We start from the raw sequence: 108,882 nt of genomic DNA on the forward strand, positions 1-108,882 counted from the left end.
CAAGAGACTCAGCCTGGCGGGCATCGGCCAAAGCATGGTCGAACATATTCTTCCGCATGGCCGGACTGCGGTCGCCATGCTGGTGGTCCTGCTGCTCGCCGTGGGCAGCGGCTTCCTCGGCGAACTGCAGCATGTGGCTGACCTTGAAGAAGTGGACAGCGCTCTGCTCGCCGACGACCTTCCCATCGACGCTTACCTTGATCGCGGATTCGACGCATGGGTTCAAAACGAATCTCCCGACTGATCGCCGCGATTGCTCTCGTGGCCTCGACCCAGGTCGTGGCCACACCGCCTCTCACGGTTCCTGCCTGGAAAGACCTCTCGCCTGAGCAGCAGCGCACGCTCGCCCCGCTGGCCAAGGAATGGAAGGACCTCCCCGACGATCGCAAGCGCAAGTGGGCAGGCATTGCTGACCGCTTCCCCGGTTACACCCCGGAAGAGCAGTCGCGCCTGCAACGACGAATGGAGACCTGGTTCGCCCTGACCCCTGAAGAACGCGCCACGGCACGTGACCAGTACCGCAACCTCCAGCGCATCCCCGCCGAGAAGCGCGAAGTTCTGCGCGAGAAGTGGATCACCTACCAGGAACTGCCCAGCGAGGAAAAGTCGCGCTTCAAGGAGGCCGCCAGCAAGCCGGCCGCCAAGGCCTCCGTCCCCAAGACCGGCGCCGCCCCCCTCAAGCCGCTGAGCGCCCCCCTGCCCCCCCGGGTTGTCGTCCCGAAGAAGCCCGCACCGCCTCCACCGGTCGAGCCCGCCACGGTCCAGGAGACCCCGCCCCCGCCTGCTCCGGGCACCACTGCCATGCCGCCCGCGCTGGAGCCTCCCGCGGGCGCCAGCACCGCCATCGTTTCCGGCAAACCCTGACCCCAGCCACAGCCTCCCCGCCCCCGGGGAGCAGCTGGCTGCGGACGCTCTCAACCGCTGCCTCCCCATTTCATGCCCCAGACCTCTCCCTCTTCGCCGTCGGCGACGCACCCGCGCCAGCTCGCCGAACTCGCCGGGCTGCGCCGCCGCCTGGCGAGCATGCTTTATGAAACGCTTCTTCTTTTGGGGGTGCTGGCCCTGACCTTCATGGTCCCGCTTCTCATCCTCGGCATAGGCACGGGCTACAGCCCCCCGGGCGAGCTACTGTGGATCCATGTGTTCATAGTGCTGGGGATGTACTTCCTGTGGTACTGGCGCAGAGGCGGCCAGACCCTGGCCATGCAGACCTGGAAACTGCGCATCGTGGATACGGCCGGCAACCCGGTCAGCCTCGGGCGCGGGTGGGCACGCTACGCCCTGGCCTGGCCGTCGGTGCTGTTTCTTGGAATGGGCCTGTGGTGGGCCCTGATCGACCGGGATCGGCAGTTCCTGCACGATCGCCTCGCCGGCACCCGGATCGTCCTGCTCTCGGGACAACCGACCGCCTGAAATACAGGAGCGGGCCTCAGCGTCGCTCCACCCACCACATCATGAACATGGCCGCCAGCAGGAAGGCGATGCTGGGCGTCAGCGCCGCAACGGCGGGCACCCAGCCGTTGATCACGCCCAGATTGGAGAACAGGCCATTGAGCAGGTGGAAACCCACCCCGATCATGATGCCCGAGAAGACTTTCAGGCTGACCCCGCCCATCCGCGTCTGCATGTAGCCGAAAGGCAGGGCCAGCCCCATCATCACCAGGGACGCAAAGGGGTAGGCCAGCTTCTTCCACAGGGCAATCTCGTAGCGCGTCGTGCGCTGACGGTTTTCATCCAGGTGGCGGATGTACGAATACAGGGTCGACACCGACATCCGTTCCGGCACAACCATCAGCACCGACAACACATCCGGCGTCAGCTCCGAGTGCCAGATCAACTCGTCGATCTTCAGCACCTCGGTCCGCTCGCCATGAAACACCGTCTTGCCGACTCCTTTCAGACGCCAGCCGGCACTCTTGTCATACGCACCGGACTCGGCCTCGCTGATGGACAGCAGCATCGCCCGATCATCGAACTCGTAGATGCGGACACCCTGCAGCGAGGTATCCGGCAGCACGCTGCGCACATTGACGAACAGATTGCCATCACGCACCCACAGACCGGTCTTCAGCTCCTGGGACACCATCGAACGGGTCGCGGCCAGGCGCCATTGCTGCGCGGCGCGCTCCGCCGGCGGCGCCAGGTATTCACCAAACACGAAGGTCAAGGCCACAAATACCAGCCCCACCGACAACAACCCCAGCAGGAAACGCCGGGTCGACAGGCCGGACGCCCGCAGCACGGTGATCTCGGAATGCCGCGCCAGGGTGGTCAACGCATAGAGCGTACCGATCAGCACCGCGATGGGCAGGAGCTCGTAAACACGCCCCGGCATGATCATTAGCACATAGATCGCGGCGTGATGCAGGGCATAGCCGTTCTTGCCGACATCGTCCAGCTCGTTCACCAGGTCAAAGAAGGCGAACAGGCCAAGAAAGGCCAGGAGCACAAGAGCGACAGCCGCGTAGATCTCGCGGCTGATATAGCGAATATAGACAGGGATCATCAGCTTCTGCGCCAGCGGGCGAACACGCTCAGACGCCGGTAGAACAGCAGGGCCAGCACGCCGAGCATCACCACGTGGGGAACGATCAGGCCCACGTCGAAACGCAGCCGTCCCTGCCCGACCCAGGCCTGGCAGACGCTGATCGTGTTGCTGTAAATGAGATAGACCAGGATGGCCAGGATCAGGTTGTTGGTGCGCCCTGCCCGCGGATTGACGAAGGACAACGGAATCGCCAGCAAGGCCAGCATCACCGCCAGCAGCGGCGTGCTGATCCGGGCCAGCAGCTCGGCCTGGTTGCGCTGGTCCGGATTCTTGATCAGGGCCGGCAGGGCCAGGGTCTTGGGCTGGCGGGGGCCATCGACCGCCTCCTTCGACTCCATGAGGATCTGGTAGCGCTCGAACTCCATCACCCGGTAGCTCGGCGTACCCGGCGTGCCCTCGTAACGACGCCCGTTCTCGAGGACCACGAAGCGATTGCCGTTGGGATCCACCTCCATGTGCCCCTCGGCCGCCACCATCACACCCAGGCGGCCATGCTGCATGCTGCTCGCGAACACGTTGCGGACCCGCCCCGCATCGCCTGACAAGGCCTCGACGAAGAACACCCGCTCGCCGCCCGACGACTCACGGAACAGGCCGGGCGCCACCCGGGTGACGTCATCGCGATTGTTCAGTTGCTCCTTGTACTCGACGCTCTTCTTCTGGGCCCAGGGCGCGCCGAAGAGGGACAAGGCCGCGATCACCACCACCACCGGAAGCACGAAGCGCAGCACCGGCCGCACCCACGCGGTGAGCGGCAGGCCACTGGAAAACCAGACCACCATCTCCGAATCCCGATAGGAGCGGGACAAGGACATCAGCACGGCGATGAACACGGTCAGGGACAGCACCACCGGCATCTGGGCGACGGCACCGAAACCGATCAGGGCCAGCACGGCGTCGGCCGGCACACGCCCTCCCGCAGCCTGACCCAGCAGGCGGATCAGCACGGTGGAAATAAGAATGGCGAACAGCGCCACAAAGACCGCCACGGCGTTCTGCGTGAATTCGCGCTGGGCAGCTCGGAGAAAAATCATGCGGGGGCAGTAATTGGCGCCTGGGAAGGCCGTTTTGACGTCTGCCGGGGTGGCGGCCATAATGTGCCGCGATATCCCCAATTGACGCGTGTTTCCAAGGAGAAGCGGGTGGAATTTACCATAAAGGCCGGAGCCCCGGAAAAACTCAAGAACGGCTGTGTGGTAGCGGGCGTTTTCAGCGGCGGCGAGCTGTCTGCAAGCGCCAGGGCCCTCGACAAGGCTGCTGACGGTGCCATTTCGACCATCCTGGCGCGCGGCGACCTGGACGACAAGGCCGGCGCCACGCTAATGCTCCACGCCCTGCCCGGCCTGGCCACGCCCCGCGTGCTGCTGGTCAGCCTGGGCAAGAGCGACGCCCTGTCCGACAAGGCCTACCGCGATGCCGTGTCTGCCGCTGCGCGCCAGCTCGGCGCCTCGCCGGCCGAAGACGCCGCCTTCTGCCTGGCTGAAGCCGAAGTACCGGGCCGCGACCTCGCCTGGCGCCTGGCCCAGGCCACCCAGATCCTGCTCGACAGCACCTATCGCTGTGACGAACTCAAATCCAAGCGGGACGAATCCCGCAAGGATGTCCGCCAGATCGTCTTTGTCACCCGCGCCAAGATCGACGACAACCTGAAGGAGGCCGTGCGCGAAGGCCAAGCCATCGCCGAAGGCATGGCCCTGGCCAAGACCCTCGGCAACCTGCCCGGCAACGTGTGCACCCCGGGCTACCTGGCCACCACCGCCAAGAAGCTCGCCAAGGACCACAAGATCAAGGTCGAGGTGCTCGAGCGCGCCGACATGGAAAAGCTCGGCATGGGCTCCCTCCTCTCTGTGGCCCGCGGCTCCCACGAGCCCCCCAAGTTCATCATCCTCAACTACAAGGGCGGCAAGGCCAAGGACAAGCCGGTCGTGCTGGTCGGCAAGGGCATCACCTTCGACACCGGCGGCATCTCCTTGAAGCCCGGCGAGGGCATGGACGAGATGAAGTACGACATGTGCGGCGCCGCCAGCGTGCTCGGCACCTTCAAGGCCATCGCCCGCATGGAACTCCCGATCAACGTGGTCGGCCTGATCCCCACCACCGAGAACATGCCCGGCGGCTCGGCCATCAAGCCGGGTGACATCGTCACCTCGATGTCCGGCCAGACCATCGAGATCCTCAACACCGACGCCGAGGGCCGCCTGATCCTGTGCGACGCCCTCACCTACGCCGAGCGCTTCGAGCCGGCCGCGGTAGTCGACATTGCCACCCTCACCGGCGCCTGCATCATCGCCCTGGGCAACCTGACCTCCGGCCTGCTGGCCAACGACGACCAGCTCGCTGCCGAACTGCTCGCCTCCGGCCAGGCCGCCGGTGACAAGGCCTGGCAGCTGCCCCTGTGGGACGAGTACCAGGACATGCTCAAGAGCAACTTCGCCGACATCCCCAACATCGGCAGCAAGGGCGCCGGCACCATTACCGCCGCCTGCTTCCTGGCCCGCTTCACCAAGGCCTACAAGTGGGCCCACCTTGACATCGCCGGCACCGCCTGGAAGTCGGGGGCCGACAAGGGCGCCACCGGCCGGCCCGTGCCGCTCCTCACCCGCTTCCTGATCGAGCGGGCGTCCCGCTGAGCACCACCCCGGGCCTTCCCATGACCACCGAGATCCGCTTCTACCACAACGCCCCGGACCGTCTGCGCGTCGCCTGCGTGCTGACCGCCAAGGCGTGCGCAGGTGGCAAGCGCATCTCGGTGTTCGCACCAGATGGTGGCACGGCCCGCCATTTCGACCAGATGCTGTGGGCCTTCCAGCCCCTGGCATTCGTGCCCCACGTCCCGGCTGGCTCGCCACTCGCGGCCGAAACCCCGGTGGTGATCGGCACCACCCTCGACGTGCTTCCCCACGACGACGTCCTGATCAACCTGGGTGACGAACTCCCCGCCGGCTTCGACCGCTTCGAACTGGTGCTCGAGATCGTCGGCCCGTCCGACCCCGAGAGGGCTGCCGCCCGTGGCCGCTACCGGGACTACAAGGCCCGCGGCTACACCCTGGCCGCCCACGACCTGGCCCAGCGGAGCGGCGAATGAACATCCACCACAGTTCCGACTTCGAGATCTCCCTCGAGGACGAGGACACCGAACCTCACTTCTCCGCCGAAATCGACGCGGACAGCGCTGATGGCGACGACCTGCCGGTCCTCACCGAGGTGGTCAGCGAACGGGTCGAACCCTATATCGGCGAGAGCACGCCCATCATCCTCGAGCCGCTCACGCCAGACCCGGCGCCCTTCGCGGCGCCCGCCGGGATCGGCCCGGAGGCCGCCACCAACCTGATGGCGGAACGCCTGATCGCCCTTGAAACCGCGATCAGCCGCCACATCGAGGACTGGATGGCCAATGAGCTGCCGCAGCTCATGTCGCGGGAGCTCGACGAATTCGCCGACCGCATCCGGGTCAAGGCGGTGGCCCACCTGCGCAGCACCCTCCTCCCCCTGATCTCCACCGAGATCGCCGACAACCTGGACGACGACAGGAGCACCTGAGGCCTGTCGGTTCGGGGCAAGACGGGCGCATCCGCTATAATCCGCCCTTTGCCTTAACAGACAGAGTCCCCATGGAACTGGCCAAGAGTTTCGAACCGGCGGAGATCGAACGCCGCTGGTATGAGCACTGGGAGTCGAGCGGCTACTTCGCCGCCGGCCTCGACCGCAGCAAGCCCGCCGATCAATCCTTCTGCATCCTGCTGCCGCCGCCCAACGTCACCGGCACCCTGCACATGGGTCACGGTTTCAACCAGACCATCATGGATGCGCTGACGCGCTTCCACCGCATGCGCGGCTGGAACACCCTGTGGCAGCCGGGCACCGACCACGCCGGCATCGCCACCCAGATCGTCGTCGAACGCCAGCTGGACGCCCAGGGCATCTCCCGCCACGACCTCGGCCGCGAGAAGTTCCTCGAGAAGGTCTGGGAATGGAAGGAATACTCCGGCGGCACCATCACCCGCCAGATGCGCCGCATGGGCACCAGCCCGGACTGGTCGCGCGAGCGCTTCACCATGGACGCCGGCCTCAACAAGGTGGTCACCGAGACCTTCGTGCGCCTCTACAACGAAGGCCTGATCTACCGCGGCAAGCGCCTGGTCAACTGGGACCCGAAGCTGCACACCGCCGTCTCCGACCTGGAAGTCGTCCAGGAAGAGGAAGACGGTTTCATGTGGCACCTGAGCTACCCGCTGGCCGACGGCAGCGGCAGCCTCACCGTGGCCACCACCCGTCCTGAAACCATGCTCGGCGACACCGCCGTGATGGTCCACCCGGAAGACGAGCGCTACGCCCACCTGATCGGCAAGACCGTGCGCCTGCCGCTGGTGGACCGCGAGATTCCGATCATCGCCGACGAATACGTCGACCGCGAGTTCGGCACCGGCGTGGTCAAGGTCACCCCCGCCCACGACTTCAACGACTACGCCGTCGGCCTGCGCCACGGCCTGCCGATGATCATCGTGCTGACCCTCGAAGGCACCGTGCCCGCCAACGGCACGGTGGTCACCCACGGCGTGGTCAGCGGCGCCGTCCCGCTGCCGGCCGACCTGGCCGGCCTCGAACGCTTCGAGGCCCGCAAGCAGGTGGTGGCCCGCTTCGAGGCCCTCGGCCTGCTCGGCAAGATCAAGCCCCACAAGCTGCAGGTGCCCCGTGGCGACCGCACCGGCGTGGTCATCGAGCCGATGCTCACCGACCAGTGGTTCGTGGCCATGTCCAAGCCCGGCGAGGACGGCAAGTCCATCACCGAAAAGGCGCTGGAAGTGGTTTCGTCGGGCGAGATCAAGTTCGTCCCCGAAAACTGGGTCAACACCTACAACCAGTGGCTCAACAACATCCAGGACTGGTGCATCTCCCGCCAGCTCTGGTGGGGCCACCAGATCCCCGCCTGGTACGGCGACAACGGCGAGACCTTCGTCGCCCACAGCGAGGAAGAAGCCCGCGCCCTGGCCGACAAGGCCGGCTACGGCGGCGCCCTCAACCGCGACCCGGACGTGCTGGACACCTGGTACTCGTCTGCCCTGTGGCCCTTCTCGACCCTCGACTGGACCTCCGAATACCCGGCCAAGTCGAACGACGCGCTGGATCTCTACCTGCCGTCCACCGTGCTGGTCACCGGCTTCGACATCATCTTCTTCTGGGTGGCGCGCATGGTCATGATGACCAAGCACATCACCGGCAAGATCCCCTTCAAGCACGTCTACGTGCATGGCCTGATCCGCGACGGCGAAGGCCAGAAGATGTCCAAGTCGAAGGGCAACGTGCTCGACCCGATCGACCTGATCGACGGCATCGGCATCGACGCCCTGGTGGCCAAGCGCACCACCGGCCTGATGAACCCCAAGCAGGCCGCCAGCATCGAGAAGAAGACCCGCAAGGAATTCCCCGACGGCATCCCCGCCTTCGGCACCGACGCCCTGCGCTTCACCTTCGCCAGCCTGGCCAGCCCCGGCCGCGACATCAAGTTCGACATGAGCCGCTGCGAGGGCTACCGCAACTTCTGCAACAAGCTGTGGAACGCCACCCGCTTCGTGCTGATGAACGTCCAGGGCCACGACCTGGGCCTCGAGCACAAGCAGGACGGCCCCAGTTGCGGCGGCAACGGCCCGCTGGAGTTCTCCTTTGCCGACCGCTGGATCGTCAGCCGCCTGCAGCGCGTCGAAGCCGAGATCGCCCAGCACTTCGAGGAATACCGCTTCGACCTCGTCTCCAAGACGGTGTATGAGTTCATCTGGGATGAGTACTGCGACTGGTACCTCGAACTCGCCAAGGTGCAGATCAACACCGGCAACGAGGCCCAGCAGAAGGGCACCCGCCGCACCCTGATCCGCGTGCTCGAGACCATCCTGCGCCTGGCCCACCCGCTGATCCCCTTCGTCACCGAAGAGCTGTGGCAGACCGTCGCGCCGCTGGCCGGCCGCAAGGACGTGGACAGCCTGTGCCTGGCCCGCTACCCCGAGGCCGACCCGGGCCGCATCGACGAGAAGAGCGAGGCCGACGTGGCCGAGCTCAAGGGTCTGATCTACGCCTGCCGCAACCTGCGTGGCGAGATGAACATCTCCCCCGCCCAGCGCATGCCCCTGGTCGCCGCCGGCAACGCCGAGCGCCTGAAGAAGTTCGCCCCCTACATCGCCGGCCTCGCCAAACTGTCCGAGGTGCAGGTGGTGGACGAGATCAGCAGCGAGGAGCTGGCTCCGGTCGCCGTCGTCGGCGAGCAGCGCCTGATGCTCAAGGTGGAGATCGACATCGCCGCCGAGCGCGAGCGCCTGTCCAAGGAGATCGCCCGTCTCGAAGGCGAGATCATCAAGGCCAACGCCAAGCTCTCCAACGAGAGCTTCGTGGCCCGTGCCCCCGCCGCCGTGGTGGCCCAGGAGAAGGAGCGCCTGGCCAACTTCAGCGCCACCGTGGACAAGCTCAAGCCTCAGCTGGCCAAGCTGGGCTGATCGCTGAGTCAGTCGCAGCCCACGAAAAAAGGCCACGCAATGCGTGGCCTTTTTTCATCGCGACCCGTGCAACCGCGGCTTACTTGCGGCGCAGGAAGAACTCGAAGACGCTGTCCGGCAACTCCCCCTGGCTGACCAGCTCGTTGCCGGTCTGCCGGGCGAAGGCGGCAAAATCCTTGACCGAGCCCGGGTCTGTCGCCAGCACCCGCAGCACCTGCCCCGCCTGCAACTCCGCCAGGCCCTTCTTGGCCCGCAGGATGGGCAGCGGGCAGTTCAGGCCCCGGGCATCCACTTCCTTGTCAAAATCCATTTACGGTTCACTCCATGTCGAAGGCGCATCAGCCGCGATTCTAACCGTGCCCGGCGCTTTCAGCGCTCGCGCCGCTCCTTCATCTGCTCCGCCAGCAGGGCGCGGACTTCGCGCAGGCGCGAATCCACCGCTGACATCTCGAAGAAATCCCCGTCCTTGGCGCCTTGGGCCAGGGTGAGCTGCTCCGCCGACGCCGCATATTTGCCCTGGATCGCGTACATCTCACCCAGCGAGCGATGCTGTGCCATCCGATGCCCGAAGGCGGCCTCGGTGCGCGCCCGCAACTCCCACAGCAGCGCATCACCCGGGGTGGTCTGCAACTCGGTCTTGACCAGGTTGAGGGTCTCCGTCGTGCGCCCGGCATCGAGCAAGGCTCCGGCCTCGCCGTAGAGCAGCCGACGGGACTGCGGAAAGCGGCTCCGGCCGTCATGAAACACCTTTGCCGCCCCCGCCGCATCGCCCTTCGCCAGCAGCAGCTCGCCATCCAGGCCCTCGATCATCGCGGAGGGCTGCTTGAGGCCACGCAGGGCCACCAGCTCCCGCTCCGCCTCGGCAAAACGTCGGCTCGCCAGGTAAGCGCGCGCCAGCGCATAGTGCGCCACCACGCTCTGCCCGTCGCGGCGCCCGGCATCCTGCAGTTCGTCCATCAGCTCCCGCGAGGCCGCCTTGCCGACCCGCAGCTTGGCGCGCACCAGCTGGAAGTCGAGGGAGTCAGGCACCTGCCGGTAGGGCAGATGGAGGATACGGTCCTCCATCTCGGAGATCCGGTCGGAGGTCAGCGGGTGGGTCCGCATGTAGGCGGGCGCGTTGTTCTCATAGAGCCGGCTGTTGCGCTGCAGACGCTCGAAGAAGCTGGCCATGCCGCGCACGTCGAAGCCCGCCGCGGCCAGGTTCTGGACACCCAGGCGGTCGGCCTCGTGCTCGAAATCGCGCGAATAGGACAGCTGCGAACTGATGCCCGCCGCCTGCCCGGCCATGATCGCGGCCTGGCTGGCATTCGGGCTGGACTTGGCGGCCAGCACCGCCACCAGCAGGGTCGCCAGCATCAGCATGCTGGAACGCCCCTGCTGCCCCACCATGCGCGCGATGTGGCGCTGGGTGACGTGGGAGATTTCGTGGGACAACACGCCGGCCAGTTCGGATTCACTCTGGGCAGCGAGGATCAACCCCGTGTGCACGCCGATCTTGCCGCCCGGCATCGCAAAGGCATTCAGCGACGGATCGTTGACCCCGAAGAACTCGAAAGGCATCCCCGCGCCGGGCCCGGCCGCCACCAGGCGGTCGCCCAGGCGGTTGAGGTAGTCCTCCACCTCGGCGTCGCGCAGGTAGGCCGGATCAGCCCAGCGGATGTCGCGCATGATCTGCATGCCGAGCTTCTGTTCGGCCAGCGGCGACAGGTCGGCGGAGGCGCTATCCCCGAGGTCGGGGAGGCCCTGGGAGTAGCTGCCCGGCACCAGGGCGAGGCACAGCAGGACGGCGATCAGGCGATTTTTCACGGTGCTATGATAGCGCCCCGCGCCACAGGTTCCCCACCTTCACCACGCCGATCATGAGCAACACCCTCCCCCCCCTCACCCACTTCGACGCCCAGGGCCAGGCCCACATGGTGGATGTCTCCGCCAAGTCAGAAACCCGCCGCGTGGCCCGCGCCGAAGGCCTGATCGTGATGCTGCCCGCCACCCTAGAGCGCATCCTCGCCGGCGACAACAAGAAGGGCGACGTGATCGGCATCGCCCGCATCGCCGCGATCCAGGGCGCCAAGCGTACGGCCGACCTGATCCCGCTGTGCCACCCCATCCCCCTGACCCGCGTCGCCGCCGACTTCGCCATCGAGGGCACGGATACCATCCGCTGCACCGTCACCGCCGAAACCGTCGGCCGCACCGGCGTCGAGATGGAAGCCCTCACCGCCGTGCAGGTCGGTCTGCTGACCATCTACGACATGTGCAAGGCCGTGGACAAGGGCATGACCATGACCGGCATCCGCCTGCTCGAAAAACAGGGCGGCAAGTCCGGGCACTGGACGACCGGGGGCTGAGGCTCAGGCAGCCCGGGCCGCCAGCGGAAAGGAACGCAGGCCCAGGCGGATGGCCGGTGCTTCCACCAGCCGGTAACTCAGCAGCGCCAGCGCCAGGCTTGCCAGGGTGGCGCCTCCCAGCACCCACAGCGCCATCGCCGGAGCTCCGGCATCGGTGGGCAGGGCCGCCTTCAACCACAGCAGCACAGGCAGATGCCACAGGTAGAGGCCGTAGCTCAGGTCTCCCAGCCGGCGCAGCGCGCCGGAGCCCAGCACCGGCAAGGGCTTCTCCGCGAGCGACAGGGCATGGACGATAGCGGCGATGGCAGCCCCTGCGCAGGTGGTCCACACCGTGAGCAACAGCCCACCCTGGTAGTAGGTGGCGAGGTTGTCGAGCAGGATCACACACAGGATGACCAGCCCCGCCATTCCCCCGAGCAGCCACGCCAGCACAGCACGCGGGGATGCCTTGCGCGGAGCATGAGCCGCCGCAACCCCCAGCACGAACAGCGACAGGGAGCCAGGCAGCGCGTTCAGGATGGTCAGGTTATCCGCCTGATTCGGCGCGGGCCAGATGAAGGGCACCGCATAGCGCCACAGGAAGGTCACCACCACCGCCGCCAGCAGCACCTGGACGGCGCCTCTCGCCCGGATCAGCAGCACGACGGCCGGCAGGATGAGGTAGAACATCATCTCCACCGGCAAGGTCCACGCCACGCCATTGATGGGTCGCTCCATCCACGGCGGCAGATCCATCCACAACAGCAGGTTCGCGGCAAACTGGCGCGCCGGCGGCATCCCGGGCCAGCTCGCCCCCATCGCCGCGATGGCGATGAAGGCCATCAACTGCACCCAGTAGGCAGGCAGGATGCGCAGCCCCCGGTGGGCCAGGTAGGCACCGACAAAGCGCGCGTCGAGCCGTGCATCCTTCAGCTTCCCCGCCAGCAGGAAGCCCGACAGGACGAAGAACACCGTCACCCCCAGCCAGCCGAAGCCCAGCGGCGTCGCCAGGCTGAACGCCAGCGGCCCCGCGGAGAACTGCAGCAGGGGCGCCGCACCGGGAATCAGCGCAACCCAGTGGAACAGGAAGACCGCCAGCGCGGCCAGGCCACGCAGGCCATGCAGATTCAGGTTGAACTTCAAGTGAGGGCCTGTCTTATCTTCAACGCAAAGGATGAGATGATACGGCCCCCAACCCGCTCCCCCACACCCACGCACACCATGAATCGGCGGATCTTCCTTGAGCTCTTCAGCAAGGCCGGCGCTGTCGCCCCCTTCATCGGCAGCGGCCTGCTGCGCCCCGGCCAGGCACTTGCCGTCGACTTCAACCGCGCGCCCTTCGAGGCCAAGACGGCCGCCGACGTGCTGCGCCTCACCGGCACCGGCGGCGCGGAGGCGACCCGCGACATCTTCCTGAAAGTGCCCGAAGTCGCCGAGAACGGCGCTTCCGTGCCCATCGAGATCGCCAGCAACATCCCGGGCACGACCCGGCTCATGGTGATCATCGACAAGAACCCCCTGCCCCTCGCCCTGCAGTTCAACTTCGGCCCCGAGGCCGTGCCCCGCCTGCAGACCCGGCTGCGCATGGCCGAAAGCTCCCGCTTGCGCATCGTGGCGACGGCCGCCGGCAAGCACTACACCGTGTTCCGTGACGTCAAGGTCACGGTCGGCGGCTGCGGCGATTAGCGGAAGAAAGGCCCCACCATGAGCGACCCCATCAAGATCCGCGCCAGCATCAAGGGCAGTGAAGGCGAAGTCCGCGTGCTGATGCCTCACCCCATGGAGACCGGGCTGCGCAAGGACCCGTCCGGGCGCATTCCGCCGGCCCACTTCATCATCCAGGTCAGCCTCAGCCTCAACGGGCGCAGCGTCATCGAGGGCGCGCTGGGCACCTCGGTGTCGGCCAACCCCCTCTTCGCCTTTCAGCTCAAGGACGTCAAGGCCGGCGACCGGGTGGCGGTGAGCTGGCTCGACAACACCGGCCAGAAGGGCGCGGCCGAAGCGGTTTTCGGGGCCAGCTAAGGCCCGCAGACTGTAACCCGGGCGCGCAAGACAGGCGCGCATCATCGGGTCTAGAATGGGCCGCTTCGCCGATCCCGCCCGGGTTCGGCCGCCCACTTCATCCAGCCCGACGGCCTGCCCATGAGCCACGAAATCGAACTGAAGCTCACCCTTCCCCAGAAATCCCTCGCCGCGCTCCGTCGCCACCCGCTGATCGCCGATGCGCCCCGCGACGGACGCACCTGCACCCTCGAGAACACCTATTTCGACACCCCGGAGCTGGAGCTGCGCGAACGCCGCATGGCCGTGCGCACCCGCAAGGCCGGCACGCGCTGGCTGCAGACGGTGAAATGCGCCGCCGAGTCCACCGGCGGCCTGTCCTCCCGCCCGGAGTGGGAGCAGCCCTACACCAACGGCTGCTTCGACTTCTCCGCCATCGACCGGGACGACGTGCGCAGCCGCCTGGAATCCCTGCATCCCCGCCTGGTGCCGGTGTTCACCACCCGCTTCAAGCGCGAGACCTGCATCCTCACGCCGCGCGAGGGGGTCAAGGTGCTGGCCATGATCGACTCGGGCACCATCGAGGCGGACGGCCGCGAACGCCCCCTGTGCGAGCTCGAGCTTGAACTGGTCGAGGGCGAGCCCGAGGAGCTCTATGCCCTGGCCCTGCAGCTGGCCGAGACCCTGCCCCTGACCCCCGAGAATGTCAGCAAGGCCGAACGCGGCTACCGCCTCTTCTCCAACCACGCCCTGCGCCCGGCCAAGGCCCGCCCGTCCCGCCTCAGCGCCGAGCAGTCGCCGGTGGACGCCTTCCGCATCATCGGCTTTGATTGCCTGGCCCTGTGGCAGGCCAATGAATCCGGCGCCCGCGAGAGCGACGACCCCGAATTCATCCACCAGTTGCGCGTCGCCCTGCGCCGCCTGCGTTCGGCCCTGCGCCTGTTTGGCCCGGCCCTGCCCACCGACTTCGTGGCGCGCTGGTCCGACGCCCTGAAGGACGCCGCCGACGGCCTGGGGGCCGCCCGCGACCTGGACGTGATGCTGGCCGAAGTGCTCAGCCCGGTGGCCGAATCCGGCCTGGCCGACGAGGCCACCCAGCGCCTCATCGCCATGGCGGTGGACCGCCGCGACCGTGAAAAAGCCGCCGCCCGCGAGCAGTTGCTCGCCGCCAGCCACGGCCGCCAGATGCTGGCCCTGGCCGCCGACCTGTACACCCTGCAGAGCGACGCCCTGGTCAAGTCCGCCAACCTCACCACCTTTGCCCGCCTGCAGCTGAGCCAGCTGCGCAAGCGGGCGCGCAGGCGCTTCAGCGCCGCCGCGGACGACCTGCACGCGGACAAGCTGCACGAGCTGCGCGTGTCCCTCAAGCGCCTGCGCTATGGCATCGAGTTCCTGCTGCCCCTGCTGCCCGAAAAGGCCACCGTGCGCTTCGCCAACGATGTCGCCGAAGTGCAGGAGACCCTCGGCTACCTCAACGACGAAGCCGTTGCCCGCAGCCGCCTCAAGACCTGGGCCGGCAAGGACCCGGAGTTGCGCAGCGGCGCGGCCTTTGTCGCCGGCTGGCATGCGCCCCGTGTCGCGCGCCTGCGCAAGAGCGTGCTGCCGGCACTCGAGCCCCTGCTGTGGGGCAAGGCCCCGTGGAGGCGCTGATGGATTCATCCGCCCGTAACATCCCTGCTCCAGACTGCCGGCCTCTCGATAACAACAAAGAGGAGACGCACAGGATGGATCTGCTTTTGTGGCGCCACGCCGAAGCCGTGGATGGCGTACCCGACCACACCCGGGAACTCACGGAGCGCGGCATTCGCCAGGCCCACAAGGTGGCCGAGTGGCTCGAGAGCCGGCGCCCGAAGAAGCTGCGCGTCCTCGTCAGCCCCACCACGCGCACGCGCCAGACGGCGGGCGCCTTCACCTCCAGCTTCGAAGTGGTGCCCGCGCTCGCCCCGGGCAACGACATCTCCAGCATCCTCGCCGCCTGCGGCTGGCCGGATGGTGGCGGCTCGGTGCTGGTGGTCGGCCACCAGCCCGAACTCGGCCGCCTGGCCGCCCTGCTCCTGTCCGGCCAGGAGGCCGACTGGACGATCAAGAAGGGCGCCCTGTGGTGGTTCACCAACCGGGTGCGCGAAGACGAGACGCAGACCGTGCTGCGCACCGTGATGCCTGCCGATCTGGTGTAAGCCCCTCTGCGGGGGATGGTCGCCCCTTTCATCCGGATCCATGCGCCGCTCTCCCGGACAGGCCGGCCCATGCCCCGGGCTGCTCCGGTCCGTCTTCCCGAATGGCCGCCCCTATCCCCGGATAGCGCACGAGCATCTCAAGGCCCCTCGCGAGCGAGCTTTGGGGTGGGCGGGGCCTTATGCGGGACAGGGGCGATCTGTCCCATCAAGCGTCGCGAGGCACCCGCGGACAGGGCTTGCCCTGTGCGCAGCCCCTCGCGAGACACTCCCGCACCAAAAAAAAGGCCCGCAGGGCGAACCTGCGGGCCTTTTGGCATGCGTGCTGTCGATCAGACCGACAGCGCCTTCACATGCTGGATCACCTCGCCGATGGCCTGCTGGGCAGAGCCGTAGAGCAGACGGGTGTTGTCCTTGTAGAACAGGGCGTTCTCGATGCCCGAGTAGCCGGTGCCCTTGCCCCGCTTCACGACGATGACGTTCTGCGCCAGGTCGGCGTTGAGGATGGGCATGCCGTAGATCGGGCTGGACTTGTCGGTGCGCGCCGAGGGGTTCACCACGTCGTTGGCACCGATCACCAGGGCCACGTCGGCCTGGGCAAAGTCGCCGTTGATCTCTTCGAGGTCGAAGATCTTCTCGTAGGGCACCCCGGCCTCGGCCAGCAGCACGTTCATGTGGCCGGGCATGCGCCCCGCCACCGGGTGGATCGCAAACACCACCTCGACGCCCGCTTCCTCCAGCAGTTCGGACATCTCCCACACCTTGTGCTGGGCGCCCGCCACCGCCATGCCGTAGCCCGGCACGATGATGACCTTGGAGGCATAGCGCATCACCGCCGCCGCATCCATCGCACCGATCTCCTTCTGCTCGCCCTCCACCGCCTCGCCGCCGCCGGCGGCGGCCATCGGCACGAAGAGGATGTTGCTGATCGGCCGGTTCATGGCCTTGGCCATCAGCTGGGTGAGCAGCGTGCCGGCGGCGCCGACCACGATGCCGGCGATGATGAGCGCCGGAATGCCCATCACGAAGCCCTCGAAACCCACCGCCAGGCCGGTGAAGGCGTTGAACAGGGAGATCACCACCGGCATGTCGGCCCCGCCGATGGGCAGGGTGATGATGGTGCCGAGGACCAGCGACAGGACGAAGAAGGCCACCACCAGCATCGGATCGATGGCCGGCGCCAGCACGATGGCCGCACCGAGGCCCACCGCGGCCAGAGCCAGCACGATGTTGACGACGTTCTGCGCCGGCAGGCGGAAGGCCGACTTCATGACCCCCTGCAGCTTGGCCCAGGCCACCACCGAACCGGCGAAGGACACGGCGCCGATCAGCGCACCGAGGGTCGCCAGCAGGGTCACCACGGTGCCGTGCATCTCGCCGCGGGCAAACTCCACCGCCGCAATGGCCGCCGCCGCGCCGCCGCCCATGCCGTTGTAGATCGCCACCATCTGCGGCATGTCGGTCATCGCGACCTTCTTGCCGGAGATCCAGGCCAGCGCACCGCCGAGGGCGATCGCCAGCACCATCAGGGCGAAGTTGTTCATGCCCGGGGTGAGGAAGGTGACGACGGTGGCCAGCACCATGCCCACCCCCGCCCAGACAATCCCCTTGCGCGCCGAAACCGGCGAGCTCATGCCCTTCAGGCCGAGGATGAAGAGCACCGCGGCCACAAAGTAGCTCGCGTCAATCAGCCACTTGATCGCCATTACTTCTTCTCCTTCGACTTGAACATGGCGAGCATGCGTTCGGTCACCACGTAACCGCCCGCCGCGTTGGCCGCGCCGAGCAGCACGGCAACGAAGCCGATGGCCTGCTCAAGCGGGGTTTCCGCCTGGCCGAGGGCGATCATGCCGCCCACCAGCACCACGCCGTGCACGAAGTTCGAGCCGGACATGAGGGGCGTGTGCAGGATCACCGGCACACGGGAGATCACCTCGTAACCCGTGAAGGCCGCGAGCATGAAGATATACAGTGCAACGAATCCGTCCATGGTCGTCCTCCGCTTACATTCCAAGGGCCTGCTTCACGCCGGCATGCCGCAGCACCCCGTCGTGGGTGAGGCAGGCGCCAGCCATCACTTCGTCCTCCCAGTCCAGGGCCAGGGCCCCGTCCTTGATGAAGGGCGAGATGAAGTTGAAGAGGTTCTTGGCGTACATCTCGGAGGCATGCACGGGCATGCGGCTGGGGATGTGGGTGGGGCCGATGATCAGCACTTCGCCAACCCAGGTCTTCTCGCCCGCCACCGTGCCGGCCACGTTGCCGCCGGTTTCGGCGGCCATGTCCACCACCACCGAGCCCGGCTTCATGCGGGCCACCATGTCGGCGCTGACGATCTGCGGCGCCTTGCGCCCCGGGATCGCCGCCGTGGTGATGAGGGCATCGCACTCGGCGATGGCCTTGCCCAGCTTGTCGGCCTGCTGGCGCTTCTCGTCATCGGTGAGTTCCCGCGCATAGCCGCCGCTGCCGGCCGCCGACACGCCGGTGTCCACGAACTTGGCGCCGAGGGATTCGATCTGTTCCTTGGTCTCCGGACGCACGTCATAGCCGGACACCATTGCGCCAAGACGCTTGGCGGTGGCGATGGCCTGCAGGCCGGCCACGCCCGCGCCGATCACCAGCACCTTGGCCGGGCGGATGGTGCCGGCGGCATAGGTGAGCATCGGGAAGAACTTGGGGCTGTGGTCCGCCGCGATCAGGGCGCATTCATAGCCCGCCACCGCAGCCTGGCTGGACAGCACATCCATGCTCTGGGCCCGGCTGATGCGGGGCAACAGTTCCAAAGCGAAACAGGTGATCTTCTTTTGGAGCAACAGCTCGACGCGTTCGCGGCTGGCCCAGGGCTGCTGCAGCCCGACCAGCACGCTGCCCGGCTTGAGCGTGTTGAGCGCATCCAGCCCGAGGGGCTGAACCTGCAGGAACAGATCAGCCTTTTGCAGCACGGCAGCCTGATCGGCAGCCAGCTCGGAGGCCCCGTAATCAGCATCACGGTAATACGCTGACTCGCCAGCACCCGCCTGGAGCAGCAATGCTGCGCCAAGCCCTTGATATTTCTTGGCTACGTCCGGTACGAGCGCTACGCGGCGCTCCCCCGGCGTGAGCTCTTTGGTCACACCGATGACCAGAGGCATGGAACCTCCTTATAAGTAAGTGGAATTCTGCTATCGTCGCGAGAGGGGTTCGCCGACGTAACACTATCTGACAGGAACTACCGGGAATTGCCGGGTAAAAACCCCGATCCTGAGCTCAAATCCGGCCAATTGATCCGAATATTGCAAACAAGATGCGCAAGTCTAGCAAGAAACGAACCCATCTTCCCCGAAAGTTGGGGTTACCCCCAGGTACCCTGGTGCATGTGGGTGAGATCAAGACCGACAAGCCCAGCATCACGCTGATCGAGTTCGACGCGGGCGGAATCACCGAGACGCACTTCGACTCCCTCGAGGCCTCCCGGCAGCATCAACCGGTGCGCGAGAAGCTGTGGCTCAACGTACACGGCCTGCATGACCCTGCCGTGATGGCGGAGATCGGCCGGCGCTTCAAGCTGCATCCGCTGGTCCAGGAAGACATCCTCAACACCCAGCAACGCCCCAAGAGCGACGAGTTTGCCGACTACCTGTACATCGTCGTCCGTTGCTTCGACTTCGACCCGGAGCGCCATTGCCTGAACTCCGACCAGGTCAGCATCGTGCTTGGACGCAATTTCGTGCTGACCTTCCAGGAACGCCCCACCGGCGCCTTCGAAGCCATCCGCGAACGCTTGCGCGCCGAGAACGGCGCCATGCGCAACCACGGCGCCGACTACCTGGCCTATGCCCTGCTTGACACCCTGGTGGACCGCTACTTCGTGATGCTCGACCATCTGACCGACGAGGCCGAAGAGCTGGAAGAACAGGCCCTGAATCATCCCAACCCGGCGCTGCTGGTGGACATCAACCGGGTCAAGCATGAGGCCTTGACGCTGCGCCGGGCCATCTGGCCACTGCGCGAAGTGCTCAACAACATGTCACGGGCCGACAACGGCTTCTTCAGCCCGGATACGCGGCTTTACCTGCGGGACATCTACGACCACACGGTGCACGTGCTGGAATCCCTCGAATCCGTGCGCGACCTACTCGCCGACCTGCTCGACATCTACCTGTCCAGCGTCAGCAACCGGCTGAACAGCGAGGTGCGCATCCTCACCGTGCTGACCACCCTGTTCATGCCGGCCACCCTGATCGCCGGCATCTTCGGCATGAACTTCCGCAGCATGCCCCTGCTCGAGGAGGCGGACGGCTTCCGCCTGGCCATGACCTTGATGGCGGGCGCAGCGGGGCTCATGGCGGCGGTGTTCTGGCGCCGCAACTGGCTGAAGACAAAATGAAAACCGCCCGGTGACGGGCGGTTGAAAAGCACGCTGCAGTACTGCGGACCAGGCCTGAAGATCAGGCCCCCAGCGCCGGGAAATCGGACTTGGGCCGGCTCGGCACCTCGACCAGCTTGACCACGGCCAGTGAAATGTTGTCACCACCACCACGGGCCCGCTGACGCGCCAGTTCAATCAGGATGGAAGCCGCCTCGCGGGGTGAATTGTCGGCCAGGATGCGGCCAGCTTCTTCCTCGCCGATGTAGGCCCACAAGCCGTCGGAGCAGAGCAGGAACGCATCGCCGCCCACCAGGGGCGAGGCATGCCCGACATCCACCCGGGGCTCCCGCTCGGACCCCAGGCAGGACAGCAGCACGTTGCGGTTGGGATGACGCAATGCCCCCTCCGCGTCGAGACGCCCCTTGCGCACGAGCTCCTCGACCAGGGAATGATCAACGCTGCGTGTCACCAAGCTGCCGGACCTGAAATGGTAGAAGCGCGAATCACCGCAGTGAGCCCAGTCGGCCCGGTCCGGCTGCATCATGAAGACCACAGCAGTGCTGTGCGGATCCTGCTCGCTGGTGAAGCGGGTGAGCTTGATGACGATATGGGCTTCGTCGATGATGCTGCGCAACAGGTCGGGCGCACTCTCGGAAGCCGGCGCAAAAGCCTCGAAGTTCTGGCGCGCCTTGAGGATGACCTGCTCCGCCGCCATGGCGCCGCCCGAGTGCCCCCCCATGCCATCTGCCAGCACGGCCATGAGGGTACCCTTTCGATTGGGGTGGGCAAACACTGCGGCCCTGTCCTGCTGCTCGGTACGATCGCCCGTATGCTTGGCCACGCAGGCTTCAGCCTGATAGCGCTTCTTGGGTGCCGTACTATCCGGCGCAGTCAGGGAGGTCACAGTGGGGTTGAGCATAGAGCATGCTGGCAAGCACCTGCTCCGCATAAAACGGAGGACGCCGGCCCGAAAATCCTTATATCAAGGGCTGCATTGCATGCAACCCTGCTAAGTGCAACGGCCGACAGCTTTCGGCATTTCACAAGTGTAACTTGTTAAATAAACTGAAGCCGTACATTCATCCTGACTTTCTAACGTCATCCGTGATTTTTTCATCAATCAGCTCGATCCAATGCTGAATGGGTAGCTCCGTGGCACCACTCAAATGCTCGATGCAACCAATATTTGCAGAAGCAATCCTCTCGGCCCCCTTCGCCGTGAGCGCCGCCAGCTTGTTGGCCCTGAGCCGGCCGGAAAGTTCCGGCTGCAATATCGAATAGGTCCCTGCCGATCCGCAGCACAGATGCGCATCGGCCACGGCTGCCAGTTCATATCCGGCAGCCTCCAGCAAGCCCTCCACCACACCCCGGATGCGCTGCCCATGCTGCAGGCTGCAGGGTGACTGGAAAGCGATGCGCTGGCGCGGACGCGTGACAGCCCTCTGCGCCAGCACAGCCTTCAGGCGTTCCGCCCCGGCGGCCACGATCTCCGCCGGATCCCTGGCCAGTCCGGCAACCCGCGCCGCCTTGGCGGCATAGGCAGGATCATCCTTGAGCAGGTGGGCGTAATCCTTGACCTGCACGCCGCAGCCCGAGGCCGTGACCACGATGGCCTCGACCCGTCCGGCCGCAATCTCCGGCCACCAGGCATCGACGTTGCGGCGGGCATCCGCCCGACCTCCGTCGTGGTCCTGCAGATGAAAACGGACCGCACCGCAGCAGCCCGCCCCGGCCGCCTCGATCAGGGAGATGCCCAGCACATCCAGCACCCGCGCCGTGGCCGCATTGATGGAGGGACGCATCGCCGGTTGCACGCAACCCGCCAGCACCAGCATGCGCCGGGCATGGCGCGGCGCCGGCCAGACGCCCGCAGCCGCTGCGGCCGGCACCTTGGCCGACAAGGCACGGGGCAGCAGCGGCTTGAAGACACGCCCCAGGCTCATGGCGCTGCCGAACAGGCCGGTCCTCGGCACGAATTCCCGCAAGGCCCCACGCAGCACCCGGTCACTGCCGGTACGCGGCACCTGCTGCTCGACCACGTACCGCCCGATGTCCGCCAGGCGGCCGTACTCGACCCCTGACGGGCAGGTCGTCTCGCAGGCACGGCAGGTCAGGCAGCGGTCCAGGTGCAGGCGGGTCCTGGCGGTGGCCTTCTGCCCTTCCAGCACCTGCTTGATCAGGTAGATGCGGCCGCGCGGGCCATCCAGCTCATCGCCGAGCAGTTGATAGGTCGGGCAGGTTGCCGTGCAGAAGCCGCAATGCACGCACTTGCGCAGGATCGCCTCGGCCTCGCGGCCTTCGGGCGTGTCCTTGATGAAGCCGGCCAGATTGGTCTGCATGATTCAAAGGCCCTCGTAGAGGCGACCCGGGTTGAACACCCCGGCCGGATCGAACGCATTCTTCAGGTTCCGCTGCAGCGCCAGCATGGCCGCAGGCAAGGGATGGAAGCACTGGCCATGGCGGTCGCCATGGCGGAACAGGGTGGCATGCCCGCCGAGCGCTTCGACACGCTGCCGGATGTCCGCAGCCGGCCGCTCGCTGCGCAGCCAGCGCTGGGCGCCGCCCCACTCCACCAGCTGCTCACCATCCAGCTCCAGCGCCAGTGCATCGCTCGGCAATGACAGGCGCCACAGGGGAAGCTCGCCGGCAAAGAAGGGATCGGTGTGATCGCGCAGGCCGCACCACAGCGCAGCCGCCGCCCCCTCGTCCAGGGCCTCACCCCCCAGGCGTGCCACGGCCGCCCCGACGGCAGCCGTGGCGCCGGACAGACGCAGGTACAGGCCGCCGCTCCGCCATGCAGACGCCGAGACGGGCAGCGGCTGGCCACCCCACACATTGAGGCGGTGCAGCGCATCGGCCTCATCGGTATCAAACCGCAGCGTGGCTTCGGCCAGCGGTCGCGGCAGAACCTTGAGCGACAGCTCGATGATCAGGCCGAGCGTTCCGAGGCTCCCCGCCAGGGCCCGCGACACATCGTAGCCGGCCACGTTCTTCATCACCTCGCCGCCAAAGCGCAACACGTCGCCACGACCGTCGATGAGGCGCGCACCCAGCACGAAATCGCGCACGCCCCCCACCGCCGCCCGCCGCGGCCCGGCCAGCCCGGCGGCCACGCAGCCGCCGATGGTGGCGCCGGCCGCGAAATGGGGTGGATCGAAAGCCAGCATCTGGCCCCGCTCCGCCAGCACGGCCTCCAACTCGGCCAGCGGCGTACCGGCTCGCACGCTGACGACCAGCTCGCTCGGTTCGTAATTGACGATGCCCCGGCAGGCGCCGGTCTCAAGCAGCTCGCCCACCGGCTCCCGGCCGTAGAAATCCTTGCTGCCGCCGCCACGGATGCGCAGCCGCCCGCCGCCGGCCGCCGCCTGGCGCACGCGCTCACTCCAGGCCTGGATCAGATCGTCCATTGCTGTCTCCATTGTTCTTTTCATTGTGTTCATCGGCAGCGGGCGTCCGCCGCCGCCCGGCCAGCCGGCCCGCGGTTCGCAGGCCCATCCAGGTTCCGACCAGGGACAGCACCGGCACCGCCACGAACAGGAACTGCAGCCAGCCCTCCGACAGCCCGTCCATCAGAAACGGGGCAGGTCCGGGTGGGCCTGGGGCGAGGTCCGCCCCATGCGCTCCCGCCCATACTCGGCGCAACGGTTGAGGGTGGGGATGGCCTTGCCCGGGTTGAGCAGGCCGGCTGGATCGAAGGCCGCCTTGACCCGGTGGAAGGCCTTGATCTCAGGCGTCGCAAACTGGCTGCACATCTGGTTGATCTTCTCGATGCCGACGCCATGCTCGCCGGTGATGGTGCCCCCCAGGGCCACCGACAGCTCCAGGATCTCGGCCCCGAAGGCCTCGGCGGTGTGCTGGTCGCCCGGTTTGTTGGCATCGAAGAGGATCAGCGGATGGAGGTTGCCATCACCCGCATGAAAGACGTTGATACAGCGCATGGCGTACTTCCGCTCCATCGCCTGGATGGCCTTGAGCATCTCGCCGAGGCGCTTGCGGGGGATCGTGCCGTCCATGCAGTAGTAGTCCGGCGAGATCCGCCCCGCCGCCGGGAAGGCCGCCTTGCGCCCGGCCCAGAAACGCAGGCGCTCGGCCTCGTCACGGGAAACCCGGACTGCAGTGGCGCCGCTGTTCTCGAGGATCGCCCGGACCCGCCCGATCTCCTCGGCCACCTCCTCCGGCGTGCCGTCGGATTCGCACAACAGGATGGCCTCGGCATCCAGCGGGTAGCCCGCCTTGACGAACTCCTCCACCGCCGCGGTGGCGGGCTGATCCATCATTTCCAGCCCGGCCGGAATGATGCCAGCGGCAATGATGGCGGCGACCGCATCACCCGCCTTGACCACATCGTCGAAGGCCGCCAGCACGCACTGGGCCAGCTGGGGCTTGGGGGTGAGCTTGACGGTGACCTCGGTGACCACCGCCAGCATGCCCTCCGAGCCGGTCACCAGCGGCAGCAGGTCATAGCCCGGGGCGTCCAGGGCGAGGCTGCCAAACTCAACGATCTCGCCCTGGATGGTGACGCCGCGCACCTTCAGCAGGTTGTGGATGGTCAGCCCGTACTTGAGGCAATGCACCCCGCCGGAGTTCTCGGCCACGTTGCCGCCGATGGTGCAGGCGATCTGCGACGAAGGATCCGGTGCGTAGTAAAGGCCGAAGGGTGCGGCCGCTTCCGAGATGGCCAGGTTGCGCACCCCCGGCTGGACCACGGCACGGCGGGCATGCGCATCGACGCCCAGGATCTTCCCGAAACGCGCCAGGGACAGCACCACGCCAAAGCGATGCGGCTGGGCGCCACCGGAGAGGCCGGTGCCGGCCCCCCGCGCCACCACCGGCACCTGCTGGGCCGCACAGATCTTCAGGATCTCGACCACCTGGGCCTCGGTCTCGGGCAGGACGACCACCAGCGGCACCTGGCGCAAGGCCGCCATGCCATCGCATTCGTAAGGCCGCAGGTCCTCGACCTCGTGGAGCAGGCCGGCCGGCGCCAGGACCCGCGACAGGGCCTGCACCAGGCGGGCCTTGTCCACCTGCGAGAAATCCCGCTCCACCGCCCCGAAGGCCGGCTCCTCGAACCTGTCCGCCATGCTCGTGTCTCCTGGTTGCCCTGCAGGCCCTGCCACCTTCTGCGCCGGGCGGCACCCCGGTCGCTTCCCGGCCGGCAGGCATGGGCCATTGATCTGCATGTCCGGGAAGCCGCCACCAGTCTAGAAGAGGCCGCAGGAAGATGCCAAGTGGCCTGCGCCGGAAAGCGCTCAGGCGAACAGCGGCGGCGGCCGGAAGCCGCCCAGCAAGGGCTCAAGATCAGCAGCCACTTCCAGCAATGTCGCCTCCGCCCAGCGCCTCCCCACCACCTGTACCCCCACCGGCAGGCCGTCGAAGACCCCGACCGGCAGGACCGCCACCGGATTGCCGGTCACCGAGAACGGCACGGTCAGGCCGATGGTTGCCTCCAGGTAAGGCAGGCGCCGGCCGGCCACGGTCAGCGCGGGCGGACGCGACAGCGCCCCCATCGGCCGCCCCGGGTAAGCCACGCAGCTGGCCACCGGGCACAACAGGGCATCCACTCCACCAAGGAAGGCCTCCAGCGCGATGATCGACTCTTCGCGCAGATTCAGTGCCTGGTTGTATTCCCGCAGATCGAGGCGCGCGCCACGGGCAAGCGCCCGCAGCAAGCGCTCCGAGGATGGCAGCACATGGGGCACCGAGCGCAACAAGGCACGCTGCCAGACCGGCAAGCCCAGACCGACCTCGACGCCCCCGATGAGGCCGAAGTTCTCCCGCAAGGCCTCCGGATCCAGCCCGGGAGGCACCACGCGGCTGACCTCGTGGCCCACGGCCCGCAGCCTGTCCGCCAAGGTCTCCATGGCAATCCGCGTCCGGTCGCAGAGCGGCAGGCCGAAGTCGGTCCACAAGGCCAGTCGCAGCGGTCTGCCCTGCCGCGGCAAGGGGACAGTCACGGACGCCACCGGCGGCACCTCCATATCCTCCCCGTCCGGCCCCGCCAGCAGCCCGTAGCCGAGTCTCAGGTCGGCCACGCTGCGGGCGAGCAGGCCAAAAGACAGCATGTGGCGCACACTGCGCGCGCCCCCGAACCGGGCCGGCAGGTGCGGGATATGCCCACTGCGGGGGATCCGGTTTTCGGTCGCCTTGAAGCCGGCCACGCCGCAATAGGCCGCCGGGATACGGATCGAGCCGGCCAGGTCGCTGCCTGGGTCGAGCAGGGACAGACCCGCCGCGACGGCCACCGCCGCCCCGCCGCTGCTTCCTCCCGGCGTCAGATCCGGGTTCCAGGGGTTACGGGTCAGGCCGAACAAGGGGCTCCAACAATGCGGTGCGCCAGCCAGTTCGGGCAGATTGCTCTTGCCCAGGATGACCCCACCCGCTGCTCTCAGCCGGGCCACCACGGTCGCATCCCGCTCCGGCACGTAATCTGCAAGGGGGCGATGACTGGCGGTCGTGCGCAAGCCCCGGGTCGCAAAGGCGTCCTTGATCGAAAGGGGCACGCCGGCCAGCGGAGGCAGAGTCCGACCCTCCCGGCGAGCCTGATCGACACCACGGGCTGTCGCCCGAGCTCCGGCCGGATCCACACTTACCAGGGCATTGAGCTGGGGATTCAAGCGTCCGATACGCTCAAGAAAGGCTTCCAGCACCCTCTCTGCGGATACGCTCCCGTCACGGATCGCAGCAGCCAGCGAACTGGCATCCGAATCGAATGGGCCCGGACGCTGTAGTGTCATGCCGATATCCTCAGAATGGAGAAAAGTGTCGGCCCGACAGTGCCTCCCGGTCTTGAACCGAAACGCCGCCGCGGTCCTCCAGAAGCCGGCGGGACCAAAGTGCGAGGCGCGCAGCGCTGACGGCACCCGACAGGCCCGGAAGGCGGAATCATCAGCCCGTTGCGTAAGCAATGCGGCAGCCCGGGCGGCGGCAGGTGGAGGGGACCCGGCCCCATCAGGTCCGCATCAGCGCATCCAGCCAACCGAAGCTGTCTTCACTGCGGCCGCTGGGCGCATACTCACAGCCGATCCAGCCCTGGTAACCAATGGCGTCCAGATGACGGAACAGGAAGGGGAAATTGATCTCCCCGGTACCCGGCTCATGGCGCCCGGGGTTGTCGGCCAGCTGGATGTGCCCCACCCAGGGCAGGTTGCGCATCAGGGTGAGGGCCAGGTCGCCCTCCATCACCTGGGCGTGGTAGATGTCGTACTGCAGGAACAGGTTGGAACGGCCGGCGGCGTCCAGCAGCGCCAGCGCGGGCACCGTGCGATCCACGAAGAAACGCGGCGTGTCGCGGGAGTTGAGGGGCTCCAGCAGCACCTGGCGTCCGGCCCCCGCCAGGGCATCGGCGGCGAAGCGCAGATTGTCCACCAGGGTGTCTCTCAGCACCGCCTCGGTGATGCCCTCGGGGCGCAGCCCGGCCAGGCAGTTCACCCGAGGGCAGTTCAGGCTCTCGGCCCAGGTGGCCGCCCTGGCGACACCCTCCCGAAACTCGGCGATGCGTTCCGGCAGGCAGGCGATGCCCCGCTCTCCGACAGCCCAGTTGCCGGCGGGAAAATTGAACAACACCACCGCCACACCCGCCTCGCGGGCCGCGGCAGCCACCTCGTCGGGCGGGAATTCATAGGGAAAGTGGAACTCCACCGCCTTGAACCCGCAAGCTGCGGCGGCGGCAAAGCGCTCCAGGAACGGTCGATCGAGGAACAGGAAAGACAGGTTGGCGGCGAAACGGGGCATGGGCGGGCGCAACGAGGACAAAGGGATATTGTCGCCGATCCTGCCCCTCCGCGAAAACCATCCGGGCACGGCATGAAATCAAACGGCGGCCTGCGATGGGTTATCATCGCGCCCTTGACCCAAAAACCAAACCCAAGCCAACCAATGATCCGCAAACTGCTGCGCCGGGTATTCCGCCGCGCCGCACCCGCCAACCGAGTTCTCGAACCTGCAGTCATTCCGGTCGGCCGTCACGGCGTGCGCCGGGAGCAGATATCTCCCGCCGCCAACAAGGTCTGCACGACCCTGCAGGAGGCCGGCCACAAGGCCTACGTGGTGGGAGGCGCGGTCCGCGACATCATCGTCGGTCAGACGCCCAAGGATTTCGACGTGGCCACCAGTGCCACGCCCGAAGAGGTTCGCGCCCTGTTCCGGCGCTCCCGCATCATCGGCCGCCGCTTCAAGATCGTGCACGTGATGAGCGGCCAGGAGACCATCGAGGTCTCCACCTTCCGCGCCATGCAGGATGCGGAATCCACCGAAACCGACGAGCACGGCCGGGTTCTGCGCGACAACGTCTTCGGCTCCATGGCCGAGGACGCCACCCGCCGCGACTTCACGGTCAATGCCCTGTACTACGACCCTAGCGACGAGACCGTGGTTGACTACCACCACGGCGTCGCCGACCTGCAGCAACGCACCCTGCGCATGATCGGCGACCCTCGCGTGCGCTACCGCGAAGACCCGGTGCGCATGCTGCGCGCCGCCCGCCTGGGCGCCAAGCTGGGCCTCACCATAGACCCCGCCGCGCGGGCGCCGATCCGCGAGATGGCCGAACTCCTCGAAAACGTGCCGCCAGCGCGCCTCTTCGACGAGATGCTCAAGCTGCTGATGTCCGGCCATGCGGTCAAGTGCCTGCGCCAGCTTCGCGAGGAAGGCCTGCACCACGGCCTGCTGCCCCTGCTCGACGTGATCCTCGAACAGCCGATGGGCGAGCGCTTCGTCTGGCTGTCCCTCGAGAACACCGACGAACGCGTACGCCAGGGCAAGCCCATCTCCCCCGGCTTCCTCTTCGCCACCCTGCTGTGGCACGAGGTTCTCGCCGACTGGGAAGCCCGCAAGGCCAAGGGCGAACACTCCCAGCCCGCACTCTTCGACGCGATGGATGCGGTGCTCGACCAACAATCGGGCAAGCTCGCCATCACCCGCCGAATCGCCGGCGACATCAAGGAGATCTGGGCGCTGCAGCCGCGCTTCGAGAAGCGCGCCGGCAAGACCCCGTACCGCCTGCTGGAACAGGTCCGTTACCGCGCCGCCTGGGACTTCCTCCGACTGCGCGCCCAGTCCGGCGAGCTGCCGATGGAGCTGCCCGACTGGTGGGAAGCCTTTGCCGACGCCCATCCCGAAGCCCGCGAGAACATGCTGCTGCCCGATCGCGGCAACGCCCCCAAGAAACGTCGCCGGCGCCGCAAGCCTGCCGCTGAAGCCGCTGGCGAATGAGCGCGCAACGCCCCTGTGCCAGGGCCTTCGTGGCCCTCGGCGCCAATATCGGGGAGCCGGTACAGCACCTGCGCGCGGCCGTCCGCGACCTCGATGCCCTGCCCGGCACCCGGGTCGTGGCGCGCTCCTCCCTCTACCGCAGCGCGCCGGTCGGGCTCCTCAACCAGCCGGACTTCATCAACGCGGTGGTGGCCGTGGACACCACCCTGGCGCCCCTCGAGCTGCTCCGCCAGCTGCTGGCCATCGAAGCCGTGCACGGCCGGGTGCGAAGCATCCCCAACGCACCGCGCACCCTCGATCTGGATCTGCTGCTGCACGGCGACAGCGTGCTGGGCGATGCGGAACTGACCCTGCCCCACCCGCGCATGCACCAGCGCGCCTTCGTACTGCTGCCGCTGCTCGAGATTGCTCCCGACACCCGCCTCCCCGGCCTGGGCCTGGCCCGCGACTTTCTCGACCAGGTGGCCGGTCAGGACATTCACCGCTTCGAGGCCCTGTGAGATGAAGCCGCGCCAGACCCACCGTGTGCGCCGCCTCCCCGGGGCAGCGCAGGACATGGTGGCCGGCCGGACCTGACCGATATGCCGATCTGGATGCAAACCGCGCTGCTGCTGGCAGCATCGAACGTGTTCATGACCTTTGCCTGGTACGGGCATCTCAAGAACCTGAGTACCTCCCCGTGGTACATCGCAGCCCTGGTGAGCTGGGGGATCGCCCTCTTCGAATACCTGCTGCAGGTGCCGGCCAACCGCATCGGCGCGCAGGAACTCAACCTGGCCCAGCTCAAGATCATGCAGGAGGCGATCACCCTCGCGATCTTCGTGCCCTTCGCCATTTTCTACATGCAGCAGCCCCTCAAGCTTGACTATCTGTGGGCCGCCCTGTGTATCCTAGGGGCCGTTTACTTCATCTTCCGTGCCTGAAGGGCTGAAGGACCCCCATGCTCGAAAAAGCCCGTTACATCGTCGTGGAAGGCCCCATCGGAGCCGGCAAGACCACCCTGGCCCGGCGTCTCGCCGACCGGCTCGGTGCCGACACCCTTCTCGAAAACCCGGCAGACAACGCCTTCCTCGGGCGCTTCTACCAGAACATGGAACGCTGGGGCCTGCCGACCCAGATCGCCTTCCTGTTCCAGCGCAGCGAGCAGCTCGCCAGCTTTGAGCAGGAGACCCACAAGCGGGTCATCTCCGACTTCCTGATCGACAAGGATCCACTCTTCGCCGAACTCAACCTCGCCGACGACGAACTCAAGCTCTACCGCCAGCTCTACGAGCGCCTCAAGCCGAATGCCCGCAAGCCCGACCTGGTGATCTACCTGCAGGCCCAGCCCGACATCCTGATCGACCGGGTGCGCAAGCGCGGGGTCGAATCCGAGCGCAAGATCAGCGAGCCCTACCTGCAGCGTGTCGCCGAGCGCTACGCCACCTTTTTCCATCACTACGACGCCGCACCGCTGTTCATCGTCAATGCGGAGTCCCTCAATCCGGTGGACAAGGACGAAGACTTCGAACTGCTCTTCTCCCGCCTGCTGGCCATGCGCAGCTACCGGGAATTCTTCGGCTACGCCGCCTGACCCCACCCCCGCCCTTCGCCCGGCCCCTCGGCCATCACGCCCCTTGTGCCCTGCACAAGATTGGGGTTAACTCCTGCCGCGAGGAGAACCAGCAATGAGCTACCTACAAGAAAACAACAAACCCATCACCCTCTTCGAGCTCGGCAAGATGCGCGCCGAAGGTCGCAAGATCGTCATGCTGACCGGCTATGACGCGAGCTTCGCCGCGCTGCTTGAGCGCAACGGCGTGGACGTGATCCTGGTCGGCGATTCCCTCGGCAACGTGCTGCAGGGCCAGAAGACGACCCTGCCAGTGACCATGGACCACATGGTCTATCACACCGAGTGCGTCGCCCGGGGCTGCAGCCGCCCGCTCATCGTCACGGACATGCCCTTCGGCAGCTATGCCGAGAGCCCGGCCCAGGCCATGCGCAACGCCGCCCGCCTGATGGCCGCCGGCGCCCAGATGGTCAAGCTCGAAGGCGGCGCAGTGATGGCCGAAACAGTCCGCTTCCTGGTCGAACGGGGCGTCCCCGTGTGCGCCCACATCGGCCTCACCCCCCAGTCCGTGCACCAGCTCGGCGGCTACCGGGTGCAGGGTCGCAGCGATGCCGGCGCCGCCACCCTGAAGGCCGACGCCCTGGCCCTGGAGCAGGCCGGCGCCTCCCTGATCGTCATGGAAATGGTGCCGGCCGGCCTCGCCGCCGAAGTCACCGCCAGCCTGAGCAGCATGGCCACCATCGGCATCGGCGCAGGCGCCGACTGCCACGGCCAGGTCCTGGTCCTGCACGACCTGATCGGCGTATTTCCCGGCAAGCGCCCGCGCTTTGCCAAGAACTTCATGGAAGCCGCCACCAGCCTCGACGAAGCCGTCGCCCGCTACGTGGCCGACGTCCAGGAAGGCCGCTTCCCCGGCCCCGAGCACAGCTACTGAGATCCGCCATGCAGATTCATCCCACCATCGCCGGCCTGCGGGCCGCCCTGGCCGATGCCGGCCGCGTCGCCTTCGTGCCGACCATGGGCAACCTCCATGACGGCCATATCGCCCTGATGCGCCAGGCGCGCAGCCAGGCCGACGTGGTCGTGGCGAGCATCTTTGTGAACCGCCTGCAGTTCGGCCCGAAGGAAGACTTCGACAAATACCCGCGCACTTTCGAAAACGACTGTGCCCGGCTGACGGATGCCGGCGTGGACATCCTGTTTGCCCCGGACGAGGGCGAGATGTACCCCACCCCCCAGCGCTACCACGTGGAACCGGACGCCGCACACATCACCATCCTGGAAGGCGCGGTGCGGCCGGGGCATTTCGGCGGGGTTGCCACGGTGGTGCTGAAGCTGTTCAACATCGTCCAGCCCGATGTCGCCCTGTTCGGCAAGAAGGATTACCAGCAGCTCATGGTGTTGCGCAACATGGTGCGCGAGCTGGCACTGCCCATCGAAGTGATCCCCGGCGAGACCATCCGCGCCGAGGACGGCCTGGCCCTGTCCTCACGCAATGGGTATCTCAGCGCGACGGAGCGGGCCGAGGCCCCCCGCCTGTATCGCCAGCTGGATCGGATCCGCAGCCGGATCGCAGCCGGTGAGCGGGATTTCCTGCGCCTCGAGACGGAAGCCGTGGCAGAACTGGCTGCCCATGGCTGGCAACCGGACTACATTGCGATCCGCCGCCGTGCCGACCTGCAGGCGGCGGCCAATGGCGATGCCCTGGTGGTACTGGGCGCCGCGCGCCTGGGCAATACCCGCCTGATCGACAATCTGGAAATCTGAGGCCCTGCAGGCGGCTCAGACGGAGCGGATGAAATTTGCCTCGACGCGGCAATCTCCGCCCTCGCACAGGCGCCGGACCTGGCCGAAGCACTCGGCCAGCGCCATGCAGGTGCGGATGTCTTCCACCAGGAACTGCCGCAATGCAATGCACAAGGCCATTTCGCTGACGCCCTCCTCGGAGGCCGAGGCGGCACGGATCGACCTCAGCACGACGGGGTAGACCGGATCCTCGCCAAGCATCACCGCCAACCTCACCCGGATATGCGGTGCGTTGCCCGAAAGCTCGGGATGCAGCTCCAGCCTCCTGCACGCCTGCAGGATGCACTCCCTCACCACCCGGTGGTGTCCCTTGCGCTGGTCCATGGCAATACGCTGCAGGCTCTCCTCCCAGACGGCAGGAATCCGGCTGCGGGCGCCTGCACGCTCCCGCCAGGCCTGCCAGGCGAGGACAGCCAAGGCCAGAAGGCCAATCAGGGCGAATAAGTGCATGTTCATGGTCCGGCGCTCCCAAAGCGGTACTTGCACTGCAAGCTTAGGGTGGGCGGACCCGCAGACCGTGCAATTAATTCACGGTGACCGAGAGAATTTGCGAGGCAGCAGATCAGGGTGGGCCAGCGCGGTACCGGACGAATCCTCCACCTGCTCCAGGCGATAGCCGCTTCCATACGAAGCACTCAGGCGGAAACCTCGCCCGGGATGGATGTCCAGCTTGCGCCGGATCCGGCTCACATGCGTGTCCACCGTTCTTGAAACCGCCACCAGGCGGCTTCCCCACACCACTTCGAGCAGCTTTTCGCGGGACAACAGGCGGCCCGGATTGCGGAAGAAAAAGACACTGAGCTCGAACTCCTTGTCGGTGAGCACAACCCGACGGTCTTCAATGAAGGCCTGCTTGCTCACCATATCGAAACGATAGGGCGGCAGTTCGAGCAGTCCCCTGCGGGCAGCCATTCGTCCTTCGCTTCGACGCAACAAGGCACAACTGCGGGCAACGAGCTCCCTACCGCGCGCAACGGTGATGTAATCGTCAGCGCCCTGCTCCAGCATCTCGGCAAGGCGCGCCTCGTTGTCCTCACAGTTGTAGAGGATGACGGACGCTCCACCGCTGGGCCTGGACTGCAGCCACCGGAAGGCCGCCTCCACCTCCCGGGCTTGCTGGTCCAGGAGGAAGAGCTGGAATTCCGCCTCCAGGGCTTCGCTGGTCAGCTCGAAAGCGTCCATGAACACCTGGACGCGCAGCCCCGCGAGTTCAAGCCTGCGTATCAGCGGCGCTGGTGCCGCCCCCGACCCCGCGCTCAGCAGGGCCACATTTCTGCACGTCCGGGTCATCGACTACCCTAAAGGATATTGCCACCCCGGACATCCTACGCAAATTATTGAAGCGTAAAGCGTTTTGACTAAATTTGACTCTACTGACGACACCCCGGCCGTGCCACAAGGCTCAGGCCGAGCAGGCCTGCACACCCGTGGAGTGATGTCCGGAGGTGGAATCGCCCGGCTCATCCAGAGAGATGGTGACCAGCTCCGACACCCAGGGCTGACGCGAACGCTCCAGGCGATAGCCGGTACCGTAGACTGCGGACAGATGGAATTCATTGCCCCTCAGCAGCGCCAGCTTGCGCCGCAGGCGGCTGACGTGGGTATCGATGGTCCGGGACTCCATCGGCCGGGACACCTGCCAGATCATCTCGTGGATGTGCCCCCGGGAAATCATGCGGCCGATATTGCGGAACAGGAAGAGCCCCAGGTCGAATTCCCTCTCGGTCAGATCGATCACTTCGCCCCGCAACCATACCGTCCTGGTCTGCAGGTCGAAACGGTAGGATCCGAAGACGAGTTCGGACTCCAAGCGGAACAGATCCGGATGGCGCCGCCGCAACACGGCGCCGATGCGCCCCACCAGCTCACGGCCCGCCAGGGGACGGGAGATGTAGTCCTCGGCCCCCGCTGCCAGCACTTCCGACAGCAGCTCCTCATCGTCGATGCAGTTGATCAGCATCACCGGCAAATCGCTGCCTGGAAGGGCACGCACCCGCTGCACGAAAGAGGCGCAGTCGTCGCCGAGCAAGACACCATCGGCCAGCACCAGATCGAAGCTCTCCCGGCTCAGGGCCCGGCGCAGCTTCTGCTCCTGATCAAAACCATGGATCGCATGCCCCACCCCCTGCAACAGCCCGGACAAGGCCTCGGCCAATTGCACTTCGCCGATCAGCAGCGCCAGTCGCATCAATACTTCCCCTCGGAACAGGATCACCAGAACGGAGGGGGATGCTAGACAGGTATGCCCCGGACAAGAAATGCTGACCGATTCTCACCGCTTTCAGTCAGAGCAGGCGGGCGTGCTCGGTGAAGGTATAGCCACGCCCGTAGTCCGACACCACCGGCAGGCGCAGACCACAGCGAGACTGGGCCTTCGAGCGCAGCCGGCTGACCATGGCCTCGAGACGGTGGGCGCTGTAGTCAGGCTCGTCGCCGGCCAGCAGGACGACCAGGTCATCCTTGCGGGCGTGCCGTTCGGGATCAGCGAAAAGCGCGGCGAGAAAACGGGTCTCGCCCACATTGAGCAGAAAGGTGCCGCCATTCGGCGCGGTGAGGAGGCGACGCTCGCCATCCAGGTACCAGGGCTGAGGCAGCATGCCGGAAGCCAGCGGAGCCAGGTTGCCCTGCAGGCGGCGATGCACGCTGAGCAGGGTGGCCTCCAGCTCCTCCGGATCCACCGGCTTGACCAGGTAGGCATCGGCACCATCCCGCAGGCTGGCGATGCGCAGCTCCCGCTCGCCGCGCCCGGTGCACATCACGATGCCCGAGCGGATGTAGCGCCGTGCCTGGCGGCAGAAGCTCAAGCCGTCACCGTCCGGCAGGTTGATGTCGAGGACCAGCAGGTCATAGGGGCGGGCCAGCCGGGCGTCCGCCTCCCGGATGGTACCGGCAACACACACCGAAAACCCCGCCCCGGACAGGAAGGCGGAAATCTCGGCACACAGGTCGCGGTCATCCTCTACCAGAAGCACCGAGATCATGCCGGCACCTCCTTGCCAGTCACCTCCGGAAGCCCCTTCGGACCAGCTGGCAGGCGCAGGGTGAACCAGGTCTCCCCGTCACGATGCCCTCCCACCAGCGCCCCTCCATGGACACGCGCCACGTGGCTGGCCAGGGCCAAGCCGATACCGAAGCCGCCTTTGGCGCTGACCGTCTTGCGGCTGCGGCGGAACACCTGGAACGGACGCTCGGCCAGATCCGGCGGCAGCCCTTCCCCCGCGTTGATCACCCGATAGATCACCATGCCGGCGGTGGCCTCCACCTCCAGGCGGATCGGCGTTCCCTCCGGCGAGTACTTGGCAGCGTTGTCGAGCAGGTTGGACAAGGCCAGCACCACCAGCTCGGCGTCCATCGACACGTCCTGCTCGGGAGCCCCCCTTTTCTGGAAGCGCAGATCTCGCCCACCGTGCAGTGCCCGGATTTCGTCCAGCGCCCGCAGGGCCGGCAGGCTGACCGGTTCGAGGGCGAAATCCGGCTCGAAATCGGGCTGACCGATGCGCTGCAGGCGCAGATGGCGATCGATCAGGCCGCTCATGCGCTGGGCCGCATGATTGAGCCGGGCAAGACGTTCGGCATTCTCCGGCACCACCTCGGGCAGGCTGCGGCGCAGGTTGCCCAGGCCGGTGAGCAACACCCCGAGGGGGCTGCGCAGTTCATGGGCGACGAATGCGAAGAACAGGGACTGCTCGTTGCGCAGGCGCTCCTCCTGCTCAGCCAGGGAGCGCTGGGCGGTGGCCTCGCCATCTGCCGCCTCCCGCGCCTGGCGCTCATCCCGCAGCTCCGACAGGATGCCGAAGTGCAGGAAGATCGCGTAGGCGATGAGCGCCGGCGCCGCCGTCTCGAAGGTGGAGTTCCAGGTCAGCAGGCCGAGGGCCCTCGATACATGCACCAGCATCAGGCCGGTAAAACACAGATAGGCACCGAGCATCCAGCCCGCCCCCAGGTGCCCGTCCCGCAGATTGCGGTAGCACGCCATCACGCCCACCACGGCGATGAAGGGCTGCAGCCACTGCACCACCGGCATCACGTGCACATAGAGGCCCAGTGGAACACTCGCTGCACTCAGCACGATGGCAGCCGCGAGATAAGGCAGGACCCGGTCGAAAGCCGGAAAGTGCTCGGCCAGGCGCAAAGGCTTGCGCACCAGCAGCATCGAGAAACCATAGAAGACGCAATGCAGCACCCGGGTCAGGCCATGGGCTACCCAATCGCTCTCCGGAAAGAAATACTGGGCCAGCAATCCATTGGCGGCCGCCACCGCCACTGCCATCATGAACATGAAGGCGGCAAAGGCCAGATAAAGCCGCTGGCCGGTCCAGAACCAGTTGACCAGGTTCATCGCCGACACCGTGAGCACCAGCCCGATGGCCATCCCGATGCCGAGCAGGTCGCGCTGGACCTGCACACGGAAGGACCACGGCTGCCAGACCGTGAAGGCCGTGGACATGCTCGTGCTGGCCTTGATCCGGACATAGAACACCTGCGGCGCGCCGTCCGGCAGTTCCAGCGGAAACACCGCCGTGCGATAGACGATGGCCCGCGCATTGACCGGGAAGCGATCTCCTGCCCGCAGCTCCTCCCAGCTGGTCCCGGCCTGCCGCCGCGCGTAGAAGCGGACGTCGTCCAGGTAGGGGGCACGGGATTCCAGCCACCACTCGACCGGTGCCAGAGGCGCGCGTCGCAGGCACAGGCGGACCCACACCACGTCCCGGGTGTAGCCAAGCGCCAGGCCATCGGCTTTCAGCGGCGCGAATCGCTCCTGGAACGCCGCGGCGGACACCTCCTCGATGCCCAGCCGGCCACCGCCATCACGGTAGATCTCCAGGTCGGCCCCGTTCAGGAGGCGTTGCCCCTCGTCATCGGCCAGCACCGCGCTCGACGGGGTACAGGCCAGGCAGGCAGAGGCCAGCAGGATCAGCAGCGCTGCAACCAGGACGTGCAGCGGCAGGCTGCGAAAGGCGGGTCCGGCGAGGCGAGCCCTCACCCAGAACGAGAATCCCGACGAAGATTGGATATGACGGAGCAGCATGCGGGCGCAAGGTTAGCCCAATCCGGGGCACTCACGTAGACCCTTACCGAAACTCACCGCAGCCAGACCGCCCGCCAGCCGCAAACGCCCGCCCCGCAACGCGGGCCGGAATTTGCCCGGCGCCTCGGGAGCATTGCCAAAATAGGCGCTCCGCCCCTTGCGCTCCCGCCGACTTGGCTCCAAGCTATATGAATCGGGAAGCCCGTGGAGCGAGGCCGCGAGGCATGCCGAAGCCAACAATAAGGAGGGTAGATAATGGCAGCAACGGTTCAGCAGATCATTCAGAAAAAAGGCGACACCACCTATTCGGTTGCGCCGGACACCACAGTGCTGCAGGCCCTCAAGCTCATGGCCGAACGTAATGTGAGCGCGGTGCTGGTCACCGAAGGGGAGCGTCTCGTGGGAATCTTCACCGAGCGGGACTACGCTCGCAAGGTGGTGCTCAAGGGGCTGGCCTCCAAGGACACCAAGGTGGGTGACCTGATGACCCAGAACGTCCTGACGATTTCTCCTGCCCATACGGTCGATGACTGCATGGCCATCATGACCAACAACCACATCCGCCACCTGCCGGTGGTCGACAAGGGGCAGCTTACCGGCATCGTCAGCATCGGCGATGCGGTCAAGTCGGTGATGGAGCAGCAGCAGGCCACCATTGAGCAACTGTCCGGCTACATCGCCGGTGGTCTGAGCACCTGAAAACCCCCGGCAGGCCGGAGCGGTTCAAGTCTCCGGCCCTGCCCCCGGAGATGGGAAGCGGACGGTGACGGCCAGCCCGGCACCACCTTCCCGTTCAAGCCCTGGCCTGAAGTCCAGGCTCGCCCCGAGAATCCTGACGATACGCGCGACGATGGAGAGGCCCAGCCCGCAGCCTTCCGCATCCTGATCCTGCCCACGGGCAAAGCGCGTCAGCACCTGCTCCTGCATGTCCGGCACAATGCCCGGCCCGTCGTCCTCCACCCGCAGGCTGTGCGTCGCCTGATCCACGACGACCCTCACCCTGCCGCCGTCCGGGGTGTAGCGCAGGGCATTGTCCACCAGATTGCGCAGCAGAACCTCCAGCCACCAGCGATTACCCGCCACCTCGAGGGCATCCGGAGCCTCCAGGGACAGGCTCTGCCCGCGCTTGATGGCGTGGTTCGCCAGCACGGAACAGACCTGCCCCGCCACATCCACCAGGTCCGCCCGCATGCCTCCCGCCAGCGCCGCATCCGGATCGAGGCGGGCCAGGGTCAGCAACTGCTCGACCAGGTGAGTCATCCGCTCGACCCCCGACAGCACCTGCGACAAGGCATGGCGCCGCCCGCCCTCGTCGTCGCTACGGCTCGCCACCTGGGCCTGGATCCGCAAGGCCGCCAGCGGGGTGCGCAGTTCATGGGCCGCATCGGCAGTGAAGCGCTTCTCGTTGTCGAGCGCCTCTGCCAGCCGCGTCACCAGCGCATCCAGCGAGGTGACCAGGGGCGCGATCTCGGCCGGCAAGGGGCCCTTGACCTGCACCGGCTGCAGGCAGCCCGGCTCCAGCCCGCCCACCGCCCGCGCCACCGCATCGAGCGGGGCCAGCGCCCGCCCGACGACGATCCAGATCGCCAGCGCGATGAGTGGCAGGCCGATCAGGATGGGGGCCAGCAGGTGCAGGGCGATCTCGCCGGCCAGCCGGTAACGCGCGTCATGGTTCTGCCCGACGATCACCCGGTAGGGGCTGTGGCCATGGTCCATCGCGTAGAAGCGCCACAGGACGCCATCCACCTCCTGCTCGTCGAAACCCGGTGACCGGGTGGCTGGCACCTCCGGCATCTCGGAAGAGCGCACGAGCAGGCTCCACTCGCCGGACTCCTGCCGCCGCCAGGCCTGGAAGGCCACCGGCAACGGGTAGTCGTGCTGATGCTCGACCATCTCCTCTGCCACCTGGGGTGAGTCGCCGGTAGCCACGATGGCCAGCAGGGTTTCCGCCACCTGCTCCAGCTGGGCGTCGAAGAGCTCGTCCGCCTCGCCGTGCGCCGTGCGGAAGGCCACCACCGCGGACAGCCCCCACAGCACCGCCACCACCCCGATCAGCAGGGCCAGCAGACGCCGCCGCAACGAGTACACCGGCAAGCGCGGCATCAGAGGGGCGCCTCGCCGACCAGATAGCCCACCCCTCTCACGGTACGGATCAATTCGCTGCCCAGCTTGCGGCGCAGGTGATGAACATGCACTTCAAGGGCATTGCTCTCCACGATCTCACCCCAGGCATAGAGACGCTCCTCGAGGATCCGGCGGGTCAGGACGCGGCCAGCCCCGGCCAGCAGCATGTGGAGCAGATCGAACTCCCGCCCCGTGAGCGCCACCGGCTGGCCGCCGCGGGTCACCGTACGACCGGCCGGATCGAGGACGATGTCACCATGGCGCAGGCACGCCTCGGCCCGCCCGCTGGCGCGGCGGATCAGGGCCCGCAGGCGGGCCGCCAGCTCATCCAGATCGAAGGGCTTGACCACGTAGTCGTCGGCACCACAATCCAGCGCCCCGACCTTGTCCGCCACCCCGTCGCGGGCGGTGAGGACCAGCACCGGCAAGTCCTTGCCGCCCGCCCTCAGGGCGGAAAGCACACCCATCCCGTCACGTCGCGGCAGGCCGAGGTCGAGCACCAGCGCGGTGAAGCTCTCGGCGGTCAATGCCGCCAGCGCCGCCTCGCCATCCCGTACCCAGTCCACAGCAAAACCCATTCCCGCCAGCCCGGCCTGGATACCATCACCCAGCAGCCTGTCGTCTTCGACCAGCAATATCCTCATCCCATCCACCCGGTATCCAGTTGCCCGCCAGCGTCACGGAGCCATCTCTCAATCATGCCCGCCCCGGCTTAATGTTGTCTTAAGCTGGCAGACACAGACTGGATTATCCCTCTCGCCCGCCTCCCGAATGATGATGCAAGGCACTTCTCCCCTTCCCCTGCTGATAAGCCTGGCAGCGCTGCTGGGCAGCCCCGTCGTCCAGGCTGGCGAATTCGTTCCGGTCACGGCGGCCCAGAGCAAGGCCCTGGGCATTGTCGTGCAGTCCGCCAAGCCCCCCGGGCAGGCCCTGGCAGCCGGACTGCCGGCCAGCATCGAGATCCCCAACGGGCAGCAGCGGGTCATCGCCGCGCCCCTCGCCGGCATCGTCGAAAGCCTCGAGACCTCGCCCGGCATGGTGGTCAGGAAAGGCCAGGTGCTGGCCCGCCTGGCCAGTCCGCAAGCCCTCGAACTGCAGCGCGACCGCATCCAGGCCGACGCCCAGGCCGCCCTGGCCAGGCAGACCCTGCAGCGGGATGAACAGCTCTTCCGCGAAGGCCTGATCGCCGAGTCGCGCCTGCAAGCCAGCCGCGCCAACGCCACCCAGGCCGTCGCCCAGGCCACAGAGAGGCGCCAGGAGTCGAGCCTGGCCCAGCACAGCGGCGGCCATACCCTTAGCCTCACCGCCCCCATCGCCGGCACGGTGCTCGAACAGCAGGTCACGGTCGGCCAGCGGGTCGAGCAGGCCGCCCCGCTCTATCGCATCGCCCGCCTCGACCCCCTGGTCGTGGACATCCAGGTGCCGCTGGCCATCGCCGCACGGGTCCGGGTCGGTGCGCCGATCCGCATCCCGTCCACCGGCGCCGCCGGTGAAGTGATCGCCGTAGGGCGGGCCGTCGATCCGGCCAGCCAGAGCGTCCGCGTGCGCGGCACCATCAACCGCGGCGCCGACAGCCTGCGCCCCGGCCAGGCCACCGCAGCCGACCTGGTCCTGCCCGAAGGCCCCCGGAGCACCACCGACAGCCAGGTACCGGCATCCGCCGTGCTGCACCACCGGGACAAGTCATGGATCTTTGTGACGGCCCGGGAAGGGGATGCCACCGGTTATCGGGCGCTGCCCGTCACCGTCGGCGGCCGCGTCGGTGACGCCGCGCTGGTCTCCGGCCTGCCCGCCGAGGCGCAGGTCGTGACCAGCGGCGTCGCCGCCCTCAAGGCCAACTGGCTCGGCATCGGGAAAGAATGAGGCCATGCTGTCCCGTCTGATCGAGTTCTCCCTCACCCAGCGCCTGCTCGTCCTGGTGGCCACCCTGCTGCTCGTCGGAGCCGGCGTGGTGGCCTGGAACGGACTGCCCGTCGACGCCTTCCCCGACGTGTCCACCACCCAGGTCAAGCTGATCATCAAGGCCCCGGGCATGACCCCGGAAGAGGTCGAAGCGCGCATCACCGTGCCCATCGAGCAGGAAATGCTGGGCATCCCGCACCAGCGCGTCCTGCGCTCCACCTCCAAGTACGCGCTGGCCGACGTGACCCTCGACTTCGAGGATGGCACCGACATCTACTGGGCCCGCCAGCAGGTCGGCGAGCGCCTGTCCGGCGTGCTCGGCAACCTGCCGCCGGGCGCCAGCGGCGGCCTGGCGCCCATCACCACGCCGCTCGGCGAGATGTTCATGTTCACCATCGAGGGGCCGCTCTCCCTCGAAGAGAAGCGCACCCTGCTCGACTGGACCCTCCGCCCGGCACTGCGCACCGTGCCAGGGGTGGCCGACGTCAACAGCCTGGGCGGCGAGGTGCGCAGCTTTGAAGTGGCGCCCGACCCGGCCGCCCTGGCCGCCCGCGGCCTGAGCCTGGCCCAGCTGCAGAGCGCCCTGGAGGCCAACAACCGCAACGACGGCGCCGGCCGCCTCAACGAGGGCGAGGAGACCCTGCTGGTCCGCGCCGAAGGGGCCATCCGCAATCTCGACGACGTGCGCGCCATCGTGCTACGCAGCCACGCCGGCGCCATCGTGCGGGTCGGCGATGTTGCCGACGTACGCATCGGCGCCCTCACCCGCTACGGCGCAGTCACCCGCAGCGGCCAGGCCGAGGCCGTCGAAGGCCTGGTCCTCGGCCTGCGCGGCGCCAATGCCGGCAAGGTGGTGGAAGGGGTCAAGGCACGCCTGGCCGAGCTGGCCCCGGTCCTGCCGCCCGGCGTGCACATCGAAGCCTTCTACGACCGCAGCGAACTGGTGGGCCGGGCCATCCATACGGTATCCAAGGCTCTGGTCGAGGCCATCGTGCTGGTGCTGGTGCTCCTGCTCGCCTTCCTCGGCAACCTGCGCGCCGCATTGGTCGTCGCCCTGATGCTGCCGCTCGCCGCCCTGGCCACCTTTGTCGCCATGCGCCAGGTGGGGCTGTCGGCCAACCTGATGAGCCTGGGTGGCCTGGCGATCGCCATCGGCATGCTGGTGGATGCCGCCGTGGTGGTGGTCGAGAACGTCGAAACCGAGCTCACCGCTGGCGGCGCAGCCACCCGCCAGCCGCTGCTCCACCTGGTTTTCCGGGCCACCCGCGAGGTCGCCTCGCCGGTCGCCTCAGGCATTCTGATCATCATCATCGTGTTCCTGCCGCTGCTGACCCTGGAGGGCCTGGAAGGCAAGCTGTTCAGCCCGGTGGCGCTGACCATCGTCTTCGCGCTCGGCGCCTCGCTGCTGCTGTCCCTCACCGTGGTGCCAGTGCTCGCCTCGTGGCTGCTCAAGCGCGGCGACGCCCACGAGCCCTGGCTGGTGCGCAAGTTGCAGGCAGCCTACGCACCGATGCTGGACTTCGCCCTGGCCCGCGGCCGGCTCATGGTGGCCATTGCCGGCGCCTCGCTGGTCGCCGCGGCGATAGCCTACATGGGGCTCGGCAAGGCCTTCATGCCGACCATGGACGAGGGCGACATCATCATGCAGCTGGAGAAGCTGCCCTCCATCAGCCTCGATCAGACCATCCTCACCGACCTTCAGGTCCAGAAGGCCATCATGGCGGCGGTGCCCGAGGTCAAGGCCATCGTCGCCCGCTCCGGCTCGGACGAGCTGGGGCTGGACCCAATGGGCCTCAACCAGACAGACACCTTCCTGGTCCTCAAGCCCCGCGAAGAATGGCGCCAGCCCGACAAGGACTGGCTCACCGACCAGCTCCGCGCGGTGATGAGCCAGTTCCCCGGCATCGCCCTGACCTTCACCCAGCCCATTGACATGCGCGTCTCCGAGATGCTCACCGGCGTGCGCGGCGACCTGGCGATCAAGCTCTACGGACCCGACCTGCCCACCCTCAACCGCCTGGCCGGCGAGATCGAGGCCGTGGTCAAGGCAGTACCAGGCGCCGAAGACACCATTACCATCCGCAACGAGGGGGTCCAATATCTCAGCATCCAGGTGGACCGGCTCGCCGCCGGCCGCTTCGGCCTCAACGTCGAGGATGTCCAGAACGCCTTGCGCAGCCTGCTCGAAGGGCGCATCACCGGCACGGTGATCGAAAGCACCCGCCGCGTCCCGCTGCTGATCCGCGGTCCGGCCGAGCTGCAGCGCGACCCCGCCGCCTTCGCCGCCCTGCGCATCACCACTGCAGATGGTCAGAGCCTGCCCCTGGCCAGCGTGGCGAAGATCGAGCGGGTGGACGGCCCGGTCAAGGTCGACCGGGAAAACGCCCAGCGCTACTCGGTGATCCAGTCCAACGTGCGCGGCCGCGACCTCGTCGGCTTCGTCGAAGAGGCCCGTGCCGCCGTCACCGCCAAGGTGCCCCTGCCCGCCGGCTACCGCCTGGCCTGGGGTGGCCAGTTCGAGAACCAGCAGCGTGCGGCGGCCCGCCTCGGCGTGGTGGTGCCGATCGCCCTGGGGCTGATCTTCGTGCTGCTCTTCTCCACCTTCGGTTCGGTGCGGCAAGCCCTGCTGGTGCTCGCCATGGTGCCCTTCGCGATGGTCGGGGGGGTATTCGCGCTGGCCCTGTCGGGGGAATACCTGTCGGTGCCGGCCTCGGTGGGCTTCATCGCCCTGCTGGGCATCGCGGTGCTCAACGGCGTCGTGATGGTGAGCTACTTCAACCAGCTCCAGGCCCGCGGCATGCCGATCGGCCAGGTGGTGGTGGAAGGCGCCCGGCGCCGCCTGCGCCCGGTGCTGATGACCGCCAACATCGCCGCCCTCGGCCTGGTGCCCCTGCTCTTTGCCAGCGGCCCCGGCTCCGAGGTCCAGCGCCCGCTGGCCATCGTGGTCATCGGCGGCCTGTTCAGCGCCACCGCCCTGACCCTGCTGCTGCTGCCCCTCCTTTACCGACGCTACGGCGTCGCCCCCGTCACTGCCGAGGCCTCCACCTCATGAACAGCACCACCGATGCGAGGGTCGTACTGACCCTCGTGATGCCCGTCGAAGTCGAAGACGTCCTGCTCGAAACCTTGCTGGAGCACCCCGAACTCGCCCCGGGCTTCACCTCCCACCGGGTCGAGGGGCTCGGCCAGCGGGTCACCTTCATCGGCACCGCCGAGCACGTGCGCGGCAGCGCCGCCCACTGCCGGGTGCAGCTGGTGATCCCCCGCGACGATGCCGAGCGCCTGCTCGACATCCTGCGCAGCCGCTTCGCCACCAGCCGGGTCTTCTTCTGGATGGTGCCGGTCCTGGCCAGCGGGAGGCTCGCATGAAGCCCATCTGGATCGCGCTCCTGGTGCTGGCGGCGCCGTTCTCCGCCCGGCCCGGCGAGGCTATCGAAGCAAGCGACCTGCCCCCTGCCGCGCAAGCCATGGCGGTGCTGCTTGCCAGCCCGATGGTCAGCGCCGCTGGCGCCGGCATCGAGGCGGAGGAGGCCCGTGCCCGCCGCCTCGCCGCCGGCAGCCACGAATGGACCGTACGCCTCACCGAGCAGCAGCGGCGCGTGCGCAATACCCCCGACGGGCGCTTCAACGAATGGGATGTGGGCATCGACCGGGCCTTCCGCCTGCCGGGCAAGGGCGACCTCGACCGGCAACTGGGCGCCGCCGGCGTGGCGAGCGCACGCATCGCCCGCGGCGACGCCCTTCATGAAGCGGGACGCGGCCTGCTGGCCAGCTGGTTCGAGGGGCTGCGGGAGCTCAGCAGCGCCGAGCAGTGGCGTCGCCAGCGGGATGTGCTGGCCCGCCAGGCCCAGGTGGTGGCGCGGCGGGTCCAGCTCGGTGATGCGCCCCGCCTGGAAGGCCTGCAGGCCGAGGCCGCCCTGGCCCAGGCCGATGCCCAGTATGTCCAGGCCAGCGGACGCGCCCAGCTCGCGGCCGCGCGCCTGCGCCGCCAGTACCCCGGCCTGAACCTCCCCGACGCCGTGGTGGAGCGCCCTCCCGAGCCCGTCGAAGGCACGGAGAGCGAGTGGATCCAGGCCATCCTGGAGCACAACCATGAACTGGGCGTCGCCCGGGCCCAAAGCGCCCGCTCCCGGGTCGGCGCCAGCCGGGCCGACGCGGAGCGGATCCCCGATCCCAGCCTGGGCGTGCGGCTGGCCCGCGAGCGGGATGGCGAGGAGCGCCTCGTCGGCATGACCCTGAGCATCCCCCTCCCCGGTGCCGGCCGCGCCGCCGATGCAGATGCGGCCATCGCGGAAGCACGCGTCAGCGCCCATCGCGAGGCCGCGGTGCTGCGCCGGGTCGAGAGCGAAGCGGCCGCCCTGCATCGCCGGGCCCTTTCCAGCCGTGCCGGCTGGCTGCGCCAGCTCGACGCCGCCGAAGCCCTGGGGCGCAGCGCCGACCTGACCGAAAAGGCCTGGCAGCTCGGCGAGGGCAGCCTCAGCGACACGCTCAATGCCCGGCGCCTGGCCCACGAGGCGCACCTGTCCGCCCAGCTGGCCCGGCTCGAGGCCAGCGAGGCCCGCTACAGCCTGCTGCTGGACGCCCATCGCCTGTGGCCCCTGGACGTGCGCGACACGGATCAGGACGACCACGATCACCACTGAGGCAGGGGCTGGCGCCATTCGACGCTTGGCGGCGGTTAGAGACGGTTAGAATGGGGCCGCCCATTTCATCAGCATTCAACGTGCCGCCGACTCTGCCCCCCATCATCGACGTCGAGGCATCCGGCTTCGGCACCGCCAGCTACCCGATCGAGGTCGGCGTGGCCCTGCCCGATGGCCGGACCTACTGCTCGCTGGTACGCCCCCTCGCGCAGTGGACGCACTGGGACGACAGCGCCGAGCAGGTGCATCGGGTCAGCCGCAACACACTTGTGAAACACGGGCGGCCCCCGGAAGACGTGGCCGACGAGGTCAATGATCTGCTCGCCGGCCAGACCGTCTATTGCGACGCCTGGTACCACGACCTCACCTGGCTGAGCCGCCTCTTCGAAGCCACCGGACGGGTCCAGGCCTTTCGCCTGGACGACATCCGCTGTCTGCTGAACGAAGCCCAGGCCGACCACTGGAACAGCACCAGGACCCGCATCCAGGCCGACCTCGGCCTCCACCGGCACCGCGCCAGCAACGACGCGCGGATACTCCAGGCCACCCTGCAGCGGGTCCGCCTCGACCATCCGGCACCCGGCCGGATGCCGGGCAGCGCTCAGAAGGAAATGCGGTAGCTGGCGCTGGTCGGCCCAAGGATCCAGTTGCCCGCCCGCACACCGATATAGGCGCCGGCCGCGTTCCAGGCCATGTCCTTCCAGGAGAAGCGGTTGCAGTCCTGCTGCGAATCGTAGAGCTCCTTGGCAAGGCCCGGCACCAGGGCCAGGCCGACCGACGTCAAGGTATCGTCGGAGAGCCGCGAAGCCCCCACGCCCAGGGCCAGGGACACGCCGAAATGGGCGGCCTTGTCGCTGCCGGCCCAGTCGTCATGATGGGCACCGCAGGCTTTTGCGCCACCGGCAAAGCCGGCCAGCAGGATCAGGATGGTCAGGTTTTTCAAGCATCACCTCGTGACAAATGGATTGTGCACCGCATGATACGTGTGCAACCCTTCCCTTGCACCCAGACTGGCACAGCCGCCCCTGCTGCCATTCCCGCCGTGGAGGCCTGCGCCTCACTCGTCCTTGCGGAACTTGTCGTGACAGGCTTTGCAGGACTCCCCGGTCTTGCCGAACTGGGTCTTGATGGCGGCGGCATCGCCGGTCGCGGCCACCTTCTGCAGCTCGTTGGCTTCCTTGATGAAGGCCAGCGCCAGCTTCCTGACCTCGTCGGGCTGCTGGAAGAACTCCGGTTTGACGCGGGTCTTCTGGCCGCCGACATCCTTGTCGGTGCCCGGTCCGTAGAGAGCCCCCATGCCCGAGTTCGCAGTGGCGGCGATCACGTTGGCTGCGGCGAGAACCTGGTCCTTGTTGAAGCTGCCCGGGTTGTCGATGACCTGCTGCTTGATCTTGCCCATGTTCCAGGACATGAACGCGTAACCCGCCTTGCGGAACTTGATCTGGTCTTCCGGTTTGGCCTGGGCACTGGCACCGGCGGCCAGGCCCGCCGCGGCCAGGCCAAACAGCACGTGCTTGATCTTCATGAAATGACTCCCTCGTTGATGGCATGCTGCCGTTGCAGGAAATACGGACTGGCCGGCCCTGCGCGCGCCGGCCGGCGGATTATTCCACAAGAATCCGGACACGCTGTCGGCCTTGCCGCCATGACAATCCAGCCAGTCTTCGGGAACCACGCTCCAGGTTTACGATCCGAGCGTCATTGTTCAATCCACGGGATCCCATCGTGCGCCACTTTGCCGCCTCTCTCGCAGCCCTCTGCCTGCCAGCCCTCTCCGCCTTTGCCAACGAACGGATCGACCTGCAGACCGAAGCCGCGATCCCACGCAGCGGCAATCTGTACGGTATGGGTATCGGGGTGCTACCCGCCACCTCCGGCTCCGATGAACTGAGAGCCATGGTGCTACCGGTCATTCAAGCCAGCTATGCCGAGCGCTTCTACATCAATGCCCTGCGCGCCGGAGTCTGGCTTATCGATTCGGACGATCGCCGGGTGCGCCTCGGACTCGCCGCCGACGCCCGATTCGGCTGGAAAGCCGGGGATGGACGACGTACCCGCGGCATGGACGACCGCGACTTCTCGGTGGATATCGGCCCGGCGCTGCGGTGGCAGACGGACTACGGCACCGTCAATGCCCAGTGGGGCTTTGACGCGGGCTCGGCCAGCAAAGGGCAGAGTGCCCAGTTGCAGTTCGTGCGGGCCATCATCCGGGGCCCGGGCCTGCGTCTCAACGGCGTGCTCGGCGTCACCTGGAACGATCGCCGCATGAACGACTATTACTTCGGCGTTTCGGCACGCGAGGCGACCCCGGACCGCCCGGCCTATCAGGCCTCTGCCGGCGTCCAGTGGCAGGCCGGAGTCAACGGAGCCTGGCCGGTTGGAGACCGGGGCTCGCTGCTGTTCGGCCTGATGGCCACCCGCCTGGGTAACGCCCAGGCGGACAGTCCGATCGTCGAAACCCGCATCCAGCCGCTGGCCTACGCAGGCTATGGCTGGACCTTCTAGGCCCTCTGCTCAGAGCGGGCGGCGGACCGTCAAGGCACCACGGATCTGCCCCTTGGCGTAGCCAAAAGCCCTGTCTCCGGGGTAGGTGCCCTCCAGCACCTGCTTGAGGGCCGGCTCGATCGACTCCACCGGGCCGTGGCACTTGAGGCACACGTCCCCCACCGGGATCGCCCGCATGTAGCGGAACACCGGCTTGCCGTTCTCGGTGAACACCTCGCCGACTTCAAGCGTCTCCACTTTTTCGCCATTGGCGGCGCGGATGTTGAAGTCGGCGAGTTGGCGGGCCTCCCAAAGGTCCGGCGTACCGGTGGCCTGGTTGCGGGTCTTCAGGCTCACCCGGCTCATCGCCCAGCCGGTCTTGACCGACTGCTCCTTGAGCAACTGCGGCGCGGCGTCCTTGCACACCGGGATGGCCGCCACAGCCCCCTTGCCGGCAACTGTCTCCTGCATCATGGCAACCACCTTCGGCAGCACCGGCAAGGCGTTCTTGCGCGTGTCGAGCTTGAGGGCCTCGAGATCATGGGCCAGGGCGACGCCCGACAGACAGAGGGTCAATGTGAAAGCGGCACGAAACATGGCGACACCTTTAAATTAGAAAACACTAATATAAAGGAAATCCTGGCCGGCGGCCATGCCGGATCTATTCTGGATGCAAGGCGGGGATGTCCGGGAAACCAATCCTGCCCGCGGCAGACCAACAACAGCCATCCCTCAACCCACGGAGCACGCCATGGAATCCCAGACCCACAGCATTGCCAATCTTTTCGCCCAACTCGGGCTGCCCGACGATGCGCTGGCCATCGATGCCTTCATCGTCAGCCATTCCCTGCCCCACGACATCCAGCTGTTCGATGCGCCCTTCTGGAGCGCCGCCCAGGCGGCCTTCCTGAAAACCGAGATTGCGGAGGACGCGGACTGGAGCCCTGTGATCGACACCCTGGACGCGCGCCTGCGCGCCAGGCAGTAAGGAGCAGGCCGGAGATCAGGCCGGGAACAGGAAGCGCTGGGGATCGACGCCCCATTTGTCCGGCGCCTCCGCCGAAACAATGCGGTCCCCGCCGCCGCTGCCCAGCTTGCGTCCCAGATCGAGCATCTCCGGCTTGATGTAGCCGTTGGAGCGGGTGCTGAAGAAGACCCGCAGCTTGGGCGTGAGCAGGCTGCCGTCGTTCTGCTCCACCACCACCCCCAGCCGCCCCGACTCCAGCCGCACCAGGCTGCCCACCGGGTAGATGCCGACGCAGCGCATGAAGGCCTGCAGCAGCTTCTGGTCGAAGTGATCGGCGCTCCACTCCCACATCTTGCGCAGCGCCTCGGCGGCCGGCATGCCCTTGTGGTAGCAGCGATCGGCGGTGATCGCGTCGTACACATCGACGATCGCCGCCATCCGCGCCATGGTCGAGATCTGGTCGCCCGCCAGGCGGTCGGGGTAGCCCTTGCCGTCAAGCCGCTCGTGGTGGTGACGGGTGATGTCGAGGGGAATGGGGCCGATCCCCGGTGTATTCACCAGCACGGCGTGACCATCGCCGGGGTGCTGGCGGATCAGGTCGAACTCCGCATCGGTCAGCCGCCCCGGCTTGTTGAGCACCTCGTCCGGCACCTTCATCTTGCCGATATCGTGGAGCAGCCCACCAATACCACCCTGACGCAACTCATCACCTTCGAGCCCCAGGGAGCGGCCGAAGGCGATCATCAGGGTGCACACGCTGACCGAATGCAGGAAGGTGTAGTCGTCCTTGTTCTTGATGCCGATCAGGCCCAGCAGCGCCCCGCTGTTGCGCAACACCGAGCCCGTGATGGCCTCGACCACCGGCTCGGCATCCTCGAGGGACACCGCCTTGCCCAAGCGCACGTCGCTCATCATGGTGCGCACCACCTTGTGGGCCTGCTCATGCACCTTGCGGGCACGCGCCAGCTCCTCGTGCACGGTGGCGCGGACATGCGGGGTCTCGGGTGCGGCCAGGGCGGCGATGATCTCCTGCTCGACCGCCTGCTTCACCTCGTCGGCCGCCACCGCGTCACGGTCATCGATGCCCTTGTCGGTATCGATGTACACGTGCTGGATGCCGGAATCGACGATGCGGCGCAGATCCCCCTCGTCCTTCAGCTTGAACTGGGCCCGCCAGAACGGGTGGGACATCCAGTCGCCGCACATTTCTTGAATGAACATGCCCGGCTTGAGCCGGGACACGGGAATCTTCTTCAGCATCCGGGTGAGGCCACGTGGCCTGGTGATCTGATTGACAAGGCAGTAACGGCGCAGGAATACCCGGCTTGAGTATCAGAATGCTGCTTAGCCGCAGCTTCGACACAAAAGGGCTCATGCACTGTCGCTATAATGCCGGCTTCTTTTTGCACTGCACACAAACAACTTCATGGACATCACCTTGCTCATCAAGGCGCTGATCCTCGGCGTGGTCGAAGGCCTCACCGAGTTTCTGCCCATCTCCAGCACCGGCCACCTCATCCTGGCCGGCGACCTGCTCAACTTCAATGATGACCGGGGCAAGCTGTTCGAGATCGTGATCCAGTCCGGCGCCATTCTGGCAGTGGTCTGGGAATACCGGGAACGCATCATGAAAACCTTCTCCGGGCTCGGCCGCCAGCGGGAAGCCAACCGCCTGGTCCTCAACCTTTTCATCGCCTTCCTGCCTCTGGCCGTCCTCGGGCTGGCCTTCGGCAAGGCCATCAAGGCCTCGCTGTTCGCCCCCCTGCCGGTGGCCACCGCCTTCATCCTCGGCGCCTTCGTCATTCTGTGGGCCGAACGCCGCACCCACACGGTCAGGATTCACAGTGTCGACGAAATGACCCCCCTCGACGCCGTCAAGATGGGCATCGCCCAGGCCTGCGCACTGATTCCGGGCACCTCCCGCTCGGGCTCCACCATCATCGGCGGCATGCTGTTCGGCTTCTCGCGCCACGCCGCCACCGAATTCTCCTTCTTCCTGGCCATCCCGACCTTGGGGGTCGCAACGGTCTACCAGCTCTACAAGGAGCGGGCGCTGCTCAGCGCCGACGACCTGGGCATGTGGGTGGTGGGCTTCATCGCCGCCTTTGCCTCGGCCTTCCTGTGCGTGCGCTGGCTGCTGCGTTACATCTCCAACCACGACTTCGTGCCCTTCGCGTGGTACCGCATCGCCTTCGGCATCGTGGTGCTCGCCACCTGGCACTTCGGCCTGGTGGAATGGACCGCCCACTGAGCAACGCCCCCGACCGCACCGACCCGGGCCTTGCCGGGCCGTGGGGCGTCGCGGGCAGCTTGATCGAAATCCAAGACGAGGCACGCCGGCGGAGCCTGCCCCTGCGCATCTACCTGCCCGACGCCCCCCGCCTCAATGGCCTGGTGCTGTTCTCCCACGGCCTCGGCGGTTCGCGTGACGGCGGGCAGGCCTGGCTGAGCCACTGGGCCAGCCACGGCATCGCCGCCATTGCCGTGCAACACCCGGGCAGCGACCTCAGCCTGCTCGGCGAGGGCCGCTCGCCGCTGGCGCTGCGGCAGGCCTTCCGGGCGGCGATGAGCCCGCAACACCTGGCCCTCCGGCTCGACGACCTGTGCTTCGTGCTGGCCGCCATCGGTACGCATCCGGACTTGCCCGCCAGCCTGGCAAGCGCGCCGGGCATCGGCCTGTGCGGCCACTCCTTCGGGGCGGTGACCACCCAGCTGCTGGCCGGCGAGCAGCGCCCGAAGCATCCGGCCCGGCCAGTCGACCAACGGGTCCGGGCGGCGCTGGCCCTCAGCCCGTCGGCCCGCGAGCCCGAGCAGGCGCCGGGGCTGGCGCAGCGCTTCGGCACCATCCAGCTGCCCTTCATGAGCCTGACCGGCACGCGGGACGACGGCATGGGCCTGTCCGACATCACCACCGAGAACCGCCAGTTGCCCTTCCGCCACATGGCGCCGGGGCACAAATACCTGCTGGTCTTCGACGGCGGCACCCACCTGGATTTTGCCGGCCAGGCCAGCGACGCAGAGGGCTCGGTGTTCCGCCTGCGGCGCAATCCCCCGCCCTTCAGCGCCAATCTGCTGGCCGCCTCCACCGCCTTCTGGCTGGCCCACCTGGCAGACCACCGCCCCAGCCTCGACTGGCTCCACACCACCCTGCCGCAGCGCCTGCGGCCCGACGACCGCTTCGAGACCCGATGATCATCTACCTCCACGGCTTCCGCTCCGGCCCCCAGTCCTGGAAGGCCCGCAGCCTCGGCGCCCGGATGGCCGCACTGGGGCTGGCCGATCAGCTGTGGTGCGACCAACTGCCGGTCTCGCCGTGCGCCGCCATCGCCCTGGCCGAAGCGCAGATCGCCCGCTGCAGCACGGCCCCCACCCTGGTGGGCAGCTCCTTGGGCGGCTACTACGCCACCTACTTGGCCAACCAGCACGGCTGCCGTGCCGTGCTGGTCAACCCAGCGGTGCTGGCGCCCCTTTCCCTGTCGGCCTACGTGGGCGTCCAGACCCACATGTACACCGGCGAGCCCTTCGAACTGACCGAAGCCCACATCGCCGAGCTGCGCAGTCTGGAGGTCGCGCAGCTGGCACAGCCGGAGAACTACTGGCTGCTGGCGGAGACCGGCGACGAAGTGCTGGACTACCGCCACGCGGTGGCCCGCTACGCCGGCAGCCGCCAGACCGTGCTGGAAGGCGGCGACCACAGCTTCACCCGCTGGGATGCCTGGCTGGACGAGATTATCCATTTTGCAGGACTGCTGCCGACCCCATGACGACACTCCCCGAAGGCTTCGACGCGCGCCGTTTCAAGGCCCTGGAGCGCAGCGGCTTCAACCGCATCGCCACCCGCTACGCCGACGGCGCACCACTGCGCGCCAGCCTGCAGGCGGCCCTGCTCGACGCCGCCGCCCTGCAAGCCGGCGAGCACGTGCTGGACCTCGCTGCCGGCCCCGGCCTGCTGGCCCGCGATGCCCTGCGCCAGGTTCAGCCCGGTGGCCGGGTGGTGGCCAGCGACATTGCCGAGGGCATGCTCGCCGAAGGCTGCCAGCGTGCCAGCGCGGAAGGCCTGCCGGCCCTGCTTGCCGCAGCCTGCGACGCCGAGCACCTGGCCTTTGCCGACAGATCCTTCGACACCGTCCTGGTCGGCCTGGGGCTGTTCATCTTTCCCGAGCCGGCCCGGGCCCTGGCCGAACTGCGCCGGGTCATCCGCCCGGGCGGCCGGATTGCCCTGTCGGTGTGGGGGCATCGCGAGTCCGTGCCGCTGATCAGCCGCGCCCAGGACTGTATCGCCCGCCTGCTGCCAGCCCCGCGGGTGGCGCGGCCGTCGGTCTTCCGCCTCGGCGAGCCGGCCGTGCTGGAGGCCCTGCTGCGGGACGCCGGCTTCGGCTCGATCCGTATCGAAGCCCACACCCTGCGCTGCCGCTTTGCCAATGCCGACGCCTACTGGCAGGCCTTTCTCGACCTGGCCGGCGGCGCCGCCGAAGCGCTGGCACGCCTCCCGGACGCCACCCAGGCCTTGCTGCGCAGCGAAGTCGCCGCCGAACTCGCACCTCACCGCGTGGTGGATGGAAGCGGGGACGGCATGGCCTGCGAGGTCGAGGGAGAAGTCCTGATCGCCACCGCCTGGCGCTAGGCGTCGCCCTCGTCCGCCGCCGCGCTGTCGGCTCCCTTCACCACTGCAAAGCGGGCCAGGGTGCGCTCGCGGGCTCGGGCGTGGTCCACGATGGGCGCCGGGTAGTCGCTACCGATCTGGCAGCCGGCCAGCTTCTGGTCGATGGGCGGCAGGGTCCACGGGGCATGGATGTACTTGTCCGGCACCTTTGCCAGCTCCGGCAGGTAGCGGCGGATGAAGGCTCCGTCGGGATCGAAGCGCTCCGACTGGGTCACCGGGTTGAAGATGCGGAAGTAAGGCTGGGCATCACAGCCGGTGGACGCCGCCCACTGCCAGCCGCCGTTGTTGGCGGCCAGGTCGAAATCGTTGAGATGCTCGGCGAAATAACACTCGCCGAGGCGCCAGTCGATGCCCAGGTCCTTGGTCAGGAAGGAGGCCACGATCATCCGCAGGCGGTTGTGCATGTAGCCGCTGTGGTTGATCTGACGCATCGCCGCGTCGATCACCGGATAGCCCGTGCGGCCCTCACACCAGGCCTCGAACAGGGCCGGCGCCGCCTCCCAGGCCACCTTATCGTACTCGGGACGGAAGCTGGCGCCCACCACGCGGGGGTGGTGCCACAGGATCTGGAAGTAGAAGTCACGCCAGATCAGCTCGGACAGCCAGGTCTCCGCGCCCTCCCCGCCCGCCTCCTGGGCGGCCCGCGCCAGTTCGCGGATCGACACGGTGCCGAAGCGCAGATGCACGGAGAGATAGGACACGCCCTTCACCGCCGGGAAATCCCGGCGAGCCTTATAACGCCCCATGCGCTTCAGAAAAGCCTCAAACAGGCGCCGCCCCGCCGCCATGCCGGGCTCGATGCCTAGCTCGGCCAGGTTGGTCGGCTCGAAGCCCAGGCTCTCCAGGGATGGCAGGACCTCGCCGGCCGGCGGGAGCGCCAGATGCCCGGCGTATTTGTCGATCGGGTAGGCCTTGAGATGAAAGTCGGTGAGGGTCTTGAGCCAGGCCCGCTTGTAGGGCGTGAACACCGAGAAGGGCGAGCCGCCCTGGGTCAGCACCTCGCTCTTCTCGAAGATCACCTGGTCCTTGAAATCCCGGAAGGCGCAGCCCAGCACCCGCAGCCTGTCGGCCACCTCCGCGTCGCGGGCCAGGGCGGCGGGCTCGTAATCCCGGTTGGCAAAGACCGCATCGACGCCCAGCGAGGCCGCCAGCGCCGGGATGCAATCCCGCGCCGCGGCGTGGCGCACAATGAGGCCGCCGCCCCGGGCCCGCAGGGCTGCGTCCAGTTCGGCGACGCTGCCATGGATGAACTCCACCCGCCGATCGGCACGGCGCGGCAGCACATCGAGGATCTCCGTATCGAAGACAAAGGCGCAATACACCCGCTCATGGGACTTGAGGGCGTGGTGGAGCGCTGCATGATCGAAGTCGCGCAGATCGCGACGAAACCAGACAAGAGCGGCAGACATGGAACCAATGGCACGGGCAATGGACTGAAGGGACGCAAGCATGCCCCAAAAGTTGCCACTACAATCGCGCACCTCGGCTTAAAATAACGCCCGTGACTACGACGACCATCAATCTGACCGACCACTTTCTGATTGCCATGCCTGCCATGGCCGATCCGAATTTTTCGCGCACCCTTACCTACATCGCCGAGCACAACGAGAACGGCGCCATGGGGGTCATCGTGAACCGTCCCACCGACATGCGGCTGGCGACGCTGTTCGAGCGCATCGACATCCCCTTCGAGCAACCAGACTTTGCCGATCTGCCGGTGTATTTCGGCGGCCCGGTGCAGTCCGACCGGGGCTTCGTGCTGCACCGCCCGGCGGGCAAGTGGCATTCCACCCTGACGGTCAGCGATGACATCGGCCTGACCAGCTCGCGCGACGTGCTGCAGTCCCTCGCCGCCGACGGGAAACCCGCCGAGGTCCTGGTGGCCCTCGGCTACGCCGGCTGGTCGTCCGGCCAGCTCGAGCACGAACTGGCCCAGAACGCCTGGCTCACCGTGCCCGCCGACCTGACCATCGTCTTCGACCTTCCCCCCGAGGAACGCCTCGCCGCGGCCATGCAGCTCCTCGGCGTGGATTTCGCCAAGCTTTCGGACGTCGCCGGACACGCCTGAGTGGGAACCGTCATTGGCTTCGACTTCGGCCTGGCGCGCATCGGCGTGGCCGTGGGTGAAACGGAAACCGGCCATGCCCACCCCCTGGCGGTGATCTCCGACGAGGCCAATGCGGCCCGCTTCGCGGCCATCGAAAAGCTGCTGGCCGAATGGAGACCCGCCTCCCTGGTGGTCGGGCTGCCGGTTCACCTCGACGGCACCGAACACGCCATGACGGTCCGCTGCCGGCGCTTCGCCAACCAGCTCCACGGCCGCTACGGCCTGCCGGTGGCCCTGGTGGACGAGCGCCTGTCCTCCGCCGAGGCCGAGGAGCGCCTCGCCGAGGCCGGGCACCACGGCTGGCGCAAGCAAAAGCCCCGGCTGGATTCCGCGGCCGCCCAGATCATCCTGCTCCAGTACTTTGAAAGTGCCCGACATGCAGCTTCCTGAAGCCGATCAGCTCATCGCCGCGCTGGCCGAGTCCATGCGCCCCCGCGTCACCCCCGACACCTGCCTGGTGGGCATCCACACAGGCGGCGTGTGGCTGGCCGAGCGCCTTCACGCCCTGCTCGGTCTGTCCCAGCCGCTGGGCAGCATCGACGTGAGCTTCTACCGCGACGACTACTCGGCCAAAGGCCTGCATCCCCAGCCCCGGGGCTCGCGCATCCCCTTCGACGTCGAAAGCAGCCACATCGTTATCGTCGACGACGTGCTCTACACCGGCCGCACCACCCGCGCCGCCCTCAACGAACTGTTCGACTACGGCCGTCCCGCCCGGGTGGACCTGGCGGTGCTAGTCGACCGCGGCGGTCGCGAGCTGCCCATCGCGGCGAGCTTCTGTGCCCTGACCCTGCCGGCTCCCCTGCCCGCCGGGCAAAACCTCCAACTTGAGCGCGACGACTCCGGCGCCCTCACCCTGAGGCTGATCCATGCGTAATCCCCAACTCAACAAGCACGGCGAACTGCAGCACCTGCTGACCCTCGACGGCCTGCCCCGCGCCATCATCACCCAGATCCTCGACACCGCCGCGCCCTTCACCGAAGTGGCCGAGCGGGAGGTCAAGAAGCTGCCCCTGCTGCGCGGCAAGAGCGTCTTCAACCTGTTCTTCGAGAACAGCACGCGCACCCGCACCACCTTCGAGATCGCCGCCAAGCGCCTGTCCGCCGACGTGATCAACCTCAACGTGGCCACCTCGTCCACCAAGAAGGGCGAGACCCTGCTCGACACGGTGGACAACCTGTGCGCCATGCACGCCGACATGTTCGTGGTGCGCCACGAGTCCAGCGGCGCGCCCTACCTGATCGCCCAACACCTGGAGAACACCGGGCGCGACCACATCCACGTGGTCAACGCCGGCGACGGGCGGCATGCCCACCCCACCCAGGGCCTGCTGGATATGTACACCATCCGGCACTACAAGAAGGAATTCCACAACCTCACCGTGGCCATCGTCGGTGACGTGCTGCACTCCCGGGTCGCCCGCTCGCAGATCGCCGCGCTGACCACCCTCGGCGTGCCCGAAGTCCGCGTCATCGGCCCCAAGACCCTGCTCCCCACCGATGTCGAGAAGATGGGCGTGCGCGTCTTCCACAGCATGGAAGAAGGCCTCAGGGGGGTGGACGTGGTGATGATGCTGCGCCTGCAGAACGAACGCATGAACGGCGCCCTGCTGCCCAGCCCACAGGAGTTCTTCAAGGTCTGGGGCCTCACCGCCGAGAAGCTGGCCCTGGCCAAGCCCGATGCCATCGTGATGCACCCCGGCCCCATGAACCGCGGCGTCGAGATCGACTCCGCGGTGGCCGATGGCGGGCAGGCCGTGATCCTGCCCCAGGTCACCTTCGGCATCGCGGTACGCATGGCCGTGATGAGCATGTTGGGCAGCCACTGAGCAGAGACAGGTTCCAGAGAATGAACATCCATATCCAGAACGGCCGGCTGATCGACCCGGCCAACAAGATCGACGCCCGGCATGACCTGTTCATCGTCGACGGCAAGATCGCCGGAGTGGGCGCCGCCCCTGCCGGCTTCAGCGCCCAGCACAGCATCGACGCCAGCGGCCTGGTGGTGGCCCCCGGGCTGATCGACCTGGCCGCCCGCCTGCGCGAGCCCGGCTTCGAATACAAGGCCACCCTCGAGTCCGAGATGGATGCGGCGATGGCCGGCGGCGTCACCAGCCTGGCCATCCCGCCCGACACCGATCCGGTGCTGGACGAGCCCGGCCTGGTGGAAATGCTCTGCTACCGGGCCAAGAAGCTCAACCGCGCCCACGTTTACCCGGTGGGTGCCCTGACCATCGGCCTCAAGGGCGAGCAGCTTTCCGAGATGGCGGAGCTGGTCGAGGCCGGCTGCGTGGCCTTCAGCCAGGCCAACACCCCCATTCTCGACACCCGCGTCCTGGGCCGCGCCATGCAGTACGCCGCGACCTTCGGCTTCCGGGTCTGGCTGCAGCCCCTCGACATCTTCCTGGCCAAGGGCGGTGTCGCCCACGACGGCGAGGTGGCCTCCCGCCTGGGCCTGCCCGGCATCCCGGCCAGCTCCGAGATCATTGCGCTGTACACCTATCTGCGCCTGGCCCGCCAGACCGGCGCCCGCCTGCACATCACCCGCCTGTCCTGTGCCGAGAGCCTGGACCTGATCGAGCGGGCACGCACCGAAGGCGTGGATGTGACCTGTGACGTGGCCGCCCATTACCTGCACCTCAGCGACATGGACATCGGCTATTTCAATCCGCATTGCCATGTGATCCCGCCCTACCGCAGCCAGCGCGACCGCCAGGCCCTGGCCCAAGCCGTGGCGGATGGCCGCATCAACGCCATCTGCTCCGACCACACCCCGGTGGACGACGACGCCAAGCAGGCCCCCTTCAGTGAGTCCGAGCCGGGCAACACCGGGCTCGAGCTGCTGCTGCCCCTGACGCTCAAGTGGGCTGCCGAGTACAAGCTGCCGCTGATCGATGCGCTGGCCCGCATCACCTCCGAGGCAGCGAAGATCGCCGGGATTGCCAAGGGGGGCCACCTCAGTGTCGGCGCCCGCGCAGACGTGTGCATCTTCAACCCCGATGCCCACCAGCTGATCAGCCGGAGCATGCTCAGGAGCCAGGGCAAGAACACCCCCTTCCTGGGCCTGGAACTGCCTGGCAAGGTCCACTACACCTTGGTCGAGGGCTCGGTGATGTACGACACCTCAAATTAACAAATATTTTAATTTCGACAATTTATAAAAACAAAATCGGCGCCGTAGGCGCCTTTTTTGTTTTTGTGAAGTTAAATTTGTCACAGATTGTGAATGAAACACTCAACTACATAAATAAAGAGCCCCTCCCGCCGTAACGGACATACAGCCCGGAGTGGGCCCATACGAAAACCATAAACCACCCGTTACCGGATCCCGCGTGCGCGTCTTCCGGGGAGAGAGATTGTGATCAGCGCGTCTGTCGAGAAAGCCGCGGAACGCCTCCGCAAGGCCGTTCCCATCATGGTGAAACATGGCATTCCGGTGACACCAGTCAATTACGCACTCTGGTACACCTACGTCTCCAACGACGACCCCACCCTCAACCGCCGCATCGACGACATCGTCGCCACCTACGGCACGGTGCCCTTCAGCCGGGCCGCAGACCTCTTTCGCGAGCATGTCTCGCCGGACGGCGAGCACGACGCCGCCCTCACCCGGGTCAAGGAAGATCTCGAAAAGATGGTCCAGGGCATCGGCCAGGAACTCAACGCGAGCCTCAGCGGTACCCGTGACTTCAACAGTCTGCTGGACGAATGCAGCCGGGACCTGCGCAGCCCGCCCGGCACCGGCAACAGCTTCGAGGACGTTTTCGGGACGGTGGAGAAGCTCCTGCAAGGCTCCACCGCCATGCACGAAAGCAGCGCCCGCTTCGAGCAGAAACTGAAATCCGCCAACGCCGAAATCCGCCGCCTGCGCGACGAAATGGAAGCCCTCCGCCACAACGTCATGCATGACGAACTGACAGGGGTCAACAATCGCCGGGCCTTCGACACCGAACTGGCCCAGCTCACCCCACAAGCTGCACGTGGCGTGCCCCTGCATCTGGCCATGCTGGATATCGACCACTTCAAGCAATTCAACGACCGCTTTGGCCACCAGGTGGGCGACCGCGTGCTGGGTGTGGTCGGCAAGCAACTCAACGACACCGGCAGGCTGGGGGTCTCGGCCTACCGCTATGGAGGCGAAGAGTTCGCCCTGGTCTTCTGTGGCGGCACAGCCCATCAGGCAGTCGATCTGTGCGAGAACCTCCGCGTGTCCATCGAGCGCCTGGCACTCAAGGACAATCGCAGCGGTGAACGCCTCGCCCAGATCAGCATTTCGATCGGCATGGCCAGCTATAGGGCCGGTGAGAGCACCGAAGAATTCATCGCCCGTGCCGACCACTCGCTGTACAAGGCCAAGCAGAGCGGACGCAACCGCCTGTGCCGGGAAGAATGAACCCACAGCATGCCAACGGCACGCATCCATGAAAAAGCCCGCCGGACTCCGGCGGGCTTTTTGACTTCAGGGCAGGGACTCGGGCCAGCTTACTTTTTGTCGCCCTGTAGCGCCTTCTCGAGCGCCTTTGCGGCATCGTCTTCGGGCGCGGCCGGTGCTTCAGCCCCCGGCGCAGGCCGCTCACCTTCCTTCTCCTCCGCATCGAACTGCACAGGCGCATCCTCCTGAGGCGGCTCGTCCGGCACGGTGATCTCGACCTGGTCCGTATCCACCACCTGCTGGGTATCCAGGCTCATGGTCACCAGTTGCGGAAAGGCGATCAGGATACCCACCATGATGATCTGGATCACGACGAAGGGCACTGCCCCCCAGTAGATCTGGGTGGTCTTGACCGAAGCCGGGGCCACCGAGCGCAGGTAGAACAAGGCAAAGCCGAAGGGCGGATGCATGAACGAGGTCTGCATGTTCACACCCAGCAGCACACCGAACCAGATCAGGTCGATCCCCAGCTTCTCGGCCACCGGCGCCAGCAGTGGCACCACGATGAAGGACAGCTCGAAGAAGTCCAGGAAGAAGGCCAGCAGGAAGATCAGGATGTTCACCACGACCAGGAAGCCCACCTGGCCGCCAGGCAGATCCGCCAGCAGGTGCTCCACCCACAGGTGGCCCTCCACACCATAGAAGGTCAGCGAAAAGACCCGGGCACCGATCAGGATGAAGATCACGAAGGTGGTCAGCTTGGCGGTGCTCTCCATGGCTTGCTTGAGCAATGTGACTGTGATGCGCTTGCGCAGCAGCGCCATCACCAAAGCGCCAAACGCCCCCATCGCACCACCCTCCGTCGGCGTCGCGATACCCAGGAAGATGGTACCCAGAACAAGGAAGATCAGCATCAGCGGCGGAACCAGGGTGGTCAGCACCCGCAGCATCAGCTTGCCACCGCGCAGCACGCGTGCTTCCGGCGGAAGGGCTGGCGCGGCCGACGGCTTGAGGATGGCAACCAGCGCCACATAGGCCACATAAAAAGCCGTCAGGACCAGGCCGGGGATCAGCGCCCCCTGGTACATGTCGCCCACCGAACGGCCGAGCTGGTCGGCCATGATGATCAGCACCAGCGAAGGCGGGATGATCTGGGCCAGCGTGCCGGATGCCGCGATGACCCCGGTGGCGAGACGCTGATCGTAGCCGTAGCGCATCATGATCGGCAGGGAGATCAGGCCCATGGAGATCACCGACGCGGCCACCACACCCGTGGTGGCCGCCAGGATCGCTCCGACGAAGATCACGGCAAAGGCCAGGCCGCCGCGCACCGGCCCGAACAATTGGCCAATGGTATCGAGCAGATCCTCTGCCATCCCCGATCGTTCAAGGATTAGCCCCATGAAGGTGAAGAAGGGAATGGCCAGCAGGGTGTCGTTCGACATGACCCCGAAGATACGGTCAGGCAAGGCCTGGAACAGGGCCGGGGTGAGCATGCCGAGTTCGATCCCGATCAGACCGAAAACGATGCCGTTGGCCGCCAGCGCAAACGCCACCGGATAGCCAAACAACATGAACAGGACCAGCGACCCGAACATCAGGGGCGCCATGTTGGCGGCGATGAATTCCATTTAGACGTTCTCCCCGCGCTGCTGCTTGATGGCCTTCGCGAGTTCTTCCTCGGCGGAGGGGGTATGTTTCTTGGCGTTGGGATCCTCGATCAGGCCATTCAGGAAAGCTATCCGCTTGATGAACTCGGACACCGCCTGGAGGATCAGCAGCCCGAAGCCCAGCGGCACGAGGGCGCGTACCGGCCAGATGATCAGGCCGCCAGCGTTGGAGGAATACTCGTTGTTGAGGTAGGAGTTGATGAAGATCGGCCAGGACAGATAGAGCACGGCGACCGCCATCGGAGCCAGGAAGAACAAGGTGCCGATGATGTCGATCCAGGCATGGGCACGGGGTGAGAGATGGCCGGAAATGACGTCGATACGGACGTGCTCATTGCGCATCAGGGTATAGCCGGCACACAAGAGGAAAATCGCCGAAAACAGATACCACTGGATCTCCAGCAGGCCGTTCGAGCTGTAATTGAAGGCATAACGCACGAAGGCATTGACCGCACTGATGAGGGTGACGACCAGAACCAGCCAGACCGCCGCCTTTCCGACGCGCTCAGTCAGGGCATCAATTCCTCGAGATAGTTTGAGCAGGGCTTGCACGTCCCACACCTCCTTGTAGTTTTAGACCCATATCTTGGTGTTGCATCACAGGGCTGGACGCGCCTGCACCTTGAGGCCGGATTATCGGCGAGATTGCCGCTCCAACAATCAGGGATTACGCCTACCGTTACGTAAGGACTGCCATACCCTGTCGGCACGGCCTCTGCATGCGATACTTCAGGCCCCTAGCGCCCCTCAATTCATAGTCGCATGAGCACCCGTATCTGCCTTGTCCGCCATGGTGAAACAGCCTGGAATGCCGAACGCCGCCTCCAGGGCCATATCGACATTCCCCTCAATGAAAAGGGCCATGCCCAGGCCCGCGCCACCGCGGCCGGCCTTGCCGGTGAACGCTTCTCCGCGGCGTATTGCTCGGATCTGCAACGGGCCCGCCAGACTGCCGACAGCATCGTTACCCGTTGCGGGCTGGCGCCCGAATTCGACGCGCAATTGCGGGAGCGTCACTACGGCGCGTTCCAGTCCCTGACCTACGACGAAGCCCGGGCCCGTTTCCCGGAGGCCTACAGGCACTTCGAAAGCCGCGACCCTGCCTTTGTGTTTCCGGATGGAGGAGAGAGCCTGCGGGAATTCGCGGCACGCATTCACGACGTCCTCCACCGCATCGCCCGAGCCCACCAGGGCGGGCAGGTACTGGTGGTGACCCACGGTGGCGTCCTCGACATTGCGCACCGCCTGGCCACCGGCAAGCCCCTGGACGCACCGCGGGATTTCACGATCCCGAACGCTGCGCTCAACTGGATCGAATGGCACGGAGACTCCGCAACTGATTGGTCGCTCATCGCCTGGGCCCGCCAGGATCACCTCACTGACAGCCTCGACGAGCTCCCCGACGCCTGAGAACTGCTCATTCTGGGTTCAAGATTTCCTGCCATTTGTCGTATGCACTCTCTGCCCCCCATTCCGGTCAGAGAGTGCACCATGTTCAAGCTCAATCGCCTGTCCCTAGTCCGTCAGATCACCATCGCCGGCACGCTCGTGAGCCTGGCCGTCTTTGCGGTCCTGATCGGCTTCACCTCCCACTACACGCAAACGGCCGCCCTGGCCAAGACGGACGAGGAACTCTCGCATCAGATCGAGAGCATCGTCCGCATGCTCGAACTCAGCCACGACAGCGCCGTCGCCCATGCCAGCAAGGGTCTCGATCGGGTCCGGGACAGCCTCGGCCCCCTGCGCATCGGCCCTGAGACTCAGACCCAGGGCAGCTATCAGCTTCCCGTCGTGCGCAGCGGTGACAAGGTGGTGAATGGCAACATCGCCCTGCTCGAGAGCCTGCGCAAGCAGACCGACTCTGATCCCGCCCTGCTGCTGCGCTCAGGCGACGAGTTCGTGCGCTCGGCCACCCTCCTCAAGACCAAGGACGGCAAAAGCACCGAAGGCACCCCCATTCCCTCGGGCAGCCCGGAGCACAAGGCCCTCCTGGCCGGAAAGACCTACGCCGGCGTCGTCAAGCGCTCGGGCAAGTACTACGTCTCTGCCATCGAGCCCATCAAGGACGGCGACGGCAAGGTGGTGGGCGCCCTCGCCTCCCGGGTCAGCATCCAGCAGGACATGGATCGACTGATGCAGGCCGTTGCGTCCATCAAGTCGGGACAAAGTGGCTATGCCTACATCCTGACCAGCGAGAGCGACCCCACCAAGTCTGAATTCATCTTCCATCCGACACTGACCGGCAAGACCATTGGTGAGCTCGCCCAGCCCACCCTCATCAAGATTGCCGAAGAGCAGATCAGCAAGAAGCAGGGGCACCTGACCTACGCCTGGCCCCACACGCCCGGCGGTTCCGATCTGGGCGACAAGATCGTCGTATACCGCTCATCCCCGTCCTGGGGCTGGGTGGTATCCACCGGTAGCTTCGTCGACGAATTCACCGTCGAGGCGCGCAAGCTCCGCAACACCCTGATCGCCCTGTGCCTCGGCGGCGCCCTCATCCTGGCGGGCACCCTTTACGCCATCACGCGCAACCGGCTGGCACCGATCAAGGACATGCTCGAGGCCAGCCGACGCATCGGCGAGGGCGATCTGACCGTGCGCTTTGCCCAGACTCCGGCCAACAGCGCAAATGAACTGGACCGGATCGCCCATGCCCTGGGTGGAACCGTCAGCAAGATGGGCCAGCTGATTGGCGATGTCATCCAGACCAGCAACACGGTCAAGGACGCAGCCCGTGAGGTCCGCAGGGGATCCGACCAGGTAGTGAGCGGCACCACCGCCCAGAGCGAGGCCGCCGCCGCGCTGGCTGCCGCCATCGAGGAACTGTCGGTCAGCATCACCCAGGTCTCCGACAGCGCCGCCATCGCCCGCGACTTCACCCAGCAGGCACAAGGCCACGCCGATGACGGCAGCAACAAGGTGCGCGTCGTGATCAGCGGCATGGATCGCATCGCCAGCGAGATAGGCAAGGCCGGTGAAGCCGTCAATCTGCTATCCGAACGCTCCGCCCGCATCTCCAACATCGGCAAGATCATCAACGAGATCGCCGACCAGACCAACCTGCTGGCCCTCAACGCGGCAATCGAGGCCGCCCGGGCCGGCGAAAGCGGCCGGGGCTTCGCCGTGGTAGCCGACGAAGTGCGCAAGCTGGCCGAGCGCACCGCCAGCTCGACCCGCGAGATTTCGACCACGGTGACCGAGGTGCAGGGCGAGGCCCAGCGCGTCGTCACGATGATCGCCGGAGTGGCCCGCGAGGTGCAGGGCGGGGTCCAGTCCGCCACCGCCTCCGGAGAAGTCCTGGAGACCATCCGCAATGAGAGCGGGCGCACAACCGGCGCCGTGCTGGACATTGCCAGCGCCACCCACGAACAGAGCGCCGCCAGTCAGGAAGTGGCGCGGGGGGTGGAGCGGATCGCCCGGATGGCCGAGCAGAACAACCAGATCACCCTTCACACCCATGAACAGACCGCCACGCTCGAGCGTCTGGCCAGTGACCTGGAGGCCAAGGTCAGCCATTTCCGCGTCTGACTCCCACACCCCGCTACCCAGGCGGGGCATCCGGGGCTTTCGGCAAGCCCCGGATGCCGTGCTAAACTCCGCTTTTGACTCACGCACCCGCCGGATAGCCATGTTTTCCAAGCAAAATACCCTCGCCAAGGTCGATCCTGAACTGTGGCAAGCCATTGAGGCCGAAAACCGCCGTCAGGAAGATCACATCGAACTGATCGCCTCCGAAAACTACGTGAGCGCCGCCGTCATGGAAGCCCAGGGCTCCCAGCTCACCAACAAGTACGCGGAAGGCTATCCGGGCAAGCGCTATTACGGCGGCTGTGAATTCGTCGATCTGGCCGAGCAGCTCGCCATCGACCGCCTCAAGACCCTGTTTGGCGCTGAGGCTGCCAACGTCCAGCCCAATTCCGGCTCCCAGGCCAACCAGGCCGTGCTGATGGCCTTCGCCAAGCCAGGCGACACCATCATGGGCATGAGCCTGGCCGAGGGTGGTCACCTGACCCACGGCATGCCGCTGAACATGTCCGGCAAGTGGTTCAACGTCGTCGCCTACGGCCTCGACAAGAACGAAGAGATCGATTACGACAAGATGGAAGCGCTGGCCCGCGAGCACAAGCCGCGCATCATCATCGCCGGCGCCTCCGCTTACTCCCTGCGCATCGACTTCGAGCGCTTCGCAAAGATCGCCAAGGAAATCGGCGCCATCTTCTGGGTGGACATGGCCCACTACGCAGGCCTCATCGCCGCAGGCTACTACCCCAACCCGGTGCCTCACGCCGACGTGGTCACCTCGACCACCCACAAGACCCTGCGCGGCCCGCGCGGCGGCATCATCCTGATGAAGGCCGAGCACGAGAAGGCGCTCAACTCCGCCATCTTCCCGGGCCTGCAGGGCGGCCCGCTGATGCACGTGATCGCCGGCAAGGCCGTCGCCTTCAAGGAGGCGGCGACCCCCGAGTTCAAGCACTACCAGGAACAGGTGCTCGCCAATGCCCGCGTGATGGCCCGGGTGCTGGGTGAAGAACGCGGCCTGCGCATCATCTCCGGCCGTACCGAGAGCCACGTCTTCCTGCTCGACCTGCAGTCCAAGAACATCACCGGCAAGGAAGCCGAAGCCGCCCTCGGCCGCGCCCACATCACGGTCAACAAGAACTCCATCCCCAACGATCCGCAGAAGCCCTTCGTCACCTCCGGCATCCGCATCGGCTCGCCGGCCATGACCACCCGGGGCTTCACCGAGATCGAGGCCGAGCGCGTTGCCCATCTGATCGCCGACGTGCTCGACAATCCCAACGACGAATCCACCCTCGAGAACGTGCGCACCAAGGTTGCCGAGCTGTGCCGCAAGTTCCCGGTGTACGGCGCCTGAGCCGTATCAGCAGCAGGCAGGGACGCTAGCGCATGCACTGCCCTTTCTGCGGCGCCGAAAATACGCAGGTCACCGACACCCGTGAAAACGAAGACGGTGACATCGTACGGCGCCGCCGTCGCTGCCTGTCCTGCGACAAGCGTTTCACCACCTATGAACGCATCGATCTCAAGATGCCCCAGGTGGTCAAGAAGAACGGCAGCCGGGCTGATTTCAGCCGCGACAAGCTGCTGGGCAGCCTGAAGCTGGCCCTGCGCAAACGCCCGGTCACCGCCGAGAACGTAGACGCCGCTGTAGACCGCATCGAAGCCAAGCTCCTTGCCTCCGGCGAACGCGAGATCGCCTCCGAACGCATCGGCGAACTGGTCATGCGTGAGCTCAAGAAGCTCGACAAGGTCGCCTACATCCGCTTTGCCTCCGTCTATCGTGCCTTCGAGGACGTGGATGAATTCTCCGAAGTGATCCGCGAAGTCACCACCCGTCCCCGCGGACGTCCCCCAAAAGCGACCTGATTCCCATGAGCGCCACCGCCGACGATTTCCGGTGGATGGCCCGCGCCCTCGAACTGGCAGCGCGCGGACTGTTCACGACCACCCCAAACCCACGTGTCGGCTGCGTGATCGTCCGGGATGGCCAGATGGTCGGAGAGGGCTGGCACGTCCGTGCCGGCGAGGCCCACGCCGAAGTCCACGCCCTGGCCATGGCTGGGGAATCCGCCCGCGGCGCAACGGCCTACGTAACCCTCGAGCCCTGCTCCCACCACGGACGGACACCGCCCTGCGCCGATGCGCTGATCAAGGCGGGCGTGCAGCGCGTGGTGGTGGCCATGAGCGACCCCAACCCGCTGGTGTCCGGGCGTGGCCTGCAGCGCCTGCGGGATGCCGGCATCGACACGCTGGCCGGCATCCAGGAAGGCGAAGCCCGCGAGCTGAACATCGGCTTCATCTCGCGCATGACCCGCGGCCGCCCCTGGCTGCGCCTCAAGGCCGCCGCCACGCTCGACGGCAAGACCGCGCTGGAGAATGGCGTCTCTCAATGGATCACCGGCGAAGACGCACGGCGTGACGCGCATCGCTGGCGCGCCCGCTCCTGCGCCGTCCTCACCGGCATCGGAACGGTCCGCGACGACGATCCCCAGCTCAACGTACGCGCGGTTGCCACCGAACGTCAGCCCCTGCGGGTGGTCGTCGATGCGCGCCTCGACACGCCGCTCAATGCCCGCCTGCTCGATGGCGGCCCGGTGCTGATCGCCGCCGCCGTAGACAATCCGGAACGCATCGCCGCCCTGCAGCGCCGGGGGGCCGACGTGGTCGTGCTACCGAACGATGGCGGCAAGGTGGATCTGAATGCCCTGATGCTCGAACTCGGGCGCCGGGGGCTGAATGAAGTCACCGCCGAAAGCGGGTTCAAGCTCAACGGCTCGCTGCTGCGGGAAGGCTGCGTCGACGAGATCGTGCTCTACCTGGCGCCATTCCTGGTCGGCGACGCCGCACGCGGCCTGTTCAACCTGCCGGCCCTGAACGCCCTCGCCGACAAACGCCCGCTGAACATCCGGGATGTGCGCTTGGTCGGCCAGGACCTGCGCATCCTGGCCCGCCCAGCCTGAGAGTGCGCCAGGCCGGGCCGGGGCCCCGCATCAGCGGGTCGCACATACCGGACAGGACGGGTCGCGGCCCAGACGGATCGTCCGCCAGTCCATGGCCAGCGTATCCAGCAGCAGCAAACGCCCCACCAGCGGCTCGCCGCAACCTGCCAGCAGCTTGAGCGCCTCGGCGGCCTGGACTGCGCCGACGATGCCTGTAAGCGGCGCGAAGACCCCCATCACCGCACAGCGGATCTCCTCGACATCCTCCCCCTCCGGAAAGAGGCAGTGATAGCAGGGGCTATCGGCCTGCCGCAGGTCGAATACAGAGACCTGCCCGTCAAAACGGATCGCCGCGCCGGACACCAACGGCCGACCTCTGGCCACACAGGCCCGGTTGATGGCATGGCGGGTGACGAAATTGTCCGAGCAATCCAGCACCACGTCGGCCAGACCGACCTCCTCCTCGAGCGCATCGCCCTCCAGGCGATGGGCCAGCGGCACGACCTTCACTTCCGGATTCAGGCGGGCCAGCGTATCGCTGCCCGACTCGACCTTGAGCCGCCCTACGCCCTCCTGGCTGTGCAGGATCTGGCGCTGCAGATTGGTCAGATCCACCGTATCGCCGTCTGCCAGGACGAGGGTACCGACCCCCGCGGCCGCCAGGTACATCGCCGCCGGAGAGCCCAGCCCTCCGGCCCCGACGACCAGGACACGGGCATTCACGATGGCATCCTGGCCCTCGATACCGATCTGGGGAAGCAGGATATGGCGCGAATAGCGCAGCAGCTGATCGTCATTCATGGGTGATGGACAAAGACAGGGGCGCAAACCTGCACCCAGGGGAAAGAAACAACAGGATGAGCCGTGACCGGCCTACTTGTACTCTCGGAGATCCGGCGGCGTGTCGTCGTGATCCCCGTGAGGATGGGCCGAGTAGGCATGGACATAGACTTCGTGGGACTGCTTGATCAGGCGTTCCGGAGAGCGCAGGTTGTGCACCTGGGTGTCCTCCACGTAATAGATCAGGGCCCGGTGCAAGCGGATCAGCAAGGTCCGCTCCAGTTGGAAACCCGCCGTGACCAGCGCCTCCTCCAGCAGCTCAAGGGTGAAGTCGAGTACGTTGTAGTGGACGATCAGGCTCAGGGCATCGCGTCCCGCCTCAACCTGCACCCCGCGCAACGCGGCAAGCGAACGTCCGGCCTGCACGACCTGGTCGGCCGGCCATTGCTTGAAACGGATCTCCCGGGTCTTCAGCACGCCGGCGCCAGCGTGCTGCGGGTTGCCATGCCTGCGGCCAGCCAGCTTGTAAGCAGTCTCTCGTCGCATTCAGGGCCCCCGCCGTCCGGATCACTTGCCGCTATTCTGGAGGATCTGCAGCCCCTTGAGCAAATTCACCGCTTGGGCCAGTTGATAGTCGTCCTTGCCGGCAATCTCGAAGGGCGGCCTGGATTCGTCCGCCTCGTCCTTCTTGTCCTTGTCCTTGTCCTTGCCCTTGGGGGCCGCATCCTTCCTGGGCGCAGCTGGGGCAGCTTCGCTGCGCGGCACTTCCGGATCCTTGCCGTTGCTCAGGTGGCGCTCGAGATCCGCCTCGCGCAGGCGCTCGCGGGATGCCCCGTTAGGGGTCTCCTCGACAAGGATGTCCGGGACGATGCCCTTGGCCTGGATGGACCGGCCGTTGGGTGTGAAATAACGGGCGGTGGTGAGCTTGATGGCCGAGTTGCTGTTGAGCGGGATGATGGTCTGCACCGAACCCTTGCCGAAGCTCTGGGTGCCCATCACTACGGCGCGCTTGTGATCCTGCAGGGCCCCGGCCACGATCTCTGACGCCGACGCCGAACCGCCATTGACGAGTACCACCATTGGCACGGTCTTGATGGAGGCCGGGACATTACGCATGTAATCGTCGCGCACGCCGCGCAGGTAGTCCTCCGGCACCGCCAGATACTTACGCTTGGCGTCCTCGGTGCGGCCATCAGTGGACACCACCAGGGCCTTGGGCGGCAGGAATGCCGCCGACACGCCCACTGCGCCGTGCAGGAGGCCACCCGGGTCATTACGCAGGTCGAGCACCAGCCCCTTCAGCTCACCCTGCCTGGCAAGCTTCTCCAGGTGCTGCACGAGCGAGGCCGCCGTCTGCTCCTGGAACTGCACGACCCGCACATACGCGTAGCCGGGTTCGACCATCTTCGACTTGACGCTCTGGACCTTGATGACTTCCCGCACCAGCGTGACGACGATGGGCTTGGCCTCCCCCTTCCGTGCGATGGTCAGCACGATGGAGGTCTTGGGCTTGCCGCGCATCTTCTTGACCGCGTCGTTGAGGGACAGCCCCTTCACCGAGGTATCGTCGAGCTTGATGATCAGGTCACCGGCCTTGATGCCGGCCCGGAAGGCGGGAGTGTCCTCGATCGGAGAGATCACCTTGACGTAGCCGTCCTCGGAGCCCACCTCGATGCCCAGGCCACCGAATTCGCCCTGGGTGCCGACCTGCAGCTCCTTGAAGGCCTCCGCATCCAGGTAGGCCGAATGGGGATCGAGGTTGGACAACATGCCGCTGATCGCGTGGGTGATCAGCTTCTTGTCTTCCACCGGCTCCACGTAGCCCTGCTTGATGGCATTGAAGACATCGGCGAGATTGCGCAACTCCTCAACCGGCAGCGGTGCGAGCGCGGAATTCTTGTCCGCGTTGGCCGAAAAATTAAGGCTGATCAGGACACCCGCACAAAGCCCGGTGAAGACCAGGCCGGCCTGTTGCAGTTTGCTGCGCATAAAGTCTCCGTCGTGATGCCGGAGGGCTGGCTCCGGTCACCTTCTCGCGCCCGCCATGGGCTTTTCAGAAAGGGAGAGAAGTATAAACCGGAAAGGTTCCGCACTCCCCCGCCAGCCCCAACCCCACCCGTCGGCGCAGACAGACCCGCGCCCGCGACCCGGCCGGCGGAGGCAGCTGCGCACCCGCAGCGCGAAAAGTGGTATTTTACGCGGTCTGCCGATGCCATCATCGGCTGGACCAGCCACGCATAAAACCCTGGTCAGTTCGTTTCGACAAGGCCCGACCCAGACTTTTCGCCCCCCAGCTCTCCCGCGCCATTCGTGAAGACCGACATCGTAGACCTCATCGCCAAGCAGGAGCACATCGAGACCGCCGCGCGGGCCCTCAAGGCCATCTCGCACCCCTTGCGCCTCAAGATCCTGTGCGTGGTGGGGAGCGAGGAAGTCTGCGTGCAGGACATCGTCGAAGCCGTCGGCACATCTCAAAGCAACATCTCGCAGCACCTGGCCATCCTGCGCGACAAGGAAGTCCTGCTCACCCGCAAGGATGCCAACCGGGTGTATTACCGGGTCGGCGACCCCCGCACACTGCAGTTGATCGGCATGATGCGCGAAGTGTTCTGCCGGGACGACTGACCCTTCAAGCTCCGGAGTCTTTCAGTGGAATTCATCCAGCAACACTGGTATTGGGCTGCGCTCGCAGCCGTCAGCGGCACGCTGCTCATCGTCACCTCGGTGCGCGGCAGCCGGGGAATCAGCCCGGCCCGGGCCACCCAGCTCATCAACCGTGACGACGCCGTCGTCATCGACGTACGGGATGCCGGCGAATATGCCGCGGGCCACCTCCTGAACGCCCAGCACATCCCCCTCGGCGAGCTCGAGAAGCGCCTTGGCGAACTCGACAAGCTGAAGGACAAGCCTGTTATCCTCAATTGCCAGAGCGGCAATCGTTCAGCCTCCGCCTGCGACATCCTGCGCAAGGCCGGCTTCACGCAGGTGCACAACCTCGAAGGTGGCATCGCTGCCTGGGAGCAGGCCGGCATGCCGGTCAGTCGCAACAAGAAAAAGAAGTGAGCATCATGGAACCCAAGATCCTCATGTACGCCACGGCCGTCTGCCCCTACTGCGTGCGGGCCGAGGGCCTTCTGCGCCGCAAGGGCGTGACCGACATCGAAAAGGTCCGCATCGACACCGACCCCGAACGCCGGGACGAGATGATGACCCGCACCGGCCGCCGGACCGTGCCGCAAATCTACATCGGCGACTATCACGTGGGCGGCTGTGACGAACTGTTCGCCCTCGACCACGCTGGAAAGCTCGATCCGCTGCTTCGCGGCGAAGCGGTCTGATCAGTTATCCCCCTTTCATCCACGGAAAAACCACCATGTCCGAAACCGCACAACAACCCGTCTTCTCCATCGAAAAGCTCTACGTCAAGGATCTGTCCGTGGAGGTGCCGAACGCCCCCAAGATCTTCCTGGAGCGTGAAACCCCCCAGATCAACGTGCAACTGCGCACCGAAGGCAACCCGGTCGATGAAGGCGTGTTCGAAGTGAACCTGACCGTCACCGTCACCGCCCAGCTGCCCGAAGACAAGACCGTGTTCCTGGTTGAAGTGGCCCAGGCCGGCATCTTCCAGATCCGCAACGTGCCGCAGGAAGACCTGGAGCCGATCATGATGATCGGCTGCGCCAACATCCTCTTCCCCTACGCCCGCGAAGCCGTCTCCGACGCCGTGGCCCGCGCCGGCTTCCAGCCCGTGATCCTCGCTCCGGTCAACTTCGAGGCGCTGTACCAGCAGAACCGCCAGCAGGCCGCCGAACAGGCCGGCGCAGAAGCGACCATCCAGTAATGACCCTGCGCCGCTCCCTTGTCGCGGCGCTGTGGACCCTGCCGTTCGCCTTCGCGGCGGCAGGCGCAGGCGCTTCGGACTTCCGCTCCCTCGCCGAACCGGCGATCCTGTACGACGCGCCGTCCAAGCAGGGCAAGCCGCTCTTCGTGATCCAGCGCCACACCCCGGTCGAGACCGTGGTGAACATCGACCGCTGGGTCAAGGTCCGCGAGCCGGCCGGAAGCCTGCTCTGGCTGGAACGCCGCCAGCTCTCCGAAAAGCGCACCCTGATCGTCACTGCCCCTCGGGCCGAGATCCGCCAGAAACCCGACGCCGCATCGCCGCTGGCCTTTGAAGCCATCAAGGACGTGGTGCTCGAGCTCGCCGACAAGCCGGCGGATGGCTGGGTCAAGGTCAAGCACCGGGATGGCACCGCCGGATTCATTCGCATCAATCAGGTCTGGGGGCTCTGAACGCCATGCGTATTGCCGTTTTCGGCGCAGGTGCCTGGGGCACGGCGCTGGCCATCGCCTTCAGCCGCAACCACGCCATCACCCTGTGGAGCCGCGAAGCCTCCGAGATCGAGGCCCTGCGCAAGGACGGAGAGAACCACCGCTACCTGCCGGGCATCCGCCTTCCGGAGGGCATGCACTTCACCCACGACCTGGCCGAAGCCGCCCAGGCCGACCTGCACCTGGTCGTCACCCCGCTGGCGGGCCTGCGCGACACCGCGCGCGCGCTGCGCCTGGCCGCCCCGGACACCCCGCTGCTGTGGGCCTGCAAGGGCCTGGAGGCCGGAACCACCAAGCTGCCGCACCAGATCGTCGCCGAAGAACTGGGGCCAGACGCGCCCTGCGGCGTCCTCAGCGGCCCCAGCTTTGCCGCCGAGGTGGCCCAGGGCCTGCCGGCCGCCATCACCCTGGCGGCGGGCAACATCGACTTCGCCAGCCACTGGGTGCAGGCACTCCATAACAACCGCCTGCGCCTCTACGCCAACGATGACCTGGTCGGCGCCGAAGTGGGCGGTGCCGTCAAGAACGTCATGGCGATCGCCGCCGGCGTGGCCGACGGCATGGGCTTCGGCCTCAACGCACGGGCCGCCCTGATCACCCGCGGGCTCGCCGAGATCACCCGCCTGGGCATCGCGCTTGGTGCCCGCCGGGACACCTTCATGGGACTTGCCGGCCTCGGCGACCTGGTGCTCACCTGCACCGGCGACCTGTCCCGCAATCGCCGGGTCGGCCTGATGCTGGCCGAAGGAAAGACCCTGCCCGACATCCTTCAGGCCCTCGGGCACGTGGCCGAAGGCGTCAGCACCGCCCGTGAGGTGGCTGCCCTGTCAACACGCCTGGGGGTGGACATGCCCATCACGCTGGCCGTTGCTGGCGTGCTTGCCGGCACCCTGTCGGCGCGGGATGCCGTGGAACAACTGCTGGCGCGGGACCCGAAACAGGAATAAGCCCCCGGCCTGCTTGCGCTTGTCGAGTCAGGCGCCACCGGCAAAGCCATGCTGACGCCAGGCTTCGTAGACCACCACGGCGGCGGCATTGGAGAGATTCAGACTGCGGTTGCCCGGCTGCATCGGGATACGCAGGCGGCGATCACTTCCGAACTCCTGGTGCAGCGCTTCGGGCAAGCCACAGGACTCGGACCCGAAGACGAACACGTCGCCCGCCTCAAACGCCACCTCCGCGTAGCTCCGCCCGCCATGGGAGGTCAGCGCGAACATGCGGCGGCCTGCCAGGGCCTCGCGGCATGTGGCCCAGTCCGCGTGCACGGTCACCACCGCCATGTCCCGGTAATCCAGGCCGGCCCGGATGAGCTGCTTTTCCTCGAGAGTGAAGCCCAGTGGCTGGACGAGATGCAGGCGCGCCCCGGAATTGGCGCACATGCGCATGATGTTGCCGGTATTGGGAGGGATCTCCGGCTGATGCAGGACAACATGGAACATGGGCGCGGATTGTGCCCGGCTGCCAGCCTTCCATCAAGCCGGCGGCGGCGTACGGGCCACGATCCGGTTCTCAACCCGGGCAGCCCCCGCCGCCTTCAAGCTCAGCGCCAGCTCGGCCAGGGTCGCCCCGGTCGTCATCACATCATCAAGCACCACGATGCGCAGCCCCTTCAGAGGCCGCCTGACTCTGAACGCTCCGCGCATGTTGGCCACCCGTTCGCCCCAGGGCAGTCCTGCCTGGGGACGGGTATCCAGGTCGCGCACCACCCCGTCCAGCAAGACCGGCAAGCCCCAGCGTCGTGCCAGCGGCCTGGCCAGCTCAGCGGCCTGATTGAAGCCCCGCTGACGCAGGCGGGCTTCGTGCAGGGGCATCGGCACCACGAGGTCCGCCTCGGGAACCGGCTGCCGGGCCAGCAGGTCGATGAGCAGGCGAAGCACGGCGAGCCGGTGCGCGTACTTCAGGGCCTGAACGATGCGGTCCACCGGAAAGGCATAGTCGAGCGCAGCCAGGGTCGCCTCATAGGGCCGCACATGGGCCAGGCAGGCACCGCAGGTCTGCGCCTCCAAGGCCGGCAACGCGCACACTGGACAACGCGCCAGCCCGATGCCCGGCAGGCTTTCCAGGCAGGCCCGGCACAGCACGCCGTCGCCGCTTCCGGCGCCGCAGGCGAAACACTGCTGTGGCAGCAGGATACGCAGCGCGGTATCCAGCATACCGCCCCTGCCAAGTGCATGATTTGACAACTCCGGACCCCTTCAGGGAAACTAAAAGGCTTCGTAATTTATAATTACAGCTACAACAAGGGTGCAAGACCATGACCGCAACCATCGCCCAGGCAGAGAACCCCACCACCGCCAACGCCCCCGCCCGCAAGCGCTGGAGCGTCGCCGAAGTCGAGGCCTTGTTCGCCCTGCCTTTCAATGATCTCCTGTTCCGCGCCCAGCAGGTGCACCGCGAGAACTTTGACCCCAACGCTGTCCAGCGCTCCACCCTGCTGTCCATCAAGACCGGCGGCTGCTCGGAAGACTGTGGCTACTGTTCCCAGTCGTCCCGCTACGACACCGGCCTCGAGAAGGAAGCCCTGCTGCCGCTGAACGAGGTGCTCGACAACGCCCGCGCCGCCAAGGCCAAGGGCGCATCGCGCTTCTGCATGGGCGCCGCTTGGCGCGGCCCGAAGGAGAAGGACCTGGCCCCCGTGCTCGACATGGTCCGGGAGGTCAAGAAGCTGGGCCTCGAGACCTGCGTCACCCTGGGCATGCTGCGGGATGGCCAGGCCGAGCAGCTCAAGGACGCCGGCCTTGACTACTACAACCACAACATCGACACCTCGCCCGAGTTCTACGGCCAGATCATCACCACCCACACGCTGCAGGACCGCCTCGACACCCTCGACAAGGTGCGCGATGCCGGCATCAACGTGTGCTGCGGCGGCATCGTCGGCCTCGGCGAGACCAAGAAGAGCCGCGCAGCCCTGATCGCCGAGCTGGCCAACATGAACCCGCCGCCCGACTCCGTGCCCATCAACAACCTGGTACAGGTCGAAGGCACGCCCCTCGGCCAGAACGAAGCCATCGACCCCTTCGATTTCGTGCGCGTGATCGCCGCCGCCCGAATCACCATGCCCAAGAGCTACGTGCGCCTGTCCGCCGGCCGCCAGGAGCTCGGCGACGGCACCCAGGCCCTGTGCTTCATGGCCGGCGCCAACTCGATCTTCTACGGCGAGCGCCTGCTCACCACCGACAACCCCGACGCCGACGCCGACGACAAGCTGTTCGCCCGCCTGGGCCTCAAGTCCGTCTAAGGCACGGCGCATTCGATGAGCATGCCGGACTTCCAGCTCGACCCGCGGCTCGTGCGCCGTCGGGCCGGGCGCGCTGCGGCCGGCTATGCCACCGTGGACGCCCTGGCGCGGGAAGTCTCCCGCCGCATGGGCGAGCGCCTCGAATACATCCGCGTCGAACCCCGGCGCATCCTCGACCTGGGCTGTGGCCCGGGTGCCGACCTGCCGACCCTCGGCGAACGCTACCCCGGAATACCCCGGATCGCCATCGACGCGGCGCCGGCCATGCTGACCCAGGCCCGCGGCGAGCAAGGGCTGCTCAAGCGCCTGATGCGCCTTGGCAAACCCGCCGACCCCGACTTCGTCTGCGCCGACGCCGCCGCCCTGCCGCTCGCCCGCGGCAGCGTGTCGCTGGCGTGGTCGAACCTGATGCTGAACTGGCTGCACGATCCGTTGCCAGCCCTCAAGGAGCTTCACCGGGTACTTGAAGTCGGCGGCCTGCTGATGTTCTCGACCCTCGGCCCCGACACCCTCAAGGAGCTTCGCGCTGCGCTGCCGCCCTCGCAGCACGAGCACCTGCACCGCTTCATCGACATGCACGACCTGGGTGACGCCCTGATCGGCGCCGGCTTCTCCGACCCGGTGATGGACATGGAGATGATCACCGTCACCTACACCCGCCTCGACGACCTGTTCCGCGACCTGCGCGACAGCGGCTGCAACAACGCTGCCGAAGCCCGCCCCCGCGGCCTCACCGGCCGATCCCACTGGCAGCAGTTGCGGGCCGCCTACGAGGCCCTGCGCCGCGACGGGCGCCTGCCTGCCAGCGTGGAGGTGGTCTACGGCCACGCCTGGAAGGCCGCCCCGAAAGTGGCGGAAGACGGACGCTCGGTCATCCAGTTCCAGCGCAAGCCGGCCTGAGCCATGCAGCCCATCTGGCTCTTCGACCTCGACAACACCCTCCATAACGCCAGTCCGCACATCTTCCCGCACATCAACCGGAGCATGACGGCCTACCTGATGCGCCATCTGCAACTGGACGAGCGGAGCGCCAATCGGCTGCGCATGGAGTACTGGAAGCGCTACGGCGCCACCCTCACCGGCCTGATGCGCCACCACGGCACCGATCCGGCGCACTTCCTGCACGACACTCACCAGTTCCCCGACCTGTCGCGCATGGTGGTCTTCAACACCGCGGTACGCCATCTGCTGCGCCGCCTTCCGGGCAGGAAGATCATCTTCTCCAACGGCCCGCAGCACTACGCCGAGGCCGTCCTCGCCGAGATGGGCATCCGGCCGCTGTTTGCCGATGTCTACTCTGTCGAGCGCATGCGCTTCCACCCCAAGCCCAAGCTCGCCGGCTTCCAGCACCTGATCCGCGACCACCGGATCAACCCACGGCACTGCATCATGGTCGAGGACAGTGCCGAAAATCTGCGCACCGCCAAGCGCCTCGGCATGCGCACCGTCTGGATCAGCCGCAGCCTGCGCCAGCCGGACTTCGTCGATTGCCAGCTGACTTCCGTGCTCGGACTGGCGCGACACGCGATCTGGGCCCGCACTTCGAGGTAAAATGCCGGATTACGCTACTGAACCAGCGAGTCCGCCATGCCCTTCTCCAAGACCGAAAACCTGAATATCGCGGCCTTCGACCGGATGCCCTCACCGGACGAGATCACGGCCACCCTGCCACTCTCCGACAGGGCCGCCCAGGTCGTCACCGAAGGCCGCCGCACCCTCCAGGACATCCTCGACCGCAAGGACCCGCGCATCTTCGTGGTCGTCGGCCCCTGCTCCATCCACGACCCGGTCGCAGGCATCGACTATGCCCGTCGCCTCAAGGTCCTGGCCGATGAGGTCGCCGACACCCTGGTGCTGGTCATGCGCGTGTACTTCGAGAAACCGCGCACCTCCACCGGCTGGAAGGGCTACATCAACGACCCCTACATGGACGACTCCTTCCGCATCGATGAAGGCATGCAGAAGGCGCGCCAGTTCCTGCGCGACGTGAACGAGGCCGGCCTGCCCACCGGCACCGAAGCCCTCGACCCCATCGCTCCCCAGTACTACGGTGACCTGATCGCCTGGACCGCGATCGGCGCCCGCACCTCCGAATCCCAGACCCACCGTGAGATGGCCTCCGGCCTGTCCACCCCGGTCGGCTTCAAGAACGGCACCGACGGCTCCCTCGATGCCGCCGTCAACGGCATCCTGTCCGCCTCCCACCCCCACAGCTTTCTGGGCATCAACGGCCAGGGCCAGTCCTCCGTCATCCGCACCCGCGGCAACGGCTATGGCCACGTGGTGCTGCGCGGCGGCGGCGGCCGCCCCAACTACGACACGGTGTCGGTCTCCCTGGCCGAGAAGGCCCTTGAAAAGGCCAAGCTCCCCGCCAACATCGTGATCGACTGCTCCCACGCCAACTCCTGGAAGAACCCGGACTACCAGCCCCTGGTGATGCGCGACGTGGCCCACCAGATCCGCGAGGGCAACCAGTCCATCGTCGGCCTGATGATCGAAAGCCACATCGAAGCCGGCAACCAGCCCATCCCCGCCGATCTCTCCCAGCTCCGCTACGGCTGCTCGGTGACCGACGCCTGCGTGGACTGGAGCACCACCGAGACCATGATCCGCGGCACCCGCGACATCCTGCGCGACATCCTGCCAAAGCGGAGCGCTGCCTGATGAATCTGGTAGTCCAGGGCCCCAAGGTCGAAACCCGCGCCCTGAAGGATCTGGCCGCACTCAGTGGCTCCGGAGGCCTCGGCCGGATTGGCCCCAATGCCTTCCGGCTGCTCGGCGCCCAGCCCCACGAGGGGCTGGCTGCCTACTGCGACGAACACCAGCTGGATTTTGCCTTCGTCCCGGAGAACCGCCGCCTGAAGGACTTCCGGCTCTTCGTCACCGACATGGACTCGACCCTCATCACCATCGAGTGCATCGACGAAATTGCCGACATGCAGGGTCTCAAGACCGAAGTCGCGGCCATCACCGAAGCAGCCATGCGGGGGGAACTCGACTTCCGGGAATCCCTGACGCGTCGCGTCGCCCTGCTTGAAGGGCTCCCGGAGAATGCGCTCGCAAGAGTCTTCAACGAGCGGCTTCAACTCACCCCGGGCGCGGAAAGGCTGATCGACGGTCTCAAACGAGCCGGCATCGTCACGGTGCTGGTATCGGGGGGCTTCACCTACTTCACCGACCGGCTACAAAAGCAGCTGGGCTTCGATTACGCCGTCGCCAATCAGCTCGAAGTCCGGGCAGGCAGGCTGACCGGCAAGGTCAAGGGTGATGTCATCGACGGCGAGGCCAAGCGCCACACCCTGCAGGTGGTACGCAAACACCACGGCTTCGCCCCCGAAACCGTGATCGCTGCCGGCGACGGCGCCAACGATCTACCCATGCTGACCGAAGCCGGCGTCGGCATCGCCTACCACGCCAAACCGGTGGTGCGCGAAAAAGCCAGCTACGCGCTCAACTACAGCGGCCTGGACGGCATCCTCAACCTGTTCGGCTGAACGCCGCGCAGGGAGGAGCAGGAATTGGTGCGACTGGCACGAGCGTTCCGTCGCAGAAAGCCGAAGGGCCCTTTCCCGGAGACGTACTGACCGGTTCAATCCGTCTCCCGCGCGGCCTTCCCGACCTCTTCACTCGCGACCAGTGCAGTTGCATCCTAGCGACCACCTGAAGTGCCGTCCGTGGAAGAACTCACATGCTGCAGAACAGCATTGATTATGTTGTCGAAATTCTTTACACCCGTTTCGGTGCCGTATATATTGGCGGGATGCCTATCAAGAAGACGATACTCGGCTTTTTTGTAGCGATCGCGTGCTCCGGCGCGGCATTCGCAGCGGAGCTCCCCCAGTTTCGGGGGGAAGAGCCTACTCCCCAGCCGTCCATGTTCGAACGCTACACGGAATCCGTCCGTTCACTGGTGGACCGTAGCCTCAACCTGCTCGGCGTACCCTATCGCCTCGGTGGCACCAGCCCGCTTACCGGCTTCGACTGCAGCGGCTTCGTCGGCAAGGTTTTCGCCGACGCCCTCGGTTTCGGCATGCCCCGCACCGCCAGCGAAATGTCCCAGATGGGCGAGAAAGTCAGCATCGCCGAGCTCAAGCCGGGCGACCTGGTGTTCTTCAACACCATGCGACGCGCCTTCTCCCACGTGGGGATCTACCTCGGCGACAACCAGTTCGTGCATGCCCCCTCCACGGGCGGTGTGGTTCGCGTCGAAGACATGCGCCTGAGCTATTGGGCTGCCCGCTACGACGGTGCCCGGCGCGTGCTGCCCGGCACCCAGTTCCCGAGCTCATCCTTTCCCGGCAATGCCTTCCAGGGCGGCTCCTTTCCCAATGCCCCCTTCCCTGGCGCACAGCCCCGCCCACCCCAGACCAACTGACGTCACGGCCGCCATCCCGCACGCTGACGGCCACCCCGCACACGCCCTCGCACGCCAAGCATGATTCCCTGGCTCGGCGACACCCCTGCCTTCCCCCCGGTCACCCGCGCCCTGCGTGAGCCCAACGGGCTGCTCGCGGCGGGGGGAACGCTGAACCCCGAATGGCTTCTCGCCGCCTATCGGCGCGGCATATTCCCTTGGTTCAACGAAGGCGAACCCATCCTGTGGTGGAGCCCGAACCCCCGCATGGTGGTATTTCCAGACCAGGTCCGGATCACCCGGTCACTGCGCAAGACCCTCCGCAACACCCGCTACGAAGTCCGCCTCGACCATGACTTCCCGGCGGTCATCCGCGCCTGTGCAGAACCCCGCGCCGCTGGCATTGGCACCTGGATCACCGCCGACATCCAGGCGGCCTACATCCGCATGCATCAGCTGGGCTACGCCCACAGCGTCGAGACCTACATGGATGGCGAGCTGGTCGGCGGCCTCTATGGCATGGCCCTCGGCCAGGCCTTTTTCGGTGAATCCATGTTCAGCCGGCGCACCGACGCATCCAAGATCGCCTTCGCCCACCTGACGCGCTTCCTTGAGCAACGGAATTTCCGCGTGCTAGATTGTCAAATGACCACGCAGCATCTGGCTTCCCTGGGAGGCAGGGAGATTCCCCGCGAAGCCTTTTCGAGGCTGCTGGACACACTGACCGGCCAGCACGCGCCCCCGGAGCGCTGGCCGACCGACGGAGCGAACACCCCCTGGACGTAGCGCGACATGCTCAAGGACTACCCCTACTCCCTGCTGCAGTTCTACGCCACCGCCCCCTACGCGTGCTCCTACCTGCCGGACCGCCAGGCCCGCTCCCAGGTCGCCACCCCCAGTCACCTGATCGACACCCCGCTGTACAGCGAGCTGGTCCGCACCGGCTTCCGGCGCAGCGGCATCTTCACCTACCGCCCCTATTGCGACACCTGCCGCGCCTGCGTGCCAGTGCGCATCCCGGTCGACGGCTTCCAGCCCACCCGGAGCCAGCGCCGGGCCTGGGCGGTGCATAGCCGACTGCAGCCGCGGGAGCTGCCCCTCGAGTTCATCGAAGAGCACTACATGCTCTACCAGCGCTACCAGGCCAGCCGCCATGCCGGCGGCGGCATGGACCAGGACAATCGCGAGCAGTACGCCCATTTCCTGCTGCAGAGCCACGTGGACAGCCGCCTCATCGAATTCCGCGAAAACGGCATCCTGCGCATGGTCAGCGTCATCGACTGCCTCACCGACGGCCTGTCCAGTGTTTACACCTTCTACGACCCGGACATCCGCGGCCCCGGTCTGGGCACCTTCGGGGTGCTCTGGCAGATCGAGGTCTGCCGGGAGCTCAAACTCCCCTACCTTTACCTGGGCTACTGGATCCGCGACAGCCGCAAGATGGCCTACAAGGCCTTGTTCCGCCCCCTGCAGGGCCGCGTCGGCGGCCAGTGGCAGACCCTTTCAGACGCCGACCTGCAACAACTCGACTGACCCACTCCATGTTCAAGACGATCCGGGGGCTCGCCCTCACGCCCCTCTTCGCCTGGTGCCTGAGCGCCCACGCCCTGCCCGGCCTCGACGAGCTGCAGTCCGCCCCTCACCGGGACTGGCTGACCCTGTCAGGGGTCTCCCACCACTTCCAGCCCGACCGCCGCGACTGGCGGGAAGTGAACCCGGGCTTCGGCTTCGAGCGCGAGTTCAAGGACACCCCCTGGGTGGCCAGCGCCGGCTATTTCCGCAACAGCTACGACAAGAACACCTTTTACGTCGGCGGCCGCTGGATGCCCCTCGAGGCGGGCCCCTTCCGCTTCGGGGCCTTCGGTCTGCTCGCCAGCGGCTACCCCTCCCCCATCCTCGTCCTGCCCGCCGCCTCGGTCAGCCTCGGCCGCGTCGGCGCTAACCTGGTGGCCCTGCCCAACCTGCCCGGCTACAGCGGCTACCTGGGGCTGCAGATCCGCATCGCCATCGAGTAAGTACAGGAAAACAAGAGTTTTCCGCACTGCGGTAGAATGGCGGATGCTCTACGAAATCGCTCGTCCCATCCTGTTCTCCCTTGACGCGGAGACCGCCCACGAAACCGCCCTGGCCGCCCTCCATGCCGCCGGGCGCCTGCTGCCTGCCGGCAAGCCTCTCGAAGCCCGCCCCGTCGAAGTCATGGGTCTGCGCTTCCCCAACCGCATCGGTCTCGCCGCCGGCCTCGACAAGAACGGCGAAGCCATCGACGGCCTGGCCCGCATGGGCTTCGGCTTCATCGAGATCGGCACCATCACCCCACGCGCCCAGCCCGGCAACCCCAAGCCGCGCATGTTCCGGCTGCCTGAGGTGAAGGGCATCATCAACCGCATGGGCTTCAACAACCACGGCATCGATGCCCTCATCGGCAACGTGCAGGCCATGAAGTACCAGGGCATCCTCGGCATCAACATCGGCAAGAACGCCGACACGCCCATCGAAAGGGCCGCCGACGACTACCTCATCGGTCTCGACAAGGCCTACCCGCTGGCCAGCTACATCACCGTCAACATCTCCTCGCCCAACACCAAGAACCTGCGCCAGCTGCAGGGCGAGTCCGAGCTCGACGCCCTGCTCGGCCAGCTCAAGGCCCGCCAGGCCCAGCTTGCCGACAAGCACGGCCGCTACGTGCCGATCACCCTCAAGATCGCCCCCGACCTGGACGACAGCCAGATCACCAACATCGCCGACGCGCTGCGCCGCCACCGTATCGACGCCGTGATCGCCACCAACACCACCCTGGCCCGCGACAAGGTCCAGGGCGTGCCCTTCGGCGATCAGCAGGGCGGCCTCTCCGGCGCCCCGCTCTTCGAAGCGTCCACCGCGGTGGTCGCCGCCCTGGCCAAGGCACTGCAGAACGAGTTGCCGATCATCGCTGCCGGCGGTGTGTTCGATGGTCGCCAGGCCCGTGCCAAACTGGAGGCCGGCGCCCGACTGGTGCAGGTGTACAGCGGCCTGATCTACCGCGGGCCGGCCCTGGTCCGCGAGGCCGTCGCCGAAACCCGCGACTTTGCCTGATGGCGTGGATGACCCCACTCACGACAGGCTTGAGCCCCTTCCAGCCGGCGCGAGATAATCCCGCCCTGGCCCTCCCCGCACGGCAAGCATGACAAGCTACCTTTTCGTGATCCTCGGCGCCGTTCTGGTGAACAACGTCGTCCTGGTCCGCATCCTCGGGCTGTGCCCCTTCATGGGGGTCTCGAAGAAGCTCGACACCGCCGTCGGCATGGGGGCGGCCACCACTTTCGTGCTCACCCTCGGCTGCGGCACCAGCTACCTGGTGGATCACTACGTGCTGATGCCGGCCGGCGTGGACTACCTGCGCACCCTGGCCTTCATCGTCATCATTGCCGCCATCGTGCAGGTCACCGAGCTGGTCATCCAGAAGACCAGTCCCGTCCTGCACCAGGTGCTGGGCATCTACCTGCCCCTCATCACCACCAACTGTGCGGTGCTGGGCGTACCGCTGCTCAACGTGGCCCTGCACCACGACCTGCTTGAATCCCTGCTCTTCGGCTTCGGCAGCTCGGTGGGATTCTCCCTGGTGCTGGTGCTGTTCGCCGGCATCCGCGAGCGCCTGGATGGTGCCGACGTTCCGCAGCCCTTCAAGGGCACCGCCATCGCCATGGTCACCGCCGGCCTGATGAGCCTCGCCTTCATGGGCTTCGCTGGCCTCGACAAGTACCACTGACGCAGCCCCATGCTCACCGCCATCCTCATCATGACCGGCATCGCCCTCGTCCTCGGGGCGGTGCTGGGCTTCGCCTCAATCAAGTTCAAGGTCGAGGGCGACCCGCTGGTGGACCAGATCGACGCCATCCTGCCGCAGACCCAGTGCGGCCAGTGCGGCTTCCCGGGCTGCCGCCCCTACGCCACGGCCATCGCCGGCGGCGAGGCGGAGATCAACCAGTGCCCCCCCGGCGGCGAGGAGGGCATCCGCAAGCTGGCCGACCTGCTCGGCCGCGAGTTCAAGCCCCTCTCCGAGGAGCACGGCGTCGAGAAGCCCAAGTCTGTCGCCGTCATCGACGAGGCGACCTGCATCGGCTGCACCCTGTGCATCCAGGCCTGCCCGGTGGACGCCATCGTCGGCGCTGCCAAGCAGATGCACACCATCATCGCCGCCGACTGCACCGGCTGCGAGCTATGCCTCGCCCCCTGCCCGGTGGACTGCATCTCCATGGAGCCCATCGCCGAGACGGTGGACACCTGGAAGTGGCGCTACCCGGTCTTTGCGATCAAGCAGACCGCCTGACTACCGATCATGCTGCGCAAACTCTTCAGCTTCCATGGCGGCGTCAAGCCCGCCCCCCACAAGGATCAATCGACCCTCGCCCCGATCGCCTCCGTGCCCCTGCCGGAACGCCTGGTGATCCCGCTCCACCAGTCTGTCGGCGGGCACCCGCGGCCGCTGGTCCAGCCGGGCGAGCGGGTCTTCAAAGGGCAGCGCATCGGCGGAGCTGACGGATCGCTGTCGTCCGCCGTACACGCCTCCACCTCCGGCCTGGTGCGCGACATCGTGCCGGCTGTCATGCCCCACACCTCCGGCCTGACCACCCTATCAGTGGTCATCGAACCGGACGGAGAAGACCGCTGGGGCGAGCTGGACCGGGTCAACTTCCGCAGCACGCCCCCTGACGAACTGCGCGACTTCCTGCGCGACGCCGGCATCGTGGGCCTGGGCGGTGCCGTCTTCCCCAGCCACCTCAAGCTCAAGCCCGGCAAGGAAGGCAGCCTGCAGACCCTGGTGATCAATGGCGCCGAGTGCGAGCCCTTCATCACCTGTGACGACATGCTGATGCGCGAGCGCGCCGGCGACATGCTCAAGGGCATCATCGCCATGCGCCACATGCTGCAGGCCCGCGAAGTCCTGATCGGCATTGAGGACAACAAGCCGCAGGCCATCGCGGCCGTGCAATCCGCCATCGCCGCGAGTGGCGAGACCGGCATCGAGGCGGTGGCCATCCCCACCCGCTACCCGGCCGGCGGCGCCAAGCAACTGATCCGTGTGCTCACCGGCATCGAAGTGCCCCACGGGCGCCGCTCCACCGACTTCGGCGTGCAGTGCTTCAACGTGGGCACCGCCTACAGCATCTTCGAAGCACTGGAGCGAGGCCGGCCCCTGATCTCGCGCATCGTCACGGTCGCGGGCAACGTGGACGCTCCACGCAACTACGAAGTGTTGATCGGCACCCCGATGGATCACGTCGTGCGCCTGGCCGGCGCCCGCGCCGGCACCGACCGCTACATCATGGGCGGCCCGATGATGGGCGCCCGCATGCCAGCCTTCGACGTGCCCGTGGTCAAGGCCACCAACTGCATCCTGGTCGGCAGCCCCGCCCTCTTCCCGCCGCCGCCGCCCGAGATGCCCTGCATCCGCTGCGGCGAATGCGCCAAGGCCTGCCCGGCAGACCTGGCGCCCTTCGAGATGTACTGGCACTCCCGCGCCAAGAATTTCGGCAAGGCCCAGGAATACCACCTCTTCGACTGCATCGAATGCGGCTGCTGCAGCTTCGTGTGCCCCTCCCACATTCCCCTGGTGGACTACTTCCGCTTCTCCAAAAGCGAGATCTGGGCCCGGGAGCGGGAGAAGGAGGCGGCCGACACCGCCCGCGACCGCTTCGAGTTCAAGAACTTCCGTCAGGAGCGGGAAAAGCAGGAGAAGGCCGAGAAGCTCGCCGCCAAGGCCGCTGCCACCCGCGAGAAGGTCGGTGCCGATGGCAGCGCTGCGGCCGCGAGCAGCAGCACGGCGCCGGCCAAGCCCTCCGGCGACGACGCCAAGCGTGCCCTGATCGAAGCCGCCATGGAAAAGGCCCGCCAGCAAAAGGCTCAGATACAGCCCAAGAACACCGACGCGGCCAACCCGGCCGTGCAGGCCGAGATTGCCGCCATCGAGGCACGCCGCCAGGTTTCCGCCACAAACCCGACGGATGCGCCCCCTGATGGCCCCCCCTCCAGCGGGGCCTGATTCCTCCAGCCCATGATCAACTCCCCCTTCGTCCGCAAGCCGGCCAGCGTCCAGAGCGTCATGCTCCAGGTGCTGCTCGCCCTCGTACCCGGCATTGCCGCCTACGCCTGGTTCTTCGGCCCCGGCATCCTGGTGCAGATCGCCCTCGCCACGGCCGCAGCCCTGGTCGGCGAGGCCGCCGTGCTGGCCGTCCGCGGCAAGCCCGTGGCGCTGTTCCTGGGCGACCTGTCGGCCATCGTCACCGCCTGGCTGATCGCCCTGACCTTCCCGCCCATCGCCCCCTGGTGGCTCACCGTCACGGGCACCTTGCTGGCCATCGTGATCGTCAAGCAGCTCTACGGCGGACTCGGCCAGAACCCGTTCAACCCGGCCATGGCGGCTTTCTGCCTGATGATCGTCGCCTACCCGGCGCTCATGTCCCAGTGGCCGGCGGCCGGCCAGCTCGATGCCCGGACCCAGCTCGACCTCATCTTCGGCGGCGCCCGCCAAATCGATGCGATCACCGGCGCCACGCCGCTCGACGCTCTCCGCACGGCCCTGCGCAGTGCCGCCGACCCCGCCTCGACCCTGCATGGCCTGCGTGCCGCGCAACTGATGGACGGCCCGGCCTTCGGCCTGATCGGCGGCCATGGCGGCGAATGGGTCGCCCTCGGCTACCTGGTCGGCGGCCTGTGGCTACTGCAGCGGCGCATCATCACCTGGCACATTCCGGTCGCCTTCTGCGCGGCCCTGTTCGCCGCCGCAGGCCTGCTGTGGGCGCTCAAGCCCGAGGGTTTCGCCTCGCCCCTGTTCCACCTGGCCTCGGGCGGCACCATGCTTGGCGCCTTCTTCATCCTCACCGACCCCGTCTCCGGGGCCACCACCGCCCGCGGCAAGCTGCTGTTCGCGGCCGGTGCGGCCATCTTCACCTACGTGATCCGGGTCTTCGGCGCCTATCCCGACGGCATCGCCTTCGCCACCCTGCTGATGAACATCTGCGTGCCCCTGATCGACATGAAGACCCAGGCACCGGTCTTCGGCCACAAGAAGGACTGAACAGGCGATGAGCGAACCCACAGCCCTCGGCCTGTCCGCCCGCACCGGCGTGGTCATGGTGGCCTTCACCGTCGTGTTCACCGCGATGATGGCCTTCACCCACGAGGCCACCCGTGAGCAGATCGCCGCCTCGGCAACCGAAGAGAAGATGAAGCTGGTCTCCGAGGTGCTGCCCGCCGGCCGCTACGACAACGCCCTGCTGGACGACTACGTCAGCCTCGGCCCGACCCGTGAACTGGGTCTTGACGAAGGCGGGCGCATCTACCGCGCCCGCAAGGCCGGCCAGCCGGCCGCCCTGCTCATCGAGGCCACCGCCCCCGACGGCTACAGCGGCCGCATCGAGCTGATCATCGCAGTCGCGGCCGACGGCGCGGTGTCCGGCGTGCGGGCCGTCAGCCACCGGGAAACACCGGGCCTCGGCGACTACATCGACCCGCGCAAGGACAAGGACAAACGCAGCCCCTGGATCACCCAGTTCGCCGACCTCAAGGCCGCCGACATCCCGGACTGCAAGGTGAAGAAGGACGGCGGCCGGATCAGCTATCACACCGGCGCCACCATCAGCGCCCGCGCGGTGACCAATGCCGTGGCGCGGGCCGCCCGCTTTGCCGCCGACCACCAGGACCGCCTGTTCGCCGCCCGCCCCGGCGACACCTTCTGACCGGAGCCCTGCCATGGATCTGAAAACCTGTCGCGAGATTGCCTGGAACGGCATCTGGAAGCAGAACACCGGGATCGTGCAGATCCTCGGCCTGTGCCCCATCCTGGCCATCAGCACCAACGTGGTGAACGCGGTCAGCCTGGGCCTGGCCACCATCCTGGTGATGGCCCTCTCCAACCTGACCATCGCCGCGCTGCGCAACTTCATCCCCTACGAGATCCGCATCCCGGTGTTCATCCTGATCATCGCCGCGCTGGTCACGGTAGTGGACCTGTCCTTCAATGCCTGGCTGCACGAGCTCTACCTGGTGCTGGGGATCTTCATTCCCCTGATCGTCACCAACTGCATCGTGCTGGCCCGGGTCGAGGCCTTTGCCGCCAAGAACGAGCCCATCGGCTCGACCATCGACGGCATCGCCATGGGCATCGGCCTGACCCTGGTGCTGGCGGTGCTCGGCGCCATTCGCGAAGTGGTCGGCAGCGGCACCCTGTTCTCGGGCATCGAGATGATCTTCCCGTCGGCGCAGGGCATCGTGCTGTTCGGCGACGACTATCCCGGTTTCCTGGTGGCCGTGCTGCCCCCCGGCGCCTTCATCGCCCTCGGTTTCCTGATCGCCGGCCGCAACTGGCTGGAGGCCCGCAAGCAGGCCCGCGCCCGCCTGCAGCCGCCGCCTCCGGCCACTCCGGCCGACACCGCGGCCAACGACGCCGCCGAGCCCGCCTGATGGCCGACATGCGCCTGGCCAGCGTGGCCGAAGCCTTCCGCCGTCTGCGGGACGCCAACCCAACCCCTACCACCGAGCTGGAATACGGCTCGCCCTACCAGTTGCTGGTGGCCGTGGTGCTGTCCGCCCAGGCCACCGACAAGGGCGTCAACATCGCCACCCGCAAGCTCTTCGCCCTCGCCCCCAGCCCGGAAGCCATGGTGGATCTGGGTGAGGAAGGCATCTCCGAACAGATCAAGACCATCGGCCTGTTCCGCAACAAGGCAAAGAACACCCTGGCCCTGTCGCGCCAGTTGCTGGAGCTGCATGGTGGCGAGGTGCCCAACGACCGCGAGGCCCTCGAGGCCCTGCCCGGCGTCGGCCGCAAGACCGCCAACGTGGTGCTCAACACCATTTTCGGCGAGCCCACCATGGCCGTGGACACCCACATCTTCCGCCTCGCCAACCGCACCGGGCTGGCCCCCGGCAAGGATGTGCTGGAGGTGGAGAAGCGCCTGGTGCGCCGCATCCCCAAGGAATTCATGCGTGACGCCCATCACTGGCTGATCCTCCACGGCCGCTACGTGTGCATCGCCCGCAAGCCCAAGTGCGGCGAATGCCTCATCCGCGACCTGTGCCTCTACCGCGACAAGACGGAATAAGGAAACCCGACCCCATGTTCGACCCCTCCCGCGACCAGGCCCGCCAGTTCTTCGTGGCCTCCTGGGCCAAGCACAAGAACCGCGAAGTCCTGACTCAGCTCGAGATCATCGCCGCCGACCTGGTGGCCCATCACCCGGAATACCAGCCCCTGCTGGAAGACCCGGACGCGGTGTACAAGGACTTCAGCCCCGAAGACGGGCAGGTCAATCCCTTCCTGCACCTGTCCCTGCACCTGGCCATCGAGGAGCAGCTGTCGATCAACCAGCCGCCCGGCATCCGCGAGGCCTTCGAGCAATGCCAGGCCCGCCACGGTGACCGCCACGCGGCGCTCCACGATGTGCTCGAATGCCTGGGCGAGACCATCTGGCAGGCCCAGCGCGACAAGGCCCCGCTGGACGCCCGCGCCTACGTGGACGCCGTACGCAAGCGCGCCGGCCTTTGAGCCGAGCATGCCGCCCACCATGCCGTATTGCACGCCGCCGGCATTCCCGGCCGGCAAAGATCCGGGTCGCCTCCTATACTGGTGCTGAACAGGGACTCATCCCTGACAGAAAAGGGAGCCAACCATCATGGCAATCGATGCCTTGAGCACCTCGGTCCTCGCCAACGCACAAACCACGGGCAATGCCACCAGAACACGGGAAAGCCCGGCACTGACGGCGGCCGGCGTCGAGAAGGCGGTACGCCAGAGTTCCGCGTCACAGATTCTCCAGGCCTCGGCCGAAGTGTCGATCAAGGCCGGGGACGAATCCCAGACCCTGCTCTTCAAGTCGGCCATCAGCCGCATCAACGAATTGCTGGCACCAGAGTTCGGCGACAACGCCCTCGAAACAGCGGCCGCCAACCAGGACAATTCTGCCCAGGCCACGGCAGACCGCATCCTCAGCATTTCCACAGGGTTCTACGCTGCCTATGCGGCCCAGCACCAGGGGGAAGACCAGGCACAGACGCTCAACAACTTCGTCGATGTCATCCGTTCGGGCTTTGAACAAGGCTTCAACGAAGCCAAGGACATCCTCCAGGGGCTCAAGGTCCTGGACGGCGATATTGCCAGCGGCATCCAGAGCACCTGGGATCTGGTTCAACGAGGCTACAACGACTTCCTGACCAGTCAGTTGAACAAACTGAATTCAGAGGTGGAGCCCGAAGCAGCCACCTGAAACAGCCACCCGGGATCCCCACCTAGAGGGTCCCGCCTGGGTGCTTCCGCGCCCGGCGTGCCGCAGCCAGAAAATCCAGCATGATAGGCGCGCTGTCGAGCAGGTCGGCACCGCCGCCATGAAACTCAGGATGCCACTGGAAACCGGCCACATAGCCGGCACCCTTCCAGCGGATCGCCTCAACGATGCCGTCAGCAGCCCTCGCCTCCACCTCCAGGTCGTTGCCCAGCCGGTCGATGGCCTGGTGATGGATGCTGATCACCTGCCCCTCCGACCGCCCCGCATACAACTCGGCCAGCCGGGTGCCGGGCACCACCGCAACCTCATGGACATGCCGGTCGTAGAGGGCGGGCTCCACATGGCGGGCCGCCTCGGGACAGGCGCTGGCGATGTCCTGGTAAAGACTTCCGCCCAATGCCACATTGATCAGCTGGCAGCCCCGGCAGATACCCAGCACCGGTTTGCCCTGGAACACAAACTCCCAGAACAGCTCGATCTCGTACCGATCGCGGATGCGATCCCCCGGCCACAAGGGGCTGGTCGGCGCCATCCCGTAGGACTCCGGTGCCATGTCGGCGCCGCCCTGCAAGACCAGGGCATCGAGTTCCACCGCGTACTCGCGCAGTGAGATCGCCCGCCGATCCACGCCTCCGCCGGTTTCGATGGTGGGCACCATGAAGGCCAGGGCACCGTGGGCCATCACCCAGTGAGCGATCGACTGCTCGATATATTGCAAGGTCTTGCCCGGAAAGTTCAGCTCCGCTGGTGGATCATGCATGAGGCGGGCCGACAGGCCGATGCGCAGCGGACGAGAGCCATCCTGACTCATGGCTCATGGCTCCGCCCAGCGCAGGCATTGCTGCCGCACCAGTTCGGGCAACAGGGGATCGGCGGCCTGCTTGTTCCGCAGCCACTGGGCATCGTTGCGGCGCCCCCCCGCATCGTCGGCCAGACGCGCACAGATCGCATCAGTTCCCAGCTCGGCCGCATGATGGCCGATCCGGCCGATCAGGCGCACGATCTCGTCGCCGAGCATGCCCCGCTCGCCGGAGGACGGGTCGACCCAGACGCCGCCATAGCCAAAACGGCAGGCCTGGAAGCGGTTGAAGGCATACACCAGGTAATCGTCCTCGGTGGGACGAAAAGGCTTTTCCACGATCAGCCAGCGGGCCAGGGCCTGGATCAGCGCGGCCAGGGCGGCGGCCCGCTCCACCGTGAGCGGCGTGTCCAGCACCCTCACCTCGATGGTGCCGTACTCGGGCTTGGGACGGATGTCCCAGTAGAAGTCCTTCATGCTCTCCACCACCCCGGTCCGCGCCATCTTCGCAAAGTACTGCTTGAAATCTTCCCAGTTGAGAACAAAGGGCGCCCTGCCGGACAGGGGAAAGGCAAAGATGGAGTTGAGCCGGGCGGAGTCGAAGCCTGTGTCATTGCCCTGGACAAACGGCGAAGAGGCCGACAGGGCAATCAGGTGCGGGATATAGCGGGACAAACCGTGAAGCAGCAGCAGCGCCTCGTCGGAGCCGGGGCAACCGATATGCACGTGCTGCCCGAACACCGTGAACTGCTTGGCCAGATAGCCATACAGGTCACTCAGGTGCTGATAGCGGGCCCCGTCCGAAATCCGCCGCTCGCCCCAGTGCTGGAAGGCATGGGCGCCACCGCCGCAGATGCCTATGTCGAGCCGCCGCGCCCCTTCCAGCAAGCCGTCACGCAGGGCAGTAAGCTGGGACAGAGCATCGGCATGACCATTGCAGATGCCGGTGGCGATCTCGATCATGCTCTTGGTGATCTCAGGCTTCACGTCACCGACAAAACCCTGCTGGTGCAATACCCGCAACAGGTCCGGGGCAGAGCCGACCAGATCGAAATCATGGGTGCTGACCAATTGCAGCTCCAGCTCGATGCCCAGGGTCAGGCAACGCGAGTGGGCAAAGGATTCAAGCGCCACTGGCGGCCTCCTTTCCTTCCGGGGTCTCGCCGCAATGGCTCAAGGCCCACTGGGTCGCGATCGGACCGAGTATCTCCATCACCATCGCCGCGCCGGCCAGCGCCGCGGCCACTTTCATCCCCATCGCAGGGAAGGCCGAGTAAAGGCTGGCGGTAAGCAGGAAGGCCGTCCCCGACATGGGCAGCAGGGCCACTCCCAGGGCTGTCGCCTGGGCCGTGGACAGGCCGGAGCGACGGCCGAACAACACCGTACCGGCAACCTTGGCAAAGGCCCGCAACAGCAGCAAGGCCACCCCCGCCAGGCCGCCACCGACGATCAAGCGCCAGTCCGCCGCCATGCCGTTGGCCACAAACAGGAGCACCACCAACGCCCCACCCGCAGTGCCAAAGTGGCGCGGCCACAAGCAGGGGCGCGGGTCCCGGCTGCGTAGCAGCATGCCGGCCAGCAGCGGCACCAGGATTGGCGAGGCCCCGGACAGGCGGACCAGCACCAGGGCCAGGAAGATCAGCCCCAGCAACAGCAACGCGCTGTTCTCGTTGGCCAGATCGAGCCGACGCCGGGCAAGGCCCACCGCCAGGGCCAGCATAATGGACAGCACCAGGGTATTGAGCAGGAACCACAAGGGCGGCCGCAGGGCCTCAAGGGCATTGCTGCCATGCACCTGCCCGAGCAGGCCCAGGATGACCTGCACGGCCACCACCGCATAGATGGTGTTGAGCGCCGACAACATCAGCAAGCGCTCCGTCACCTGCCCCCGTGCCCCGATCTCGCTGGCCACCCGCATCACCACCACCGGCGAACTGACCATGCAGACCGCAGCCAGGGCCAGCGAACTGCCGGGCCCGAGGCCCAGGTAATGGCCGATGCCGAAGACCAGGAAAAAGCTGAGCCCGGCCTCGGCCACACTGGTTGCCGCCAGCCAGGGATTGGCCCGCAACCAGGGCAGATTGACCCGGCTGCCCAGTTCGAAAAGCAGCACCGCCATGGCCACCTCGAGGCCATGCTGGAAGCCCTCGGACAACTCAAGCCCCGCCCCGTCGAAACTGCTTGCCGAAGCAAACAGCCCGACCAGGGTGTAGCCGACGATGCGTGGCCAGCGCAGCAACCGGAACACGGCTTCGCCGGCAAGGGGGGCGATCACCAGGAGCAGGGCCAGGGCGAAGCTGGTATCGAGGGGCGTGATCCAGCCGGGCAGAAAGGACAGATCGGGCGTCATGCGGTCTCCTCCAGGGCCGCCGGGAGACAGGCGCACGAGGCGCGGCAGCGGCGGGCATCAAGGAATGGCGAGTCACGGAACCGCCGGGATGCACCCCGCGGCTGAAGCGGAACGGGGTGGGCTTTCAGGTAGAGCCGCCATGCAGGCCAGAGGTTCCCGAACCCGGCCGAGCGGGCTCGCCGCCAGGCCTACTCGTGACGCAGCGCCTCGATGGGATCCAGGCGCGCCGCCCGCTGCGCCGGGACATAGCCGAAGACCACTCCGATCGCCGCCGAGAAGCCGAAGGACAGCAGGTTGATGCCCGGATTGAACAGGTAGGGCACGTGCATCAGCGCCGCGCCGCCCATCGACGCCAGGGTCGCCAGCACGATGCCGACCAGCCCGCCCAGGGAGGCCAGCGCCACCGCCTCCACCAGGAACTGCAGCAGCACCTCCCGCTCCAGCGCCCCGATGGCCAGGCGGATGCCGATCTCGCGGGTCCGCTCGGTGACCGACACCAGCATGATGTTCATGATGCCGATGCCCCCTACCAGCAGGCTCACCGCCGCCACCGCCCCGAGCAGGCCGGTCATGACCCGGGTGGTGCCCGAGAGGGTCTCGGCGATCTGGCGGGTGTCCATCACCGAGAAATCGTCGTTGTCGCCAGGCCCGATGTGGCGGCGCTCACGCATCAACCAGGTGATCTGCTCCTTGGCGGCGTCCATCGCCCCATCGTCGCGCACCGAGATCATCAGGCTGCCCACGTCCACCGAGCCGGTCAGGCGGCGCTGCACCGTGCGCAGGGGCATCACCACCAGGTCATCCTGATCATTGCCCATGGTGGACTGCCCCTTCGACGCCAGCAGGCCGATCACCTCGCAGGAGAACTGCTTGACCCGGACCTGCCGGCCGACCGGGTCCTGGCCGCCGAAGAGCTCGCGGCGCAGGGTGTCGCCGATCACGCAGACGGCAGCACCGGCCCGCTCCTCGGCTTCGTTGAAGATCCGCCCTGCCGCCACCTGCCACTTGCCGGTGGCAAACCAGTCCCGGCTGGTGCCGGTCACGCCGCTGGACCAGTTGCGGGACATCGCCACCAGGGTCACGCTCTTGCTGCTCACCGGCACCACCGCGGCGAGGCCGGCCACCTGGCTGCGCAGGGCCTCCACGTCCGCCGTCCGGAAGGCCGCCGCGCCGGCCGAGTCCCGCCCCGGGCCAAGATGCTGGCCGGGGCGGATGATCAGCAGATTGCTGCCCAGGCTGGCGATCTGGTCCGACACGGAGCGGGTCGCTCCGTTGCCGAGGGTCACCATGGTGATCACCGCCGACACGCCGATCACGATGCCCAGCACAGTCAGGAAGGAGCGCATCAGATTGCGGCGGATCTCGCGCAGGGCCAGCAGCACCGCGTTCCACAGCATCATGATGTGCTCTCCGGCTGCCCGGCTGGGGCATCGTTGCGGGTGTCACTGGCGATCAGCCCATCCACCAGCCTGACGATGCGCCGGGCGTAGGCGGCCATGTCGGCCTCGTGGGTCACCATCACCACGGTGAGGCCCTTGTCCCGGTTGAGGCCGGTGAGCAAGGCCATGATCTCGTGGCTGCGTGCCGTATCCAGGTTGCCGGTCGGTTCATCGGCCAGCAGCAGCGAGGGGCCGGTGACCAGCGCACGGGCAATCGCCACGCGCTGCTGCTGGCCGCCGGACAGCTCGGCGGGGGTGTGATGTCCCCAGCCCTCCAGCCCCACCGAAGCCAGGGCCGCCCGGGCAAGCTGGTGGCGCCGTTCATTCCCCTCACCGCGGTAAAGCAGCGGCAGCTCCACGTTCTCCTGGGCCGAGGTGCGGGCCAGCAGGTTGAAGCCCTGGAACACGAAGCCCAGGGCATGGCGGCGCAGGCGTGCCCGCTGGTCCCGGTCCAGGGCTTCCACCGCCAGGCCACGGAAGCGGTAGCTGCCGCCGCTCGGCGTATCCAGGCAGCCCAGGATGTTCATCAGCGACGACTTGCCGGAGCCGCTGGGGCCCATGATCGCCACAAACTCCCCTTCCTCGATGCTCAGGTCCACCCCGCGCAAGGCCTGGAAAGCCGCCGGACCGTCGCCGAAGCGCCGGGTAACACCCGTCAGGGCGATCAGCGGGACGCTCATTTGCGTGCCGCCGCTGCTTCGACGATCACTTCCGCACCCGCCTCCAGCGGCGTCTCGCCCTCTGCCGCGCGGACTTCGGAAAACTGCCCGTTGCTGCCCAGTACATTGACCCGCAGGGGCGCCGGAGCACCATCCTTCAGCAGCCACAGGGTCTGGCTGCCATCCTTGGCCAGGGCCTGGCCGGCAACCTTGGCCGGCGGGCCAGGCGGGCGGGGCATCAGGCTGGCGAGCAGGCTGCGCTTGTCTTCCACCCGGGCGGCCGGAGGCGAGAAGCGCAGGGCGGTATTGGGCACCAGCACGACGCCGCTGCGCCGGGCCGTGGTGATCTCGGCGGTGGCGGTCATGCCCGGGCGCAGCAGCAGATCATCGTTGCGCACCTCCAGGATGGTCAGGTAGGACACCACCTGGTCCTTGGTCTGGGATCCCCAGCCCACCCGGGTGACCCGGGCCGGAAAGCTCCGCCCCGGCCAGGCATCCACGTGAAAGCGGGCGTCCTGGCCCTCCTTGACCTTGCCCACGTCGGCTTCGTCCACATCCACCTGCAGTTCCATGCGGCGCAGGTCCTCGGCCAGGGTGAACAGCACCGGCGCAGTCATCGCCGCCGCCACCGTCTGGCCGGGCTCCACCTTGCGGGTCAGCACGATGCCATCGATGGGCGAGCGGATCGTCGCCTTGCCGAGGCTGATCTCGTAGCTGCTCAGCACCGCCTGCGCCGACGCGACCGTTGCTTCGGCCACCCGCTGATCGGCCACGGCGCGCAAGGCGGCGGCCTCGCCGCTGTCGAGCTCGGCCTTCGACGGCACCTTGCCGCCCGACAGGCGCGCTACCTCCCGCAGGCGGGCCAGGCTGGCCGCCGTCTCGGCCACCGTGGCCTCGGCCTGACGCACCTTGGCCCGGGCCGAGGCCAGGTCGGCTCGGGCCTGCCGCACTTGGTCGCGCAGCTTGAGCGTGTCCAGGCGGGCGATCACCTGCCCTTTGCGGACCCGGTCATTCACATCCACCAGCACGCTGTCCACGATGCCCGACAGCTCGCTGCCCACATCCACCGAGTTGGTGGGCTGGAGATTGCCGGTCGCCGATACGTTGATGACAAGTTCTCCACGCGTGGCGGCCTGGGTCCGGTAGTGCGGCCCCTCGTCGCCCTTGCCGCCGATCAGGCCGTAGGCTGCCAGCAGGACGAGTACGAGCAGGCCACCGCCCAGCAGGCGGCGCCCCCTTGTTCCAAAGCGGGACGTGCTGCCCTGGAAGACGAGTTCGCGGAGATCTTGCGCGGAGCGATTTTCAGGGGCGTTCATACGGCAGGCGGGGAAACCCGGGCGTTCATGGCGGTATCCCTGGGCGACCATCCGCCTCCCAGGGCCTTGTAGAGCTGGATCAGGGCGGTCACCCGCTCGGCCTCGGCCGAGGCCAGGCTGTCCTCGATGGAGAGCAGGCTGCGCTCGGTGGTGAGCACCGTCTGGAAGTCGATCAGCCCGGAGGTGTAGCGGTGACGGGCCAGCAAGGCCGCGTTGCGGGCCGCCCCGGCGGCGCTGCTCAGGGCCTGCTGGCGCTCGCGGCCGTTGGCAAGGGCGACCAGGGCGTTCTGTACCTCCTCGAGCGCCGTCAGCACGGTGGCCTCGTAGGCGGCACGGCTCTGGTCGCGCACCGCCTCCTGGGCCTGCACCCGCGCGCGGGCACGGCCCGCGTCAAACAAGGGGCCGCTGACGCCGGCCGCCAGGGAGCGGGCGATCTGCCCGCCGCCGCCCAGCACCGACAGGCCGAGCGCCTCGAGGCCGAGGTTGCCGCTAAGGCTGAAGGCGGGATAGCGGGCCGCCTCGGCCTGGCCGATACGGGCGGTCTCGGCAGCGAGACGACGTTCCGCCGCCTGCACGTCGGGGCGCTGGCGCAGGACCTCCGCCGGGATCGACAGGGCGATGCCGGGCGGCAGGCTGGGCAAGGCGCGGCCGCGCGTCCCTTCATCGACGGCAAGCACCGCATGCAGGCTGCCCGGTGTCCGTCCGGTGAGGATGGCAAGGCGATGCTCGGCCCCGGCGCGCCCGCTATCCAGGGCAGGGATGGCAGCCCGGGTGCTGTCCCGGTTGCTGCGCGCCTGCTCCACCTCCAGGCTGCTGGCCAGCCCCGCCTGGCTGCGCCAGTCGGTGATCTGCGCCGTCTCGGTCTGGCTCGCCAGATTGTCCCGGGCGATCGCCAGGCGCGCCTGATAGGCCCGCAGCTCCACGTAGTTCAGGGCCACCTCGGCCACCAGGCTGACCCGCGTGGCCTGCAGGTCGGCTTCACTCGCCGCCAGGTCGGCCTCCGCCGCCTCGAGGGCGCGGCGCGTCCCGCCGAACACATCCGGCTCCCAGGCGGCATCGAAGCCGGCCTGGTACAGGCTGCGACTCACCCCCAGCGCGGTGCTGCGGCTGGCGCCGGCCGATGCCGAGAGCGTCGGGAAGCGGTTGGCCACAGCCAGTTCCCGGGCCGCGCGGGCCGCCCGCAATGCAGCGGCGGCACGCTGCAGGTCCGGGTTGGCGACGAGCGCCTCATCCACCAGGCGGGACAACTGCGGGTCTGCGAGCTGGGTCCACCAGCGCGACAGGTCGATGTCGCCGGCAGGTACGGTGCCCTCCAGGGGCACGGCCTGCCAGGCTGCAGGGGCTTGCGCCACGGGAGGGTGGTAATCCGGGCCGACAGTGGCACAGGCCGCAAGCAGGCTGCACAGGAGCAGCGGCGCCAGGCGGGCAACCGGAACAGGGAGAGACAGGGCCATGGGCTCGATCGGGGAAGCTCTGCGCCACTGCGCAGCGATACACCGATGATGGCCGGGCGACGGGTTAGCCGCGGTTAGGCCAACGTAAAAACGGGTAAAGACACTTGCGCAGCCCTGCGCCGGCCAAGTGGGGTCAACGCAAACGGGCCCCGAAGGGCCCGCTTTGTCGCGCTCAGGGGCTGCCGCCCCGGGGGCGTCAGATCACCACGGTCTGAGCCTGGCCTTCGGCGCGGGCCTCGATGGTGCCGAGGGTGTAGACCGTCTCACCGGTGCTGCGCAGCTGGGCCGCAGCCATCTCGGCATCTTCGCTGGCGACGATGACGACCATGCCGATGCCGCAGTTGAAGACCCGGTACATCTCCTGGGCATCCACGTTGCCGGCGCTCTGCAGCCACTGGAACAGTTTGGGCATTTCCCAGGCGTCCTTCTTCAGCACGGCTGTGAGGTTCTCGCCCAGCACGCGGGGCACGTTGTCGAGCAGGCCACCGCCGGTGATGTGGGCCATGCCCTTGACCAGGCCATCGCGCTTTTCCATCAGCGCCAGCATGGACTTCACGTAGAGGCGGGTCGGCTCCATGATCACGTCCTTCAGCTTGCGGCCATGGAAATCGGCTTCCAGGTCGGGCTTGCTGACTTCGATGATCTTGCGGATCAGGGAGTAGCCATTGGAGTGGGCACCACTGGAAGCCAGGCCCAGCACCACGTCACCCGGGCGGATGGTGGAGCCGTCGATGATCTTGGCCTTGTCCACCGCGCCCACCGCAAAACCGGCCAGATCGTACTCGCCGTCGGGGTACATGCTGGGCATCTCGGCGGTTTCACCACCGATCAGGGCACAGCCGGACAGCTCGCAGCCCTGGGCGATGCCTTGCACCACGGTGGCGGCGGTGTCCACATGCAGCTTGCCGCAGGCGAAGTAGTCGAGGAAGAACAGAGGCTCGGCGCCCTGCACCAGGATGTCGTTGACGCTCATCGCCACGAGATCCTGACCCACCGTGTCGTGCTTGTTGAGCTGGAAGGCGAGCTTGAGCTTGGTGCCCACGCCGTCGGTGCCGGACACCAGCACCGGATCCTTGAATTTCTTGGAGATCTCGAACAGCGCGCCGAAACCGCCGATGCCGCCGAGCACCTCCGGGCGCATGGTGCGCTTGGCAAAGGGCTTGATACGGTCGACCAGGGCATCGCCGGCATCGATATCCACACCGGCATCGCGATAGGTAAGGGAGCTCATGGGTTCTGTGATCTCTTCTGAAGCGACCGGTGCCAACGGGTAAAACGCTCATCGGGTTGAGCGCCCCGCCGCGACCGGCTACATTAACGGGCCTTGCGCCGCAAACTGCCGGACCATTCCGCCCGTCGCGCGCAAACAAACCCGAATTTTAGCCGAAATGTCGCCCGCCCGCCCCTGCCCGGTGCGCGGAGGCGAAACCGCCCGTGAAGCAACTCACCCTCGATCTGCACGCCGACGCCCCCCCGCTGCTGGAGAACTTCGTCGCGGCGGCCAACGCCGACCTCCTGGCCGCCCTCTACGAGGCCGTCCCGGTCGCCGACATCCCCCAGCATCTCTTCCTGTGGGGCGATGCCGGCAGCGGCCGCAGCCACCTGCTCAAGAGCGTGGTCACCGCCGCTGCCCAGGCCGGGCGCCCCGCCTGCTACCTGCGCGCCGCCGACGTGGGCGCCACCCTGCCCGAAGCACCGGCCCTGCTCCTCGCGGTGGACGACGTGGAAGCACTCGGGCCGGAGGCCCAGATCGCCCTGTTCCGCGCCTTCAACGGTGCGCGCAGCCAGCGCATGACCCTGATCACCAGCGGCTGTGCAGCGCCCCTGCACCTGCATCTGCGGGAAGATCTGCGCACCCGCATCGGCCAGAGCCTGATCTTCGAGGTCAAGTCCCTCACCGACGAGGATCGCCTGGCCATCCTCGACGCCCAGGCGGCCAGCCGGGGCTTGCGCCTCGAACCCGAGATCGTCCAGTACCTGCTGCGCCACGGCCGGCGGGACCTGTCCAGCCTGCTGCGCACCCTCGATGCCCTCGACGCGGCCTCCCTGGAACGCAAGCGGGCCATCACCCTGCCCCTGCTGCGGGAGATCCTGCAACGCGACCTGAGCCTCTAGACACGCCCGCAGCTCTGACGCAGTCCAACAGATCCATCCTTTGCCCTGACAGACCCACCATGGAACTCGCACTCTTCGACCTGGACAACACCCTTCTCGCCGGCGATTCGGACTTCGAATGGGCCCAGTACCTGATCTCCCGCGGGGTGCTGGACAAGGAGGTCTACGAGGCCCGCAACCAGCAGTTCTTCGACCAGTACAAGGCCGGCACTCTGGACATCTTCGAATTCCTCGATTTCCAGCTCAAGCCGCTGGCCCGCCACAGCCGCGAGCAGCTCGACGCCTGGCACCGGGAGTTCATGGACACCCGCATCCAGCCGATGATGACCGAGGCCTCCCGGGCCCTGGTCAACCAGCACCTGGCCGCCGGCTCGGTGGTGGCCATCGTCACCGCCACCAACAGCTTCGTCACCGGCCCCATCGCCCGGGCCTTCGGCATCCCCCACCTGATCGCCACCATTCCGGCCCAGGAGAACGGCGCCTTCACCGGCCAGCCCCGCGGCACTCCCGCGTTCAAGACCGGCAAGATCGAACGGGTCGAAGGCTGGCTCGAAAGCCTCGGCCTGTGCTGGGGCAGCTTCGCCAGGAGCTGGTTCTACAGCGACTCCCATAACGACCTGCCGCTGCTCGGCAAGGTCAGCAACCCGGTGGCCGTCGATCCGGATGACACCCTCCGCGCCCACGCCGAAGGCCAGGGCTGGCCGGTGATCTCCCTGCGCGGCTGATCGCCCCGGGGGCCAGAGATGGCCCCTGCCTGGCCGATCCGGCCGGCCGCAACCTATCCCCTCCAGCGTCTTCCCGAACTGGATTGGCCCACAGCCAAGGACGCTGCACGCCTGTCACAGCTTTCATCTCACCATGCATCAAAACCCCTTGGCATAAATCATTAAATTTCATGAATTCGGCCGAATCAGGAGATTTGATTAAAGACGCCCATCCTGAGCACCGTTAAGGCTGGAGCTTTACGGGGCCGGCGGCTCGCCCCCCTGCCCTTACCTCACACATCAATGCCTTTCTGGACGAGGAGACATCCATGACCATAGCCAAGCGGCTGACGATCCTGCTGGCCACGCTGATGCTGGCCCTCGCTGCAGTGGGCTCCGCAGGCCTGCTGCAGATGAAATCCCTGAACGAGAACATCAAGTTCGTTCACGAAAACATCATTCCGAGCGTGGTGGCCATCGACAAGGCCGCCAACGACTTCGCCATAGTCCGGGCGCTGATCCTGCGCCACATCCTGTCCGACGACGACAAGGACATGGCCGCCATCGACGTTCAGATCCTCGAGGTCCGTTCCCGCCTCGACAAGAACCTGCAGCACTACCTGGACAATTACGTCACCAACGACCGGGACAAGGAGCTCCTCCTCACCGAGCAGAAGGAGGTCAAGCAGTTCTACGCCCTGATCGAAGAGCCCCTGGCCCTGTCCCGGGCGCAAAAACCCGATCAGGCCAAGGAGCTGATCGGAAAGGCCCGGGCCCAGGTTGCTGCGGTGGACAAGGCCTTTCAGGAGCACGTAAAATTCAATATAGATATCTCGGACGAATACGCCAATATCCGGGCCGACGCCTCTTACCGGTCCGGCCTGTGGACGATGGGGAGCGTCATCCTTGCCGCTGTAGCCGCCGGCCTGTTCCTGGGTCTGGGAACCTATCGCCAGGTTGTAGGCGCCCTGAGCGGCATCAGATCCGTTGTCGGCGAGATCGCCAGTCACCGTGATTTCACCCGGCGTGTAGACGCCAAGGGGCAGGACGAAGTCGCCGACACCGGCCGGGCGCTCAACACCTTGCTGGAGCAGGTCCAGTCGAGCTTCCAGCAGTTCCGCACCCAGACCGAGCAGGTCAGCGATGCGGCCTCCCGCCTCGCCTCGGCCGCCCACCAGGTGGCCACCGGCTCGGACGACCAGAGCGAAGCCTCCGCCAGCATGGCGGCAGCCATCGAGGAACTGACGGTCAGCATCAGCCACGTGTCGGACCGCAGCAACGAAGCCAGCACGCTGGTGGTGCATGCCGGAGCGGTGGCCCGTAATGGTGGCGAGGTGATCGGCCAGACCCTCACCGACATCCGCCGTATCGAAACCGCGGTCAAGGAAGCCGCCGAAATCGTAGCCCGCCTCGATGCAGGCAGCGCCAAGATCAATGCCGTCGTCGCAGTCATCAAGGAAGTCGCCGACCAGACCAACCTGCTGGCCCTCAATGCCGCCATCGAGGCCGCCCGGGCCGGCGAACAAGGCCGGGGATTCGCCGTGGTGGCCGACGAAGTGCGCAAACTGGCCGAGCGCACCGCCCAATCCACTCAGGAGATCACCTCCACCATGACCACCATGCAAAGCGATGCCAGCAATGCGGTCAAGGGCATGATGACGGCTGTGGATCAGGTGAACAAGGGTGTCGAGCATACCCGAGAGGCCGAACACGCCGTACGCGAGATCGAATCGGGCTCGAGCCAGACCATCGGCATGGTCAACGAAATCAGCGAGGCGATCCGCGAACAGAGCAGTGCCAGTTCGATCATCGCCCAGAAGGTGGAGCGCATTGCCCAGATGTCGGAGGAGAACAGCGCTGCCGCCGGGACCACGTCTTCGACGGCTTCGGACCTGAACAACCTGGCGTCTGCCATGCGCAGCGAAATCCAGAAATACCGGGTCTGAGTCTCCAGCCCATCCCCGAAAGCTCACCGAAATCAGGCCGGATCGCCGTGGCGATCCGGCCTGATTGCGTTTACATCCAGTGTCGCTTCCAACAATGAATGCCTAATCCAGAAACCGGTAATTTAATACACCTCCATTCAAATCCGGATAGGTACTTCCACCTCAAATAAAACAAAGAAATTTTTATCAATTTCATAAACTTAGGTACTTACACTCAAATTCATAACAACAAAGGCAAATAGAGGCTCAAGCTCAAAGAGCGGGCTCCGATAAGCGCTCATCACCGGGCGCCCATGTCCGGATTTCATTCACTCCAGGTTCCTCGCCCCCGTCGGGAATCGTTCAGGAGAAAGACCGTGACCATCGCCAAGCGCCTCACCATATTGCTCACCACCCTGCTCGCCGCGCTGATCGCCGTCAGCGCCATTGCCTTCTTCCAGATGCACCGGATCGGCAACAGCGTCCACATGATCAATGAAAACGTGATCCCCAGCCTGATCAAGCTCGACCACATCGGCGTGAACTTCGCCAACCTGCGCGCCACGGTACTGCGCCATATCCTGAGTACCAACGAGCAGGACATGGCCGGTATGGAAACCACCATAAAGCAAGTGCGCGAGAACATCGACAAGGACATCAAGGAATACGAGGACACTCTGGTTACCGATGATCGGGACAGGGAGCTGATCCGGGCAGTCCATTCAGGCGTATCCAACTACTACGCCATCATGGACACCGCGGTCGCCGCATCCAGAAAGAGCGAACAGGCTCAGGCAACCCAGATCATCACCAGCGCCCGGCCTCAGATTGACGCACTCACCAGGAATCTCAAGGACCACTTCGACTACAACATCGTTCTTGCAAACGGCTTCAGCAAGACTGCGGATTCCTCGATCTCGATGGGCACTTGGACGATCGCCGGCATTTCAGCAGCATCCCTCGCCCTGGGGCTCCTGATCGGCATCCTGACCTACCGGCAGATCATCGGCTCCCTCAATGGAATCCGATCCACGGTGGGCGCCATTGCCTCCAATCGGGACTTTACCCAACGTGTCGAGGCAGAGGGCTCGGACGAGATTTCCAGCATGGGCCGTGCCCTCAACTCCCTGCTCGAACAAGTTCAGTCCAGCTTCCAGCAGTTCCGCGCCCAGACCGACCAGGTCCACGATGCCGCCTCCCGCCTCGCCTCCGCCGCACACCAGGTAGCCACCGGCTCCGATGACCAGAGCGAGGCCTCGGCCAGCATGGCAGCGGCCATCGAGGAGCTCACCGTCAGCATCAGCCATGTCTCGGACCGCAGCAACGAGGCCAGCTCGCTGGTCACCCACGCCGGCGCCGCCGCCCGCAATGGCAGCGAGGTGATCGACCAGACCCTCGGCGACATCCGCAACATCGAGGCCGCGGTGAAGGACGCCGCCGAGATCGTCGGCCGCCTGGACTCCAGCAGCGCCAGGGTCAATGCAGTGGTCACCGTGATCAAGGAGGTGGCCGACCAGACCAACCTGCTGGCTCTCAATGCCGCCATCGAGGCCGCCCGCGCCGGTGAGCAGGGCCGCGGCTTCGCCGTGGTGGCCGACGAGGTGCGCAAGCTCGCCGAGCGCACCGCCCAGTCCACCCATGAGATCTCCTCCACCATGGCCAGCATGCAGAGCGATGCCGCCAGCGCCGTCAAGGGCATGCTGGCTGCCGTCGAGCAGGTCAACAAGGGCGTCGATCACACCCGCGAAGCCGAACATGCGGTGCGCGAAATCGAGTCGGGTTCTGCCCAGACCATCGGCATGGTCAATGAGATCAGCGAGGCCATCCGCGAACAGAGCAGCGCCAGCGCCATCATCGCCCAGAAGGTCGAGCGCATCGCCCAGATGTCGGAAGAGAACAGCGCCGCCGCCGGTACCACCTCGTCCACCGCGTCCGACCTGAACAGTCTGGCCTCGGCCATGCGCACGGAGGTGCAGAAGTACCGGGTCTGAGGACAACCGCAGCCCCGACGACCCCGCTGCACCCGCTTGTGCCGGCCAGCACAAGCAGGTGCATACTCTCGGGCCATGTCACTCCCCCCTATCAGCATCGAGGCATTGACGAGGTTTTCCGAAGCCCGCGACATGGCCAGCCTGCAAGCGGTCACCGCATTCTTCTGCGGGCAATTGGGCTTCGACCACTTCATATACGCGCTGAGGATGCCGACACGGCTTTCCGACGCGCGATTGATCATGATCGATGGCTATCCCGCATCATGGGTTGCCCATTACTTCGCCCAGTCCTATTACGATGTCGACCCCGTGATGTCCTATTGCGCGGACAACGTGTTGCCGATCGAGTGGCACAATCTCGACCTGCAGGCAGGAAGCGCCTCTGCCCGGATGATGGAAGACGCGGCACGGTTCGGCCTGAAATCCGGCGTGACCATGCCCCTGCATGGCCCGAATGGTGAGCTGGGCATCCTGAGCTTCGGTGCGGACCGCGCCGACGATGCCGCCCACGCCCTCACAAAACAGGCATTGCCCTACGTGCAGCTGATCGCCGCACATGTGCACGATGCCATCAAACGTCTGCATGGGCTGGATGAGGTACTGGAAAGGCCCAGACTGAGCAAGCGCGAACTCGAATGTCTGCGCTGGGTTGGAGACGGAAAATCCTCCTGGGAAATCTCCCAGATCCTGAATCTCTCTGAACGCACAGTCAATTTCCACATCAATAACGCGACCACGAAGCTGGGGGCGACCAGCAGGCAACATGCGGCGACCAAAGCCGTGCTCCAACACCTGATTCGCCCACACCCCTTCTGAAGGGCGCACCAGCCTTCATCGCAGTACCGCGCACCGGAGAGCCACCGTCGTGGCTATACCCGTCTGATGCGTATGCCACCTGTCAGTTCTGACAGTAGGACGCCCCCTCCTCGCTCCCTACAATTCGGCAGGTGTTTTTTTGACAACGCCAGTTCGGAACGGGCAGTTTCAAGTCTGCAGTGCAGAGACCCGGCTCCCCGACCAGAGACTCTTTGACCGAGCCAGGAAATAGGAACCTTCATGAGAGCTTATGCCCGCCTCGCCGCATTGACCGCCCTGTTCGCCATCTCACCGGGCGCCTTCGCGGCAGACACTTTCCTCTTTGCGGGGACAGGCTCCAGTGGCGTCAGCCAGGATCTTGTGCTGGGCCTGAGCAATGGCAGCTCCGTCACGCTCACCACAGGACAAGCCTTGTTCACGCCCGGCACGCTCAACCAGGGATGGTGGGGATTCGATAACGCAAATTTCAACGCCAACGACAGCATCTACGTTGGCGCCCTGCAACCTGACCCCCTCGATCCGGCCTACCTGCACCGCAATTTCTTTACCTTCTCGCTGGCCGGCATCACACCGGGCAGCATCATCAGCGCAGTGTTACGTATCAATGATGTGGGTGTCAGCTCCGGCTCGTTTCCGATGACCTACTCCCTGTTCGACGTCACGACCGACTCACAGACGCTGAACTTCAACACCGGCGTCAACCACTCGATCTACGATGACCTTGGCAGCGGCAAGCTCTACGCTGCGCAGGTGGTGACCAAGGAGTTGTCCGGCAGCTACGCAATCGGCCTGAACAACGCGGCCATTGCAGACTTGAACGCCGCGGCCGGTCGCTTCTTTTCACTCGGCGGCACCCTTGACACGCCGCCTCTGGTGGTGACGGAGCCTTCAGCGCTCGCGCTCCTGGGTATAGGTCTCGCCGCGGCAAGCCTTGGACGGCAACGCAGGCATCCCCTGGCGCCCACTTCCGATCAACTCTTCCAGGATTGAGTCATGCCACCGCTTGAATCGCTGCTGGCAGCATGGAATTGAGATGGGGCAACACCGCAGTGACAGCCTCGGGGTATTGAATGCCGTGCTAGCGCCGACTCCATTGAGCTGCTGGCGGGGCTGGCAGACCTCATCGGGTCAGGGCTGTTTGCCATTGACGCACAGGCCTTCGGTTGGGCGACGGCCCGGCGCGCGTCAAGGTAGTTGTCGCCTCGGTCATGCAGCCAACTGTTGAGTATTCACGTCAGGCAAATGCGTCTTTATGACGGACTCACGTTCCGGGTTGAGCGTGACTGCGCCAATGGGCGACCAGTTGCGCGTATTGCCGGACCAACGCGCCGGGTTGAGTTCGCGAGCCTCGGTGTAAAGAGCATGCCTGGCAGCCAGAATCGCCTGATCCTCACCGGCATGGCGCTGGGCCGGACTGACGTAGCGGATACCGCTGTGACGATGATCGACGTTGTACCACTGGACGAAGCCGG

Annotated in this window: 115 protein-coding genes and 1 pseudogene (1 of these 116 cut by a window edge); 73 read left to right on the top strand and 43 right to left on the bottom strand. The window is 66.6% G+C overall.

Features of this window, described 5'->3' with window-relative positions; genetic code table 11:
- The 3 genes from HHL15_RS07225 to HHL15_RS07235 form a co-directional block, all read left to right on the top strand.
- A protein-coding gene (locus HHL15_RS07225; protein WP_169145153.1) for a DUF3619 family protein crosses the window boundary here: on the top strand, positions 1–244 show its 3' portion. Its footprint begins 131 nt before the window's first position; only the last 244 of its 375 coding nucleotides appear in the window; the start codon falls outside the window, past its left edge; it ends in the stop codon at positions 242–244.
- Positions 217–864 carry a DUF3106 domain-containing protein gene (locus HHL15_RS07230; RefSeq protein WP_169145154.1) on the top strand — a complete coding sequence of 216 codons (648 nt, stop codon included), beginning with the start codon at positions 217–219 and terminating at the stop codon, positions 862–864. The genes HHL15_RS07225 and HHL15_RS07230 overlap by 28 nt, the downstream gene beginning before the upstream one ends.
- Before the next feature lie 72 nt (positions 865–936).
- Positions 937–1,413, top strand: coding sequence for an RDD family protein (locus tag HHL15_RS07235; RefSeq protein WP_169145155.1), 477 nt, complete (start codon positions 937–939; stop codon positions 1,411–1,413).
- A gap of 16 nt (positions 1,414–1,429) precedes the next feature.
- Here HHL15_RS07235 and lptG read toward each other — a convergent pair whose 3' ends face one another.
- The gene (gene lptG, locus HHL15_RS07240; RefSeq protein WP_169145156.1) at positions 1,430–2,506 is read right to left on the bottom strand and encodes an LPS export ABC transporter permease LptG; all 1,077 of its coding nucleotides are present in this window, start codon (positions 2,504–2,506) and stop codon (positions 1,430–1,432) included.
- Positions 2,506–3,582 carry an LPS export ABC transporter permease LptF gene (gene lptF, locus HHL15_RS07245; protein WP_169145157.1) on the bottom strand — a complete coding sequence of 359 codons (1,077 nt, stop codon included), beginning with the start codon at positions 3,580–3,582 and terminating at the stop codon, positions 2,506–2,508. The genes lptG and lptF overlap by 1 nt, the downstream gene beginning before the upstream one ends.
- Before the next feature lie 108 nt (positions 3,583–3,690).
- On the opposite strand from lptF, the gene HHL15_RS07250 reads away from it, so the two are divergent.
- The 4 genes from HHL15_RS07250 to HHL15_RS07265 all read left to right on the top strand — a co-directional run bounded on the left by HHL15_RS07250 (position 3,691) and on the right by HHL15_RS07265 (position 9,030).
- On the top strand, positions 3,691–5,178 hold the full coding sequence (locus HHL15_RS07250; protein ID WP_169145158.1) for a leucyl aminopeptidase: 1,488 nt from the start codon (positions 3,691–3,693) through the stop codon (positions 5,176–5,178).
- Between the two features lie 20 nt (positions 5,179–5,198).
- On the top strand, positions 5,199–5,633 hold the full coding sequence (locus HHL15_RS07255) for a DNA polymerase III subunit chi (RefSeq protein ID WP_169145159.1): 435 nt from the start codon (positions 5,199–5,201) through the stop codon (positions 5,631–5,633).
- Complete coding sequence (locus HHL15_RS07260) at positions 5,630–6,088, top strand: hypothetical protein (protein WP_169145160.1); 459 nt, start codon at positions 5,630–5,632, stop codon at positions 6,086–6,088. The genes HHL15_RS07255 and HHL15_RS07260 overlap by 4 nt, the downstream gene beginning before the upstream one ends.
- 71 nt (positions 6,089–6,159) lie before the next feature.
- Positions 6,160–9,030 (top strand): valine--tRNA ligase, encoded by a 2,871-nt coding sequence (locus tag HHL15_RS07265; RefSeq protein WP_169145161.1) that lies wholly within the window; start codon positions 6,160–6,162, stop codon positions 9,028–9,030.
- A gap of 79 nt (positions 9,031–9,109) precedes the next feature.
- Here HHL15_RS07265 and HHL15_RS07270 read toward each other — a convergent pair whose 3' ends face one another.
- Positions 9,110–9,340 (bottom strand): sulfurtransferase TusA family protein, encoded by a 231-nt coding sequence (locus tag HHL15_RS07270; protein WP_169145162.1) that lies wholly within the window; start codon positions 9,338–9,340, stop codon positions 9,110–9,112.
- A 59-nt stretch (positions 9,341–9,399) separates the two neighbouring features.
- Positions 9,400–10,836: a M48 family metalloprotease gene (locus tag HHL15_RS07275; protein WP_169145163.1), complete on the bottom strand. Its 1,437-nt coding sequence runs from the start codon at positions 10,834–10,836 to the stop codon at positions 9,400–9,402.
- A gap of 53 nt (positions 10,837–10,889) precedes the next feature.
- Between HHL15_RS07275 and moaC the strand changes: the two genes are divergently transcribed.
- Positions 10,890–11,378 (top strand): cyclic pyranopterin monophosphate synthase MoaC, encoded by a 489-nt coding sequence (gene moaC, locus HHL15_RS07280; protein WP_169145164.1) that lies wholly within the window; start codon positions 10,890–10,892, stop codon positions 11,376–11,378.
- Between the two features lie 3 nt (positions 11,379–11,381).
- Here the strand turns inward: moaC and HHL15_RS07285 are convergent, their stop codons facing one another.
- Positions 11,382–12,500, bottom strand: coding sequence for an acyltransferase family protein (locus HHL15_RS07285; protein ID WP_169145165.1), 1,119 nt, complete (start codon positions 12,498–12,500; stop codon positions 11,382–11,384).
- A 78-nt stretch (positions 12,501–12,578) separates the two neighbouring features.
- Between HHL15_RS07285 and HHL15_RS07290 the strand changes: the two genes are divergently transcribed.
- From HHL15_RS07290 to sixA, 4 genes are all read left to right on the top strand, one after another.
- Positions 12,579–13,043 carry a thiosulfate oxidation carrier protein SoxY gene (locus HHL15_RS07290; protein ID WP_169145166.1) on the top strand — a complete coding sequence of 155 codons (465 nt, stop codon included), beginning with the start codon at positions 12,579–12,581 and terminating at the stop codon, positions 13,041–13,043.
- A gap of 18 nt (positions 13,044–13,061) precedes the next feature.
- Positions 13,062–13,379, top strand: coding sequence for a thiosulfate oxidation carrier complex protein SoxZ (soxZ, locus tag HHL15_RS07295; RefSeq protein WP_169145167.1), 318 nt, complete (start codon positions 13,062–13,064; stop codon positions 13,377–13,379).
- A gap of 120 nt (positions 13,380–13,499) precedes the next feature.
- The gene (locus HHL15_RS07300; RefSeq protein ID WP_169145168.1) at positions 13,500–15,008 is read left to right on the top strand and encodes a CYTH and CHAD domain-containing protein; all 1,509 of its coding nucleotides are present in this window, start codon (positions 13,500–13,502) and stop codon (positions 15,006–15,008) included.
- A gap of 74 nt (positions 15,009–15,082) precedes the next feature.
- The gene (sixA, locus tag HHL15_RS07305; protein ID WP_169145169.1) at positions 15,083–15,535 is read left to right on the top strand and encodes a phosphohistidine phosphatase SixA; all 453 of its coding nucleotides are present in this window, start codon (positions 15,083–15,085) and stop codon (positions 15,533–15,535) included.
- Between the two features lie 329 nt (positions 15,536–15,864).
- Here sixA and HHL15_RS07310 read toward each other — a convergent pair whose 3' ends face one another.
- Genes HHL15_RS07310 through HHL15_RS07320 form a run of 3 tightly spaced genes read right to left on the bottom strand, consistent with a single transcriptional unit; the run spans position 15,865 to position 18,660 of the window.
- Positions 15,865–17,238: an NAD(P)(+) transhydrogenase (Re/Si-specific) subunit beta gene (locus HHL15_RS07310; protein ID WP_169145170.1), complete on the bottom strand. Its 1,374-nt coding sequence runs from the start codon at positions 17,236–17,238 to the stop codon at positions 15,865–15,867.
- A complete protein-coding gene (locus HHL15_RS07315; RefSeq protein WP_169145171.1) occupies positions 17,238–17,522 on the bottom strand; it encodes an NAD(P) transhydrogenase subunit alpha in 285 nt (94 codons plus the stop codon). Before HHL15_RS07315 ends, HHL15_RS07310 begins: the two co-directional genes overlap by 1 nt.
- A gap of 13 nt (positions 17,523–17,535) precedes the next feature.
- A complete protein-coding gene (locus HHL15_RS07320; RefSeq protein WP_169145172.1) occupies positions 17,536–18,660 on the bottom strand; it encodes an NAD(P) transhydrogenase subunit alpha in 1,125 nt (374 codons plus the stop codon).
- A 224-nt stretch (positions 18,661–18,884) separates the two neighbouring features.
- Between HHL15_RS07320 and corA the strand changes: the two genes are divergently transcribed.
- Positions 18,885–19,895, top strand: a complete 1,011-nt coding sequence (gene corA, locus HHL15_RS07325; RefSeq protein WP_328825002.1) for a magnesium/cobalt transporter CorA — start codon at positions 18,885–18,887, stop codon at positions 19,893–19,895.
- A 61-nt stretch (positions 19,896–19,956) separates the two neighbouring features.
- On the opposite strand, the gene HHL15_RS07330 is transcribed toward corA, so the two are convergent.
- The 7 genes from HHL15_RS07330 to hyi all read right to left on the bottom strand — a co-directional run bounded on the left by HHL15_RS07330 (position 19,957) and on the right by hyi (position 27,611).
- Positions 19,957–20,796 carry a PP2C family protein-serine/threonine phosphatase gene (locus HHL15_RS07330; protein ID WP_169145174.1) on the bottom strand — a complete coding sequence of 280 codons (840 nt, stop codon included), beginning with the start codon at positions 20,794–20,796 and terminating at the stop codon, positions 19,957–19,959.
- Positions 20,797–20,956: 160 nt separating this feature from the next.
- Positions 20,957–22,216: a glycolate oxidase subunit GlcF gene (gene glcF, locus HHL15_RS07335; RefSeq protein ID WP_169145175.1), complete on the bottom strand. Its 1,260-nt coding sequence runs from the start codon at positions 22,214–22,216 to the stop codon at positions 20,957–20,959.
- Between the two features lie 3 nt (positions 22,217–22,219).
- Positions 22,220–23,284 carry a glycolate oxidase subunit GlcE gene (gene glcE, locus HHL15_RS07340; RefSeq protein ID WP_206198646.1) on the bottom strand — a complete coding sequence of 355 codons (1,065 nt, stop codon included), beginning with the start codon at positions 23,282–23,284 and terminating at the stop codon, positions 22,220–22,222.
- Positions 23,256–23,447 (bottom strand): hypothetical protein, encoded by a 192-nt coding sequence (locus HHL15_RS07345; RefSeq protein WP_169145177.1) that lies wholly within the window; start codon positions 23,445–23,447, stop codon positions 23,256–23,258. Before HHL15_RS07345 ends, glcE begins: the two co-directional genes overlap by 29 nt.
- Complete coding sequence (locus HHL15_RS07350; RefSeq protein WP_169145178.1) at positions 23,447–24,961, bottom strand: FAD-linked oxidase C-terminal domain-containing protein; 1,515 nt, start codon at positions 24,959–24,961, stop codon at positions 23,447–23,449. Before HHL15_RS07350 ends, HHL15_RS07345 begins: the two co-directional genes overlap by 1 nt.
- A gap of 168 nt (positions 24,962–25,129) precedes the next feature.
- Complete coding sequence (locus tag HHL15_RS07355) at positions 25,130–26,614, bottom strand: amidase (protein ID WP_169145179.1); 1,485 nt, start codon at positions 26,612–26,614, stop codon at positions 25,130–25,132.
- 214 nt (positions 26,615–26,828) lie between these two features.
- Entirely contained in the window at positions 26,829–27,611 is a 783-nt protein-coding gene (hyi, locus tag HHL15_RS07360; RefSeq protein WP_169145180.1) for a hydroxypyruvate isomerase, read from the bottom strand.
- Between the two features lie 144 nt (positions 27,612–27,755).
- Between hyi and pcnB the strand changes: the two genes are divergently transcribed.
- The 6 genes from pcnB (at position 27,756) to panC (ending at position 32,409) form a co-directional block, all read left to right on the top strand.
- Positions 27,756–29,090 (top strand): polynucleotide adenylyltransferase PcnB, encoded by a 1,335-nt coding sequence (pcnB, locus tag HHL15_RS07365; protein WP_169145181.1) that lies wholly within the window; start codon positions 27,756–27,758, stop codon positions 29,088–29,090.
- Positions 29,087–29,590: a 2-amino-4-hydroxy-6-hydroxymethyldihydropteridine diphosphokinase gene (gene folK, locus HHL15_RS07370; protein ID WP_169145182.1), complete on the top strand. Its 504-nt coding sequence runs from the start codon at positions 29,087–29,089 to the stop codon at positions 29,588–29,590. The genes pcnB and folK overlap by 4 nt, the downstream gene beginning before the upstream one ends.
- A gap of 81 nt (positions 29,591–29,671) precedes the next feature.
- The gene (locus tag HHL15_RS07375) at positions 29,672–30,013 is read left to right on the top strand and encodes a DMT family protein (protein ID WP_169145183.1); all 342 of its coding nucleotides are present in this window, start codon (positions 29,672–29,674) and stop codon (positions 30,011–30,013) included.
- A 17-nt stretch (positions 30,014–30,030) separates the two neighbouring features.
- Entirely contained in the window at positions 30,031–30,663 is a 633-nt protein-coding gene (locus HHL15_RS07380) for a deoxynucleoside kinase (RefSeq protein WP_169145184.1), read from the top strand.
- 94 nt (positions 30,664–30,757) lie between these two features.
- Complete coding sequence (panB, locus tag HHL15_RS07385) at positions 30,758–31,576, top strand: 3-methyl-2-oxobutanoate hydroxymethyltransferase (protein WP_169145185.1); 819 nt, start codon at positions 30,758–30,760, stop codon at positions 31,574–31,576.
- A gap of 8 nt (positions 31,577–31,584) precedes the next feature.
- Positions 31,585–32,409: a pantoate--beta-alanine ligase gene (gene panC, locus HHL15_RS07390; protein WP_169145186.1), complete on the top strand. Its 825-nt coding sequence runs from the start codon at positions 31,585–31,587 to the stop codon at positions 32,407–32,409.
- A gap of 15 nt (positions 32,410–32,424) precedes the next feature.
- On the opposite strand, the gene HHL15_RS07395 is transcribed toward panC, so the two are convergent.
- The 5 genes from HHL15_RS07395 to HHL15_RS07415 form a co-directional block, all read right to left on the bottom strand.
- Positions 32,425–32,904: a hypothetical protein gene (locus HHL15_RS07395; protein ID WP_169145187.1), complete on the bottom strand. Its 480-nt coding sequence runs from the start codon at positions 32,902–32,904 to the stop codon at positions 32,425–32,427.
- A 72-nt stretch (positions 32,905–32,976) separates the two neighbouring features.
- The gene (locus HHL15_RS07400; protein WP_169145188.1) at positions 32,977–33,630 is read right to left on the bottom strand and encodes a response regulator transcription factor; all 654 of its coding nucleotides are present in this window, start codon (positions 33,628–33,630) and stop codon (positions 32,977–32,979) included.
- A gap of 220 nt (positions 33,631–33,850) precedes the next feature.
- Positions 33,851–34,636 (bottom strand): response regulator transcription factor, encoded by a 786-nt coding sequence (locus HHL15_RS07405; protein WP_169145189.1) that lies wholly within the window; start codon positions 34,634–34,636, stop codon positions 33,851–33,853.
- A 97-nt stretch (positions 34,637–34,733) separates the two neighbouring features.
- Positions 34,734–35,429, bottom strand: coding sequence for a response regulator transcription factor (locus HHL15_RS07410; protein WP_169145190.1), 696 nt, complete (start codon positions 35,427–35,429; stop codon positions 34,734–34,736).
- Positions 35,426–37,432 (bottom strand): sensor histidine kinase, encoded by a 2,007-nt coding sequence (locus HHL15_RS07415; RefSeq protein WP_169145191.1) that lies wholly within the window; start codon positions 37,430–37,432, stop codon positions 35,426–35,428. Before HHL15_RS07415 ends, HHL15_RS07410 begins: the two co-directional genes overlap by 4 nt.
- Positions 37,433–37,732: 300 nt before the next feature.
- Between HHL15_RS07415 and HHL15_RS07420 the strand changes: the two genes are divergently transcribed.
- Positions 37,733–38,176 carry a CBS domain-containing protein gene (locus HHL15_RS07420; RefSeq protein WP_169145192.1) on the top strand — a complete coding sequence of 148 codons (444 nt, stop codon included), beginning with the start codon at positions 37,733–37,735 and terminating at the stop codon, positions 38,174–38,176.
- Between the two features lie 24 nt (positions 38,177–38,200).
- Here HHL15_RS07420 and HHL15_RS07425 read toward each other — a convergent pair whose 3' ends face one another.
- Both HHL15_RS07425 and HHL15_RS07430 read right to left on the bottom strand, forming a co-directional pair.
- Entirely contained in the window at positions 38,201–39,580 is a 1,380-nt protein-coding gene (locus HHL15_RS07425) for an ATP-binding protein (protein WP_169145193.1), read from the bottom strand.
- The gene (locus HHL15_RS07430; protein WP_169145194.1) at positions 39,580–40,245 is read right to left on the bottom strand and encodes a response regulator; all 666 of its coding nucleotides are present in this window, start codon (positions 40,243–40,245) and stop codon (positions 39,580–39,582) included. Before HHL15_RS07430 ends, HHL15_RS07425 begins: the two co-directional genes overlap by 1 nt.
- A gap of 127 nt (positions 40,246–40,372) precedes the next feature.
- Between HHL15_RS07430 and HHL15_RS07435 the strand changes: the two genes are divergently transcribed.
- The 5 genes from HHL15_RS07435 (at position 40,373) to HHL15_RS07455 (ending at position 46,766) form a co-directional block, all read left to right on the top strand.
- Entirely contained in the window at positions 40,373–41,464 is a 1,092-nt protein-coding gene (locus tag HHL15_RS07435; RefSeq protein ID WP_169145195.1) for an efflux RND transporter periplasmic adaptor subunit, read from the top strand.
- A 4-nt stretch (positions 41,465–41,468) separates the two neighbouring features.
- A complete protein-coding gene (locus HHL15_RS07440; RefSeq protein WP_169145196.1) occupies positions 41,469–44,555 on the top strand; it encodes an efflux RND transporter permease subunit in 3,087 nt (1,028 codons plus the stop codon).
- A complete protein-coding gene (locus tag HHL15_RS07445; RefSeq protein ID WP_169145197.1) occupies positions 44,552–44,872 on the top strand; it encodes a DUF3240 family protein in 321 nt (106 codons plus the stop codon). The genes HHL15_RS07440 and HHL15_RS07445 overlap by 4 nt, the downstream gene beginning before the upstream one ends.
- Positions 44,869–46,146: a TolC family protein gene (locus tag HHL15_RS07450; RefSeq protein WP_169145198.1), complete on the top strand. Its 1,278-nt coding sequence runs from the start codon at positions 44,869–44,871 to the stop codon at positions 46,144–46,146. Before HHL15_RS07445 ends, HHL15_RS07450 begins: the two co-directional genes overlap by 4 nt.
- An 80-nt stretch (positions 46,147–46,226) precedes the next feature.
- Complete coding sequence (locus HHL15_RS07455; RefSeq protein WP_206198648.1) at positions 46,227–46,766, top strand: 3'-5' exonuclease; 540 nt, start codon at positions 46,227–46,229, stop codon at positions 46,764–46,766.
- Here HHL15_RS07455 and HHL15_RS07460 read toward each other — a convergent pair.
- Both HHL15_RS07460 and HHL15_RS07465 read right to left on the bottom strand, forming a co-directional pair.
- Positions 46,748–47,089, bottom strand: coding sequence for a hypothetical protein (locus tag HHL15_RS07460; protein WP_169145200.1), 342 nt, complete (start codon positions 47,087–47,089; stop codon positions 46,748–46,750). The two genes, HHL15_RS07455 and HHL15_RS07460, sit on opposite strands and share 19 nt — an antisense overlap.
- A 114-nt stretch (positions 47,090–47,203) precedes the next feature.
- Positions 47,204–47,671 (bottom strand): c-type cytochrome, encoded by a 468-nt coding sequence (locus tag HHL15_RS07465; protein ID WP_169145201.1) that lies wholly within the window; start codon positions 47,669–47,671, stop codon positions 47,204–47,206.
- A gap of 200 nt (positions 47,672–47,871) precedes the next feature.
- Here HHL15_RS07465 and HHL15_RS07470 point away from each other — a divergent pair, with 200 nt between their 5' ends.
- Positions 47,872–48,651, top strand: coding sequence for a MipA/OmpV family protein (locus HHL15_RS07470; RefSeq protein ID WP_206198649.1), 780 nt, complete (start codon positions 47,872–47,874; stop codon positions 48,649–48,651).
- Between the two features lie 9 nt (positions 48,652–48,660).
- Here HHL15_RS07470 and HHL15_RS07475 read toward each other — a convergent pair whose 3' ends face one another.
- Positions 48,661–49,227 (bottom strand): Tll0287-like domain-containing protein, encoded by a 567-nt coding sequence (locus HHL15_RS07475; RefSeq protein ID WP_169145202.1) that lies wholly within the window; start codon positions 49,225–49,227, stop codon positions 48,661–48,663.
- A 154-nt stretch (positions 49,228–49,381) separates the two neighbouring features.
- Here HHL15_RS07475 and HHL15_RS07480 point away from each other — a divergent pair, with 154 nt between their 5' ends.
- Complete coding sequence (locus tag HHL15_RS07480; protein WP_169145203.1) at positions 49,382–49,618, top strand: DUF2789 domain-containing protein; 237 nt, start codon at positions 49,382–49,384, stop codon at positions 49,616–49,618.
- Positions 49,619–49,633: 15 nt separating this feature from the next.
- Here the strand turns inward: HHL15_RS07480 and HHL15_RS07485 are convergent, their stop codons facing one another.
- Complete coding sequence (locus tag HHL15_RS07485) at positions 49,634–50,857, bottom strand: HD-GYP domain-containing protein (protein WP_169145204.1); 1,224 nt, start codon at positions 50,855–50,857, stop codon at positions 49,634–49,636.
- 166 nt (positions 50,858–51,023) lie between these two features.
- Here HHL15_RS07485 and HHL15_RS07490 point away from each other — a divergent pair, with 166 nt between their 5' ends.
- The 4 genes from HHL15_RS07490 to HHL15_RS07505 are packed head-to-tail and all read left to right on the top strand — an operon-like array spanning position 51,024 to position 54,221.
- On the top strand, positions 51,024–51,848 hold the full coding sequence (locus HHL15_RS07490; protein WP_169145205.1) for an undecaprenyl-diphosphate phosphatase: 825 nt from the start codon (positions 51,024–51,026) through the stop codon (positions 51,846–51,848).
- A complete protein-coding gene (locus HHL15_RS07495) occupies positions 51,833–52,789 on the top strand; it encodes an alpha/beta hydrolase family protein (protein WP_169145206.1) in 957 nt (318 codons plus the stop codon). The genes HHL15_RS07490 and HHL15_RS07495 overlap by 16 nt, the downstream gene beginning before the upstream one ends.
- On the top strand, positions 52,786–53,361 hold the full coding sequence (locus HHL15_RS07500) for a YqiA/YcfP family alpha/beta fold hydrolase (protein WP_169145207.1): 576 nt from the start codon (positions 52,786–52,788) through the stop codon (positions 53,359–53,361). The genes HHL15_RS07495 and HHL15_RS07500 overlap by 4 nt, the downstream gene beginning before the upstream one ends.
- Entirely contained in the window at positions 53,358–54,221 is an 864-nt protein-coding gene (locus HHL15_RS07505) for a class I SAM-dependent methyltransferase (protein WP_169145208.1), read from the top strand. Before HHL15_RS07500 ends, HHL15_RS07505 begins: the two co-directional genes overlap by 4 nt.
- On the opposite strand, the gene HHL15_RS07510 is transcribed toward HHL15_RS07505, so the two are convergent.
- Positions 54,218–55,669, bottom strand: a complete 1,452-nt coding sequence (locus tag HHL15_RS07510) for a cryptochrome/photolyase family protein (protein WP_169145285.1) — start codon at positions 55,667–55,669, stop codon at positions 54,218–54,220. The two genes, HHL15_RS07505 and HHL15_RS07510, sit on opposite strands and share 4 nt — an antisense overlap.
- A gap of 137 nt (positions 55,670–55,806) precedes the next feature.
- Here HHL15_RS07510 and HHL15_RS07515 point away from each other — a divergent pair, with 137 nt between their 5' ends.
- The 6 genes from HHL15_RS07515 (at position 55,807) to HHL15_RS26895 (ending at position 60,760) form a co-directional block, all read left to right on the top strand.
- Positions 55,807–56,328 carry a YqgE/AlgH family protein gene (locus tag HHL15_RS07515; RefSeq protein ID WP_206198671.1) on the top strand — a complete coding sequence of 174 codons (522 nt, stop codon included), beginning with the start codon at positions 55,807–55,809 and terminating at the stop codon, positions 56,326–56,328.
- A complete protein-coding gene (gene ruvX, locus HHL15_RS07520; RefSeq protein WP_328825003.1) occupies positions 56,329–56,757 on the top strand; it encodes a Holliday junction resolvase RuvX in 429 nt (142 codons plus the stop codon).
- Positions 56,744–57,244, top strand: coding sequence for a bifunctional pyr operon transcriptional regulator/uracil phosphoribosyltransferase PyrR (pyrR, locus tag HHL15_RS07525; RefSeq protein WP_169145210.1), 501 nt, complete (start codon positions 56,744–56,746; stop codon positions 57,242–57,244). Before ruvX ends, pyrR begins: the two co-directional genes overlap by 14 nt.
- The gene (locus HHL15_RS07530; protein ID WP_169145211.1) at positions 57,237–58,196 is read left to right on the top strand and encodes an aspartate carbamoyltransferase catalytic subunit; all 960 of its coding nucleotides are present in this window, start codon (positions 57,237–57,239) and stop codon (positions 58,194–58,196) included. Before pyrR ends, HHL15_RS07530 begins: the two co-directional genes overlap by 8 nt.
- Before the next feature lie 20 nt (positions 58,197–58,216).
- Positions 58,217–59,500 carry a dihydroorotase gene (locus tag HHL15_RS07535; RefSeq protein WP_169145212.1) on the top strand — a complete coding sequence of 428 codons (1,284 nt, stop codon included), beginning with the start codon at positions 58,217–58,219 and terminating at the stop codon, positions 59,498–59,500.
- Positions 59,501–59,725: 225 nt separating this feature from the next.
- Positions 59,726–60,760, top strand: a complete 1,035-nt coding sequence (locus HHL15_RS26895) for a GGDEF domain-containing protein (protein WP_169145213.1) — start codon at positions 59,726–59,728, stop codon at positions 60,758–60,760.
- A gap of 89 nt (positions 60,761–60,849) precedes the next feature.
- Here HHL15_RS26895 and HHL15_RS07545 read toward each other — a convergent pair whose 3' ends face one another.
- Positions 60,850–62,370, bottom strand: coding sequence for a TRAP transporter large permease (locus HHL15_RS07545; protein ID WP_169145214.1), 1,521 nt, complete (start codon positions 62,368–62,370; stop codon positions 60,850–60,852).
- Positions 62,371–62,961 (bottom strand): TRAP transporter small permease subunit, encoded by a 591-nt coding sequence (locus HHL15_RS07550; RefSeq protein WP_169145215.1) that lies wholly within the window; start codon positions 62,959–62,961, stop codon positions 62,371–62,373.
- Between the two features lie 210 nt (positions 62,962–63,171).
- Here HHL15_RS07550 and HHL15_RS07555 point away from each other — a divergent pair, with 210 nt between their 5' ends.
- The 5 genes from HHL15_RS07555 (at position 63,172) to ribD (ending at position 68,897) form a co-directional block, all read left to right on the top strand.
- Complete coding sequence (locus HHL15_RS07555) at positions 63,172–63,819, top strand: histidine phosphatase family protein (protein WP_169145216.1); 648 nt, start codon at positions 63,172–63,174, stop codon at positions 63,817–63,819.
- 81 nt (positions 63,820–63,900) lie between these two features.
- The gene (locus tag HHL15_RS07560; RefSeq protein WP_169145217.1) at positions 63,901–65,940 is read left to right on the top strand and encodes a methyl-accepting chemotaxis protein; all 2,040 of its coding nucleotides are present in this window, start codon (positions 63,901–63,903) and stop codon (positions 65,938–65,940) included.
- A 100-nt stretch (positions 65,941–66,040) separates the two neighbouring features.
- Positions 66,041–67,291 carry a serine hydroxymethyltransferase gene (gene glyA / locus HHL15_RS07565; RefSeq protein WP_169145218.1) on the top strand — a complete coding sequence of 417 codons (1,251 nt, stop codon included), beginning with the start codon at positions 66,041–66,043 and terminating at the stop codon, positions 67,289–67,291.
- A gap of 32 nt (positions 67,292–67,323) precedes the next feature.
- Positions 67,324–67,803 (top strand): transcriptional regulator NrdR, encoded by a 480-nt coding sequence (gene nrdR / locus HHL15_RS07570; protein ID WP_169145219.1) that lies wholly within the window; start codon positions 67,324–67,326, stop codon positions 67,801–67,803.
- 5 nt (positions 67,804–67,808) lie between these two features.
- Complete coding sequence (gene ribD / locus HHL15_RS07575) at positions 67,809–68,897, top strand: bifunctional diaminohydroxyphosphoribosylaminopyrimidine deaminase/5-amino-6-(5-phosphoribosylamino)uracil reductase RibD (RefSeq protein ID WP_169145220.1); 1,089 nt, start codon at positions 67,809–67,811, stop codon at positions 68,895–68,897.
- A 30-nt stretch (positions 68,898–68,927) separates the two neighbouring features.
- Here the strand turns inward: ribD and HHL15_RS07580 are convergent, their stop codons facing one another.
- The 3 genes from HHL15_RS07580 to HHL15_RS07590 all read right to left on the bottom strand — a co-directional run bounded on the left by HHL15_RS07580 (position 68,928) and on the right by HHL15_RS07590 (position 71,645).
- On the bottom strand, positions 68,928–69,677 hold the full coding sequence (locus tag HHL15_RS07580) for a HesA/MoeB/ThiF family protein (protein WP_169145221.1): 750 nt from the start codon (positions 69,675–69,677) through the stop codon (positions 68,928–68,930).
- Positions 69,678–69,749: 72 nt separating this feature from the next.
- Positions 69,750–70,202: a hypothetical protein gene (locus HHL15_RS07585; protein WP_169145222.1), complete on the bottom strand. Its 453-nt coding sequence runs from the start codon at positions 70,200–70,202 to the stop codon at positions 69,750–69,752.
- Positions 70,203–70,223: 21 nt separating this feature from the next.
- On the bottom strand, positions 70,224–71,645 hold the full coding sequence (locus HHL15_RS07590; RefSeq protein ID WP_169145223.1) for a S41 family peptidase: 1,422 nt from the start codon (positions 71,643–71,645) through the stop codon (positions 70,224–70,226).
- Between the two features lie 321 nt (positions 71,646–71,966).
- Between HHL15_RS07590 and HHL15_RS07595 the strand changes: the two genes are divergently transcribed.
- From HHL15_RS07595 to HHL15_RS07620, 6 genes are read left to right on the top strand one after another with little or no spacing between them, the layout of a single operon-like run.
- Positions 71,967–72,281, top strand: coding sequence for an ArsR/SmtB family transcription factor (locus HHL15_RS07595; RefSeq protein ID WP_169145224.1), 315 nt, complete (start codon positions 71,967–71,969; stop codon positions 72,279–72,281).
- Between the two features lie 24 nt (positions 72,282–72,305).
- Positions 72,306–72,719, top strand: a complete 414-nt coding sequence (locus HHL15_RS07600; protein ID WP_169145225.1) for a rhodanese-like domain-containing protein — start codon at positions 72,306–72,308, stop codon at positions 72,717–72,719.
- A 5-nt stretch (positions 72,720–72,724) separates the two neighbouring features.
- Complete coding sequence (gene grxC / locus HHL15_RS07605) at positions 72,725–72,994, top strand: glutaredoxin 3 (protein WP_206198650.1); 270 nt, start codon at positions 72,725–72,727, stop codon at positions 72,992–72,994.
- 35 nt (positions 72,995–73,029) lie between these two features.
- On the top strand, positions 73,030–73,497 hold the full coding sequence (gene secB / locus HHL15_RS07610) for a protein-export chaperone SecB (RefSeq protein ID WP_169145226.1): 468 nt from the start codon (positions 73,030–73,032) through the stop codon (positions 73,495–73,497).
- On the top strand, positions 73,497–73,949 hold the full coding sequence (locus HHL15_RS07615) for an SH3 domain-containing protein (RefSeq protein WP_206198651.1): 453 nt from the start codon (positions 73,497–73,499) through the stop codon (positions 73,947–73,949). Before secB ends, HHL15_RS07615 begins: the two co-directional genes overlap by 1 nt.
- Positions 73,946–74,935 (top strand): NAD(P)H-dependent glycerol-3-phosphate dehydrogenase, encoded by a 990-nt coding sequence (locus HHL15_RS07620; RefSeq protein WP_169145288.1) that lies wholly within the window; start codon positions 73,946–73,948, stop codon positions 74,933–74,935. Before HHL15_RS07615 ends, HHL15_RS07620 begins: the two co-directional genes overlap by 4 nt.
- A 27-nt stretch (positions 74,936–74,962) precedes the next feature.
- On the opposite strand, the gene HHL15_RS07625 is transcribed toward HHL15_RS07620, so the two are convergent.
- The gene (locus tag HHL15_RS07625; RefSeq protein WP_169145227.1) at positions 74,963–75,427 is read right to left on the bottom strand and encodes a tRNA (cytidine(34)-2'-O)-methyltransferase; all 465 of its coding nucleotides are present in this window, start codon (positions 75,425–75,427) and stop codon (positions 74,963–74,965) included.
- Between the two features lie 33 nt (positions 75,428–75,460).
- Positions 75,461–76,141: a ComF family protein gene (locus HHL15_RS07630; protein ID WP_169145228.1), complete on the bottom strand. Its 681-nt coding sequence runs from the start codon at positions 76,139–76,141 to the stop codon at positions 75,461–75,463.
- Between the two features lie 101 nt (positions 76,142–76,242).
- Between HHL15_RS07630 and bioB the strand changes: the two genes are divergently transcribed.
- The 19 genes from bioB to HHL15_RS07725 all read left to right on the top strand — a co-directional run bounded on the left by bioB (position 76,243) and on the right by HHL15_RS07725 (position 91,824).
- Complete coding sequence (gene bioB / locus HHL15_RS07635; RefSeq protein WP_169145229.1) at positions 76,243–77,229, top strand: biotin synthase BioB; 987 nt, start codon at positions 76,243–76,245, stop codon at positions 77,227–77,229.
- Between the two features lie 15 nt (positions 77,230–77,244).
- Positions 77,245–78,129: a methyltransferase domain-containing protein gene (locus tag HHL15_RS07640; RefSeq protein WP_169145230.1), complete on the top strand. Its 885-nt coding sequence runs from the start codon at positions 77,245–77,247 to the stop codon at positions 78,127–78,129.
- 3 nt (positions 78,130–78,132) lie between these two features.
- The gene (locus HHL15_RS07645; protein ID WP_169145231.1) at positions 78,133–78,780 is read left to right on the top strand and encodes a pyrimidine 5'-nucleotidase; all 648 of its coding nucleotides are present in this window, start codon (positions 78,133–78,135) and stop codon (positions 78,778–78,780) included.
- A gap of 36 nt (positions 78,781–78,816) precedes the next feature.
- Positions 78,817–79,893, top strand: a complete 1,077-nt coding sequence (locus tag HHL15_RS07650; RefSeq protein ID WP_169145232.1) for a 3-deoxy-7-phosphoheptulonate synthase — start codon at positions 78,817–78,819, stop codon at positions 79,891–79,893.
- Positions 79,893–80,723 (top strand): phosphoserine phosphatase SerB, encoded by an 831-nt coding sequence (gene serB / locus HHL15_RS07655; protein ID WP_169145233.1) that lies wholly within the window; start codon positions 79,893–79,895, stop codon positions 80,721–80,723. Before HHL15_RS07650 ends, serB begins: the two co-directional genes overlap by 1 nt.
- Before the next feature lie 380 nt (positions 80,724–81,103).
- Entirely contained in the window at positions 81,104–81,604 is a 501-nt protein-coding gene (locus HHL15_RS07660) for a C40 family peptidase (RefSeq protein ID WP_328825004.1), read from the top strand.
- 60 nt (positions 81,605–81,664) lie between these two features.
- Positions 81,665–82,369, top strand: a complete 705-nt coding sequence (aat, locus tag HHL15_RS07665) for a leucyl/phenylalanyl-tRNA--protein transferase (protein WP_169145234.1) — start codon at positions 81,665–81,667, stop codon at positions 82,367–82,369.
- A 6-nt stretch (positions 82,370–82,375) separates the two neighbouring features.
- A complete protein-coding gene (locus tag HHL15_RS07670) occupies positions 82,376–83,116 on the top strand; it encodes an arginyltransferase (RefSeq protein ID WP_169145235.1) in 741 nt (246 codons plus the stop codon).
- 8 nt (positions 83,117–83,124) lie between these two features.
- Positions 83,125–83,598 carry a hypothetical protein gene (locus HHL15_RS07675; protein ID WP_169145236.1) on the top strand — a complete coding sequence of 158 codons (474 nt, stop codon included), beginning with the start codon at positions 83,125–83,127 and terminating at the stop codon, positions 83,596–83,598.
- Between the two features lie 43 nt (positions 83,599–83,641).
- Complete coding sequence (locus HHL15_RS07680; RefSeq protein WP_169145237.1) at positions 83,642–84,655, top strand: quinone-dependent dihydroorotate dehydrogenase; 1,014 nt, start codon at positions 83,642–83,644, stop codon at positions 84,653–84,655.
- 88 nt (positions 84,656–84,743) lie between these two features.
- Entirely contained in the window at positions 84,744–85,328 is a 585-nt protein-coding gene (gene rsxA / locus HHL15_RS07685) for an electron transport complex subunit RsxA (protein ID WP_169145238.1), read from the top strand.
- Positions 85,329–85,337: 9 nt separating this feature from the next.
- The gene (gene rsxB / locus HHL15_RS07690) at positions 85,338–85,889 is read left to right on the top strand and encodes an electron transport complex subunit RsxB (RefSeq protein WP_169145239.1); all 552 of its coding nucleotides are present in this window, start codon (positions 85,338–85,340) and stop codon (positions 85,887–85,889) included.
- A 9-nt stretch (positions 85,890–85,898) separates the two neighbouring features.
- Positions 85,899–87,602 (top strand): electron transport complex subunit RsxC, encoded by a 1,704-nt coding sequence (rsxC, locus tag HHL15_RS07695; protein ID WP_169145240.1) that lies wholly within the window; start codon positions 85,899–85,901, stop codon positions 87,600–87,602.
- Between the two features lie 12 nt (positions 87,603–87,614).
- Complete coding sequence (locus HHL15_RS07700; RefSeq protein WP_169145241.1) at positions 87,615–88,637, top strand: RnfABCDGE type electron transport complex subunit D; 1,023 nt, start codon at positions 87,615–87,617, stop codon at positions 88,635–88,637.
- 7 nt (positions 88,638–88,644) lie between these two features.
- Positions 88,645–89,298 (top strand): electron transport complex subunit RsxG, encoded by a 654-nt coding sequence (rsxG, locus tag HHL15_RS07705; RefSeq protein WP_169145242.1) that lies wholly within the window; start codon positions 88,645–88,647, stop codon positions 89,296–89,298.
- Positions 89,299–89,311: 13 nt separating this feature from the next.
- Positions 89,312–90,022, top strand: coding sequence for an electron transport complex subunit E (locus HHL15_RS07710; RefSeq protein WP_169145243.1), 711 nt, complete (start codon positions 89,312–89,314; stop codon positions 90,020–90,022).
- 8 nt (positions 90,023–90,030) lie between these two features.
- Positions 90,031–90,663: an endonuclease III gene (nth, locus tag HHL15_RS07715; RefSeq protein WP_169145291.1), complete on the top strand. Its 633-nt coding sequence runs from the start codon at positions 90,031–90,033 to the stop codon at positions 90,661–90,663.
- A gap of 14 nt (positions 90,664–90,677) precedes the next feature.
- Entirely contained in the window at positions 90,678–91,106 is a 429-nt protein-coding gene (locus HHL15_RS07720; RefSeq protein ID WP_169145244.1) for a DUF1841 family protein, read from the top strand.
- A gap of 127 nt (positions 91,107–91,233) precedes the next feature.
- Positions 91,234–91,824 (top strand): DUF5610 domain-containing protein, encoded by a 591-nt coding sequence (locus HHL15_RS07725; protein ID WP_169145245.1) that lies wholly within the window; start codon positions 91,234–91,236, stop codon positions 91,822–91,824.
- Between the two features lie 22 nt (positions 91,825–91,846).
- On the opposite strand, the gene HHL15_RS07730 is transcribed toward HHL15_RS07725, so the two are convergent.
- The 8 genes from HHL15_RS07730 to purM form a co-directional block, all read right to left on the bottom strand.
- Complete coding sequence (locus tag HHL15_RS07730) at positions 91,847–92,653, bottom strand: gamma-glutamyl-gamma-aminobutyrate hydrolase family protein (RefSeq protein WP_169145246.1); 807 nt, start codon at positions 92,651–92,653, stop codon at positions 91,847–91,849.
- A 3-nt stretch (positions 92,654–92,656) separates the two neighbouring features.
- Positions 92,657–93,775, bottom strand: a complete 1,119-nt coding sequence (locus tag HHL15_RS07735; protein WP_169145247.1) for a YbdK family carboxylate-amine ligase — start codon at positions 93,773–93,775, stop codon at positions 92,657–92,659.
- Positions 93,765–94,991: a cation:proton antiporter gene (locus tag HHL15_RS07740; RefSeq protein ID WP_169145248.1), complete on the bottom strand. Its 1,227-nt coding sequence runs from the start codon at positions 94,989–94,991 to the stop codon at positions 93,765–93,767. The genes HHL15_RS07735 and HHL15_RS07740 overlap by 11 nt, the downstream gene beginning before the upstream one ends.
- A 188-nt stretch (positions 94,992–95,179) precedes the next feature.
- Entirely contained in the window at positions 95,180–96,391 is a 1,212-nt protein-coding gene (locus HHL15_RS07745) for an ABC transporter permease (protein WP_235943278.1), read from the bottom strand.
- Positions 96,388–97,110 carry an ABC transporter ATP-binding protein gene (locus tag HHL15_RS07750; protein WP_169145249.1) on the bottom strand — a complete coding sequence of 241 codons (723 nt, stop codon included), beginning with the start codon at positions 97,108–97,110 and terminating at the stop codon, positions 96,388–96,390. Before HHL15_RS07750 ends, HHL15_RS07745 begins: the two co-directional genes overlap by 4 nt.
- Entirely contained in the window at positions 97,107–98,405 is a 1,299-nt protein-coding gene (locus HHL15_RS07755; RefSeq protein ID WP_169145250.1) for an efflux RND transporter periplasmic adaptor subunit, read from the bottom strand. The genes HHL15_RS07750 and HHL15_RS07755 overlap by 4 nt, the downstream gene beginning before the upstream one ends.
- On the bottom strand, positions 98,402–99,859 hold the full coding sequence (locus HHL15_RS07760) for an efflux transporter outer membrane subunit (protein ID WP_169145251.1): 1,458 nt from the start codon (positions 99,857–99,859) through the stop codon (positions 98,402–98,404). Before HHL15_RS07760 ends, HHL15_RS07755 begins: the two co-directional genes overlap by 4 nt.
- Before the next feature lie 196 nt (positions 99,860–100,055).
- Positions 100,056–101,090 carry a phosphoribosylformylglycinamidine cyclo-ligase gene (purM, locus tag HHL15_RS07765; RefSeq protein ID WP_169145252.1) on the bottom strand — a complete coding sequence of 345 codons (1,035 nt, stop codon included), beginning with the start codon at positions 101,088–101,090 and terminating at the stop codon, positions 100,056–100,058.
- 203 nt (positions 101,091–101,293) lie between these two features.
- Here purM and hda point away from each other — a divergent pair, with 203 nt between their 5' ends.
- The 6 genes from hda (at position 101,294) to HHL15_RS07795 (ending at position 108,400) form a co-directional block, all read left to right on the top strand.
- Positions 101,294–101,974 carry a DnaA regulatory inactivator Hda gene (hda, locus tag HHL15_RS07770; protein WP_169145253.1) on the top strand — a complete coding sequence of 227 codons (681 nt, stop codon included), beginning with the start codon at positions 101,294–101,296 and terminating at the stop codon, positions 101,972–101,974.
- Between the two features lie 59 nt (positions 101,975–102,033).
- Complete coding sequence (locus HHL15_RS07775; protein ID WP_169145254.1) at positions 102,034–102,699, top strand: histidinol-phosphatase; 666 nt, start codon at positions 102,034–102,036, stop codon at positions 102,697–102,699.
- A 308-nt stretch (positions 102,700–103,007) separates the two neighbouring features.
- Positions 103,008–104,624 (top strand): methyl-accepting chemotaxis protein, encoded by a 1,617-nt coding sequence (locus tag HHL15_RS07780; protein ID WP_169145255.1) that lies wholly within the window; start codon positions 103,008–103,010, stop codon positions 104,622–104,624.
- A gap of 356 nt (positions 104,625–104,980) precedes the next feature.
- Positions 104,981–106,594 carry a methyl-accepting chemotaxis protein gene (locus HHL15_RS07785; protein ID WP_169145256.1) on the top strand — a complete coding sequence of 538 codons (1,614 nt, stop codon included), beginning with the start codon at positions 104,981–104,983 and terminating at the stop codon, positions 106,592–106,594.
- Between the two features lie 132 nt (positions 106,595–106,726).
- Positions 106,727–107,410, top strand: a complete 684-nt coding sequence (locus HHL15_RS07790; RefSeq protein ID WP_169145257.1) for a LuxR family transcriptional regulator — start codon at positions 106,727–106,729, stop codon at positions 107,408–107,410.
- Positions 107,411–107,650: 240 nt separating this feature from the next.
- Positions 107,651–108,400 (top strand): PEP-CTERM sorting domain-containing protein, encoded by a 750-nt coding sequence (locus HHL15_RS07795; RefSeq protein WP_169145258.1) that lies wholly within the window; start codon positions 107,651–107,653, stop codon positions 108,398–108,400.
- A 216-nt stretch (positions 108,401–108,616) separates the two neighbouring features.
- On the opposite strand, the pseudogene HHL15_RS07800 reads toward HHL15_RS07795, so the two are convergent.
- Positions 108,617–108,882 (bottom strand): annotated as a pseudogene (locus HHL15_RS07800) (IS3-like element ISAzo10 family transposase); the annotation flags it as partial.

Source organism: Zoogloea dura, assembly GCF_012927165.1.
Lineage (GTDB): Bacteria > Pseudomonadota > Gammaproteobacteria > Burkholderiales > Rhodocyclaceae > Zoogloea > Zoogloea dura.

What these genes read in the sequence shown, in the direction of transcription:
- HHL15_RS07230 (WP_169145154.1), top strand. Translation starts at nt 217, where the DNA reads ATGGGTTCAAAACGAATCTCCCGACTGATCGCCGCGATTGCTCTCGTG.
- HHL15_RS07235 (WP_169145155.1), top strand. Translation starts at nt 937, where the DNA reads ATGCCCCAGACCTCTCCCTCTTCGCCGTCGGCGACGCACCCGCGCCAG.
- lptG (WP_169145156.1), bottom strand. Translation starts at nt 2,506, where the DNA reads ATGATCCCTGTCTATATTCGCTATATCAGCCGCGAGATCTACGCGGCT.
- lptF (WP_169145157.1), bottom strand. Translation starts at nt 3,582, where the DNA reads ATGATTTTTCTCCGAGCTGCCCAGCGCGAATTCACGCAGAACGCCGTG.
- HHL15_RS07255 (WP_169145159.1), top strand. Translation starts at nt 5,199, where the DNA reads ATGACCACCGAGATCCGCTTCTACCACAACGCCCCGGACCGTCTGCGC.
- HHL15_RS07260 (WP_169145160.1), top strand. Translation starts at nt 5,630, where the DNA reads ATGAACATCCACCACAGTTCCGACTTCGAGATCTCCCTCGAGGACGAG.
- HHL15_RS07265 (WP_169145161.1), top strand. Translation starts at nt 6,160, where the DNA reads ATGGAACTGGCCAAGAGTTTCGAACCGGCGGAGATCGAACGCCGCTGG.
- HHL15_RS07270 (WP_169145162.1), bottom strand. Translation starts at nt 9,340, where the DNA reads ATGGATTTTGACAAGGAAGTGGATGCCCGGGGCCTGAACTGCCCGCTG.
- moaC (WP_169145164.1), top strand. Translation starts at nt 10,890, where the DNA reads ATGAGCAACACCCTCCCCCCCCTCACCCACTTCGACGCCCAGGGCCAG.
- HHL15_RS07290 (WP_169145166.1), top strand. Translation starts at nt 12,579, where the DNA reads ATGAATCGGCGGATCTTCCTTGAGCTCTTCAGCAAGGCCGGCGCTGTC.
- soxZ (WP_169145167.1), top strand. Translation starts at nt 13,062, where the DNA reads ATGAGCGACCCCATCAAGATCCGCGCCAGCATCAAGGGCAGTGAAGGC.
- HHL15_RS07300 (WP_169145168.1), top strand. Translation starts at nt 13,500, where the DNA reads ATGAGCCACGAAATCGAACTGAAGCTCACCCTTCCCCAGAAATCCCTC.
- sixA (WP_169145169.1), top strand. Translation starts at nt 15,083, where the DNA reads ATGGATCTGCTTTTGTGGCGCCACGCCGAAGCCGTGGATGGCGTACCC.
- HHL15_RS07310 (WP_169145170.1), bottom strand. Translation starts at nt 17,238, where the DNA reads ATGGCGATCAAGTGGCTGATTGACGCGAGCTACTTTGTGGCCGCGGTG.
- HHL15_RS07315 (WP_169145171.1), bottom strand. Translation starts at nt 17,522, where the DNA reads ATGGACGGATTCGTTGCACTGTATATCTTCATGCTCGCGGCCTTCACG.
- HHL15_RS07320 (WP_169145172.1), bottom strand. Translation starts at nt 18,660, where the DNA reads ATGCCTCTGGTCATCGGTGTGACCAAAGAGCTCACGCCGGGGGAGCGC.
- HHL15_RS07330 (WP_169145174.1), bottom strand. Translation starts at nt 20,796, where the DNA reads ATGCTCAACCCCACTGTGACCTCCCTGACTGCGCCGGATAGTACGGCA.
- glcF (WP_169145175.1), bottom strand. Translation starts at nt 22,216, where the DNA reads ATGCAGACCAATCTGGCCGGCTTCATCAAGGACACGCCCGAAGGCCGC.
- glcE (WP_206198646.1), bottom strand. Translation starts at nt 23,284, where the DNA reads ATGGACGATCTGATCCAGGCCTGGAGTGAGCGCGTGCGCCAGGCGGCG.
- HHL15_RS07345 (WP_169145177.1), bottom strand. Translation starts at nt 23,447, where the DNA reads ATGGACGGGCTGTCGGAGGGCTGGCTGCAGTTCCTGTTCGTGGCGGTG.
- HHL15_RS07350 (WP_169145178.1), bottom strand. Translation starts at nt 24,961, where the DNA reads ATGGCGGACAGGTTCGAGGAGCCGGCCTTCGGGGCGGTGGAGCGGGAT.
- HHL15_RS07355 (WP_169145179.1), bottom strand. Translation starts at nt 26,614, where the DNA reads ATGACACTACAGCGTCCGGGCCCATTCGATTCGGATGCCAGTTCGCTG.
- hyi (WP_169145180.1), bottom strand. Translation starts at nt 27,611, where the DNA reads ATGCCCCGTTTCGCCGCCAACCTGTCTTTCCTGTTCCTCGATCGACCG.
- pcnB (WP_169145181.1), top strand. Translation starts at nt 27,756, where the DNA reads ATGATCCGCAAACTGCTGCGCCGGGTATTCCGCCGCGCCGCACCCGCC.
- folK (WP_169145182.1), top strand. Translation starts at nt 29,087, where the DNA reads ATGAGCGCGCAACGCCCCTGTGCCAGGGCCTTCGTGGCCCTCGGCGCC.
- HHL15_RS07375 (WP_169145183.1), top strand. Translation starts at nt 29,672, where the DNA reads ATGCCGATCTGGATGCAAACCGCGCTGCTGCTGGCAGCATCGAACGTG.
- HHL15_RS07380 (WP_169145184.1), top strand. Translation starts at nt 30,031, where the DNA reads ATGCTCGAAAAAGCCCGTTACATCGTCGTGGAAGGCCCCATCGGAGCC.
- panB (WP_169145185.1), top strand. Translation starts at nt 30,758, where the DNA reads ATGAGCTACCTACAAGAAAACAACAAACCCATCACCCTCTTCGAGCTC.
- panC (WP_169145186.1), top strand. Translation starts at nt 31,585, where the DNA reads ATGCAGATTCATCCCACCATCGCCGGCCTGCGGGCCGCCCTGGCCGAT.
- HHL15_RS07395 (WP_169145187.1), bottom strand. Translation starts at nt 32,904, where the DNA reads ATGAACATGCACTTATTCGCCCTGATTGGCCTTCTGGCCTTGGCTGTC.
- HHL15_RS07400 (WP_169145188.1), bottom strand. Translation starts at nt 33,630, where the DNA reads ATGGACGCTTTCGAGCTGACCAGCGAAGCCCTGGAGGCGGAATTCCAG.
- HHL15_RS07405 (WP_169145189.1), bottom strand. Translation starts at nt 34,636, where the DNA reads ATGCGACTGGCGCTGCTGATCGGCGAAGTGCAATTGGCCGAGGCCTTG.
- HHL15_RS07410 (WP_169145190.1), bottom strand. Translation starts at nt 35,429, where the DNA reads ATGATCTCGGTGCTTCTGGTAGAGGATGACCGCGACCTGTGTGCCGAG.
- HHL15_RS07420 (WP_169145192.1), top strand. Translation starts at nt 37,733, where the DNA reads ATGGCAGCAACGGTTCAGCAGATCATTCAGAAAAAAGGCGACACCACC.
- HHL15_RS07425 (WP_169145193.1), bottom strand. Translation starts at nt 39,580, where the DNA reads ATGCCGCGCTTGCCGGTGTACTCGTTGCGGCGGCGTCTGCTGGCCCTG.
- HHL15_RS07430 (WP_169145194.1), bottom strand. Translation starts at nt 40,245, where the DNA reads ATGAGGATATTGCTGGTCGAAGACGACAGGCTGCTGGGTGATGGTATC.
- HHL15_RS07435 (WP_169145195.1), top strand. Translation starts at nt 40,373, where the DNA reads ATGATGATGCAAGGCACTTCTCCCCTTCCCCTGCTGATAAGCCTGGCA.
- HHL15_RS07440 (WP_169145196.1), top strand. Translation starts at nt 41,469, where the DNA reads ATGCTGTCCCGTCTGATCGAGTTCTCCCTCACCCAGCGCCTGCTCGTC.
- HHL15_RS07445 (WP_169145197.1), top strand. Translation starts at nt 44,552, where the DNA reads ATGAACAGCACCACCGATGCGAGGGTCGTACTGACCCTCGTGATGCCC.
- HHL15_RS07450 (WP_169145198.1), top strand. Translation starts at nt 44,869, where the DNA reads ATGAAGCCCATCTGGATCGCGCTCCTGGTGCTGGCGGCGCCGTTCTCC.
- HHL15_RS07465 (WP_169145201.1), bottom strand. Translation starts at nt 47,671, where the DNA reads ATGAAGATCAAGCACGTGCTGTTTGGCCTGGCCGCGGCGGGCCTGGCC.
- HHL15_RS07475 (WP_169145202.1), bottom strand. Translation starts at nt 49,227, where the DNA reads ATGTTTCGTGCCGCTTTCACATTGACCCTCTGTCTGTCGGGCGTCGCC.
- HHL15_RS07480 (WP_169145203.1), top strand. Translation starts at nt 49,382, where the DNA reads ATGGAATCCCAGACCCACAGCATTGCCAATCTTTTCGCCCAACTCGGG.
- HHL15_RS07485 (WP_169145204.1), bottom strand. Translation starts at nt 50,857, where the DNA reads ATGCTGAAGAAGATTCCCGTGTCCCGGCTCAAGCCGGGCATGTTCATT.
- HHL15_RS07490 (WP_169145205.1), top strand. Translation starts at nt 51,024, where the DNA reads ATGGACATCACCTTGCTCATCAAGGCGCTGATCCTCGGCGTGGTCGAA.
- HHL15_RS07495 (WP_169145206.1), top strand. Translation starts at nt 51,833, where the DNA reads ATGGACCGCCCACTGAGCAACGCCCCCGACCGCACCGACCCGGGCCTT.
- HHL15_RS07500 (WP_169145207.1), top strand. Translation starts at nt 52,786, where the DNA reads ATGATCATCTACCTCCACGGCTTCCGCTCCGGCCCCCAGTCCTGGAAG.
- HHL15_RS07505 (WP_169145208.1), top strand. Translation starts at nt 53,358, where the DNA reads ATGACGACACTCCCCGAAGGCTTCGACGCGCGCCGTTTCAAGGCCCTG.
- HHL15_RS07510 (WP_169145285.1), bottom strand. Translation starts at nt 55,669, where the DNA reads ATGTCTGCCGCTCTTGTCTGGTTTCGTCGCGATCTGCGCGACTTCGAT.
- HHL15_RS07515 (WP_206198671.1), top strand. Translation starts at nt 55,807, where the DNA reads ATGCCTGCCATGGCCGATCCGAATTTTTCGCGCACCCTTACCTACATC.
- pyrR (WP_169145210.1), top strand. Translation starts at nt 56,744, where the DNA reads ATGCAGCTTCCTGAAGCCGATCAGCTCATCGCCGCGCTGGCCGAGTCC.
- HHL15_RS07530 (WP_169145211.1), top strand. Translation starts at nt 57,237, where the DNA reads ATGCGTAATCCCCAACTCAACAAGCACGGCGAACTGCAGCACCTGCTG.
- HHL15_RS07535 (WP_169145212.1), top strand. Translation starts at nt 58,217, where the DNA reads ATGAACATCCATATCCAGAACGGCCGGCTGATCGACCCGGCCAACAAG.
- HHL15_RS07545 (WP_169145214.1), bottom strand. Translation starts at nt 62,370, where the DNA reads ATGGAATTCATCGCCGCCAACATGGCGCCCCTGATGTTCGGGTCGCTG.
- HHL15_RS07555 (WP_169145216.1), top strand. Translation starts at nt 63,172, where the DNA reads ATGAGCACCCGTATCTGCCTTGTCCGCCATGGTGAAACAGCCTGGAAT.
- HHL15_RS07560 (WP_169145217.1), top strand. Translation starts at nt 63,901, where the DNA reads ATGTTCAAGCTCAATCGCCTGTCCCTAGTCCGTCAGATCACCATCGCC.
- glyA (WP_169145218.1), top strand. Translation starts at nt 66,041, where the DNA reads ATGTTTTCCAAGCAAAATACCCTCGCCAAGGTCGATCCTGAACTGTGG.
- nrdR (WP_169145219.1), top strand. Translation starts at nt 67,324, where the DNA reads ATGCACTGCCCTTTCTGCGGCGCCGAAAATACGCAGGTCACCGACACC.
- ribD (WP_169145220.1), top strand. Translation starts at nt 67,809, where the DNA reads ATGAGCGCCACCGCCGACGATTTCCGGTGGATGGCCCGCGCCCTCGAA.
- HHL15_RS07580 (WP_169145221.1), bottom strand. Translation starts at nt 69,677, where the DNA reads ATGAATGACGATCAGCTGCTGCGCTATTCGCGCCATATCCTGCTTCCC.
- HHL15_RS07585 (WP_169145222.1), bottom strand. Translation starts at nt 70,202, where the DNA reads ATGCGACGAGAGACTGCTTACAAGCTGGCTGGCCGCAGGCATGGCAAC.
- HHL15_RS07590 (WP_169145223.1), bottom strand. Translation starts at nt 71,645, where the DNA reads ATGCGCAGCAAACTGCAACAGGCCGGCCTGGTCTTCACCGGGCTTTGT.
- grxC (WP_206198650.1), top strand. Translation starts at nt 72,725, where the DNA reads ATGGAACCCAAGATCCTCATGTACGCCACGGCCGTCTGCCCCTACTGC.
- secB (WP_169145226.1), top strand. Translation starts at nt 73,030, where the DNA reads ATGTCCGAAACCGCACAACAACCCGTCTTCTCCATCGAAAAGCTCTAC.
- HHL15_RS07615 (WP_206198651.1), top strand. Translation starts at nt 73,497, where the DNA reads ATGACCCTGCGCCGCTCCCTTGTCGCGGCGCTGTGGACCCTGCCGTTC.
- HHL15_RS07625 (WP_169145227.1), bottom strand. Translation starts at nt 75,427, where the DNA reads ATGTTCCATGTTGTCCTGCATCAGCCGGAGATCCCTCCCAATACCGGC.
- HHL15_RS07630 (WP_169145228.1), bottom strand. Translation starts at nt 76,141, where the DNA reads ATGCTGGATACCGCGCTGCGTATCCTGCTGCCACAGCAGTGTTTCGCC.
- bioB (WP_169145229.1), top strand. Translation starts at nt 76,243, where the DNA reads ATGACCGCAACCATCGCCCAGGCAGAGAACCCCACCACCGCCAACGCC.
- HHL15_RS07640 (WP_169145230.1), top strand. Translation starts at nt 77,245, where the DNA reads ATGAGCATGCCGGACTTCCAGCTCGACCCGCGGCTCGTGCGCCGTCGG.
- HHL15_RS07645 (WP_169145231.1), top strand. Translation starts at nt 78,133, where the DNA reads ATGCAGCCCATCTGGCTCTTCGACCTCGACAACACCCTCCATAACGCC.
- HHL15_RS07650 (WP_169145232.1), top strand. Translation starts at nt 78,817, where the DNA reads ATGCCCTTCTCCAAGACCGAAAACCTGAATATCGCGGCCTTCGACCGG.
- serB (WP_169145233.1), top strand. Translation starts at nt 79,893, where the DNA reads ATGAATCTGGTAGTCCAGGGCCCCAAGGTCGAAACCCGCGCCCTGAAG.
- HHL15_RS07660 (WP_328825004.1), top strand. Translation starts at nt 81,104, where the DNA reads ATGTTCGAACGCTACACGGAATCCGTCCGTTCACTGGTGGACCGTAGC.
- aat (WP_169145234.1), top strand. Translation starts at nt 81,665, where the DNA reads ATGATTCCCTGGCTCGGCGACACCCCTGCCTTCCCCCCGGTCACCCGC.
- HHL15_RS07670 (WP_169145235.1), top strand. Translation starts at nt 82,376, where the DNA reads ATGCTCAAGGACTACCCCTACTCCCTGCTGCAGTTCTACGCCACCGCC.
- HHL15_RS07675 (WP_169145236.1), top strand. Translation starts at nt 83,125, where the DNA reads ATGTTCAAGACGATCCGGGGGCTCGCCCTCACGCCCCTCTTCGCCTGG.
- HHL15_RS07680 (WP_169145237.1), top strand. Translation starts at nt 83,642, where the DNA reads ATGCTCTACGAAATCGCTCGTCCCATCCTGTTCTCCCTTGACGCGGAG.
- rsxA (WP_169145238.1), top strand. Translation starts at nt 84,744, where the DNA reads ATGACAAGCTACCTTTTCGTGATCCTCGGCGCCGTTCTGGTGAACAAC.
- rsxB (WP_169145239.1), top strand. Translation starts at nt 85,338, where the DNA reads ATGCTCACCGCCATCCTCATCATGACCGGCATCGCCCTCGTCCTCGGG.
- rsxC (WP_169145240.1), top strand. Translation starts at nt 85,899, where the DNA reads ATGCTGCGCAAACTCTTCAGCTTCCATGGCGGCGTCAAGCCCGCCCCC.
- HHL15_RS07700 (WP_169145241.1), top strand. Translation starts at nt 87,615, where the DNA reads ATGATCAACTCCCCCTTCGTCCGCAAGCCGGCCAGCGTCCAGAGCGTC.
- rsxG (WP_169145242.1), top strand. Translation starts at nt 88,645, where the DNA reads ATGAGCGAACCCACAGCCCTCGGCCTGTCCGCCCGCACCGGCGTGGTC.
- HHL15_RS07710 (WP_169145243.1), top strand. Translation starts at nt 89,312, where the DNA reads ATGGATCTGAAAACCTGTCGCGAGATTGCCTGGAACGGCATCTGGAAG.
- nth (WP_169145291.1), top strand. Translation starts at nt 90,031, where the DNA reads ATGCGCCTGGCCAGCGTGGCCGAAGCCTTCCGCCGTCTGCGGGACGCC.
- HHL15_RS07720 (WP_169145244.1), top strand. Translation starts at nt 90,678, where the DNA reads ATGTTCGACCCCTCCCGCGACCAGGCCCGCCAGTTCTTCGTGGCCTCC.
- HHL15_RS07725 (WP_169145245.1), top strand. Translation starts at nt 91,234, where the DNA reads ATGGCAATCGATGCCTTGAGCACCTCGGTCCTCGCCAACGCACAAACC.
- HHL15_RS07730 (WP_169145246.1), bottom strand. Translation starts at nt 92,653, where the DNA reads ATGAGTCAGGATGGCTCTCGTCCGCTGCGCATCGGCCTGTCGGCCCGC.
- HHL15_RS07740 (WP_169145248.1), bottom strand. Translation starts at nt 94,991, where the DNA reads ATGACGCCCGATCTGTCCTTTCTGCCCGGCTGGATCACGCCCCTCGAT.
- HHL15_RS07745 (WP_235943278.1), bottom strand. Translation starts at nt 96,391, where the DNA reads ATGATGCTGTGGAACGCGGTGCTGCTGGCCCTGCGCGAGATCCGCCGC.
- HHL15_RS07750 (WP_169145249.1), bottom strand. Translation starts at nt 97,110, where the DNA reads ATGAGCGTCCCGCTGATCGCCCTGACGGGTGTTACCCGGCGCTTCGGC.
- HHL15_RS07755 (WP_169145250.1), bottom strand. Translation starts at nt 98,405, where the DNA reads ATGAACGCCCCTGAAAATCGCTCCGCGCAAGATCTCCGCGAACTCGTC.
- HHL15_RS07760 (WP_169145251.1), bottom strand. Translation starts at nt 99,859, where the DNA reads ATGGCCCTGTCTCTCCCTGTTCCGGTTGCCCGCCTGGCGCCGCTGCTC.
- purM (WP_169145252.1), bottom strand. Translation starts at nt 101,090, where the DNA reads ATGAGCTCCCTTACCTATCGCGATGCCGGTGTGGATATCGATGCCGGC.
- HHL15_RS07775 (WP_169145254.1), top strand. Translation starts at nt 102,034, where the DNA reads ATGGAACTCGCACTCTTCGACCTGGACAACACCCTTCTCGCCGGCGAT.
- HHL15_RS07780 (WP_169145255.1), top strand. Translation starts at nt 103,008, where the DNA reads ATGACCATAGCCAAGCGGCTGACGATCCTGCTGGCCACGCTGATGCTG.
- HHL15_RS07790 (WP_169145257.1), top strand. Translation starts at nt 106,727, where the DNA reads ATGGCCAGCCTGCAAGCGGTCACCGCATTCTTCTGCGGGCAATTGGGC.
- HHL15_RS07795 (WP_169145258.1), top strand. Translation starts at nt 107,651, where the DNA reads ATGAGAGCTTATGCCCGCCTCGCCGCATTGACCGCCCTGTTCGCCATC.